115 protein-coding genes, 2 tRNA genes and 4 pseudogenes (2 of these 121 cut by a window edge) are annotated in these 109429 nt (G+C 62.2%); 67 read left to right on the top strand and 54 right to left on the bottom strand.

Annotated elements, in window-relative coordinates; all coding sequences use genetic code 11:
- The 3 genes in view from ACMGG8_RS17905 to ACMGG8_RS17895 are tightly spaced (at most 51 nt apart) and all read left to right on the top strand, a layout consistent with a single transcriptional unit that may run on beyond the window.
- Positions 1-929 carry the 3' portion of a 2,3-butanediol dehydrogenase gene (locus ACMGG8_RS17905; RefSeq protein ID WP_414158050.1) on the top strand. 136 nt of this gene lie to the left of the window's left edge, so only the last 929 of its 1065 coding nucleotides appear in the window; its start codon lies beyond the left edge, outside the window; the stop codon is at positions 927-929.
- Positions 930-980: 51 nt separating this feature from the next.
- Positions 981-2282 carry a carbohydrate porin gene (locus ACMGG8_RS17900; protein WP_414158049.1) on the top strand — a complete coding sequence of 434 codons (1302 nt, stop codon included), beginning with the start codon at positions 981-983 and terminating at the stop codon, positions 2280-2282.
- Between the two features lie 35 nt (positions 2283-2317).
- Complete coding sequence (locus tag ACMGG8_RS17895; protein ID WP_414158048.1) at positions 2318-3979, top strand: GMC family oxidoreductase; 1662 nt, start codon at positions 2318-2320, stop codon at positions 3977-3979.
- A 9-nt stretch (positions 3980-3988) separates the two neighbouring features.
- On the opposite strand, the gene ACMGG8_RS17890 is transcribed toward ACMGG8_RS17895, so the two are convergent.
- Both ACMGG8_RS17890 and hpaA read right to left on the bottom strand, forming a co-directional pair.
- Complete coding sequence (locus ACMGG8_RS17890) at positions 3989-5080, bottom strand: DUF1176 domain-containing protein (protein ID WP_414158047.1); 1092 nt, start codon at positions 5078-5080, stop codon at positions 3989-3991.
- A 122-nt stretch (positions 5081-5202) separates the two neighbouring features.
- Positions 5203-6132 (bottom strand): 4-hydroxyphenylacetate catabolism regulatory protein HpaA, encoded by a 930-nt coding sequence (gene hpaA, locus ACMGG8_RS17885; protein ID WP_108545436.1) that lies wholly within the window; start codon positions 6130-6132, stop codon positions 5203-5205.
- A gap of 206 nt (positions 6133-6338) precedes the next feature.
- On the opposite strand from hpaA, the gene ACMGG8_RS17880 reads away from it, so the two are divergent.
- The 8 genes from ACMGG8_RS17880 to hpaI all read left to right on the top strand — a co-directional run bounded on the left by ACMGG8_RS17880 (position 6339) and on the right by hpaI (position 13787).
- Positions 6339-6998 carry a fumarylacetoacetate hydrolase family protein gene (locus ACMGG8_RS17880; protein WP_414158046.1) on the top strand — a complete coding sequence of 220 codons (660 nt, stop codon included), beginning with the start codon at positions 6339-6341 and terminating at the stop codon, positions 6996-6998.
- A gap of 9 nt (positions 6999-7007) precedes the next feature.
- A complete protein-coding gene (locus tag ACMGG8_RS17875) occupies positions 7008-7808 on the top strand; it encodes a fumarylacetoacetate hydrolase family protein (protein ID WP_414158045.1) in 801 nt (266 codons plus the stop codon).
- Positions 7809-9269, top strand: a complete 1461-nt coding sequence (gene hpaE / locus ACMGG8_RS17870) for a 5-carboxymethyl-2-hydroxymuconate semialdehyde dehydrogenase (protein ID WP_414158044.1) — start codon at positions 7809-7811, stop codon at positions 9267-9269.
- A 54-nt stretch (positions 9270-9323) separates the two neighbouring features.
- The gene (gene hpaD, locus ACMGG8_RS17865) at positions 9324-10175 is read left to right on the top strand and encodes a 3,4-dihydroxyphenylacetate 2,3-dioxygenase (RefSeq protein WP_060843789.1); all 852 of its coding nucleotides are present in this window, start codon (positions 9324-9326) and stop codon (positions 10173-10175) included.
- 135 nt (positions 10176-10310) lie between these two features.
- The gene (locus ACMGG8_RS17860) at positions 10311-10700 is read left to right on the top strand and encodes a 5-carboxymethyl-2-hydroxymuconate Delta-isomerase (RefSeq protein WP_060839584.1); all 390 of its coding nucleotides are present in this window, start codon (positions 10311-10313) and stop codon (positions 10698-10700) included.
- Positions 10701-10862: 162 nt separating this feature from the next.
- Positions 10863-12170, top strand: coding sequence for an MFS transporter (locus ACMGG8_RS17855; protein ID WP_414158043.1), 1308 nt, complete (start codon positions 10863-10865; stop codon positions 12168-12170).
- Between the two features lie 2 nt (positions 12171-12172).
- Positions 12173-12976 carry a 2-oxo-hept-4-ene-1,7-dioate hydratase gene (hpaH, locus tag ACMGG8_RS17850; protein ID WP_060839586.1) on the top strand — a complete coding sequence of 268 codons (804 nt, stop codon included), beginning with the start codon at positions 12173-12175 and terminating at the stop codon, positions 12974-12976.
- A 10-nt stretch (positions 12977-12986) separates the two neighbouring features.
- Positions 12987-13787 (top strand): 4-hydroxy-2-oxoheptanedioate aldolase, encoded by an 801-nt coding sequence (hpaI, locus tag ACMGG8_RS17845; protein ID WP_414158042.1) that lies wholly within the window; start codon positions 12987-12989, stop codon positions 13785-13787.
- Between the two features lie 423 nt (positions 13788-14210).
- Here the strand turns inward: hpaI and ACMGG8_RS17840 are convergent, their stop codons facing one another.
- Together ACMGG8_RS17840 and ACMGG8_RS17835 are read right to left on the bottom strand one after the other, a co-directional pair.
- A complete protein-coding gene (locus tag ACMGG8_RS17840; protein ID WP_414158041.1) occupies positions 14211-15353 on the bottom strand; it encodes a glycerate kinase in 1143 nt (380 codons plus the stop codon).
- A gap of 365 nt (positions 15354-15718) precedes the next feature.
- Positions 15719-16849 (bottom strand): sugar diacid recognition domain-containing protein, encoded by a 1131-nt coding sequence (locus ACMGG8_RS17835; protein WP_414158040.1) that lies wholly within the window; start codon positions 16847-16849, stop codon positions 15719-15721.
- Between the two features lie 155 nt (positions 16850-17004).
- Between ACMGG8_RS17835 and ACMGG8_RS17830 the strand changes: the two genes are divergently transcribed.
- Positions 17005-18315: an MFS transporter gene (locus ACMGG8_RS17830; protein ID WP_060843794.1), complete on the top strand. Its 1311-nt coding sequence runs from the start codon at positions 17005-17007 to the stop codon at positions 18313-18315.
- A gap of 63 nt (positions 18316-18378) precedes the next feature.
- On the opposite strand, the gene ACMGG8_RS17825 is transcribed toward ACMGG8_RS17830, so the two are convergent.
- Positions 18379-18789: a hypothetical protein gene (locus ACMGG8_RS17825; RefSeq protein ID WP_414158039.1), complete on the bottom strand. Its 411-nt coding sequence runs from the start codon at positions 18787-18789 to the stop codon at positions 18379-18381.
- A complete protein-coding gene (locus ACMGG8_RS17820; RefSeq protein WP_060839592.1) occupies positions 18786-19517 on the bottom strand; it encodes an SDR family oxidoreductase in 732 nt (243 codons plus the stop codon). Before ACMGG8_RS17820 ends, ACMGG8_RS17825 begins: the two co-directional genes overlap by 4 nt.
- Positions 19518-19617: 100 nt before the next feature.
- Between ACMGG8_RS17820 and ACMGG8_RS17815 the strand changes: the two genes are divergently transcribed.
- From ACMGG8_RS17815 to rarD, 3 genes are all read left to right on the top strand, one after another.
- On the top strand, positions 19618-20520 hold the full coding sequence (locus ACMGG8_RS17815) for a LysR family transcriptional regulator (RefSeq protein ID WP_414158038.1): 903 nt from the start codon (positions 19618-19620) through the stop codon (positions 20518-20520).
- 219 nt (positions 20521-20739) lie between these two features.
- Positions 20740-21753, top strand: a complete 1014-nt coding sequence (locus ACMGG8_RS17810; RefSeq protein WP_414158037.1) for an aldo/keto reductase — start codon at positions 20740-20742, stop codon at positions 21751-21753.
- A 202-nt stretch (positions 21754-21955) separates the two neighbouring features.
- On the top strand, positions 21956-22837 hold the full coding sequence (gene rarD / locus ACMGG8_RS17805; protein ID WP_108545447.1) for an EamA family transporter RarD: 882 nt from the start codon (positions 21956-21958) through the stop codon (positions 22835-22837).
- Positions 22838-22885: 48 nt separating this feature from the next.
- Here rarD and hpaR read toward each other — a convergent pair whose 3' ends face one another.
- From hpaR to ACMGG8_RS17790, 3 genes are all read right to left on the bottom strand, one after another.
- On the bottom strand, positions 22886-23308 hold the full coding sequence (hpaR, locus tag ACMGG8_RS17800; protein WP_011061668.1) for a homoprotocatechuate degradation operon regulator HpaR: 423 nt from the start codon (positions 23306-23308) through the stop codon (positions 22886-22888).
- A 129-nt stretch (positions 23309-23437) separates the two neighbouring features.
- Positions 23438-24514 (bottom strand): 4-hydroxyphenylpyruvate dioxygenase, encoded by a 1077-nt coding sequence (gene hppD / locus ACMGG8_RS17795; protein ID WP_414158036.1) that lies wholly within the window; start codon positions 24512-24514, stop codon positions 23438-23440.
- 251 nt (positions 24515-24765) lie between these two features.
- Positions 24766-25722 (bottom strand): DMT family transporter, encoded by a 957-nt coding sequence (locus ACMGG8_RS17790; protein ID WP_414158035.1) that lies wholly within the window; start codon positions 25720-25722, stop codon positions 24766-24768.
- Between the two features lie 85 nt (positions 25723-25807).
- Here ACMGG8_RS17790 and ACMGG8_RS17785 point away from each other — a divergent pair, with 85 nt between their 5' ends.
- The 3 genes from ACMGG8_RS17785 (at position 25808) to ACMGG8_RS17775 (ending at position 28931) form a co-directional block, all read left to right on the top strand.
- Complete coding sequence (locus ACMGG8_RS17785; protein WP_414158034.1) at positions 25808-26701, top strand: LysR family transcriptional regulator; 894 nt, start codon at positions 25808-25810, stop codon at positions 26699-26701.
- Between the two features lie 81 nt (positions 26702-26782).
- A complete protein-coding gene (locus tag ACMGG8_RS17780; protein WP_414158033.1) occupies positions 26783-28321 on the top strand; it encodes an EAL domain-containing protein in 1539 nt (512 codons plus the stop codon).
- A gap of 244 nt (positions 28322-28565) precedes the next feature.
- Positions 28566-28931 carry a histone-like nucleoid-structuring protein, MvaT/MvaU family gene (locus tag ACMGG8_RS17775; protein ID WP_060839599.1) on the top strand — a complete coding sequence of 122 codons (366 nt, stop codon included), beginning with the start codon at positions 28566-28568 and terminating at the stop codon, positions 28929-28931.
- A gap of 249 nt (positions 28932-29180) precedes the next feature.
- Here ACMGG8_RS17775 and ACMGG8_RS17770 read toward each other — a convergent pair whose 3' ends face one another.
- On the bottom strand, positions 29181-29708 hold the full coding sequence (locus ACMGG8_RS17770) for a DUF4946 domain-containing protein (RefSeq protein ID WP_414158032.1): 528 nt from the start codon (positions 29706-29708) through the stop codon (positions 29181-29183).
- Between the two features lie 199 nt (positions 29709-29907).
- On the opposite strand from ACMGG8_RS17770, the gene gloA reads away from it, so the two are divergent.
- Entirely contained in the window at positions 29908-30429 is a 522-nt protein-coding gene (gloA, locus tag ACMGG8_RS17765; RefSeq protein ID WP_060839601.1) for a lactoylglutathione lyase, read from the top strand.
- 160 nt (positions 30430-30589) lie between these two features.
- On the opposite strand, the gene ahpF is transcribed toward gloA, so the two are convergent.
- The 3 genes from ahpF to ACMGG8_RS17750 form a co-directional block, all read right to left on the bottom strand.
- Entirely contained in the window at positions 30590-32155 is a 1566-nt protein-coding gene (gene ahpF, locus ACMGG8_RS17760; protein ID WP_129405615.1) for an alkyl hydroperoxide reductase subunit F, read from the bottom strand.
- A gap of 122 nt (positions 32156-32277) precedes the next feature.
- Positions 32278-32841, bottom strand: a complete 564-nt coding sequence (gene ahpC, locus ACMGG8_RS17755; RefSeq protein WP_011061677.1) for an alkyl hydroperoxide reductase subunit C — start codon at positions 32839-32841, stop codon at positions 32278-32280.
- A gap of 151 nt (positions 32842-32992) precedes the next feature.
- Positions 32993-33931: a site-specific integrase gene (locus tag ACMGG8_RS17750; protein WP_414158031.1), complete on the bottom strand. Its 939-nt coding sequence runs from the start codon at positions 33929-33931 to the stop codon at positions 32993-32995.
- A 180-nt stretch (positions 33932-34111) separates the two neighbouring features.
- Here ACMGG8_RS17750 and ACMGG8_RS17745 point away from each other — a divergent pair, with 180 nt between their 5' ends.
- Complete coding sequence (locus ACMGG8_RS17745) at positions 34112-35119, top strand: DNA-binding protein (protein WP_129405617.1); 1008 nt, start codon at positions 34112-34114, stop codon at positions 35117-35119.
- Here ACMGG8_RS17745 and gorA read toward each other — a convergent pair whose 3' ends face one another.
- A complete protein-coding gene (gorA, locus tag ACMGG8_RS17740) occupies positions 35120-36478 on the bottom strand; it encodes a glutathione-disulfide reductase (protein WP_414158030.1) in 1359 nt (452 codons plus the stop codon).
- Between the two features lie 132 nt (positions 36479-36610).
- Positions 36611-37450 carry a UTP--glucose-1-phosphate uridylyltransferase GalU gene (gene galU / locus ACMGG8_RS17735; RefSeq protein ID WP_011061681.1) on the bottom strand — a complete coding sequence of 280 codons (840 nt, stop codon included), beginning with the start codon at positions 37448-37450 and terminating at the stop codon, positions 36611-36613.
- A 462-nt stretch (positions 37451-37912) separates the two neighbouring features.
- Here galU and ACMGG8_RS17730 point away from each other — a divergent pair, with 462 nt between their 5' ends.
- Positions 37913-38194, top strand: a complete 282-nt coding sequence (locus tag ACMGG8_RS17730) for a hypothetical protein (protein ID WP_060841957.1) — start codon at positions 37913-37915, stop codon at positions 38192-38194.
- Between the two features lie 14 nt (positions 38195-38208).
- Here ACMGG8_RS17730 and ACMGG8_RS17725 read toward each other — a convergent pair whose 3' ends face one another.
- From ACMGG8_RS17725 to ACMGG8_RS17710, 4 genes are all read right to left on the bottom strand, one after another.
- Entirely contained in the window at positions 38209-38439 is a 231-nt protein-coding gene (locus tag ACMGG8_RS17725) for a hypothetical protein (protein ID WP_016964159.1), read from the bottom strand.
- Between the two features lie 69 nt (positions 38440-38508).
- A complete protein-coding gene (locus ACMGG8_RS17720) occupies positions 38509-39360 on the bottom strand; it encodes a c-type cytochrome (protein ID WP_414159951.1) in 852 nt (283 codons plus the stop codon).
- Between the two features lie 65 nt (positions 39361-39425).
- The gene (locus tag ACMGG8_RS17715) at positions 39426-40076 is read right to left on the bottom strand and encodes a c-type cytochrome (RefSeq protein ID WP_060843807.1); all 651 of its coding nucleotides are present in this window, start codon (positions 40074-40076) and stop codon (positions 39426-39428) included.
- A 219-nt stretch (positions 40077-40295) separates the two neighbouring features.
- Positions 40296-40646 carry a hypothetical protein gene (locus ACMGG8_RS17710; protein ID WP_060839608.1) on the bottom strand — a complete coding sequence of 117 codons (351 nt, stop codon included), beginning with the start codon at positions 40644-40646 and terminating at the stop codon, positions 40296-40298.
- 211 nt (positions 40647-40857) lie between these two features.
- Between ACMGG8_RS17710 and ACMGG8_RS17705 the strand changes: the two genes are divergently transcribed.
- The 5 genes from ACMGG8_RS17705 (at position 40858) to ada (ending at position 44006) form a co-directional block, all read left to right on the top strand.
- A complete protein-coding gene (locus ACMGG8_RS17705) occupies positions 40858-41160 on the top strand; it encodes a DUF1883 domain-containing protein (RefSeq protein ID WP_016964155.1) in 303 nt (100 codons plus the stop codon).
- A 32-nt stretch (positions 41161-41192) separates the two neighbouring features.
- Positions 41193-41363 (top strand): hypothetical protein, encoded by a 171-nt coding sequence (locus tag ACMGG8_RS17700; RefSeq protein WP_164990718.1) that lies wholly within the window; start codon positions 41193-41195, stop codon positions 41361-41363.
- Positions 41364-41460: 97 nt separating this feature from the next.
- On the top strand, positions 41461-42177 hold the full coding sequence (locus tag ACMGG8_RS17695) for a 2OG-Fe(II) oxygenase (protein ID WP_414158029.1): 717 nt from the start codon (positions 41461-41463) through the stop codon (positions 42175-42177).
- Positions 42167-42847 (top strand): DNA oxidative demethylase AlkB, encoded by a 681-nt coding sequence (gene alkB / locus ACMGG8_RS17690; protein ID WP_060839610.1) that lies wholly within the window; start codon positions 42167-42169, stop codon positions 42845-42847. The genes ACMGG8_RS17695 and alkB overlap by 11 nt, the downstream gene beginning before the upstream one ends.
- An 85-nt stretch (positions 42848-42932) precedes the next feature.
- Positions 42933-44006, top strand: a complete 1074-nt coding sequence (gene ada / locus ACMGG8_RS17685) for a bifunctional DNA-binding transcriptional regulator/O6-methylguanine-DNA methyltransferase Ada (RefSeq protein WP_414158028.1) — start codon at positions 42933-42935, stop codon at positions 44004-44006.
- Here ada and ACMGG8_RS17680 read toward each other — a convergent pair.
- Positions 43970-44458 carry a GyrI-like domain-containing protein gene (locus ACMGG8_RS17680; protein WP_060839612.1) on the bottom strand — a complete coding sequence of 163 codons (489 nt, stop codon included), beginning with the start codon at positions 44456-44458 and terminating at the stop codon, positions 43970-43972. The two genes, ada and ACMGG8_RS17680, sit on opposite strands and share 37 nt — an antisense overlap.
- A 203-nt stretch (positions 44459-44661) precedes the next feature.
- Here ACMGG8_RS17680 and ACMGG8_RS17675 point away from each other — a divergent pair, with 203 nt between their 5' ends.
- From ACMGG8_RS17675 to ACMGG8_RS17650, 6 genes and pseudogenes are all read left to right on the top strand, one after another.
- The gene (locus ACMGG8_RS17675; protein WP_129405623.1) at positions 44662-45726 is read left to right on the top strand and encodes an NAD(P)H-dependent flavin oxidoreductase; all 1065 of its coding nucleotides are present in this window, start codon (positions 44662-44664) and stop codon (positions 45724-45726) included.
- 173 nt (positions 45727-45899) lie between these two features.
- A complete protein-coding gene (modA, locus tag ACMGG8_RS17670; protein ID WP_060839614.1) occupies positions 45900-46667 on the top strand; it encodes a molybdate ABC transporter substrate-binding protein in 768 nt (255 codons plus the stop codon).
- Entirely contained in the window at positions 46668-47348 is a 681-nt protein-coding gene (gene modB, locus ACMGG8_RS17665; RefSeq protein WP_060839615.1) for a molybdate ABC transporter permease subunit, read from the top strand.
- Positions 47349-47351: 3 nt separating this feature from the next.
- Entirely contained in the window at positions 47352-48434 is a 1083-nt protein-coding gene (gene modC, locus ACMGG8_RS17660) for a molybdenum ABC transporter ATP-binding protein (RefSeq protein WP_414158027.1), read from the top strand.
- Positions 48435-48706: 272 nt separating this feature from the next.
- Positions 48707-49117, top strand: a pseudogene (locus ACMGG8_RS17655) (ATP-binding cassette domain-containing protein); the annotation flags it as partial.
- 42 nt (positions 49118-49159) lie between these two features.
- A complete protein-coding gene (locus tag ACMGG8_RS17650) occupies positions 49160-50242 on the top strand; it encodes an ATP-binding cassette domain-containing protein (protein WP_414159950.1) in 1083 nt (360 codons plus the stop codon).
- Between the two features lie 107 nt (positions 50243-50349).
- Here the strand turns inward: ACMGG8_RS17650 and ACMGG8_RS17645 are convergent, their stop codons facing one another.
- The 4 genes from ACMGG8_RS17645 to ACMGG8_RS17630 all read right to left on the bottom strand — a co-directional run bounded on the left by ACMGG8_RS17645 (position 50350) and on the right by ACMGG8_RS17630 (position 52385).
- Positions 50350-50670 carry a YbjQ family protein gene (locus ACMGG8_RS17645; protein ID WP_016967309.1) on the bottom strand — a complete coding sequence of 107 codons (321 nt, stop codon included), beginning with the start codon at positions 50668-50670 and terminating at the stop codon, positions 50350-50352.
- 144 nt (positions 50671-50814) lie between these two features.
- Complete coding sequence (locus tag ACMGG8_RS17640) at positions 50815-50973, bottom strand: hypothetical protein (RefSeq protein ID WP_016967308.1); 159 nt, start codon at positions 50971-50973, stop codon at positions 50815-50817.
- A gap of 224 nt (positions 50974-51197) precedes the next feature.
- Positions 51198-51590, bottom strand: a complete 393-nt coding sequence (locus ACMGG8_RS17635) for an MliC family protein (protein WP_016967307.1) — start codon at positions 51588-51590, stop codon at positions 51198-51200.
- Positions 51591-51785: 195 nt separating this feature from the next.
- Complete coding sequence (locus tag ACMGG8_RS17630; RefSeq protein ID WP_129405626.1) at positions 51786-52385, bottom strand: GNAT family N-acetyltransferase; 600 nt, start codon at positions 52383-52385, stop codon at positions 51786-51788.
- A gap of 197 nt (positions 52386-52582) precedes the next feature.
- On the opposite strand from ACMGG8_RS17630, the gene ACMGG8_RS17625 reads away from it, so the two are divergent.
- Both ACMGG8_RS17625 and ACMGG8_RS17620 read left to right on the top strand, forming a co-directional pair.
- Complete coding sequence (locus ACMGG8_RS17625) at positions 52583-53518, top strand: hypothetical protein (protein ID WP_060843814.1); 936 nt, start codon at positions 52583-52585, stop codon at positions 53516-53518.
- Positions 53519-53716: 198 nt separating this feature from the next.
- Positions 53717-53926, top strand: coding sequence for a hypothetical protein (locus ACMGG8_RS17620; RefSeq protein WP_016967305.1), 210 nt, complete (start codon positions 53717-53719; stop codon positions 53924-53926).
- An 85-nt stretch (positions 53927-54011) separates the two neighbouring features.
- On the opposite strand, the gene ACMGG8_RS17615 is transcribed toward ACMGG8_RS17620, so the two are convergent.
- The 3 genes from ACMGG8_RS17615 to ACMGG8_RS17605 form a co-directional block, all read right to left on the bottom strand.
- The gene (locus ACMGG8_RS17615; RefSeq protein WP_108545763.1) at positions 54012-54395 is read right to left on the bottom strand and encodes a c-type cytochrome; all 384 of its coding nucleotides are present in this window, start codon (positions 54393-54395) and stop codon (positions 54012-54014) included.
- Positions 54396-54671: 276 nt separating this feature from the next.
- Complete coding sequence (locus ACMGG8_RS17610; RefSeq protein WP_414159949.1) at positions 54672-55868, bottom strand: MFS transporter; 1197 nt, start codon at positions 55866-55868, stop codon at positions 54672-54674.
- 118 nt (positions 55869-55986) lie between these two features.
- Positions 55987-57036, bottom strand: coding sequence for an NAD(P)-dependent alcohol dehydrogenase (locus ACMGG8_RS17605; RefSeq protein WP_414158026.1), 1050 nt, complete (start codon positions 57034-57036; stop codon positions 55987-55989).
- Between the two features lie 161 nt (positions 57037-57197).
- On the opposite strand from ACMGG8_RS17605, the gene ACMGG8_RS17600 reads away from it, so the two are divergent.
- The 7 genes from ACMGG8_RS17600 to ACMGG8_RS17570 all read left to right on the top strand — a co-directional run bounded on the left by ACMGG8_RS17600 (position 57198) and on the right by ACMGG8_RS17570 (position 65124).
- Positions 57198-58130 (top strand): AraC family transcriptional regulator N-terminal domain-containing protein, encoded by a 933-nt coding sequence (locus ACMGG8_RS17600; protein ID WP_414159948.1) that lies wholly within the window; start codon positions 57198-57200, stop codon positions 58128-58130.
- An 88-nt stretch (positions 58131-58218) separates the two neighbouring features.
- Complete coding sequence (locus ACMGG8_RS17595) at positions 58219-58677, top strand: (2Fe-2S)-binding protein (RefSeq protein WP_060843818.1); 459 nt, start codon at positions 58219-58221, stop codon at positions 58675-58677.
- Positions 58674-60917: a molybdopterin cofactor-binding domain-containing protein gene (locus ACMGG8_RS17590; RefSeq protein ID WP_414158025.1), complete on the top strand. Its 2244-nt coding sequence runs from the start codon at positions 58674-58676 to the stop codon at positions 60915-60917. Before ACMGG8_RS17595 ends, ACMGG8_RS17590 begins: the two co-directional genes overlap by 4 nt.
- Before the next feature lie 17 nt (positions 60918-60934).
- Positions 60935-62287, top strand: coding sequence for a c-type cytochrome (locus ACMGG8_RS17585; RefSeq protein ID WP_060839624.1), 1353 nt, complete (start codon positions 60935-60937; stop codon positions 62285-62287).
- Between the two features lie 11 nt (positions 62288-62298).
- Entirely contained in the window at positions 62299-63321 is a 1023-nt protein-coding gene (locus ACMGG8_RS17580; RefSeq protein WP_235760088.1) for an XdhC family protein, read from the top strand.
- 194 nt (positions 63322-63515) lie between these two features.
- Positions 63516-64559 (top strand): hypothetical protein, encoded by a 1044-nt coding sequence (locus tag ACMGG8_RS17575; RefSeq protein WP_060843822.1) that lies wholly within the window; start codon positions 63516-63518, stop codon positions 64557-64559.
- Between the two features lie 238 nt (positions 64560-64797).
- Positions 64798-65124 carry a DUF2388 domain-containing protein gene (locus ACMGG8_RS17570; protein ID WP_060843823.1) on the top strand — a complete coding sequence of 109 codons (327 nt, stop codon included), beginning with the start codon at positions 64798-64800 and terminating at the stop codon, positions 65122-65124.
- Positions 65125-65697: 573 nt separating this feature from the next.
- On the opposite strand, the gene ACMGG8_RS17565 is transcribed toward ACMGG8_RS17570, so the two are convergent.
- Complete coding sequence (locus tag ACMGG8_RS17565; protein ID WP_414158024.1) at positions 65698-66015, bottom strand: hypothetical protein; 318 nt, start codon at positions 66013-66015, stop codon at positions 65698-65700.
- A gap of 207 nt (positions 66016-66222) precedes the next feature.
- Here ACMGG8_RS17565 and ACMGG8_RS17560 point away from each other — a divergent pair, with 207 nt between their 5' ends.
- Entirely contained in the window at positions 66223-66558 is a 336-nt protein-coding gene (locus tag ACMGG8_RS17560) for a tyrosine-type recombinase/integrase (protein WP_414158023.1), read from the top strand.
- Positions 66559-66641: 83 nt separating this feature from the next.
- Here ACMGG8_RS17560 and ACMGG8_RS17555 read toward each other — a convergent pair.
- Positions 66642-66728 (bottom strand) — tRNA-Leu (locus ACMGG8_RS17555).
- Between the two features lie 145 nt (positions 66729-66873).
- Here ACMGG8_RS17555 and ACMGG8_RS17550 point away from each other — a divergent pair.
- The gene (locus ACMGG8_RS17550; protein WP_414158022.1) at positions 66874-67062 is read left to right on the top strand and encodes a hypothetical protein; all 189 of its coding nucleotides are present in this window, start codon (positions 66874-66876) and stop codon (positions 67060-67062) included.
- 30 nt (positions 67063-67092) lie between these two features.
- Here ACMGG8_RS17550 and ACMGG8_RS17545 read toward each other — a convergent pair whose 3' ends face one another.
- Both ACMGG8_RS17545 and ACMGG8_RS17540 read right to left on the bottom strand, forming a co-directional pair.
- Positions 67093-67311: a hypothetical protein gene (locus ACMGG8_RS17545; RefSeq protein ID WP_414158021.1), complete on the bottom strand. Its 219-nt coding sequence runs from the start codon at positions 67309-67311 to the stop codon at positions 67093-67095.
- A 277-nt stretch (positions 67312-67588) separates the two neighbouring features.
- Positions 67589-67852: a DUF1652 domain-containing protein gene (locus ACMGG8_RS17540; protein WP_060839702.1), complete on the bottom strand. Its 264-nt coding sequence runs from the start codon at positions 67850-67852 to the stop codon at positions 67589-67591.
- Between the two features lie 358 nt (positions 67853-68210).
- Here ACMGG8_RS17540 and ACMGG8_RS17535 point away from each other — a divergent pair, with 358 nt between their 5' ends.
- Positions 68211-68708, top strand: a complete 498-nt coding sequence (locus ACMGG8_RS17535) for an AAA family ATPase (RefSeq protein WP_414158020.1) — start codon at positions 68211-68213, stop codon at positions 68706-68708.
- Positions 68709-69271: 563 nt separating this feature from the next.
- On the opposite strand, the gene ACMGG8_RS17530 is transcribed toward ACMGG8_RS17535, so the two are convergent.
- On the bottom strand, positions 69272-69880 hold the full coding sequence (locus tag ACMGG8_RS17530; RefSeq protein ID WP_060839704.1) for an NAD(P)H-dependent oxidoreductase: 609 nt from the start codon (positions 69878-69880) through the stop codon (positions 69272-69274).
- A 94-nt stretch (positions 69881-69974) separates the two neighbouring features.
- Here ACMGG8_RS17530 and ACMGG8_RS17525 point away from each other — a divergent pair, with 94 nt between their 5' ends.
- The 4 genes from ACMGG8_RS17525 (at position 69975) to ACMGG8_RS17510 (ending at position 73117) form a co-directional block, all read left to right on the top strand.
- Complete coding sequence (locus ACMGG8_RS17525; protein WP_108545473.1) at positions 69975-70607, top strand: TetR/AcrR family transcriptional regulator; 633 nt, start codon at positions 69975-69977, stop codon at positions 70605-70607.
- 58 nt (positions 70608-70665) lie between these two features.
- Positions 70666-71202: a hypothetical protein gene (locus ACMGG8_RS17520; RefSeq protein WP_108545474.1), complete on the top strand. Its 537-nt coding sequence runs from the start codon at positions 70666-70668 to the stop codon at positions 71200-71202.
- A gap of 104 nt (positions 71203-71306) precedes the next feature.
- Complete coding sequence (locus tag ACMGG8_RS17515; protein WP_414158019.1) at positions 71307-72041, top strand: HAD family hydrolase; 735 nt, start codon at positions 71307-71309, stop codon at positions 72039-72041.
- Positions 72042-72199: 158 nt separating this feature from the next.
- Entirely contained in the window at positions 72200-73117 is a 918-nt protein-coding gene (locus tag ACMGG8_RS17510) for a hypothetical protein (RefSeq protein WP_414158018.1), read from the top strand.
- Here the strand turns inward: ACMGG8_RS17510 and ACMGG8_RS17505 are convergent.
- Entirely contained in the window at positions 73104-73589 is a 486-nt protein-coding gene (locus ACMGG8_RS17505) for a winged helix-turn-helix transcriptional regulator (RefSeq protein WP_414158017.1), read from the bottom strand. The two genes, ACMGG8_RS17510 and ACMGG8_RS17505, sit on opposite strands and share 14 nt — an antisense overlap.
- Positions 73590-73701: 112 nt before the next feature.
- Here ACMGG8_RS17505 and fabF point away from each other — a divergent pair, with 112 nt between their 5' ends.
- A complete protein-coding gene (fabF, locus tag ACMGG8_RS17500; protein WP_414158016.1) occupies positions 73702-74970 on the top strand; it encodes a beta-ketoacyl-ACP synthase II in 1269 nt (422 codons plus the stop codon).
- A 66-nt stretch (positions 74971-75036) separates the two neighbouring features.
- Here the strand turns inward: fabF and ACMGG8_RS17495 are convergent, their stop codons facing one another.
- The 3 genes from ACMGG8_RS17495 to ACMGG8_RS17485 form a co-directional block, all read right to left on the bottom strand.
- Positions 75037-75504, bottom strand: a complete 468-nt coding sequence (locus ACMGG8_RS17495; RefSeq protein ID WP_060843862.1) for an anti-virulence regulator CigR family protein — start codon at positions 75502-75504, stop codon at positions 75037-75039.
- A gap of 141 nt (positions 75505-75645) precedes the next feature.
- The gene (locus ACMGG8_RS17490; RefSeq protein WP_060839712.1) at positions 75646-75879 is read right to left on the bottom strand and encodes a YceK/YidQ family lipoprotein; all 234 of its coding nucleotides are present in this window, start codon (positions 75877-75879) and stop codon (positions 75646-75648) included.
- Between the two features lie 69 nt (positions 75880-75948).
- Positions 75949-76452, bottom strand: a complete 504-nt coding sequence (locus tag ACMGG8_RS17485; protein ID WP_060839713.1) for a hypothetical protein — start codon at positions 76450-76452, stop codon at positions 75949-75951.
- Positions 76453-76635: 183 nt separating this feature from the next.
- On the opposite strand from ACMGG8_RS17485, the gene ACMGG8_RS17480 reads away from it, so the two are divergent.
- A complete protein-coding gene (locus ACMGG8_RS17480; protein ID WP_060839714.1) occupies positions 76636-76881 on the top strand; it encodes a hypothetical protein in 246 nt (81 codons plus the stop codon).
- Between the two features lie 97 nt (positions 76882-76978).
- Here ACMGG8_RS17480 and ACMGG8_RS17475 read toward each other — a convergent pair whose 3' ends face one another.
- Together ACMGG8_RS17475 and ACMGG8_RS17470 are read right to left on the bottom strand one after the other, a co-directional pair.
- A complete protein-coding gene (locus tag ACMGG8_RS17475) occupies positions 76979-77272 on the bottom strand; it encodes a hypothetical protein (protein WP_060843864.1) in 294 nt (97 codons plus the stop codon).
- Positions 77273-77388: 116 nt separating this feature from the next.
- Positions 77389-78357 carry a threonine ammonia-lyase gene (locus ACMGG8_RS17470; RefSeq protein WP_414158015.1) on the bottom strand — a complete coding sequence of 323 codons (969 nt, stop codon included), beginning with the start codon at positions 78355-78357 and terminating at the stop codon, positions 77389-77391.
- Between the two features lie 239 nt (positions 78358-78596).
- Between ACMGG8_RS17470 and ACMGG8_RS17465 the strand changes: the two genes are divergently transcribed.
- Complete coding sequence (locus ACMGG8_RS17465) at positions 78597-79070, top strand: hypothetical protein (protein WP_060839717.1); 474 nt, start codon at positions 78597-78599, stop codon at positions 79068-79070.
- Positions 79071-79158: 88 nt separating this feature from the next.
- Here ACMGG8_RS17465 and ACMGG8_RS17460 read toward each other — a convergent pair whose 3' ends face one another.
- Positions 79159-79296 (bottom strand): PA0050 family protein, encoded by a 138-nt coding sequence (locus tag ACMGG8_RS17460; RefSeq protein WP_016966878.1) that lies wholly within the window; start codon positions 79294-79296, stop codon positions 79159-79161.
- 61 nt (positions 79297-79357) lie between these two features.
- A complete protein-coding gene (locus ACMGG8_RS17455; protein ID WP_003083582.1) occupies positions 79358-79498 on the bottom strand; it encodes a PA0050 family protein in 141 nt (46 codons plus the stop codon).
- Between the two features lie 396 nt (positions 79499-79894).
- On the opposite strand from ACMGG8_RS17455, the gene ACMGG8_RS17450 reads away from it, so the two are divergent.
- Positions 79895-80056, top strand: a complete 162-nt coding sequence (locus tag ACMGG8_RS17450; RefSeq protein WP_108545480.1) for a DUF2986 domain-containing protein — start codon at positions 79895-79897, stop codon at positions 80054-80056.
- Positions 80057-80072: 16 nt separating this feature from the next.
- Here the strand turns inward: ACMGG8_RS17450 and ACMGG8_RS17445 are convergent, their stop codons facing one another.
- A complete protein-coding gene (locus tag ACMGG8_RS17445) occupies positions 80073-81581 on the bottom strand; it encodes a diguanylate cyclase (RefSeq protein WP_060839718.1) in 1509 nt (502 codons plus the stop codon).
- 223 nt (positions 81582-81804) lie between these two features.
- Here ACMGG8_RS17445 and ACMGG8_RS17440 point away from each other — a divergent pair, with 223 nt between their 5' ends.
- The 4 genes from ACMGG8_RS17440 to ACMGG8_RS17425 all read left to right on the top strand — a co-directional run bounded on the left by ACMGG8_RS17440 (position 81805) and on the right by ACMGG8_RS17425 (position 86766).
- Positions 81805-82152, top strand: coding sequence for a hypothetical protein (locus ACMGG8_RS17440; protein WP_414158014.1), 348 nt, complete (start codon positions 81805-81807; stop codon positions 82150-82152).
- Between the two features lie 238 nt (positions 82153-82390).
- Positions 82391-84031: a methyl-accepting chemotaxis protein gene (locus ACMGG8_RS17435; protein WP_060839720.1), complete on the top strand. Its 1641-nt coding sequence runs from the start codon at positions 82391-82393 to the stop codon at positions 84029-84031.
- Between the two features lie 404 nt (positions 84032-84435).
- Positions 84436-85398, top strand: coding sequence for a bifunctional GNAT family N-acetyltransferase/nucleoside diphosphate kinase regulator (locus ACMGG8_RS17430; protein WP_173655905.1), 963 nt, complete (start codon positions 84436-84438; stop codon positions 85396-85398).
- Between the two features lie 984 nt (positions 85399-86382).
- A complete protein-coding gene (locus tag ACMGG8_RS17425) occupies positions 86383-86766 on the top strand; it encodes a TipAS antibiotic-recognition domain-containing protein (RefSeq protein ID WP_414158013.1) in 384 nt (127 codons plus the stop codon).
- Between the two features lie 516 nt (positions 86767-87282).
- Here the strand turns inward: ACMGG8_RS17425 and ACMGG8_RS17420 are convergent.
- From ACMGG8_RS17420 to ACMGG8_RS17410, 3 genes are all read right to left on the bottom strand, one after another.
- Entirely contained in the window at positions 87283-87660 is a 378-nt protein-coding gene (locus tag ACMGG8_RS17420; RefSeq protein ID WP_253165362.1) for a hypothetical protein, read from the bottom strand.
- Positions 87661-87684: 24 nt separating this feature from the next.
- On the bottom strand, positions 87685-88248 hold the full coding sequence (locus ACMGG8_RS17415) for a hypothetical protein (protein ID WP_414158012.1): 564 nt from the start codon (positions 88246-88248) through the stop codon (positions 87685-87687).
- Positions 88249-88762: 514 nt separating this feature from the next.
- Complete coding sequence (locus ACMGG8_RS17410; RefSeq protein ID WP_414158011.1) at positions 88763-89122, bottom strand: hypothetical protein; 360 nt, start codon at positions 89120-89122, stop codon at positions 88763-88765.
- Between the two features lie 179 nt (positions 89123-89301).
- On the opposite strand from ACMGG8_RS17410, the gene ACMGG8_RS17405 reads away from it, so the two are divergent.
- The 3 genes and pseudogenes from ACMGG8_RS17405 to ACMGG8_RS17395 all read left to right on the top strand — a co-directional run bounded on the left by ACMGG8_RS17405 (position 89302) and on the right by ACMGG8_RS17395 (position 91916).
- Positions 89302-89601, top strand: a complete 300-nt coding sequence (locus ACMGG8_RS17405; RefSeq protein ID WP_414159999.1) for a hypothetical protein — start codon at positions 89302-89304, stop codon at positions 89599-89601.
- Between the two features lie 5 nt (positions 89602-89606).
- Positions 89607-90461, top strand: a pseudogene (locus ACMGG8_RS17400) (transposase); the annotation flags it as partial.
- Between the two features lie 292 nt (positions 90462-90753).
- Positions 90754-91916 (top strand): IS3 family transposase gene (locus tag ACMGG8_RS17395; protein WP_414158010.1). Its coding sequence is split into 2 segments (ribosomal slippage): positions 90754-91009 and positions 91009-91916, totalling 1164 coding nucleotides; the frame shifts between segments, so codons are not numbered across the junction.
- 170 nt (positions 91917-92086) lie between these two features.
- Here ACMGG8_RS17395 and ACMGG8_RS17390 read toward each other — a convergent pair.
- The 5 genes and pseudogenes from ACMGG8_RS17390 to ACMGG8_RS17370 form a co-directional block, all read right to left on the bottom strand.
- The gene (locus tag ACMGG8_RS17390; RefSeq protein WP_414158009.1) at positions 92087-93142 is read right to left on the bottom strand and encodes an acyltransferase family protein; all 1056 of its coding nucleotides are present in this window, start codon (positions 93140-93142) and stop codon (positions 92087-92089) included.
- A gap of 208 nt (positions 93143-93350) precedes the next feature.
- Positions 93351-93611, bottom strand: a pseudogene (locus tag ACMGG8_RS17385) (DNA adenine methylase); the annotation flags it as partial.
- 384 nt (positions 93612-93995) lie between these two features.
- Entirely contained in the window at positions 93996-94190 is a 195-nt protein-coding gene (locus tag ACMGG8_RS17380; RefSeq protein ID WP_414159947.1) for a DUF6968 family protein, read from the bottom strand.
- Between the two features lie 927 nt (positions 94191-95117).
- A complete protein-coding gene (locus ACMGG8_RS17375) occupies positions 95118-95477 on the bottom strand; it encodes a hypothetical protein (RefSeq protein ID WP_414158008.1) in 360 nt (119 codons plus the stop codon).
- A gap of 113 nt (positions 95478-95590) precedes the next feature.
- Positions 95591-96235, bottom strand: a complete 645-nt coding sequence (locus ACMGG8_RS17370; protein WP_414158007.1) for a hypothetical protein — start codon at positions 96233-96235, stop codon at positions 95591-95593.
- Positions 96236-96525: 290 nt separating this feature from the next.
- Between ACMGG8_RS17370 and ACMGG8_RS17365 the strand changes: the two genes are divergently transcribed.
- The gene (locus ACMGG8_RS17365; RefSeq protein ID WP_414158006.1) at positions 96526-97014 is read left to right on the top strand and encodes a hypothetical protein; all 489 of its coding nucleotides are present in this window, start codon (positions 96526-96528) and stop codon (positions 97012-97014) included.
- A gap of 45 nt (positions 97015-97059) precedes the next feature.
- On the opposite strand, the gene ACMGG8_RS17360 is transcribed toward ACMGG8_RS17365, so the two are convergent.
- Positions 97060-97374: a hypothetical protein gene (locus ACMGG8_RS17360; protein ID WP_146189206.1), complete on the bottom strand. Its 315-nt coding sequence runs from the start codon at positions 97372-97374 to the stop codon at positions 97060-97062.
- A 208-nt stretch (positions 97375-97582) separates the two neighbouring features.
- Here ACMGG8_RS17360 and ACMGG8_RS17355 point away from each other — a divergent pair.
- Positions 97583-97732: pseudogene (locus ACMGG8_RS17355) on the top strand (integrase); the annotation flags it as partial.
- A 105-nt stretch (positions 97733-97837) separates the two neighbouring features.
- Here ACMGG8_RS17355 and ACMGG8_RS17350 read toward each other — a convergent pair.
- Positions 97838-97911 (bottom strand) — tRNA-Cys (locus tag ACMGG8_RS17350).
- Positions 97912-98307: 396 nt separating this feature from the next.
- Here ACMGG8_RS17350 and ACMGG8_RS17345 point away from each other — a divergent pair.
- The 3 genes from ACMGG8_RS17345 (at position 98308) to ACMGG8_RS17335 (ending at position 101832) form a co-directional block, all read left to right on the top strand.
- Positions 98308-99408 carry an extracellular solute-binding protein gene (locus tag ACMGG8_RS17345; protein ID WP_060843873.1) on the top strand — a complete coding sequence of 367 codons (1101 nt, stop codon included), beginning with the start codon at positions 98308-98310 and terminating at the stop codon, positions 99406-99408.
- Between the two features lie 58 nt (positions 99409-99466).
- The gene (locus ACMGG8_RS17340; protein ID WP_414158005.1) at positions 99467-100882 is read left to right on the top strand and encodes an aminotransferase; all 1416 of its coding nucleotides are present in this window, start codon (positions 99467-99469) and stop codon (positions 100880-100882) included.
- 77 nt (positions 100883-100959) lie between these two features.
- Positions 100960-101832 (top strand): helix-turn-helix transcriptional regulator, encoded by an 873-nt coding sequence (locus tag ACMGG8_RS17335; protein WP_414158004.1) that lies wholly within the window; start codon positions 100960-100962, stop codon positions 101830-101832.
- A 97-nt stretch (positions 101833-101929) separates the two neighbouring features.
- Here the strand turns inward: ACMGG8_RS17335 and ACMGG8_RS17330 are convergent, their stop codons facing one another.
- From ACMGG8_RS17330 to ACMGG8_RS17320, 3 genes are all read right to left on the bottom strand, one after another.
- Complete coding sequence (locus tag ACMGG8_RS17330) at positions 101930-102970, bottom strand: ABC transporter substrate-binding protein (protein ID WP_414158003.1); 1041 nt, start codon at positions 102968-102970, stop codon at positions 101930-101932.
- Positions 102971-103536: 566 nt separating this feature from the next.
- A complete protein-coding gene (locus tag ACMGG8_RS17325; protein ID WP_414158002.1) occupies positions 103537-104484 on the bottom strand; it encodes an AEC family transporter in 948 nt (315 codons plus the stop codon).
- The gene (locus ACMGG8_RS17320; RefSeq protein ID WP_414158001.1) at positions 104477-105724 is read right to left on the bottom strand and encodes a pyruvate carboxyltransferase; all 1248 of its coding nucleotides are present in this window, start codon (positions 105722-105724) and stop codon (positions 104477-104479) included. The genes ACMGG8_RS17325 and ACMGG8_RS17320 overlap by 8 nt, the downstream gene beginning before the upstream one ends.
- Before the next feature lie 361 nt (positions 105725-106085).
- Here ACMGG8_RS17320 and ACMGG8_RS17315 point away from each other — a divergent pair, with 361 nt between their 5' ends.
- From ACMGG8_RS17315 to ACMGG8_RS17305, 3 genes are all read left to right on the top strand, one after another.
- Positions 106086-107234: a MalY/PatB family protein gene (locus ACMGG8_RS17315; protein WP_108545489.1), complete on the top strand. Its 1149-nt coding sequence runs from the start codon at positions 106086-106088 to the stop codon at positions 107232-107234.
- 282 nt (positions 107235-107516) lie between these two features.
- On the top strand, positions 107517-108575 hold the full coding sequence (locus ACMGG8_RS17310) for an aromatic ring-hydroxylating oxygenase subunit alpha (RefSeq protein WP_102863131.1): 1059 nt from the start codon (positions 107517-107519) through the stop codon (positions 108573-108575).
- Between the two features lie 59 nt (positions 108576-108634).
- Positions 108635-109429, top strand: the 5' portion of a protein-coding gene (locus ACMGG8_RS17305) for a PDR/VanB family oxidoreductase (RefSeq protein WP_060843880.1). Its footprint extends 156 nt past the window's final position; only the first 795 of its 951 coding nucleotides appear in the window; its start codon is at positions 108635-108637; its stop codon lies beyond the right edge, outside the window.

Genomic DNA, 109429 nt, shown 5'->3' with positions numbered 1-109429 from the left:
ATGGGCCGCACTCGATTCCCCATCAAGAGGCCCATCCGCTGTCCGGCTGCCGGGCGCCACTGACCCTGGGCCATGAGTTCTGCGGTCAGGTGGTTGCCCTGGGCCCCGGTGTCGATCCGAGCCTGCTGGGGCAGCGGGTGGCGGTGGAGCCGGAGTATCGCTGCGGCGAATGCCAATACTGCCGCATGGGCCAGTACAACCTCTGTGAATCCATGGGCTTTATCGGCCTGATGGGCGACGGCGGTTTTGCCGAGCAGGCCCGGGTGCCCGCCTACATGCTGCACCGGCTGCCAGAGCGCGTCAGCTTCAAACAGGCCGCCGTGCTGGAGCCGGCGGCGGTGGCCTACCACGCCCTGAACCAGAGCAGCCTGCTGGCCGGCGACAGTTGCGTGGTGTTCGGGCTGGGGCCCATCGGCCTGTTGCTGGTCCTGCTCGCACGGCTGCGGGGCGTGGAGCGCATCTACGCCGTGGACCTGGACCCCGAGCGCCGGCGCCTGGCCCTGGAACTGGGCGCCAGCGCCGCCCTGGACGGCGCCGACCTACAGCTGCAGGAGCGCCTGCGGCAACTGAGCGACGGCGGCCTCGACACGGCCTTCGAGGCCGCCGGCAGCCAGCAGACCCTGAGCCATGCCCTGCACTGCCTGCGCAAGGGCGGTGAGGCCGTGCTGGTGGGCCTGATGGGCCAAGTGCAGGTCGACGCCTTCCACCTGGTGAACCACGAACTGCGCCTGCTCAGCAGCGTCGGCTACCGCCATGTGTACCCCGAACTGATCGAGCTGCTGGCCAGCGGACGCCTGGACCTGTCGCGGCTGGTGACCCGCTGCCTGGCCCTGGAGCAGGCGGTGGAACAGGGCTTCGAGGCGCTGTTGCACGACAAGAGTCAGATCAAGGTGCTGGTCAACCCGACGCCGGCCCTGGCCGAGGCCTGACTGGCTGCGTTCAACACTCAAGACAAAAACAACAAGAAACGAGTACCCGACATGAATGCTTCCTATGCGCTGTGCCCGCTGTTGGCAGCCTTGCTGCTGCCCCTTGATGGCTTCGCCGATGCCCCGGCTGCGCCCCGCAGCGGACCGCTGTCCGGGTTGGGCGACTACCTGGCCGACCAGGGCATTACGCCCCATGTGCAGTTTCTCAGCCTGGCGATGAAGAACCTCGACACCGGCCCCCGGCCCCACAGCTTCGGCAACAGCGGCGACCTGTTCGTCGGCGCCGATATCGACCTGGGCACCTTGGCCGGCCTGGACGGCGCGGCGCTGCACGTCGAACAGACCCTGTTCATCCTCGACCAGCAGACCGGCGTGCCCACCTCGCGCAACTGGCAAGGCGCCGCCGGCAGCTACTTTGGCGGCGCGCCGATCCACAACGACCTCACCAGCCACCAGTTGAGCCTGTTGACCTACCAGCAGACCTGGCTCGACGGCCGGGTCGACCTGAGCCTGGGACGGACCAACGCGCGGCGCTATTTCTATATCTACAACTGCGAAAGCACCGTCACCTGCAACGACCCGATCATCGACTCTTCCACCGGCATCCTGCCGCCGCCCTACGGCAGTTGGGGCGGCTACCTGAAGTACCGGCTGACGCCCCAGTGGTACGTGCACGGCGGCGCCTTCGAATCCAACCCGGTGGACTACCTGAAGGAGCGCAAGGGCCTGGATTTCAGCACCGACGACGCCAGCGGCACCAGCCTGCTGCTGGGCATCGGCCGCCAGAACCAAGAGGCCTACAGCGCCCACTACGAGCTCAACGGCTACTACAACACCTCCAAACAGGTGGATCCGCTGACCGGGGCCACCGCATTCGGCAGCGGCGGCGCCTTCTTCAAGTTCCAGCAGGCGCTGTGGCGCGCCGACGCCGGCACCGGCACCGCGCCCCAGGCCCTGCTGTTGTTCGGTTCGCTGTCGGCGGCGGCCGATGATAAACAGCCCTTCAGCCAGTTCGCCGAAGCCGGGCTGACCTATCTGGCGCCCTTCGACCGGCCCCGGGACAAGCTCAACCTCAAGGCCAGCTACCTGCGCCTCAACGATCATCAACTGCGTTTCCAGCAACAGGCACGCAGCGCCAACGGCGGCGATCCGCGCCTGGGCGAGCGCAATGTCTATGCCCTGGAAGCCAACGCCCACATCGCCCTGACTCGGCAACTGGCCCTGGAGCCCAGCGTCCAGTACCTGATCAATCCGGACAATTTCTACAACCCCGAAGCCCGCGAGCTGAGCGGTAACGGCTTTGTCGTCGGCCTGCAAGTGACCCTCGACGTTGGCTCGCTGCTGGGGTTGTGAGCTGGATCTTTGTGACTGCCCAAGGAGGTATCCCCATGACTGAACACACCACGCAAACCTTCGACTACATCGTGGTCGGCGCCGGCTCCGCCGGTTGCGTGCTGGCCAACCGGTTGTCCGCCGATCCCAAGCTTCAGGTGTGCCTGATCGAGGCTGGCCCCAGCGACCGCAGCCTGCTGCCGGCGGCCTATGTGCGCACACCGGCGGGGATCATCCGCCTGATCGCCAACCCGCGCTGGAACTGGATGCATCAATTCAGCCCCCAGGCCGCCAGCGGCGACGTGCCGATCCCCTGCCCCCGCGGCCGGGTCTGGGGCGGCTCCAGCGCCATCAACGGCATGATCTACATCCGTGGTCACCGGCAGGACTTCGACCGCTGGGCCGCCGCCGGCAACCAGGGCTGGAGCCATGACGAACTGCTGCCCTACTTCAAGCGTTCGGAGCATTTCGAACCGGGGGATTCGCCCTGGCACGGCCGGCACGGCGAGCTCAACGTCGCCGAGCAGCGCAGCCCGAGCCCGGTCAACCAGGTGTTCTATGAGGCGGCCACGGAGCTGGGCTGGCGCTACAACCCGGATTTCAACGGCCCGGAACAGGAAGGCTTCGGGCCCTTCCATGTCACCCAGGTCAACGGCGAGCGTTGCAGCGCGGCCCGGGCTTTCCTGCATCCGATCCTGCAGCGGGAAAACCTCACCGTACTCAGTTCCACCCTGACCCACCGGGTGCTGCTGCAAGGCACTCGCGCCAGCGGCGTGGAGATCAGCCAGAACGGCGAGGTCCGGCAATTGCAGGCGCGCCGGGAAGTGATCCTCTGCGCCGGGGCGATCAACTCGCCGCAGTTGCTGCTGCTGTCCGGCATCGGCCCGGCGGAGGAACTCAAATCCCACGGCATCCTGCCGCGCCACCCGTTGCCCGGGGTCGGCCTGAACCTGCAGGACCACCAGGACATCGTGCTGATGTATCGCAGCGACCCGGAGCTGGGCTACGGCCTTTCGCCCAAGGGCCTGTTGCCCCTGGCCCGTTCGCCCTGGCAATACCTGACCCGGCGCCAGGGCCCGCTGACGTCGAACACCGTGGAGTCCGGGGCCTTTCTGCGCCTTACGCCCGAAGACCCGGTGCCGGAGCTGGGGCTGATCGTCGCCCCGGCCCTGAAGAACCAGCCCCGGCGCCTGATTCCCGTGGGCCATGGCATCAGCCTGCATGTGGCGGTGATGCATCCGCAAAGCCGAGGTCGGGTGCGCCTGAACTCCGCCGATCCCCACGACAAACCGCTGATTGAGGCCAACTTTCTCAGCCACCCGGAGGACTTGCGCAAACTGGTGGCCGGCTTGCGCCTGGTGCGCCAGCTGGCCGCGACCCGGGCCTTCTCCCGGCGCCTCAAGGGCGAACTGCTGCCCGGTCCGCAGGTGCAGAGCCAGGAGCAGATCGAGCAATGGATCCGCCAGCACCTGGGCACGGTGTTCCACCCGGTGGGCAGCTGCAAGATGGGCCATGACGAACTGGCGGTGGTGGACGATCAACTGCGGGTCCACGGCCTGCAGGGACTGCGGGTGGCGGACGCCTCGATCATGCCAAGCCTGATCACCGGCAACACCAACGCGGCGGCGATCATGATCGGGGAAAAGGCCGCCGACCTGCTGCTGGGCTCGTCACTGGCACAGCCGAGCGCCGAGCCCCAGGGCCACGCGTGCGCCTGAGGCCAGGGTTCAGGGGCGCTTCGGCGCCTCGGCACTCCAGAGCACGGGCCAGTTGTCATAGCCCAGGCCACTGCAATTGGGCATGCGCCGGTAGTCGGTGAGCTGGAAGGCCTGGCCGTCGAAGTGCCAGCTGGCCATTTCCCCGCAGTCGCCGATCCCGCGGCCCATGAGGAAACTGCTGAGCGTCCCGGTTTCGGGGTCATAGTTGATGCCGCCGGTATGGTCGACGCTGCCGTCCGGCAATGCCTGCATCAGCAGGGGCTGTAGCGCATAGGGCGCGGTGCGCGAGCGGCTGCTGATGTCGAACAGGCAGATATAGGCGCCGCAGTCGGAGAACTCGAACACCAGCGCCTGCTGCGCCGTCAGCGGATAGAGCTCGATGCGCGCAGGCATGACGTAGTCGTCGTCCTCTTCCGACTTGGGCGGAGGCAGTGTTTTCTGCACCGCCGCCCGCAGCCCGCTGCGCTCCCGGGCACTGAGCGGCGTCACCCCGGGATAGGGACGCAGCGCCGGGGCCGCCTGGACCCTGGGCACCGCGCTGGCCGGTTGTTCGCCGGGCGTGGCCAGGGCGCTGAGCGTGCCCTGGCGGTGCTGCACCTGATCGACCTGTTGCAGCAATTCGGCCAGCCCGGTCAGAAGCACCCGGGCCGGTTGCGCCCCCGGCAGTTCCAGCACCTGCCCGCTGCGCAACCGCGCCAGCCATTGCCGGGCCAGGGCCTGATCGTCAACCCGGTAATACTGCTGCTGCCGGGTACTGTCGGGGGCTTCCACTTCCTGCACCAGCGCCGCCAGCAAGGCGGGCTCCAGCGGGCGGCCGTCCAGGCGCAGCGCGTTGGGCTCGATAGGCGCGCCCTGGTGCTCCAGTTGCAGCTGCAGCCGGCCTTCGGGACCAGCCTGGCTGCGGATGATCAGGGTCAGGTGGTTGACCGGCTCGGCAAACCCGATGTTCGGCGTGTAGAGCAGCTGGCAGTCGCGGCGGTTGTCGCAGGCGCTGATCCAGCCCTGCTGCTGCACCCACAGCGGGGTCAGTTCCGGCAGCTCCTGGGCCAGGCAGGGAGCGGCGCCAAGCACCAGCAAAGACAGCACAGCGGGACGCAGCATGACGACGCTCCTGGTCAGACAAAGGCGCGGATTCTGCCACGCTCGCCCAGGTTCGAATACCGCCATCGCCAGCGCCCCGGGGCGAGGCATCGCAGCCGCGCCGAACGGCCCGGCGCCAGCGCTCAAGGGCCTGGCGCGTCGGCCCCTGGCGGGTTCGTCTGGCCCTGGCGCGCGCGGTATTCCCCCGGCGCGGTCTTGGCGTAACGCTGGAAGAAGCGGCTGAAATAGGCCGGGTCCTTGAAGCCCAGCTGGTAGCAGATTTCATTCACCGAACTGGCGGTGAACAGCAGCAGGCGCTTGGACTCCTGCATCAGGCGCTCGTACACCAGGCGCTTGGACGGCAGGTCGGCAATGCGTCGGCAGACGTCGTTGAGCCGCGCCTCGGTCACCCCCAGGGTGCTGGCGTAACGCGCCAGGGGCCAGTGTTCCAGGTAGCGGGCCTCGATCAGCTCGTTGAAGCGATGGAAGATCTGCAGGTCTTCATGGCGCGCCGGACGCGCCGTCAGGGAGTTGGCCGACAGCCTGAGCAGGCTGATCATCAGCAGCCGGGTCAGGGCTTCCAGGGCCGGCTCGCGCCCCGCGTCCTGCCCGGCGATTTCCTGCTGCAACTCATGGAACAGGCACTCCAGGCGCCGCACCTCGCCGGCGAACTGCGGCCCCAGCCGCGCCAGGGCCACGCAGGCCGGTGGCACCAGCGGCGCGGGGGCCAGCGTCGGATCGGCGCCGATCAGCTCCCACACCAACTGCTGGCGCACGGTGAGCACGTGGCCCTCGCTGTCGGCCTCGGTGACAAAGGCATGGGGAATGGTCGGCGGGGTGAGAAAGAACATCGGTCCCGACTCCAGGTACTGCTGGTCGTCCAGATAGACCCGCACCGCGCCGCTTTGCACGTAATGCACCTGGAAGAAGCGGTCATGGCGATGCACCGGCATGTTGCGGCCGAAGAAGCCGGCCAGGTTGCTGAGCTTGTCGTAATGCACCTGGGCATCGGCGTAACGCTGATCGTAGACCTGGCCGATGTTGATGTTGGGAATGGGTTGACGTGGGTTCATGGCACCCTTCTGTTTTTATTTTTCAGCACGCAAAGCGTTGGCATCCTGCGCGATTCGCGGCTTGCCCGCCAGGGCATGAGGCAATAGTTCGGGCCGTCGCTTGACGATTGTTAACATATTAAATATAACGTTAATACATTAACGAATTCACCCCGCCAGCGGCAAGCGCACAGCGGGGTCCGACACCAGGAACCAGGAGACGCTCGATGAGCCGTGCACTGAACGATCACGCCGGCGGCACCCTGTTCGGCGTTGCGCTGAACTACCAGGGCTTGCTGCAGAGCCATCTGCAAAGCTTCACCCAGCCGCCCTACCAGAAGCCTCCGGTGAAGCCGGTGCTGTTCATCAAGACCCCCAACACCCGCAACAGCCATGAAGCACCGGTGGTGTTTCCCAAGGACGTCGAGCGCCTGCAACCGGGCCCGGCCCTGGGGGTGGTGATCGGCAAGCGTGCCAGCCGGGTGCGCCTGGAGGACGCCCTGGAGCATGTGGCCGGCTACACCATCGTCAACGAGTTCAGCCTGCCGGAAGACAGCTACTACCGCCCGGCGGTCAAGGCCAAGTGCCGCGACGGCTTCTGCGCCATCGGTCCGGAGCTGGTGCCGGCCGCCCAGATCAGCGATCCCCACGACCTGAGCCTGGAGCTGTTCGTCAACGGCGAGCGGGTGCAGCACAACAGCACCGCCAACCTGGTGCGCAACATCCCCCAGCTGATTGCCGAGATCAGCGAATTCATGACCCTGCATGCCGGAGACGTGCTGATCACCGGCACCCCCGAGGGCCGGGTCGATGTGCGGCCCGGCGACCGGGTCGAAGTACAGATCAGCGGCCTGGGCCGCCTGGCCAATCGCATCGTTGCCGAATAAGGAACCGACATGAAACACGCGCGCATCCGTTATCAGGGCCAGGTCCACGACGCTCGGGTTACCGGCCCCAACACCCTGCAACTGGAGGACGGCCGGACCCTGGCCGAAGACCAGGTGCAGTGGCTGCCACCGGCCACTGGCACCCTGTTCGCCCTGGGCCTGAACTACGCCGACCACGCCGCCGAACTGGCCTTCAAGCCGCCCACCGAGCCCCTGGTGTTCATCAAGTCGCCGGGCACCTACACCGGCCACAAGCAGGTGACCTGGCGCCCGGACAACGTCGCCTACATGCACTACGAGTGCGAGCTGGTGGCGGTGATCGGCAAGACCGCGCGCAACGTCAAGCGCGAGGACGCCCTGGACTACCTGGCCGGCTACACCCTGTGCAACGACTACGCGATCCGCGATTACCTGGAGAACTACTACCGGCCCAACCTGCGGGTGAAGAACCGCGACGCCACCACCCCGGTGGGTCCGTGGATCATCGACGTGGCCGAGGTGCCCGAGCCCAACAAGCTGATCCTGCGCACCTGGGTCAACGGCGAGCTGCGCCAGCAAGGCAGCACCGCCGACATGATCTTCAACATCCCCTACCTGATCGAATACCTGTCCAGCTTCATGACCCTGCAACCGGGGGACATGATCGCCACCGGCACCCCCGAAGGCCTCAGCGATGTAGTGCCCGGCGATGAAGTGGTGGTGGAGATCGAAGGCGTCGGCCGGCTGGTCAACCGCATCGTCAGCGAAAGCGAATTCTTCACCCATCACGCCCACCCAGAGTCCACCGCCGTGGCCAAGGAGCACGCATAAATGATCAAGCACTGGATCAACGGCCGCGAAGTCAAAAGCCGTGAAGTCTTCACCAACTACAACCCCGCCACCGGCGAAGCCATTGGCGAGGTGGCCAGCGGCGGCGCCGAGGAGATCGCCCAGGCGGTAGCGGCGGCCAAGGATGCCTTTCCGAAGTGGGCCAATACCCCGGCCAAGGAGCGCGCCCGGCTGATGCGCCGCCTGGGCGCCCTGATCGAGGAGAACGTGCCGCACCTGGCAGAGCTGGAAACCCTGGACACCGGCCTGCCGATCCACCAGACCCGCAACGTGCTGATTCCCCGGGCCTCGCACAACTTCGACTTCTTCGCCGAGGTCTGCACCCGCATGGATGGCCACAGCTATCCGGTGGACGACCAGATGCTCAACTACACCCTGTACCAGCCGGTGGGTGTGTGCGCCCTGGTGTCGCCGTGGAACGTGCCGTTCATGACCGCCACCTGGAAGACCGCGCCCTGCCTGGCCCTGGGCAACACCGCGGTGCTGAAGATGAGCGAACTGTCGCCGCTGACCGCCAACGAGCTGGGCCGGCTGGCGGTGGAAGCCGGGATTCCCGCCGGGGTGCTGAACATCGTCCAGGGCTACGGCGCCACCGCCGGCGATGCCCTGGTGCGCCACCCGGACGTGCGGGCAATCTCCTTCACCGGCGGCACCGCCACCGGCAGGAAGATCATGCAGACCGCCGGCCTGAAGAAGTACTCCATGGAACTGGGGGGCAAGTCGCCGGTGCTGATCTTCGAGGACGCCGACCTGGAACGGGCCCTGGACGCCGCGCTGTTCACCATCTTTTCCCTGAACGGCGAGCGCTGCACCGCCGGCAGCCGGATCTTCATCCAGGAAAGCGTCTACCCGCAGTTCGTCAAGGAATTCGCCGCCCGGGCCAAGCGCCTGATCGTCGGTGATCCGCAGGACCCCAAGACCCAGGTCGGCTCGATGATCACCCAGGCCCACTACGACAAGGTCACTGGCTACATCCGCATCGGCCTGGAAGAAGGCGCGACCCTGCTGGCCGGCGGCCTGGAACGCCCGGCCAACCTGCCGGCGCACCTGGCCCGCGGGCAGTTCATCCAGCCCACGGTATTCGCCGACGTCGACAACCGGATGCGCATCGCCCAGGAAGAGATCTTCGGCCCGGTGGTGTGCCTGATCCCGTTCAAGGACGAGGCCCAGGCCCTGCAGCTGGCCAACGACACCGAGTACGGCCTGGCCTCCTACATCTGGACCCAGGACATCGGCAAGGCCCATCGCCTGGCCCGGGGCATCGAGGCCGGCATGGTGTTCATCAACAGCCAGAACGTCCGCGACCTGCGCCAGCCCTTCGGTGGCGTCAAGGGCTCGGGCACCGGCCGCGAAGGCGGCGAATACAGCTTCGAGGTGTTTGCCGAGATCAAGAACGTCTGCCTCTCCATGGGCAGCCATCACATCCCGCGCTGGGGCGTGTAAGGTTTACAACCGTCCCGGATCACGCCAACAAGAAGATGTTTCAGGAGAAGCACCATGGGCGAAGTCGTCATGGCCGCCAAGGTCTGCCACGTTCCATCGATGTACCTGTCCGAACTGCCGGGCAAGCACCACGGCTGCCGTGAGGCGGCCATTGCCGGGCACAAGGAAATCGCCCGCCGCGCCCGGGCGCTGGGGGCCGACACCGCGGTGGTGTTCGATGTGCACTGGCTGGTCAACAGCGGTTACCACATCAACTGTGGTGAAGCCTTCAACGGCACCTACACCAGCAACGAGCTGCCGCACTTCATCAAGAACATGACCTACGACTACCAGGGCTGCCCGGAGCTGGGGGAGCTGATCGCCGCCGAGGCCAACGCCGCCGACGTGCGCACCCTGGCCCACAACATCCCCAGCCTGGAGCTGGAGTACGGCACCCTGGTGCCCATGCGCTACATGCACATGGACGTACCCGCCGCCGAGCACTTCAAGGTGGTGTCGATCGCCGCCTGGTGCGCCTGGCACAAACTCGAAGACAGCTTCACCTTCGGCGCCGCGGTGCGCCGGGCGATCGAAAAGAGCGAGCGCAAGGTCCTGGTGCTGGCGTCCGGTTCGCTGTCCCACCGTTTTTCCAACGACCGCGAAGCCGAGGCCAACATCCACAACTGGACCCGGGAATTCGACAAGCAGGTGGACCAGCGGGTGGTGGAGCTGTGGCAGCAGGGTCGCTTTCGCGAGTTCTGCGCCATGCTCCCGGACTACGCCACCAGTTGCCATGGCGAAGGCGGCATGCACGACACGGCAATGCTCCTGGGGCTGTTGGGCGGGCCTGAACACAACCGCCCGGCGGAGATCATCACGCCGCTGTTCGGCAGCTCCGGCACCGGCCAGATCAACGCCATTTTCTAGAAGCAGCAGCAAGCTTCCAGCCACAAGCTGCAAGACCACATCGACAGCAGCGGCAAGTCGCCAATCTACAGCCGCAAGAGAACCCTCTTGCAGCTTGTAGCTTGCCGCTTGCCGCTGCCTCCGAAGGAGGCCTCCGTGCCGCATTTCATCGCTGAGTACACCGACAACATCGAACAGGCCGCCGACCTGCCGGGGCTGTTCACCAAGGTTCATGACTACCTGGGTGCCACGGGCGTGTTCCCCCTGGGCGGCATTCGCAGCCGCGGGGTGCGCCTGGACACCTGGCGCATGGCCGATGGCAAGCACGACTACGCCTTTGTCCATATGCGCCTGCAGGTGGGTGCCGGTCGTGACCTGGCCACCCGGCGCCAAGTGGCCGAGGGGCTGTTCGAGATCATCAAGGCGCACTTCGCCGAGCTGCAGGCCCAGCGTTTGCTGGCCCTGTCGTTCGAGATGAGCGAGCTGGAGGCCGAGCTGAACTTCAAGCACAACAACGTGCATGAGTTCCTGCGCGGACAGGCCTGAGCATTGTGCCGGCCCTTTCGCCGGCAAGCCGGCTCCTACACAACGCCCATGCCACCCGTAGGAGCTGGCTTGCCAGCGAACAGGCCCGCAAGCCAGGCGCCAGCCCCGAAGCAGACTTCGCTGGCATGCCGACCCACACAAGAACAATAACGAGATCTCCCCATGTCCCATCCCGCAATCGCCGAGGCTCCTGTGGCCGAGGTCAACGACTGCTATCGCAAGATCACCTGGCGGCTGATGCCGCTGTTGTTCGTCTGCTACATCTTCGCCCACCTGGACCGCATCAATATCGGCTTCGCCAAGTTGCAGATGACCCAGGACCTGGGCTTCAGCGACAGCGTCTACGGCCTCGGCGCCGGGCTGTTCTTCGTGGCCTATGCGCTGTTCGGGGTGCCCAGCAACCTGGCCCTGGAGCGGGTCGGACCACGGCGCTGGATCGCCTTGCTGATGCTGGTCTGGGGCCTGCTGTCCAGTGCCCTGATGCTGGTGGACAGCGCCTGGGGCTTCTATGTGCTGCGCTTTCTGCTGGGGGTTGCCGAAGCAGGCTTCTTCCCCGGCATCCTGGTGCTGCTCAACCGCTGGTTCCCGGCCAGCCGCCGGGGTCAGGTCACCGCGCTGTTCGCCATCGCGGTACCCATGGCCGGGGTCATCGGTGGCCCCTTGTCGGGCTGGATCCTGGAAAGCTTCCACGACTTTGGCGGCCTGCGCGGCTGGCAGTGGATGTTCCTGATCGAAGGCCTGCCGGTGGTCCTGTTGGGGCTGGTGGTGCTCAAGGCCCTGCCGGAAAGCATCGAGCAGGTGGACTGGCTGACCCCGGCGCAGAAAACCTGGCTGCGCCAGGCCCTGCAACAGGAAGAACAGCGCAAATCGATCACCCGCTTCAGCGGCATCCTCAAGGATCGCCACGTCTGGCTGCTGGTGTGCATCTACTTCGCGGTGATGCTGGCGGTGAACACCATCGCCTTCTGGATGCCGACCCTGATCCATCACGCCGGTATCGCCCGGGACAGCAATGTCGGCCTGCTCAGTGCCCTGCCCTATCTGGCCGGCTGCCTGTTCATGCTCGGCATCGGCCGCTCTTCGGACCGCCTGCGCGAGCGCCGCTGGCATTTGGCGATACCGCTGCTGATGTCCAGCCTCGGCCTGATCCTCACCGGTCTGGCCCCGGGCAACCCGTGGCTGGTGATGTTCGGCCTGTTGGTGGCCGGCATGGGCGCCAGTGCCGCGTTGCCGATGTTCTGGCAACTGCCGCCGGCCTTTCTGGCCAGCAACACCCAGGCCGCGGGCATCGCCCTGATCAGTTCCTTCGGCAGTGTGGCCGCCTTCCTCGCGCCCTACCTGATCGGCGTGGTGCGCGACGCCACCCAGAGCGCCAGCCTGGCCCTCTACGCCCTGGCCCTGCTGATCGCCCTGGGCGCCTGGCTGGTGCTCCAGGTGCCGGCCCATATCGTCAACCCTCGGGAGAAATAACCATGCTCAGCCCTTCGGATATCCAGGAAGCCGCCGCGCGCCTCAACGCCGCCGAACGCAGCCGCGAACAGATCGGCCAGTTGTCCCTGCAATACCCCGACATCAGCATCGAGGATGCCTACGCCATCCAGCGCAGCTGGGTGCAACAGAAGATCCGCGACGGGCGCAAGCTGGTGGGCCACAAGATCGGCCTGACATCGCGGGCGATGCAGGTGTCGTCGAACATCACCGAGCCGGATTTCGGCGCCCTGCTGGACGACATGCTGTTCGATGAAGGCACGGACATTCCCTTCCAGCGCTTTATCGTGCCGCGGGTCGAGGTGGAGCTGGCGTTCATCCTCGGCAAGCCCTTGAAAGGCCCTCACTGCACCCTGTTCGATGTGCTGGACGCCACCGACTGGGTGATCCCGGCCCTGGAGATCATCGACGCCCGCATCCAGCAGGTGGACCCGCAGACCCAGGCCACGCGCAAGGTGTTCGACACCATCTCCGACAACGCCGCCAACGCCGGGGTGGTGATGGGCGGCCGCGCCGTGCGCCCCGGGGATGTGGACCTGCGCAAGGTGCCGGCGGTGCTCTACCGCAATGGCGTGATCGAGGAGTCCGGGGTGTCCGCGGCGGTGCTCAACCACCCGGCCAAGGGCGTGGCCTGGCTGGCCAACAAGCTGGCGGCCCATGACGTCGGCCTGGAAGCCGGGCAGATCATTCTCGGCGGCTCCTTTACCCGCCCGGTGGCGGCCCGTCCCGGGGATGTCTTCCACGTGGACTACGATCAGTTGGGCAGCATTGCCTGCCGCTTTGTCTGAGGAGACGGCCATGGATATGCCACTGAACCTGTTCAAACAACGCCTGCAACACAGCGAACCGCAGATCGGCCTGTGGCTGGGGCTGGCGGACGGCTACTGCGCCGAACTGGCGGCCAACGCCGGTTTCGACTGGCTGCTGCTGGACGGCGAACACGCCCCCAACGACCTGCGCAGCCTGCTGGCGCAGTTGCAGGCCATCGCCCCCTACCCAGCCCAGGGCATCATCCGCCCACCGATCGGCGACACCGCACTGATCAAGCAATTGCTGGACATCGGCGCCCAGACCCTGCTGATCCCCATGGTCGAAAGCGCCGAGCAGGCGCGCCAGCTGGTGCGCGCCATGCACTATCCGCCGCGGGGGGTGCGTGGCGTGGGCAGCGCCCTGGCCCGGGCATCGCGCTGGAACAGCATCGCCGACTACCTGGACCGGGCCGATGGACAGATGTGCCTGCTGGTGCAGGTGGAGAACCTCGAAGGCCTGCGCAACCTGGATGAAATCCTCGCGGTGGACGGCGTCGATGGCGTGTTCATCGGCCCGGCGGACCTGTCCGCGGCCATGGGCCATCGCGGCAACCCCGGGCACCCGGACGTGGTGGCCGCGATTGAAGACGCCATCGTGCGGATTCGTCGAGCGGGCAAGGCCGCAGGGATTCTCAGTGCCGATCAGCGCCTGGCGCGGCGCAGCATCGAACTGGGGGCGAATTTTGTCGCGGTAGGCGTGGATACCACCGTGCTGATGAAGGGCCTGCGGAGTCTGGCCGGCCAGTACAAGACCCTGGACACCCCCACCCGCGACGGCGGGGTTTACTGACGGGCGATGGCCGTAGGAGCCGGCTTGCTGGCGAAGGCGTTCTCGCGTGTGGTGCAAGGCTTGGCGGACTCTTCGCTGGCAAGCCAGCTCCTACACGGGGGGCAAGGTTCGCGGGGCTTTTCCGTAGGAGCCGGCTTGCCGGCGAAGGCGTTCTCACGGGTAGTGCAAGGCTTGGCGGACTCTTCGCTGGCAAGCCAGCTCCTACACGGGGGGCAAGGTTTGCGGGGCTTTTCCGTAGGAGCCGGCTTGCCGGCGAAGGCGTTCTCGCGGGTGGTGCAAGGCTTGGCAGACTCTTCGCTGGCAAGCCAGCTCCTACACGGGGGGCAAGGTTCGCGGGGCTTTTCCGTAGGAGCCGGCTTGCCGGCGAAGGCGTTCTTGCGGGTGGTGCAAGGCTTGGCGGACTCTTCGCTGGCAAGCCAGCTCCTACAAGGCGTTGCGGGCCAGGCGCCAGACGCGGGCGATGTCGGCAGCGCGTTCGCGCAGCAGCCGCGGGGCTTCGCGGCAGGCCTGTTCCAGGCTCATGGGGCCTGAGGTCAGGGCGAAGGCTGCGTCCACGCCGTGGGCATACATCTGCTGGTAACCCTCGCCCAGGGTGCCGGCAATGACGATCACCGGAACGCCCTGCTCCCGGGCAATGCGCGCTACGCCAAACGGCGTCTTGCCCCGCAGGGTCTGGGCGTCAAAGCGGCCCTCACCGGTAATCACCAGATCGGCACCGCGCACGGCCTGTTCCAGGCCCACCAGTTCCGCCACCACTTCCACCCCCGGGCGAAATTGCGCGCCGAGGAACGCCTTGGCGGCAAACCCCAGGCCGCCAGCCGCGCCGCTGCCGGGTTCGTCACGCACGTCCTTGGGCAACACCTCGGCACACAGGTCCGCGAAGTGCCCCAGGGCCCGGTCCAGCGCTTGCACCTGTTGCGGCGTGGCACCTTTCTGCGGGCCGAAGATCGCCGAGGCACCGTGATCGCCACACAGCGGGTTGTTGACGTCGGCGGCGATTTCAAAGCGCACCCGGGCCAGACGCGGGTCCATGCCGTCCAGCTCGATGGCGGCCAGGTCGGCCAGGGCCAGGCCGCCACCGGGCAGTATCCGCCCCTGCTGGTCCAGCAACTTCACGCCCAAGGCCTGCAGGGCCCCGGCACCGCCGTCGTTGGTGGCACTGCCCCCGATGGCCAGGATGATGCGTTGGGCCCCGGCATCCAGCGCGGCCAGGATCAGCTCCCCGGTGCCGAAGGTGCTGCTGTTGCAGGCATCGCGTTGGTCCAGCGCCAGCAATTGCAGGCCACTGGCTTCAGCCATTTCGATGATCGCCGTGTGACTCTGGGGCAGCCAGCCCCAGCGGGCTTCGACCGGCGCCCCCAGCGGCCCCTGGACCCGATGACGGCGCAGTTGCCCGTCACAGGCGGCAAGAATCGACTCCACCGTGCCCTCGCCGCCGTCGGCCATCGGGCATTGGCACAGCTCGGCATCGGGCCAGACCTCGGCCAGCCCCTGGGCAATGGCCTGGGCCACGCCTGCGGCACTCAGGCTGTCCTTGAACGAGTCGGGGGCGATGATGATCTTCATGGGGCGTTCTCCGGTTCTTGTGCCGCCATGCTGCCACTTGGCGCAGGCGCTGACCCCGGGCCGCTGCACAAGTCCGAGGGCGCTTTATTGTTCATTGCTACAACGGCGCAACCTCGCCTAGCGTTGAAACCGCTGCCGCAGGCTGCGAACGGGCGCGTAGCGCTCGCGAGGGTCTTGAAGGCGATGCAGGTTTGGCTGGAGATTGCCAAGCAAGGCCCTGCGGGCCTTTGCGCAGCCTCGCTGCCGCAGGCTGCGAACGGGCGCGTAGCGCTCGCGAGGGTCTTGAAGGCGATGCAGGTTTGACTGGAGATTGCCAAGCAAGGCCCTGCGGGCCTTTGCGCAGCCTCGCTGAAGCTCGGCAGCGGCTACAGGGGATTGTGTTGAGCCGTGTTGGGGGGCAGCAATTGCACCCCCAGGTACAGGGCCAGCATGCCGTCCAGGCGCAAGGGGTCGACGCCGCTGAGTTCGGCGATGCGCTCCATGCGGTAGCGCAGGCTGTTGCGGTGGATGCCCAGGGCGTCGGCGCAGGCCTGGCTCTGGCCATCGTGGTCGCACCAGCTGCGCAGGGTCGCCAGCAACTGGCCGTTGCTGTCCTTGGCCAGCACCTTGCGCAACGGGGTCAGCAATTCGTCCAGGGCGTCGTCGTTGCGGTGGCGCCAGAGCATCACCGGCAGGCGGTAGCGGTTGAGGGTCAGCAGGCGCGAGTCCGGCAGCAGGTCGCGGCCGTAGGCCAGCAGGTCGCTGACCCGGCGATAGCAACGGCGCAATCCGGCCAGGCCATCGGCCTGCCCGCCCACGGCAACCCGCAGGATGTTCCAGCCCTGACCGTCGAGTTTTTCCAGCAGCCGCGGGTTGTCCAGGCCGAGGTTCGCCGGGCGACACCAGAGCAGGGAGGTCTTCGACGAACTGACGCACCAGCTGTCCGGGTAGCGGCTCATCAGCCAGGCGCTGAGGGTCTCGACGCCCTGCCCCACTGGCTGTTCCGGCGCCAGTTCGAACAGGTAGGGCGTGCGCGCCAGTTGCGGCTTGAGGCCCATCTGCCGGGCTTCGTCCACCAGGCGCGGGGAGTCGCCGCCGTCGCTCAGGAGCAGGGCCAGCAGATCGTCGCAACGCTGGCGCCGCCATTGCTGCTCGGCCTGCTGGTGACGCTGGCCCACCAGCATCTCGGCGGTCATGCGCACCAGTTCGGCGTAGGTACGCAGCAAGGCCGGATCGCCGGTGATGCCCAGCACCCCGATCAGCCGCTGGTCGTGCAGCAGCGGCAGATTGATCCCCGGTTGCACGCCCTTGAGCCGCTGCGCGGTGGGCGCGTCGATCTCCACCACCCGACCGTTGGCCAGCACCAGTTGCGCGCCTTCATGCCGGGTGTTGATCCGCTCCGGCTCGCCGCTGCCGAGGATCAGGCCCTGGCTGTCCATGACATTGACGTTGTAGGGCAGGATGGCAATCGCGCGGTCGACGATGTCCTGCGCCAGGTCATGATCGAGTTCGAACATAGGGAGAGGATCCTTGGACATTGTTCAGTGGCACAGGGGCCGTGGCCAATCGCTGTGCGCCGGCACAAAGACAGCGACCGCGGCGTGACCGAGACTCTCGGGGCGGTCAACGTTACCCTTGCACCGCGAAAAATCATAATAAAGAGAGACACACCATGTCACAGAGCGCCGCTGTCCCACTGGCCCAGGCTGACGACAAGAACGCCGTCTACAAGCGCATCACCCTGCGCCTGATCCCCTTCATTTTCGTCTGCTACCTGTTCAACTACCTCGACCGGGTCAACGTCGGCTTTGCCAAGCTGCAGATGCTCGACGCCCTAAAGTTCAGCGAGACGGTCTACGGCCTGGGGGCCGGGATCTTCTTCATCGGCTACGTGCTGTGCGGCGTGCCGAGCAACCTGGCGCTGAACCGGTTCGGCCCGCGGCGCTGGATCGCGCTGATGATGATCACCTGGGGCACCCTGTCCACCTGCCTGCTGTTCGTCACCACGCCGACCCAGTTCTATACCCTGCGCCTGTTCACCGGGGCCGCCGAAGCCGGGTTCTTCCCCGGGGTGGTGCTGTACCTCTCGCAGTGGTTCCCGACCTTTCGCCGGGGCCGGATCATGGCCCTGTTCATGTCGGCGATCCCGGTGTCCGGCTTGCTCGGCAGCCCGTTCTCCGGCTGGATCCTCAACCATTTCGCCGCCGGGCAAGGCGGCCTCGCCGGCTGGCAGTGGATGTTCCTGCTGCAGGGCATTCCCACGGTGGTACTGGGCGCCCTGGCGTTCTTCCTGCTCAGCGACAGTTTCGCCCACGCCAAGTGGCTGACACCCGCTGAACGCGCAGTGCTGGCCGCCGACCAGGCCAGCGACGCCGCCAACCAGCCGAAAACCGCCAGCGACTCCCTGGCCGCGGTGTTCAAGAACCCGGCGATCTGGGCCTTCGGCCTGATCTACTTCTGCATCCAGAGCGGGGTCTATGCGATCAACTTCTGGCTGCCGTCGATCATCAAGAACCTGGGCTTTGCCGACAACCTGGTGATCGGTTGGCTGAGCGCCATTCCCTACCTGCTGGCGGCGGTGTTCATGCTGCTGGTGGGGCGCTCGGCGGATCTGCGCAAGGAGCGCCGCTGGCACCTTGTCGTACCGATGCTGATGGGCGCAGTGGGCCTGCTGATCGCGGTGAATTTTGCCGCCAACCCGGCCCTGGCCATCCTCGGCCTGACCCTCGCCACCATGGGCGCCCTCACCGGCCTGCCGATGTTCTGGCCGGTGCCCACGGCCCTGCTCAGTGCCGGCGCGGCGGCCGGCGGCCTGGCGCTGATCAACTCCATGGGCCAGATGGCCGGCTTTCTCAGCCCCTACCTGGTCGGTTGGGTCAAGGACAGCACCGGCTCCACCGATGCCGCGTTGTACCTGCTGGCGGCGGTCATTGTCGGCGGCAGCCTGCTGGCGCTGCGCATGACCCGCACCCTGAACCGCTGAGCCGCGGCAACGCCAAAAGCCCGTTCGAGCCCAGGCTGGAACGGGCTTTTTTCAGCGCCGGCGTCAGTCCGGCGCACCGGCGTGCCGGGTGTAATCGTGACTGATGGTCAACGCCCCCGCCGCCGGAGCATCCAGCTCCAGCACCAGCCCCCCGGGCAGACGGACGAAGATCTGCCAGATGCCGTCTTCCGGCACCTGCGCCACTTGATGCTCAAGGCCACTGGCTTGCACCCGCCGCAATACCGCTTCGGCCGCCTCCTGGGTGCTGAAGGCGATATGGCTCAGTTGCGGCTCGGGGCTGTCGGCCTGCTCGATGACGTGAACCAGCGCCTGCCGGTCCTGATACAGCCAGCGCCCGGGAAAGGGAAACGGCGGGCGCCGTCCCCTTTGCAGCCCCAGCAAGTCGGCGAACGCCGCCTGCAACGCCTCGCCCTCGGCGACGTTGAACGCCAGGTGGTCGAAGCGCCAGTTCACAGCAGGCCACCGCCATCGACGTCGATCAGGCTGCCGCTGATAAAACCGTTTTCCATGGCCAGGATAAAGGCCGCGGCGATGTCGTCCGGCTGGCCGACACGGCCCACCGGCAGGCTGGCGGCCGTGCGTGCGAACATCGCCTGACGCGCCTCCTCGGACATCCCGGCATAGGCTTCGGTGGCGGTGACCCCGGGGCTGATGACATTCACCCGACGTGGCGCCAGCTCCTTGGCCAGGTGCTTGCCCAGGGCTTCGAGGGCGGCATTGAGGGTGGTCTTGAGCACCTGCCCGGGGACCATTTTGCGCGACAGCAGGCCCGAGGTCAGGCTGATGCTGCCGTGGGGCGCCAGATGGGGCAGCGCCGCCTGGACCGCGCGCCACACGCCCCAGAACTTCACCTCGAACGCCCGCTGGGCCTCCAGCAGATCGGTGTCGGCCAGGGGCTTGGCGGTGATCGCCGGACCGGCACTGATCACCAGATGGTCAAAGGCCCCCACGCTGCTGAACAGATCGCGGACGCTGGCGGCATCGGTGATATCCACGACGAGGCTGCGGGCCGATGCCGGCAACTGCGCCTGCTGGCGCTGCAGGGCATCGAGGCTGCGCCCGGCCAGCACCACCCGGGCACCCCGCTCAGCGGCCTGACGGGCCACCGCGGCGCCAATGCCGCTGCCGGCGCCGATCACCACCACGGTCTGCCCGGCCACGCTTGAGTTGGAAAGAGTCATTGCGATCACCTGTTGCGATTGAAAGTGATTGCATCTTCCCAGCTTGCCAATCGAGGAAAAATACCGCTAAAACGCAAAGATCTTTAAAGGATTTTTATTAATGAGCTCGATCCTCGACCTGGAAATCTTCGTGCGTACTGCCGATTCCGGCAGCCTTTCCGCCGCCGCCCGCTCCCTGGGCCTGACCGCGGCCGCCGCCAGCATCGCTCTCAAACGCCTGGAAACCCGCCTCGGCAGCCGCTTGCTGGCCCGTTCCACCCGCAGCATGCGCCTGACCGAGGAAGGCCGGCGCTATCTGGACAGCGTGCGCCTGGCCCTGGCCACCCTGGAGGACGGCGAGCAGGCGCTCAAGCAGCAGAGCCAGGGCCTGAGCGGGGTGCTGCAACTGTCGGCGCCCTCGGATTTCGGGCGCAACGCGCTGCTGCCCTGGCTTGACGACTTCAAGGCCGAACACCCGCAACTGCGCCTGCAACTGCGGCTCAACGATCGCCGCGCCGACCTGTTCCGCGATGCCGTGGATGTGGCCCTGCGCTTTGGCGTGCCCGAGGATTCGAGCCTGGTGGCCCTGCCGATCCTTCCCGAGCATCGGCGCGTGGCCTGCGCCAGCCCGGCCTATCTGGCCCGCTGCGGCACCCCGCGGTCGCCCGAGGATCTGTCGCACCACAGCGCCCTGCTCTACCTGCGTAACGATCGGCCCTATGACAGCTGGCGCTTCAGCCGTGGCGCCGACACCCGCGAGGTGCCGGTGCGCGGCGACTACCTGTGCGACGACGGCGAAGTGGCCCGGCTCTGGGCCCTGGCCGGCCACGGCATCGTCTACAAGGCCCGGCTGGATGTGGCCGAGGACATTCGCGCCGGGCGACTGATCGCTCTGCTGACCGACTGGCAGGGCGAACTGACGCCCTTCAACCTGCTGTGCCCCCATCGCTTGCAGGTGTCGGAGCGGGTGCGGCTGCTGCATGGCTTTGTGTTGCAGCGCTGTCGCGCGCTGTGCCCGTGTTGAGCGCCAGTCCGGGGGCGGCTGGCGGCTGCGCGGTTCGCCGGCAAGCCGGCTCCTACCCAATGTCCTCGCAAGTGATCTCACGGGCCTCTTTGCCGAAAAGCCGGCCCCGGCGAGGAGGCGCCATTCAGGCATTGCGCAAGGCCGGTGTTGTGGTATTTGATGGGCGCCCAGCCTGGCCGGAAATGCCCCGGCCACCCCTCTAGCACAAGGATTTCGCCCATGAGCTATCGCATCCTCGGCCATTCCGGTCTCAAGGTTTCCACCCTGACCCTGGGCACCATGATGTTCGGCGAGCAGACCAGCACCGAAGACTCGCTGCGCATCATCGACAAGGCGTGGGACCAGGGGATCAATTTCATCGACACCGCGGACGTCTACACCCAGGGCCGCTCCGAGGAGATCGTCGGTGAAGCCATCGCCCGCCACCGCCATGAGTGGGTGCTGGCGTCCAAGGTGGGGTTCGGCCCGCTGGACGGCCTGCCCAACCGCAGCGGCTTGAGCCGCAAGCACATCTTCAACGGCATCGAGGCCAGCCTGACCCGCCTGGGCACCGACTACCTGGACATCTACTACCTGCACCGCGAGGACCACAACACCCCGCTGGACGTGAGCATCTCGGCCATCGGCGACCTGCTGCGCCAGGGCAAGATCCGCTACTGGGGTCTGTCCAACTACCGGGGCTGGCGGATTGCCGAGGCGATTCGCCTCGCCGACCAGCTGGGGGTGGACCGCCCGGTGATCAGCCAGCCGCTGTACAACATCGTCAACTGTCAGGCCGAGGCCGAGCAGATCACCGCGGCCAAGGCCTATGGCCTGGGCGTGGTGCCTTACAGCCCGCTGGCGCGGGGTGTGCTCAGCGGCAAGTACGCCCCGGATGTGGCCCCGGACAGCGGCAGCCGCGCCGGGCGTCAGGACAAGCGCATCCTGGAAACCGAATGGCGGGTGGAGTCCCTGCGCATCGCCCAGCAGATCCAGGCCCACGCCCGGGGCCGCGGCGTCGATATCGTCGAATTCGCCATCGCCTGGGTCTTGAACAACCAGGCGGTGAGCTCGGCCATCGTCGGTCCGCGCACCGAGGCCCAGTGGGATGCCTACACCCGGGCCCTGGCGGTGCAGATCAGCGCCGAGGACGAAGCCTTCATCGACTCCCTGGTGAGTCCGGGGCATGCCTCGACCCCGGGCTTCAATGACGTCGGCCACTTCGTCTCGGGTCGTTTTCCGCACTTGGGCTGAATGACGCCGGTGGCGACGCAAAGGCGCGCGCCACCGGCCTCGAGCTCGACCGGCCGTGTTGCACCTTGGCCATAAACGAGAAAAATTCCCGCCACGATGGCGCAATCAGAGCAAAAAACTCGCGCCTGACCCTCTATATTGCCCCTCGCTTCTGCGCCCTTATTTCTATGTGTCCCGAGCGTTCGGGTATTACGAGGACAGTGTGTCTAAAGGTATTGCGTTATCGGTCCTGGCGTCGGTGCTGTTTGCCGTCATGTATTTCTACACCTCGCTGCTGGCGCCCCTGACCGGAGTGGAGATCTTCGGCTGGCGCATGCTGCTGACCCTGCCCTGCATGACCCTGTTCATGATCTTCAGTGGCGAGTGGCACCGGGTCGGCCAAGTGCTGCGCCAGGTGGCAGGCAAACCGCTGCTGAGCCTAGTGTTGCTGCTGTCGTCGGCCCTGGTGGGGGTGCAGCTCTGGCTGTTCATGTGGGCGCCGCTCAACGGCTACAGCCTGGATGTGTCCCTGGGCTACTTCCTGCTGCCGCTGACCATGGTCCTGACCGGACGCATCGTGTATGGCGAGCGCCTGTCGCGCTTGCAGAAAGTCGCCACGCTGCTGGCCTGCTTCGGGGTGCTCAACGAGCTGTATCAAGTGGGCAGTTTTTCCTGGGCGACCCTGGTGGTGGCTTTGGGCTACCCGGTGTATTTCGTCCTGCGCCGGCGCCTGGGCACCGATCATCTGGGCGGCCTGTGGCTGGACATGGCGCTGCTGATCCCGGTGGCACTGTGGTTTGTGCAAGGCGGCGAACAGGGATTTGCCGTGGTCGACAGCCACCCCGGCCTGTACCTGCTGATTCCCCTGCTGGGGGTGATCAGCGCTTCGGCGCTGGCGTGTTATGTCATTGCCAGCCGCTTGCTGGCCTTCAGCCTGTTCGGCCTGCTCAGCTACGTGGAACCGGTGTTGCTGCTGTTTGTCGCGCTGCTGCTGGGGGAAAGCATCAAGGCCGGGGAATGGCTGACCTACATACCGGTCTGGCTGGCGGTGCTGGTGCTGGTGCTCGAAGGGGTCAAGCACCTGATGCGCCAACGCCGCATCTGACGGACACGCCCGCGTTGCCCCGAACGGGCCTTCGGGCCTCGTCGGGGTTCAGGGCTTGATCTGCTTGAGCTCATTGAGCAGGGCCAGCAAGGCCTGCATCTTGTCTTCGCCAAATTGCTGCTGGATCTTCTGGTAGTTGATTTCCATGTCGCCGCTCATGGACTCGAAACAGGCCTGGCCCTTGTCGGTCAGGGTGATGAACAGGCGGCGCTGGTCTTCCGGCGACTTGCGGCGGCTGACGTACTGGTCGCGCTCCAGGCGGGTCAGTACCCCGGTCATGCTCGGCGGCAGGATGCAGGCCATCTTCGCCAGCTGGTGGCTCTCCAGCTCGCCGTTCTGGCGCAGGATGCGGATCACCCGCCACTGCTGCTCGGTCAGGTCGTGCTGGTTCAGCGAGGGGCGGAAAAACGCCATGGCGGCCTCACGGGCCTGCAACAGGGTCAGGGTCAGGGAAGGTCTGGGTGTGTTCATCAAGGCGTCGGTCGAGGGCTGGGAAACAGAGGCGCGAACATTAACACATTCACAATCGCCAGCCGACAGGCAAAACAAAGCCCGATCAGGCGGGGCCTGATCGGGCTCTGAGTTCAAGCCGGCCGAGGGTTACTCGGTGGCCAGTACTCCGCGACGCACCTGGTCGCGTTCGATCGATTCGAACAGTGCCTTGAAGTTGCCTTCACCGAAACCGTCGTCACCTTTACGCTGGATGAATTCGAAGAACACCGGCCCCATCAGGGTTTCCGAGAAGATCTGCAGCAGCAGGCGCTTGTCGCCGGCTTCCGAAGAACCGTCCAGCAGGATGCCTCGGGCTTGCAGTTCCTTGACCGGCTCGCCGTGGTTCGGCAGGCGGCCTTCGAGCATCTCGTAGTAGGTGTCCGGCGGCGCGGTCATGAAGCGCATGCCGATCTTCTTCAACGCGTCCCAGGTCTTGACCAGGTCGTCGGTGAGGAAGGCCACGTGCTGGATGCCCTCGCCGTTGAACTGCATCAGGAACTCTTCGATCTGCCCGGCGCCCTTGGACGATTCCTCGTTCAGCGGGATGCGGATCATGCCGTCCGGGGCGGTCATGGCCTTGGAGGTCAGGCCGGTGTATTCGCCCTTGATGTCGAAGTAGCGGATCTCGCGGAAGTTGAACAGCTTCTCGTAGAAACCGGCCCAGTAGGCCATGCGGCCGCGGTACACGTTGTGGGTCAGGTGGTCGATGATCTTCAGGCCGGCACCCGGTGGGTTGCGGTCCACGCCTTCGAGGAACACGAAGTCGATGTCATAGATCGAGCTGCCTTCACCGAAACGGTCGATCAGGTACAGCGGCGCGCCGCCGATGCCCTTGATCGCCGGCAGGTTCAGTTCCATCGGGCCGGTTTCAATGTGAATCGGCTGGGCGCCCAGTTCCAGGGCACGCTTGTAGGCCTTCTGCGAATCCTTGACCCGGAACGCCATGCCGCACACCGACGGGCCGTGTTCGGCGGCGAAGTACGAGGCGACGCTGTGGGGTTCGTTGTTGAGGATCAGATTGATCGCACCCTGGCGATACAGATGCACGTCTTTTGAACGATGGGTCGCGACTTTGGTGAAACCCATGATCTCGAAGATCGGTTCGAGGGTGTTGGGGGTGGGCGATGCGAATTCGATGAATTCAAAGCCCATCAGGCCCATTGGGTTTTCGAAGATATCTGCCATGGTTGGCGCCTCATCATATTTTTAGAATTAACGGATCGTTAGTTGCTATCAATGCTGAGGAAGGCCGGTGGCGCACAGGAGATGCCTCGCACGCTGCGGGCAAGGAAGTCACCGTAGATCAGTTGAAACCCGAGAATCTTCATTTCGACCCTGTCTTACAGGCTGGGGGGCGAGGCTTCTGCTGCCAGAAGACTTTATTATTGTATGCGTAACCGGATTCTACACAGCGTAAAAGCCTTTGTCCGCTTTCTCTATAAAATCGCCTTTTTTGCCCGGCCCGCAAGGGGTTTGTTGCACTGATAGATGCCGCCCAGAATCAGCACCCCGCCCAGCCCCATCATCAGGCTCAACGGCTCGCCCAAGAGCAGCGCACCGAGCATCACCGCGGTCAGCGGGTTGAGGGCGATGAACACCCCGGCACGGGTGGCGCCGATGCGCCGCAACCCGTCGTAGTAGCCGATGTAGGCCAGCGCCGAGCCCAGCACCCCCAGGTACAGCAGGCTCAGGCCCTGGACCGGGTTCAGCCGGGCGATGGCCGGCAGGTCGAACTCGCCACGCAGCCAGGTCGCGCTGCACAGCATCAGGGTGCCCAGCAGGACCGAGTAGGTGACGGTCTGCAAGGGTCCCAGGCGCTGGTTGAGGTCCCGGGACAGCAGCGAGTACAGGCCCCAGCCCAGGACACAGCCGAGGATCAGCAAGTCGCCCTGCCAGCCGCCGGCCGAGGACTCTAGGGCCGCCGGATCCCGGCTGCAGATCACCAGCGCGGCGCCACTCAGGCACAGCAGGATGCCCAGCAATTGGCGCCGGCTCAGGCGCTCCTTGAACAGGGCCCAGGCGCCCAGGGCGATCACCGCCGGATTCAGCGCCACGATCAGCGAAGCGCGGGAGGCACTGACCTGTTGCAGGCCGACGAAGAAGCACAGGTTGTAGAAAAAGATGCCGCAAAACCCCAGCACCGCCAGTTGGCCGAATTGGCGCAGGCTGGGACGCACCAGAGGAATGCCGGCCGCGGCCATGCAGCCGAGCAAGGCCAGGCTGGCGAGCGCGAAACGCAGGCTGGCCAGGAGCAAGGGGGAAAGCGCGCCAGCCAGATAGCGGCCGGCGACAAAGGTGCCGCCCCAGATCATGGTCACCGCCGCCAGTCTGCAATAGACCGCCAGGTCCCCGTGGTTGGCCGCCAAGGGGCCGTTGATACTGCTGTCGCTCATGGTCGTGACGCTCTGTGCCGGTGGGTTTGTGCCGCCGGACAATTCTTTGTCTAATGATCGATCATCGTAAAATGAGCTTTTACTCATGACCCTGACCCAACTGGAAATCTTTTCCCGGGTGGCCGAGCTTGCCGGTTTCACCAGCGCCGCCACGCGCCTGGGTATCAGCCAGTCGGCGGTATCCCACGCCATCAAGTCCCTGGAGCAGGAACTGGGGGTGGAGCTGTTCCGCCGCCATCAAGCCCAGGTCGAACTCACCGACATCGGGCGCCAGCTCCTGCTGCGGGCCCGGGCCATGCTGGGGCTGGCCGCGACCCTGGAACAGGAGGCCGCCGATGCCCGAGGCATGAAGCGCGGCACCCTGCGCATCGGTTCGTTCGGTCCCACCTCCTCCACGCGCCTGTTGCCGCAGATCCTTGGGGAGTACCGCAAGGCGTATCCCGGAATCGAGGTGCATATCGACGAGGGACCGGACCGCCAGGTCCTGCAATGGCTGGAAGAACGGCGGATCGACCTGGGTTTCGTGGTGCTGCCCGAGGAGCGTTTCGACACCTTCCCCCTGCTGGAGGACCAACTGGTGGCGCTGATTCCCGCGGCCCATGCCCTAGCCCGGGAGCGGCAGGTGCGCCTGGATCAGCTGTGTCACGACCCCTTCGTGCTGACCGAGGCCGGTTCGGCGGAACTGGTGTCACGCTTGTTCGTCGGTGCCGGCTTGCGCCCCAACATCCGCTACCGCAGCTCGCAGTTGCTCAGCACCCTGGAAACCGTGGCCCGGGGCGAGGCCGTGAGTATCCTGGCCGAACTGTCCCTGCCTGCGGCCATCGATGCCCGTTATGTCAGCCGGGCCCTGGCGCCAGCGGTGCGGCGCCAGGTGGGGATTGCCGTGCTCGATCAGCGCCAGTCGTCGCCGGCGACCCTGGCCTTCATTGGTCACGCGCAACGCCTGTATGGTCGGACAAAGCCGTCTATCCTGCGGTGATCGAAACACGCCACAAGAGCGTCGCGCCCGCGGCCACGGTCGGATTCTCAAGCCTCCCCTCCTCTGCCACAGGTCCGATCCATGCCCTTGACCGCCAAAGGTCCACTGAAACGCTCGACCCGTACCCTCTGGACCTTGCTGGCCATTGTCCTGCCGATTGCGCTGGGCGCCGTCATCCTCTATGCCCAGGCTGAGCGAACCCTGGAGCGCAGCAGCCTGGAAACCGCCGAAGAAGCCATTCGCCAATTCGACCTGATGCTGGACAACACCGATATCGCCGCCAAGGCGCTGCTGCCCCTGGTGGGCCAGGATTGCGACGCCGCACGGCAACTGGCCCTGCGTGATCAGGTCACGCGCCGGCCCTTCGTGCGCTCGACCAATCTGGTGTGGCGCAACAGCAACTATTGCAGCTCGTTGCTGGGCAGTTACGCGGTGCCCCTCGATCCCCAGGATTATGTGGATGGCCGACTCTGGCTGATGGACGGCAACCCCATCACGCCCAATACGGCGTTGCTGATCTACCGCTGGAGCGAGGGCGAGCGCGAGGTCCTGGCCACCATCGACGGCTACCACCTGGCCAACGCCCTGCGCCTGATCAGCCGCTTTGCCGACCTGCAGTTGCAGGTGGGGGCGCACTGGCTGTCCAGCGACGGCCAGGTCCACGCGGGTGCTGCGCCCCAGGCGGCGGTGGCCAGCCAGCACCTGACCTCGGCGCGCTATCCCTACAGCGTCAGCGCCGGCTTTCCCCCAGGGGATGTCTGGCACTACATGAAAAGCCAGTACCCGGCGCTATTTGGCCTGCTGGTGTTCCTCGGCGCCGCCACCGGCGTCCTCGCCCACTGGCTGCAGAAGCGCTCCGCCTCCCCAAGCCAGGAGCTGCGCCGGGCGCTGGACGCCCAGGAGTTCATTGCCTATTTCCAGCCAGTGGTGCGCGGCGACAGCCTGCAATGGGCCGGGATTGAAGTGCTGATGCGCTGGCAACACCCCAAGGAAGGGCTGGTGCGTCCTGATCTGTTCATTCCCTTCGCCGAGCATTCGGGGCTGATCGTGCCCATGACCCGCTCGCTGATGCAGCAGACCCGGAAAGCCCTGGCTCCCCACGCCAGGCACTTCAGCGACGGCTTTCATATCGGCATCAACATCACGGCCAGTCATTGCAACGATCTGCAGTTGCTGGACGACTGTCGGGATTTCCTCGCGGCCTTTGCGCCGGGCAAGGTGATTCTGGTGCTGGAGCTGACCGAGCGCGAGTTGATCAAACCCACGGCCATCACCCAGCAGCTGTTTGCCGCCCTGCACGAACTGGGCGTGATGATCGCCATCGACGACTTCGGCACCGGGCATTCCAGCCTGGCTTATCTGCGCCAGTTCAATGTCGACTACTTGAAGATTGATCAAAGCTTCGTGGCCATGATCGGTGCCGATGCCCTGTCCCTGCATATACTCGACAGCATTATCCAACTCTCGGCCAAACTCGATCTGGGTATAGTCGCCGAAGGCGTAGAAACCACCGAACAGCGCGACTATCTGGTCGCCCAAGGGGTAGATTTCCTACAGGGTTATTTATTTGGCCGACCGATGCCCAGTAGTGAATTTGTTGCCGTTCTAGCGCGCCATTAAATAGCCATACCAGAACAACAAGTACTCGAATTGACAACTCGCAAGCTGCAGCAATTTGAATCATTCGGCCAATACCGAGGCAAACAAGAACAACCTGATTTACTCCGCCGTCATTAACTACTACAATTTTTCACGCCTGTTCATGATTCACAGGTAGGCCACTTAATCGAACCTTAATCGGGTCATGGCTTATAGCTTTGTTTGTGGTTTGTATCAGCCAAAATAGACTATTGGAGTGAAGATATTGTCCAGACTTGCTGAATTTCGTGCTGCAGAAAAAGCACTTCAAGAACAGCTCGCGCAGCTTGAATCCCTGAAGAATGACGCCGGACTCAAAAAGGAAATCGAGTTCGAAGAGAAGCTCCAGGCCCTGATGAAGTCCTATGACAAGAGTCTGCGTGACATCATCGCAATCCTTGATCCAAACCTGGGCAAAACCGGCCTGCCTCCGGCCAACGCCCCTAAACAGCGGCGCGCACGAGTGGTCAAGGTTTATCAGAACCCGCACACCGGCGAACTGATTGAAACCAAAGGCGGCAACCATCGCGGCCTGAAAGCCTGGAAAGAACAGTATGGCGCCGCCACTGTGGATTCCTGGCTGCGCGCTTGAACAAAGCCGCCACCTGAAAAAGGCCCTGCATATGCAGGGCTTTTTACATTGATAAGAATATTCTTATTACGACTTGCATCTAAGACCGCCTTCAGCACCGATGGCCGGCATTTTCACCGCACGCGACGACTGCAAGCCCGCCGGGGATTGTGCCTTGCAACAACAGCCTCACTGCAACTTCAGACTTAATACCTTTCCGCTAACCCACCCTCGACCTGAGAAAGCAAACCGGCAGCTTCAGAATTTTCCTCAAAGTTTAAGGCTATTTCGTACAGCGAGTATTTCGTCCCGACTATCAGCATAAGCCTGTGCCTGGCCGGCGTATGAAAGTACATAAGCCTTATTCCCATCCACAGCGGCCACCAATGTTTGCGACAACACATGCCGGCCATTCTGGGTAATGGCGCAAGTGGTCTCCAGGGCTTGCAGGCGACTCAACTGTGCCGCATGAATCTTGTTACAGACACTCTGATAACCGCCTCGGGCAAAGTCCTTCTGCACGGATTTGCGCATCTCCAGTAATACCCCCTGAAGATTGACTACATGCCCGCTGTCGACTTGCGTCATGGTCAACTCCATGACCATCTGCGGATTACCGGCGGCATCGTTTTTCACCGCCCGCTGACGGGAAACCTCGGCCGCCGGATCGCCCTCCTGCGCAGGCACCGGCTCCACCGTCCAGCCTTGTGGCCAGGCGACTTGTGGCGCGGCCTGGACAAAGCCGGCAAACGCCAGCACAAACAGGGCCACGACCCGGGGGTTGAACGATTCGATCATGGATTTGCACACCAGGGAAACGGGCCTGGAAGTCTGAGCCCGACGCCAGGAATGGGCAATAGATCAGGAGCTTTGGGTTTGGCGTCATGGCGTCCGGTTGCGTATCATTGCCCGATCCCAACGACGCCTGAACCCTTGCCAGCCAAGGGCCGGTTCGCCTTCGCCCACAACCTTTGCCGCACTTTTTCCTGGAGGGCCCATGAGCCTCGAACAACTCAACACTTTCCCCGGCGTGACCGCCCAACCGGATGCGGCGACCGCACGCTTCGTGTTCAACCACACCATGTTGCGGGTCAAGGACATCACCCGCTCCCTGGATTTCTACACCCGGGTCCTGGGCTTCTCCCTGCTGGAGAAACGCGACTTTCCCGAAGCCGAGTTCAGCCTGTACTTCCTCGCCCTGGTGGACAAGGCGCAGATCCCGGCGGACGCCGCGGCCCGTACCCAGTGGATGAACGCCATCCCCGGCGTCCTCGAACTGACCCATAACCACGGTACCGAAAACGATCCGGACTTCGCCTACCACAACGGCAACAGCGACCCGCGGGGCTTTGGCCACATCTGCATCTCGGTCCCTGACGTCGTTGCAGCCTGCGAACGCTTCGAAGCCCTGGGCTGCGACTTTCAAAAACGCCTGAGCGACGGCCGCATGAAGAGCCTGGCCTTCATCAAGGACCCGGACGGCTACTGGGTCGAGATCATCCAGCCCACCCCGCTGTAACCCGGGTTACACAGGCGCTGGCTCGCTAGCGAAGGCCTGGTAGAGCACGGCGCCAGGCCCAAGGGCCTGCTCCGTGACACGCAAGCGCCCCACCCTGCAAAACGCCAATAAAAAACCCCATGAGCGAAGGCTCATGGGGTTTTGTGTTTCCACTGCGGGCTTATGCCGGGGCTGAAGTGCGGATCAGGTGATCGAAGGCACTCAGAGAGGCCTTGGCGCCCTCGCCCACTGCGATCACGATCTGCTTGTACGGCACCGTGGTCACGTCTCCGGCGGCGAACACCCCCGGCAGCGAAGTCTCGCCACGGGCATCGACAATGATCTCGCCACGGGGCGACAACTCGACGGTGCCCTTGAGCCAGTCGGTGTTGGGCAGCAAGCCGATCTGCACGAAGATGCCTTCCAGGTCCACCGTGTGGAACTCGCCCGAATCGCGATCCTTGTACGCCAGGCCGGTGACCTTCTGCCCGTCGCCCTTGACTTCACTGGTCAGGGCACTGGTGATGACCTTGACGTTGGGCAGGCTGTAGAGCTTGCGCTGCAACACCGCATCGGCCCGCAGTTTGCTGTCGAACTCAAGCAGGGTCACGTGGCTGACGATACCCGCCAGATCGATGGCCGCTTCGACGCCGGAGTTGCCGCCACCAATCACCGCCACGCGCTTACCTTTAAACAGCGGACCGTCGCAGTGCGGGCAGAAGCACACGCCCTTGGCCTTGTATTCCTGCTCGCCGGGCACGCCCATTTCACGCCAGCGGGCACCGGTGGCCAGGATCACCGACTTGGCCTTGAGGCTGGCACCGCTTTCGAACTGGATCTCGTGCAGGCCGCCGACCTCCTTGGCCGGCACCAGGGCGCTGGCACGCTGCAGGTTCATGATGTCGACGTCGTACTGCTTGACGTGCTCCTCCAGCGCCGCTGCCAGTTTCGGCCCTTCGGTCTCTTGCACCGAGACAAAGTTCTCGATGGCCATGGTGTCCAGTACCTGGCCGCCGAAACGCTCGGCGGCAACCCCGGTACGAATGCCTTTGCGAGCGGCGTAAATGGCGGCCGACGCCCCGGCCGGTCCACCGCCGACCACCAGTACATCAAAGGCCTCTTTGGCGCTGAGCTTCTGCGCCTGCTTCTGCACCGCGCCGGTGTCGAGCTTGGCGAGGATTTCCTCCAGGCCCATGCGTCCCTGGCCGAAGTTCACACCGTTGAGGTAGATGCTCGGCACCGCCATCACCTTGCGCTCATCGACTTCGGCCTGGAACAGCGCGCCGTCAATGGCCACGTGGCGGATGTTGGGGTTGAGCACCGCCATCAGGTTCAGCGCCTGGACCACGTCCGGGCAGTTCTGGCAGGACAGCGAGAAATAGGTCTCGAAGTTGAACTCGCCCTTGAGCGAGCGGATCTGCTCGATCACTTCAGCGCTGGCTTTGGAGGGGTGCCCGCCTACTTGCAACAGGGCCAGCACCAGGGAAGTGAATTCGTGCCCCATGGGAATACCGGCGAAACGCAGGCTGATATCACTCCCCGGGCGATTCAACGAGAACGATGGCTTGCGCGTATCGGTGCCGTTGTCGAGCAAGGTAATCTGGTTGGAAAGACTGACAATGTCTTTGAGTAACGCAAGCATTTCCTGGGATTTCGCACCGTCGTCGAGGGAGGCGACGATCTCGATCGGCTGGGTGACCCGTTCCAGGTATGACTTCAACTGAGCTTTAAGATTGGCGTCCAACATACGGGCGATTTCCTATTGATTCGGTATAAAAAACAACGCCCGAGCGAATCTCGCCCGGGCGTTATTTGAGGGCGGTGCGGCTGACTTAAGTGCGGATGACCGCCCTTGAATGAAGCATGGACTTAGATCTTGCCGACCAGGTCCAGGGACGGAGCCAGGGTGGCCTCACCTTCTTTCCACTTGGCTGGGCAGACTTCGCCCGGGTGCGCGGCAACGTACTGAGCGGCCTTGATCTTGCGCAGCAGCTCGGAAGCGTCACGACCTACGCCGCCATCGTTGATTTCAACGATCTTGATCTGGCCTTCAGGGTTGATCACGAAGGTGCCACGATCAGCCAGACCGGCTTCTTCGATCAGCACATCGAAGTTGCGCGAGATGGCCAGGGTCGGGTCGCCGATCATGGTGTACTGGATCTTGCCGATGGCTGGCGAAGTGTTGTGCCAGGCAGCGTGGGCAAAGTGGGTGTCGGTGGAAACGCTGTAGATCTCAACGCCCAGTTTCTGGAATTCGGCGTAGTTGTCGGCCAGGTCTTCCAGCTCGGTCGGGCAGACGAAGGTGAAGTCAGCCGGGTAGAAGAATACGACGGACCATTTGCCTTTCAGATCAGCGTCCGACACTTCGACGAATGCGCCGTTTTTGAATGCGGTGGCTTTGAACGGTTTAACTTGGCTGTTGATGATAGGCATCGTTGACTCTCCATCAGTGGTTGAAAACGTTGGGTGAAAACTTGATGGGGAGAATCCTAGCCAATCAGTCGCCGCTTGGCTCATTGGCAAACCTGATGCCAACGATTGGTTTTGGCTATAAGGCTACCGTATTGATAGAAGAAACCTTTGATCACTGGCGCACAGGTTTCTCGTCGATGCGCGCCATGCCCATGAATGGATTGACCTCCAGGTAACGCATGGCGGACTTCATGTCCTTCCAGCCGACATAGCTCATCAGCGACTTCAGGTCCCAACCGCTGCGATGCGCCCAGGTGGCAAAGCCGCGGCGCAGGGAGTGACTGGTGTAATGCTCGGCGGCGATGCTGGCGCGCTCCAGGGCCTGGCGCAACAGGGGAATCACGCTATTGGCGTGCAACCCCTGCTCACCCAGGTGGCCCCAGCGATCGATCGCGCGAAACACCGGGCCGCGAACCAGGGCCGCGGCATTGATCCATTCGATGTAGGCCTGCACCGGACACAGGCGTTGCAAGGCAGGCGTGTGATAGGTGCGACCAAGGTTGTCGCGGTCGCTCTTGCTGCGCGGCACATAAAGGCTGATGCCGGATCCGGCCCTGGCCTGCACATGCTCGATCTGCAGGCGGCACAGCTCATCACTGCGAAAGCCTCGCCAGAAACCCAGCAGGATCAACGCCCGATCGCGCAGCGCCCGCAACAGGTCGGCCTGACGTCCGTCGCCGCGGGCCGCCGCTGCCTCGCCATCGAGCCAGGCAATCACCCGCTCCAGGTGCTGCAACTGCAACGGCTCGGCCTGTTTTTCGCGAACCGGGTGCACCGCGCGAATCCCCTTGAACACCTGACGCACCACCGGCGCCTTGGTCGGGTCGGCAAAGCCCTGGCTGTTGTGCCATTGGGCCAGGGCCGAGAGGCGCAACTTCAAGGTATTGATCGACAGTTCACCGGCATAGGCCACCAGGTAGCGGGCCACGCTGTCCGCGGTGGCCGGCAGGAATCCGCCCCACTGCACCTCGAAGTGCTCGATGGCCGCCCGATAACTGCGGCGGGTGTTATCGCGGGTGGCGGCTTGCAGGTAACGATCCAGCTCACTCATGGCAGCTCCACTGAGGCAAATGTACGGCGACCAGGGACGAAAACCGACCGCCGCGCCTGTCACACGGGGTAATACTACAATATCCAATGTCAAATTTACGCTATCGGATGCGTCTTTCTACCTGTACAATTATCGATAATTACATACCACGTATCACAGTATTAAATCGTCGGAGGACACATGGCTCGCGGAGGCATCAACAAAGCGGTGGTGAAAAAGGCGCGCCAGGCGATTCTTGCCCGCGGCGAACACCCGAGCATCGACGCAGTACGCATAGAAATGGGCAATACCGGCTCAAAAACCACCATCCACCGCTACCTGAAGGAGCTCGACGATGGCAGCACTCGCCGGGAGGCCGGCCCGGTAGCGCTGGACGAGGAACTCGGCGAACTGGTCGGACGCCTGGCGCAGCGCCTTAAGGAGCAAGCCCGGGAACCCCTGGAGCAGGCCCTCGCCCACTCCGAACAGCAGAAGCAGGCATTCGAACAACAGCTGGAGCAAGCCCGGCGCACAGAGGAGCAGTTGCAACAGCAACTGCAGATCCAGGCCAGCGCCCTGGCCGGTGAAAGTGCCGCACTGCAAGACACGCGTTCGATGCTGCAGAGCGAACAGACCCGCAATGCCGAGCTCAACCAGGCACTGAAGGACTACGACCTGCGCCTGGAAGACAAGGAGCAGCAGATCCGCTCCCTGGAAGACAAGCACCTGCACGCCCGGGACGCCCTGGAACACTATCGCGCCGCCAGCAAGGAACAGCGCGAGCAGGAGCATCGCCGCCACGAGGGCCAGCTACAGCAGCTGCAGGCCGAACTGCGGCAAGCCCAGCAGAGCGCCCTGGTTCGCCAGGACGAAATCACTCAACTGCATCGCGACAACGAACGCTTGCTCGGCGAGCAACGGGCCAGCCACAAGGAGCTTATGCAAGCCCAGGAAGCCGCCAGCAAGGGTGCAGCCCTGCAGGCACAACTGCGCGAGCAACTGACACGCCTGGACAGCGCCAGCACCCTGCTGCAGGAACGCCTGCGAGTGGCTTCGGAGGAGATGCAGGCACTCAGGGAAAGAGCCGATGAGCAGACTCGTCTGAGCAAGGAGATGGAATTGCGCGCCGCCAAGGCCGAGGCCGGCCTCGAGGCGCTGCGCCTGGCCTCCGCCAGCAAGGCGAAGGCAGGCAAGAAAGCCGACTCCTGATCAGTCGGCGACAGGCGTACGCATGGTGACGAACTCTTCGGCGGCGGTCGGGTGCACGCCGATGGTTTCGTCGAAGGCACGCTTGGTCGCCCCGGCCTTCAGAGCAATCGCCAGCCCCTGGACGATTTCACCGGCGTCCGGACCGACCATGTGGCAGCCCAGCACTTTGTCGCTGTCGGCATCCACCACCAGCTTCATCAGGGTGCGTTCCTGGCAGTCGGTCAGGGTCAGCTTCATCGGCCGGAACCGGCTTTCGAAGATCTGCACCTTGTGCCCCGCTTCCCGCGCCTGCTCTTCGGTCAGGCCGACGGTGCCGATATTCGGCAGGCTGAACACCGCCGTAGGGATCATCCGGTAATCCACCGGGCGGTACTGCTCAGGCTTGAACAGGCGCCGAGCCACGGCCATGCCTTCGGCCAGGGCCACCGGGGTCAATTGCACCCGGCCGATCACATCGCCAATCGCCAAGATCGATGGCTCGCTGCTCTGGTACTGCTCATCCACCTCGATAAAGCCACGCTTGTCGAGTTTGACCCCGGTGTTCTCCAGGCCCAGGTTGTCGAGCATCGGCCTACGCCCGGTGGCGTAGAACACGCAGTCGGCGACCAGCTTGCGACCATCCTTGAGCGTGACCTCAAGACTGCCGTCGGCCTGCTTGTCGATACGCTCGATGTCCGCATTGAACTGCAGCCCCAAGCCCCGCTTGGTCAGCTCTTCCTGCAAGTGCTTGCGCACCGCACCGTCAAAGCCGCGCAGGAACAGATCACCGCGGTACAGCAACTGGGTGTCGGCACCCAGACCGTGGAAGATCCCGGCAAATTCCACCGCGATGTAACCACCGCCCACCACCAGCACGCGCTTGGGCAGCGCCTTGAGGAAGAAGGCCTCATTGGAGCTGATGGCATGCTCGCGCCCCGGGATGTCCGGGATCTGCGGCCAGCCGCCAGTGGCAATCAGAATGTGCTTGGCGGTGTAGCGCTGGCCATTGACCTCCACCTGATGCGGATCGATCAGCTTGGCGTGGCCTTCGTGCAGGGTCACGCCGCTGTTGACCAGCAGATTGCGGTAGATGCCGTTGAGACGATTGATTTCGCGGTCCTTGTTGGCAATCAAGGTCGCCCAATCGAAATGAGCCTCGCCAAGGGACCAACCGAAACCCGACGCCTGCTCGAAGTCTTCGGCAAAGTGTGCGCCGTACACCAGCAGCTTTTTCGGCACACACCCGACGTTGACGCAGGTACCACCCAGATAGCGGCTTTCGGCCACCGCAACTTTCGCGCCGAAGCCCGCCGCAAAGCGTGCACAACGCACACCGCCAGAACCGGCGCCAATTACATAAAGATCAAAATCGTAGGCCATTTCACTCTCCCAGGCAGGCTGACAAGCATAACCGCAGATGGCGATCGGGTCAGCGCAGTGGATTGACATAAGGGCGCCCAATGAAAAAGCCACCCGAAGGTGGCTTTTTCCGACAAACCCGTGCAGCGACTATCAGTAAGCCTTGCCGGTCTTGTAGAAGTTCTCGAAGCAGAAGTTGGTCGCGTCGATGTAGCCCTCGGCGCCACCGCAGTCGAAACGCTTGCCCTTGAACTTGTAGGCCATTACACAGCCGTTCTGCGCCTGCTTCATCAGGGCGTCGGTGATCTGGATTTCACCCCCCTTGCCCGGCTCGGTCTGCTCGATCAGGTCGAAGATGTCCGGAGTCAGGATGTAACGACCGATGATCGCCAGGTTCGACGGCGCATCTTCCGGCTTTGGCTTCTCGACCATGCTGTGGACGCGGTAGATGTCGTCGCGGATCATCTCGCCGGCGATCACGCCGTACTTGTTGGTTTCCTGCGGGTCGACTTCCTGAATGGCCACGATCGAGCAGCGGAACTGCTTGTACAGTTTGACCATCTGGGTCAGGACGCCGTCGCCTTCGAGGTTGACGCACAGGTCGTCCGCCAGCACCACGGCGAAGGGCTCGTCACCGATCAGTGGGCGGCCGGTCAGGATCGCGTGGCCCAGGCCTTTCATTTCAGTCTGGCGAGTGTAGGAGAACGAGCACTCGTCCAGCAGTTTGCGGATACCGACCAGGTATTTCTCCTTGTCGGTGCCCTTGATCTGGTTTTCCAACTCGTAACTGATGTCGAAGTGGTCTTCGAGGGCGCGCTTGCCACGGCCGGTCACGATGGAGATTTCATTCAATCCGGCATCCAGCGCTTCTTCAACGCCGTACTGGATCAGTGGCTTGTTCACCACCGGCAGCATTTCTTTAGGCATGGCTTTAGTCGCTGGCAGGAAGCGAGTACCGTAACCGGCTGCTGGGAACAAGCATTTCTTGATCATATGAGTCCTTAAAAAGGCTGTGCGTGCGAGTTTCGGCGCAGTCTAATCAGGCGGCGTGCACCTTACAATGCCCCGCGCTGGCTAACCGCTGCCATCATAGAGAAATAAAGCGCCAGATAGTTCCGTAGCATCCATCAGTTAGCGCTCAAGGTAAACGTCCATCCCCCCGCGGGCCTTGAAATCCGGCGCCTGCACGCCGCACCCAGGCACCGGACGACACACGGCCGCAGCGATCCGGAACACCCTCCTAAAGCCCATGCCAGGCGCGACTGATGGCACCGTCAATCGCCATCAGCCACTCCGTGGGCTGCTTGCGGAATATCCCGCCTATCGAGCAACGGCACTTTTCAGCAGCGGCGGCGGACTAAAGGGATGCGCTGTACCGAAATGGCCATTGGCTATAGCATCGCCACACTGATGCACAGCCCCAAGATCCCCTCCTCTGCAGACGACGAAACCCCCATGAACAAGCTTCTCGCAGTTACCGCGGTACTGGCTCTGAGCGGATGCGCCACCGCCTCCAATACTTACCTGGCCAATGGCGAGCAGGGCCTGAGCATCGATTGCTCCGGAGAGGCCGGCTCCTGGGCCAGCTGCTATGAAAAAGCCGATGCCTCCTGCGCCGGTACCGGCTATCGGATCGTCAGCACCGAAGGCACCCCGGCCCCCAAGGAAAGCGACAAGACCCTGGGCGTCGATGTCGGCAACTACAAGAGCCGCAGCGTGGTGGTGGTCTGCAAGTAGCGCACGGACGCCCGCTACATATGAATTTCGGCGAACTTGATGCCCAGGCCACGAATGGTTTCGATCAAGTCGTCGAGGCGGGCAAAGGACTCCACCTCGTCGCTGTCATCCACCAGAAAATAGCTGCGCCCGGCGCTTTTCTTGAAGAACACGATCCATTCCCCGGAATTGGCCGGGTTCTGGATCACATGGGTGGCAGAGATCGAGCCCTCTGCATGCTTTTCCCTGACGTGTTCCCGCTTCATGCTCTCTCCCAAAAAAACGATGCCGCCAGGGCGTGAGCCCAGGCGGCGTCGGTAACGATAGGCGCTAGTTTATCGGATGCCCTGGCCGATCAGCACGCCTTCTACGGTCTGACCGTACAAATTTACCCCGTCATTGGCGTGAAACTTGACCCGGGTCTTCTCGATCGAGCCCTCCACCAGGCGCGGATCCTGAGGTCGCTCATGACTGTTGACGAAGGCCGCCACGTCCCAAGCCTGCTGATCGCTCAAGCTGCCGCCCTTGCCCAGGGGCATGTTGTGCTTGATGAAGGACGCCGCCGTATTGATCCGGTGCATCCCCGCCCCCCAGTTATAGGAGTCCTTGCCCCACAGCGGCGGCATGACGTAATCGGCCCCGACCTTCTGCCCCTGCCCCTGTTCACCATGGCAGACCGCGCATTGCGCCTGATACACCGCAGCCCCCTGCTTCAGGTCATACCCCTTGGCCGGCTGGGGCACATCGGGATAGCCGCGGCCGGGCAGTTCGACACCCAGCGGGGCCTTGCTCGCCAGCCAGTAGGCATACACCGATAGCGCGGTGATCTCCGGACTGTCGGCCGCCGGCGGCTGACCACCGTTCATGCTGAACTGAAAGCAGCCCTGCAAGCGCTCGGCAAAGGTGTTCACCTTGTCGTTCTTCTTGCGGTAGGCGGGGTACATCGGATACGCGCCCCACAGTGGCGCGGAGTTGGCCAGGCGCCCCTGATCGAGGTGGCAGTTGCTGCAATTGAGTCCATTGCCCACGTATTGCGGCGCGCGGCGCTTGGTGTCGACAAACAGCGCATGGCCCTCGCGCACCAGCTTGCCGTAGGCATTGTCCGGCAACTCGCTTTCGGCGGGCGGCCTGAAGTACTCGGCCTGGGGCGAGGCGCTGGGCGCCGGTATCTGCGACTGATCTTCCATGGCAATGCTCGCGGCGTGTACCTGGGCGGCGAGCAACGCCAGCAACGGCCCGGCAATCAATAGTTTCATGGCCGCGCCTCCTGGGTTTTCAATTGAGCAAAGTAGTCCGCCACCGCCGTGACCTCGTCGCCAGTCAGGGATTTGGCGACATGCCCCATCAGATCATTGGGATCGTTGTGACGAGTGCCGTCGCGCCAGGCGTTCAACTGAGCCACCAGGTAACTGGCGGGCTGTCCGGCCAGCGGCGGAAATGCCACGCCCACACCGACACCACCCGGTCCGTGACAGCTGACGCACTCGGGTACTTGACGCTCCCAGGCACCGCGCAGGGCCAGGCGCTCGCCAACGCCGCTGGCGCTCTGGCTGCGGTGGGTCTGCGGGGTCTGTGGTCCGGGCATGGCCGCCAGGGTCGCGGTGACCGCGGCAATTTCCTCTTCGCTCAGGGCCTTGGCCAGGGGCTGCATCACCGGGTTGCTGCGGGCGCCGCTGCGAAAATCGTGCAACTGCTTGGCCAGGTAGCCCGCCGGCAACCCCGCCAGACGCGGAAAGCCGGCAGGCGCCAGCCCCATTGCATCAGCACCGTGACAAGCCAGACAGGCCGTGGCCCCTGGCTGGGCACCACCCTGGGTGAACACCTTCTGGCCGTCGGCGGCAGAGGCAGATTGTATGAACAGCAGCATCAGGCCACTCAATAGCATCCGATCCAGTGGGATCATATGTACTCCATTATTCTAGTTATATGCTTAGACCCAGCCGGCATAAGCGCACAAATAGTAGGGCAATAGATCCACAGCGACAATGCGCAACAGCTGCCTGTGCCACTGCAGGCAGGCCGCTGTCGCGCCGGACGGACGCGCCCGAGCAAGGAGGTTTGAACCGGCCAGCGCCTGCGGCACTGGCGAAAGGCAAGCCAGGACACGCCTGGGCCTGGACGCTCAACCGGAGATGCAGGCCTCCCCCGCCTTGCGCACGTCCTGAGGACGCAAGGGGTTGTTGGACATCTGTTCGTGCAGCTTGATGCTGCTGCCCCCGGAGCGCTCATCGATGTAGAACACCGCCGCCGGCGCCGACGACAGGCTCTGGGGCACGATCACCCGATACCCGTCCTTGTGCGGCTCGACCTGCAATGCACCGCGGCTGCCGGAGAGCTTGCCGCTCAGGCACTGGACGTACTCCTGGGGCTTCTTGCCGGAGATGACGCTCAGGGTCGGCGGCGTCTGGTTGATGTCCGAAACCGTCGCGCAGCCACTGATGGCCAACAGCACAATCCACACCCAGCGTTTCATATCAAACCTCCAATAAATGCCCCTCCGACAGCAACGGCGCTGTTTTTCTCCGGAGGCACGGCTTTATCGCCGATAAAAATCCAAATAACTGTTTTAAATTGTCAAACCCCGACGCGGGGGCCGAATAATACCCCGTTGGGCCTGATAAACTGCGCCATCGCCCACGCACCTGTTTTGTTTTTTTGTAGCTATAGCCCTTCTGGAGGCGCCCATGAAATTCATCCACCAGCGCGAGCACCTGAACGAAGACGATATCGTCGTCATCGAATGCTCCCAGGTCTGCAACATTCGCCTGATGAGCGACGCCAACTTCCGCAGTTTCAAGAACGGCGGCCGCCACACCTATCACGGCGGCGCTTTCGACAAGTTTCCGGCGAAGATCACCGCCCCCAGCACCGGCTTCTGGAACATCACCATCGACACCGTCAACCGGCGCCCGATCAGCGTGACCCGCAAGCCGAACCTGAGCCACTCGATCCGCATCATTCGCCGTTCCAGCTCGAAACTGCGTTAAGCCACAGCCCTTCTGCGACAACAGGTAATCCCGTGCCCCAGACCACCAAGTACGTCATCAAATACAAGCTCAACGGTGAGCGCCGCTTCGAATTCGCCCAGCTGGAAAACGGCACCCAGGAAGAGGCCCGGGCCACCCTGGAAGCCCTGCATGGTCAGTCCGGCGACGTGATCAGCGACGTCAGCGTCAGCAAGGCCCTGTAATTCCCCCACCACGGATTCGAGCGCAAGCAGCGGAGTGCGCACTGGCCGGCCGAGCCCCAGACTGCCCGGGATATCTCCGTCCCAGGACACTCGCGCCATGCCCGCTTCCTCGCTTCACCAGCGTCTGCAACAACTGGACTGGGCCCGCATCGCGCAGGCCCTGGAGCAGGACGGCTGCGCCCGCCTCGAAGGCCTGTTGACGGCCCAGCAGTGCCAGGCCCTGTGCGACCTGTATCCGCAGCCCGAACTGTTCCGCTCGAAAGTGCTGATGGCCCGCCATGGTTTCGGGCGCGGTCAGTACCAGTACTTTGGCTATCCGCTGCCGGAGCCGGTGACCCAACTGCGCCAGCAGCTCTATCCCCATCTGGTGGAGCAGGCCAACCGCTGGAACCAGGACATGCACATCGACGTCCGCTACCCGGCAGAACATTCGGCGTTCATCCAGCGCTGTCACGCCGCCGGCCAGTGGCGCCCCACGCCGCTGTTGCTGCAATACGGCCCTGGGGACTACAACTGCCTGCATCAGGACCTGTACGGCGAGCAGGTGTTTCCCTTGCAGGCGGTGTTCATGCTGTCCCGGCCGGGAACCGACTTCACCGGCGGCGAACTGGTGCTCACCGAGCAGCGCCCGCGCATGCAGTCCCGGCCACAGGTCATTGGTCTGAAGCAAGGTGATGGGCTGGTTTTCGCCGTGCATCATCGCCCGGTAAAAGGCGCGCGCGGGCATTATCGGGTGACCCTGCGCCACGGGGTCAGCCGCGTGCACAGTGGCCAGCGCCACACCCTAGGAGTGATCTTTCACGATGCCTTGTAACCCTGACGCCCCGGTCAATCTCGGGCTCTTTGCCGAAAGCGACCTGCTGCAGCCGGCACGTACCGAGGTGCTGGGCCCCCAGGCCCGGGTCTTGCGGGGCTTTGCCCTGCCCTGGATCGAACGCCTGCTGCCCAGGCTCCACGAAGTGCTGGCGGCGGCTCCCTTTCGCCAGATGATGACGCCGGGCGGCCATACCATGTCCGTCGGCTTGAGCAGTTGCGGCCAGCTGGGCTGGACCACCGACCGCAGCGGCTACCGTTACAGCGCCATCGACCCGCAAAGCCTGCGGCCCTGGCCGGCAATGCCCGAGGTGTTCCGGCAACTGGCCGAGCACGCGGCACAAGCCGCCGGCTTCAACGACTTCAATCCCGACTCCTGCCTGATCAACTGTTACCGCCCCGGCGCCAAAATGTCCCTGCACCAGGACCGGAACGAACGCGACTTCAACGCGCCCATTGTCTCCCTGTCACTGGGGCTGCCGGCGATCTTCCTGTTTGGCGGCCAGCAGCGCAGCGACAAGAGCCAGCGGGTGCCGCTGCTCCACGCTGACGTGGTGGTCTGGGGCGGCGTGGACCGCCTGCGCTATCACGGGGTGCTGCCGCTCAAGGACGGCACTCACCCGGAGCTTGGCCGACAGCGGATCAACCTGACCTTTCGCCACGCCGGTTGAACGCGAAAATTCAAGCGCAAGCCGCGGAGTGCCGGGCAGGCCCCAAGGGATTAATCTGGCCGCCATTCCCGGCCGAGGACCGATCATGAATGCCCCATCGCGCAAACAGCGCATCGAACAGGACCCACGCTGGCAGGCCGTGCTCAAGCGCGACGCCAGCGCCGATGCGAGCTTCGTCTACGCCGTGCGCACCACCGGCGTGTACTGCCGCCCCAGCAGCCTGTCGCGACTGCCGAAAGCGGAAAACGTCGAGTTCTTCGATAACGCCCAACAGGCCGAAGCCGCAGGCTATCGGCCGAGCAAACGCCAGGCCAGCGACCAGACCCAGGTCGCCGCCCACCACGCGGCGATGGTGGCCGAAGCCTGTCGGCAGATCGAGCGCGCCGAATCGGCCCCCAGCCTGGAGCAACTAGCGCAGCACGCGGGCATGAGCAGCTACCACTTCCACCGGGTGTTCAAGGCCGCCACCGGACTCACGCCCCGGGGCTATGCCAACGCGCAGCGCTCACGCAAAGTCCGCCACCACCTGGAGAACGGCCACTCGGTGACCGACGCCTTGTACGACGCCGGCTTCAACTCCAACAGCCGCTTCTATGCGGCCGCCGACCAGTTGCTGGGCATGAAGCCCAGCGACTACCGCGCCGGCGGCCCCAACACCGATATCCGCTTTGCCGTGGGCCAGTGCTCCCTCGGAGCGATCCTGGTGGCCCGCAGCGAACGCGGGGTCTGCGCGATCCTCCTGGGGGACGATCCCAACCAGTTGGTGGAGCAACTGCAGGACAAGTTTCCTCGGGCCAACCTGTTGGGCGCCGACGCTGATTTCGAGCGTCTGGTGGCCCGGGTGGTAGGCTTTATCGAAGCGCCGGCCATTGGCCTGGATCTGCCCCTGGACCTGCGCGGCACCGCGTTCCAGGAACGGGTGTGGCAGGCCCTGCAGAGCATTCCCGCCGGCAGCACCGCCAGCTACGCCGAGATCGCCCAGCGCATTGGCGCGCCCAAGTCCATGCGTGCGGTGGCCCAGGCCTGTGCCGCCAACTGCCTGGCGGTGGCGATCCCCTGCCACCGGGTGGTGCGCAGCGACGGCAGCCTTTCGGGCTACCGCTGGGGCGTGGAGCGCAAGCGTCAGTTGCTGGAACGCGAGGCGCTGCCCGAATCCTGAATACCGATGTAGATGGCCACCGAGTCGGGGCTGGTATAGACCTCGAAATCCGTGGCGAAGGCGCGACGGACCTGGGGGTTGTCCTGGAAGTAGGCCCAGATCAGGCCCCAGGCCTGGATCACGCAATCGGGCATTGCGCCCTGGGCGCTGAACACCAGGTAGTCACCGCCCTGGATCTGCACACTGGGGTAATCGGCGCCGGCGTCGCTCACTGCCACCCCGGCCATCACGTCGAACGCCCCCAAGGCATCGGACTCGTAGTTGGAATAGACGCCATAGACGAACGAGTCCGGTTGCCGCGAGGCGATCTTGTTGAACAGGTCTTCGACATAAAAACGTTGCCACATCGGCCCGATCCGGGCGCTGTCTGCCTGTTGCTCCGCGGCGTTGCAGGTTCGTACTTGCAGGCCTGCAACACGAAAGGGCAGTACTTCGCGCAGTTTTACATCCATGGTCGGCGTTCCTTTATGGGGCGGCGAGGAAAAATATCCGCCGCAGTCTAGCGTCGGATAGACGCCGCCGACACGGTCGCTGTATCGGTGGTCGACGCGTCTATTTGGGCCCGGGTTGAAAAGTCAGCTGGCCGCACAGCGCCCTGGCCTGATAAAAACCTCGGGGCGCCCCGCCCAATCCTGCCGACGGAGAACCCTTTCACATGAGCCACTGGACCGATCGCCGCCTCCTCGACCTGCTGGGCATCGAACTGCCCATCATCCAAGCCCCCATGGCGGGGGCCACCGACGCCGCCATGGTGATCGGCGCCAGTCGCGCCGGCGCCCTGGGCTCGCTGCCCTGCGCCATGCTCGGGCCGGAACAGATTCGCCTGGAGGTGCAGACCATCCGGGCCGCCTGCCGTCATCCGCTGAACCTGAACTTCTTCTGTCATTCGATGCCCGCCGTCGACCTCGAGCAGGAGGCACGCTGGAAAGACGCCCTGAAACCCTACTATCAGGAGCTGGGGGCGGATTTCGACGCCCCGACGCCGGTCAGCAACCGTGCGCCCTTCGATGAAACCAGTTGCCAACTGGTGGAAGAGCTGCGCCCCGAAGTGGTGAGTTTTCACTTCGGCCTGCCGGCACCGGCGCTCCTGGCGCGGGTCAAGGCCACGGGGGCCAAGGTGCTGTCTTCGGCCAGCACCGTGGACGAGGCGCTGTGGCTGGAAGCCCGCGGCTGCGACGCGATCATCGCCATGGGCTACGAAGCCGGCGGCCATCGGGCGATCTTCCTCAGCGATGACCTCAACACCCAGGTCGGCACCATGGCCCTGGTGCCGCAGATCGTCGATGCGGTGCAGGTGCCGGTGATTGCCGCCGGCGGTATCGGCGACGCTCGCGGTATCGTCGCCGCCCTGGCCCTGGGCGCCTCGGCGGTGCAACTGGGCACCGCCTACCTGTTCACCCCGGAAGCCAGGATCAGCGCCGCCCATCACCGGGCCCTGCGCACCGCCAAGGACAGTCAGACCGCCCTGACCAACCTGTTCACCGGCCGCCCGGCCCGCGGCATCGTCAACCGGGTGATGCGTGAGATCGGCCCCATCAGCCCGCTGGCTCCGGCCTTTCCCCGCGCTGGCGGCGCCTTGATGCCGCTCAAGGCCAAGGACGATGCGGACTTTGCCAATCTGTGGTCCGGCCAGGCCCTGCGCCTGGGCATCGAGCTGCCGGCCTACGAGTTGACCCTGCGCCTGGCCGAACGGACGCTGGCCCAGTTGAACAGACGCTGAGGAACAGGGCCGCGACGGCGATCGCGGCCCTGTGCATTGGGGGCAGGCTCACGGTTCCGCTTGCGAGCGATACGCTATATATTTCGCTATACAGCGCTTGACCTCGCCTGGCTGCACAGGCCCTGCAATCACCGCTTGCGCCCCGACTTCCTTCCCCCCAATGGAGCTGTTTGATGAACTTTCGCGCCTCAGGCTTTGCCCCGACCGGCCTTGCGGCCCTGCTCGCCGTCTTCGCTTTGAATTCGGCCCAGGCCGCTGAAGTCCAGGTGGCGGTGGCCGCCAACTTCACCGCGCCCATCCAGGCGATTGCCGCCGACTTCGAGAAGGACACCGGCCACAAGCTGGTGGCCGCCTACGGGGCCACCGGGCAGTTCTATACCCAGATCAAGAATGGCGCGCCCTTCGAAGTCTTTCTCTCCGCCGACGACAGCACCCCGCAGAAGCTCGAAAGCGAAGGCGATACCGTCAAGGGCTCGCGCTTCACCTATGCCATCGGCACCCTGGCCCTGTGGTCGGCCAAGGAAGGCTATGTCGACGGCAAGGGCCAGGTACTCAAGGACAACCAGTACCAGCACCTGTCCATCGCCAATCCCAAGGCCGCGCCATACGGCCTGGCCGCTACCCAGGTCCTGGCCAAGCTGGGCCTGAGCGACAAGGTCAAGGGCAAGCTCGTCGAAGGCCAGAACATCACCCAGGCCTATCAGTTCGTCTCTACCGGCAACGCCGAATTGGGCTTTGTCGCCTTGTCCCAAATCTACAAGGACGGCAAAGTCAGCAGCGGTTCGGCCTGGATAGTGCCCGCCCAGATGCATGACCCGATCAAGCAGGATGCGGTGATCCTCAACAAGGGCAAGGACAATCCGGCCGCCCGGGCGCTGGTCGACTACCTCAAGGGCCCGAAAGCCGCTGCCATCATCCAGTCCTACGGTTATCAACTGTAAATGAGCCTCTCGAGTGCCGATTTTTCCGCCATCTGGCTGACCCTGAAACTGGCGTCCCTGACCACGCTGATCCTGCTGGTCGTCGGCACTCCGATTGCGCTGTGGCTGTCGCGCACCCGTTCCTGGCTGCGCGGGCCAGTCGGTGCCGTGGTGGCCCTGCCCCTGGTGCTGCCACCCACGGTGATAGGTTTCTACCTGCTGCTGGCCCTGGGGCCCCAGGGTTTCCTGGGCCAGCTCACCCAGTCCCTGGGATTGGGCACCCTGACCTTCAGCTTCAGCGGCCTGGTGCTGGGCTCGGTGATCTATTCCATGCCTTTCGTCGTGCAACCGCTGCAGAACGCCTTTTCCGCCATTGGCAGTCGCCCGCTGGAGGTCGCCGCCACCTTGCGCGCCGGCCCCTGGGACAGTTTTTTCACGGTGATCCTGCCCCTGGCGCGGCCGGGCTTCATCACCGCCTCGATCCTCGGCTTTGCCCACACCGTCGGCGAGTTCGGCGTGGTGCTGATGATCGGCGGCAACATTCCCGACAAGACCCGGGTGGTCTCGGTGCAGATCTACGACCACGTCGAAGCCATGGAGTATGCCCAAGCCCACTGGCTGGCCGGCGCCATGCTGGTGTTCTCGTTTCTGGTGCTGCTGGCGCTGTATTCCAGCCGCAAGACCAAAGCCGGCTGGAGCTGAGCCATGAGCCTCCACATCAAGCTGCACCTGGATTACCAGGCATTCGACCTGGACCTGGATCTGCAACTGCCGGGCCGCGGGGTCACCGCGCTCTATGGCCACTCCGGATCCGGCAAGACCACCTGCCTGCGCTGCATCGCCGGCCTGGAAAAGGCCGGGCGCGGTCGCATCCTGATCAACGACGAGGTCTGGCAGGACAGCCGGCAACGGCTGTTCGTGCCACCGCACAAGCGGTCCCTGGGTTATGTGTTTCAGGAGGCCAGTCTGTTTGCCCACCTGTCGGTCCAGGCCAACCTGGAGTTCGGCCTGCGCCGCATCCCCAAGGCGCAGCGCCGGGTGGACATGGCCCAAGCCACCGAACTGCTGGGCATCGGCCACTTGCTGCAGCGCCATCCGCAGCACCTCTCGGGCGGCGAGCGCCAGCGCATCGGCATCGCCCGGGCCTTGCTCACCAGTCCACGCCTGCTGCTGATGGACGAGCCCCTGGCGGCCCTGGACTCCAGACGCAAGGGCGAAATCCTGCCCTACCTGGAGCGCCTGCACGACGAGCTGGATATCCCGGTGCTCTATGTCAGTCATTCCCAGGACGAAGTGGCACGCCTGGCGGACCACATCGTGCTGCTCAGCGATGGCCGCGCCCTGGCCAGCGGCCCCATCGGCCAGACCCTGGCGCGCCTGGATTTGCCCCTGGCCCTGGGTGACGATGCCGGCGTGGTGGTCGAGGGCCGGGTCAGCCACTACGACCCGAACTATCAATTGCTGACCCTGCAACTGCCCGACAGCCCACTGCAGGTACGCGTGGCCCACGGTGCGCTGGCCCAGGGCAAGGCCCTGCGCTTCAAGGTCCAGGCCCGCGACGTCAGCCTGAGCCTGCAGGCCAGCGAACACAGCAGCATCCTCAACCGCCTGCCGGTGACCGTGTGCGAAGAGATCCCGGCGGACAACGTCGCCCACGTCCTGGTGCGCCTGGACGCGGCGGGCACCCCGCTGCTGGCGCGTATCACTCGTTACTCCCGGGACCAGCTCGAGCTGCATCCCGGCCAGCAGCTCTGGGCCCAGATCAAGGCGGTGGCGGTACTGGCCTGAATCCATCTCCGCCCTTGCCAGGGCCCCGGGTCCGGCGTTAGGCTTCGCGCCTTCCTTGCCGTCCCAGGACGATTGCCGACGTGAACAACTAAGCCTTCCAAAATGTATCCGCGACGAGCCCCTCAACCGCGCTCGTTGGTCTGTTGCCACATTTTCCGGAGGTGCTGATGACTCACGTCAAACGGCTGCCTGCGCTGGTTTCACTGAACCGGCTGTCTTATCAATTCGCCAATGGCGACACCCTGTTCGATGCCCTGAACCTGACGTTCGATGGCCTGCCCACAGCCATAGTCGGGCGCAATGGCGCGGGCAAATCCCTGCTGCTGCGCCTGATCGCCGGGGAACTGCAACCCTCTGCGGGCAGCATCCAGCGCCCTGCCCGCCTGACCTACGTGCCCCAGGATCCGCGACCGGCGCCGCAGCAGACGGTGGCCCAGGTCGCCGGGCTGGCCGAAGCCCTGCACGCCCTGCAACGCCTGGCGGCCGGCACCGCGGCCGCGGAGGATTGGCAGCAGGTCGATGGCCGCTGGGACCTGGCCGAGCGGCTGCGTCAGGCCCTGGATCAGGCCGGCCTGGCGTGGCTGCAGCCCGAGGACCCGGCGGCCACCCTGAGCGGCGGACAGCTGGCCCGGGTGGCGCTGATCGGCGCCCTGCTCGGCGACGCGCCACTGCTCCTGCTTGATGAGCCGAGCAACCATCTGGACCGGGCCGGCCGGCGCTGGCTGATGGAGCAGTTGCGGCACTGGCGCGGCGGGCTGATCCTGGTCAGCCATGACCGCCAGTTGCTGATGCAGGTGCAGCGCATCGTCGAGCTTGGCCCCCTGGGGGCCCGGGTCTATGGCGGCAATTACGCGCTGTTCCAGGCCCAGCGCCAGGCCCTTGAAGGTGCCACCCAGGCGACACTGGAACAGGCCCGCAGCCAACGCAGCCGCGAACTCAAGCGCCTGCAGCGCGAGCACGACACCATCCAGCGCCACGCCGCGGCGTCGCGCATGCACGCCAAGACCGCCAATGTCTCCAGCATGGAACGGGCCAGCATGCTCGGCGGCGCCCGGAACATCATGGGCCAGGTGCGGCACCAGCATCAGCAACACAAAAGCGCCCTCGACCAACAGGTTCGCGATGCCTACGCCCGGGTCACCCCGGAGCAACCGACCCTGCTCACCCTGCCCGAGACCCGCCTGGCGGCCGGCCAGGCGCTGTTCAATCTGCAGCGGGCGCAACTGCCCTGGCTGGACAGCGAGTCGCCGGCGACCTATCTCACCGGCAACCTCAGCGGCCCGGCGCGCATTGCCCTGGTCGGTCCCAACGGGTGTGGCAAATCCACCCTGCTGAAGATGCTGGCCGGGCATCTGCGGCCGCTCAGTGGTCAATGCCGGGTAACGGTGGCCAGTGCCTATCTGGATCAGCACCTGCTGCAATTGGCCGCCGAGCGCTCGCTGCTGGAGCAGTTGCAAAGCGGCGCCACGGTCCTGGAGGAAAGCACCCTGCGCACTCGGCTGGCGCGCCTGCAACTCGATGCCCGTCGGGTCCAGCAACCCTGTGCCTTGCTCAGCGGCGGCGAACGCCTTAAAGCCGCCCTGGCGCTGGCGTTGTGGGCCGGTAATCCGGCGCAGCTGTTACTGCTCGACGAGCCCACCAACCACCTGGACCTGGAGTCGGTACAGGCCTTCGAGCAAGCGCTGCGGGACTTTCCCGGCGCGTTGCTGGTGGCCTCCCACGATGAGGCCTTTCTCCAGGCCCTGGCACCGACCCATGAGTGGCAATGGTCTGCCCGCGGCTGGCAGCTGCGCGAATGCCGGCCATGAAGCAGCACTGCCCGCAAGCGCGGCGCCCTGGCCCGGATGCCGGCCTGCAGACGCTTAGCGCAGCCGCCGGGGGCGGCGCCGAATTGCCCTCGGCACCGTGCGGGGGGTCACTTGAGCTTGACGGCGGTCCCGGTGGCAAACACCACCACCATGCCGCCACGCCCCGAAGGCATGCTGATCTCGAAATCCAGACCGACCACCGCGTCGGCATTGAGCCCGCGGGCGCGCTCCTTGATTTCACTGGTGGCCTGGATCCGCGCCTCTCTCAGGGCCCGTTCCAGAGTCTGGGAACGGCCACCGAAGAAGTCGCGCATCCCGGCGAACAGGTCGCGGACCACGTTGATGCCCTGAACCGATTCGGCGCTGACGATATCCAGATAACCGGCAATTTCCCGGCCTTCGATATGGGCGGTGGTGGTGACAATCATGCACTTCTCCCTTGAGCGAACAGCCCGTCCCGAGATCTTGGAACGGCAAAGCCGGCGATGGTAGCAGAGCCCGGAGACTCGGCGCCGGTCATGTGCGGTTGAGCACCCGGCACAAAAAGCCCCGCTCTTTGGCGGGGCTTGGGCTCAGGGTTTCAAGGGACGCTCTTCATCCAGCTCGGAGAGGCTCTTGCCGTCGTCCGGGTGTTTCCAGGTCTGCGGTGGCGGCTCCCGGTGTTCGACCGGGTGCTGCTCCGCTTCATCGCTGCGTTCATGCTCGTAAGGGCGTTGCTCTGGTGTTGTCATGCCCACCTCTCTTCCTGAAGGGATTTTTGACTCGCCTGTTCAGGTTAGAACAGATCCGGCCACCACCCGGTGTCGTCGACCGGAGCACCGCCGGTCAAGATGAAAATTCCTTCACCCAAGGGCCGACCGCGTCTGTGTATAGTCCCTTCGCTCATTCAAGCAACTACGTTCGCCCGCCCTCTCCCGCGGGCTTTTTTTTGCCCGCAAGCCACGCCGGCCAGGGCTCACTGAGGGTCGATCTCCTGGCAGTCGTTGAGCAGTTGCTGCTCCTTGGCGGTGTGATCTGCCTCCAGGAACGACAACATGGCCATCTTGCCTTTGGTGTGCCAGCGAAAGCTGTTCTGTTCGTCGTCCGCCACATACAGCGCACCGGAAGCCGAACGGGCAATGTGCATGGGAATCAATTGGTCCTTGTAGTAGAGCGTGGCGAACGAGGTGCCATTGTCGATGTTCAGGTAGGCCGCATCGATGCGGACATTGCCCTCGCACCGATAGCGCGCCACCTGGCTCTGATAGGTCGGTTCAGGGGTGGGTGACTGAGCCTGGGCAGCCTCGGTCAGAATCGGCAGGGCCGAAGCCAAAGCCGCGGCGCAGAGCATTGCGAGACGAGTTTTCACGGTATTTCCCCCGGACGGTCAAAGATGCCCCATGGGACTGCCGACCGCGATTTTAGTTCATGCCCGAAAGGCCTCACCCTGGGCTGCCGGGCGTGCCAGCACCGCCCTTGCTCAGGTGCTGGACGGGCGCACACGGCGGTGGATTTGCACGCCCCGCCCCACCCGGCGCACGGCGCTACTGCCAACCGTTTTTTCTCAGACTGCCAGCGGGGACTCGACCCGATCGCGGGGCATCAGGGTCAGGTAGTCTTCGAGAGCATCCGAGGCCAGCGGCTTGATCATGATGCGCACCCGGTGCCGCAGCCGACCTAGCTCGATCCCGTCACGGGTACGAGCCTCAACGTAGCCGCAGGCTCTCCAGAAGCCCTCGGCCCGGACGTTCTCGACCACCACGCTCAGGCGCAGCCAGCGCGCCCCCAGACCCGCGGCCCAGTCTTCCAGCTCGCGATGCAACTGCCGGGCAATGCCCTGGCCCTGCAGCGAGCCGGCCAGCATGAACAGACCAATGTGCCAGACCCCGGGCGCCAGCAGATCGCTGACGATACTGACCATGGCCACCAGGGCACCTGTGCCGTCGAAGTAACCGATCTTCCACTTGCGAGTGAAGGACCAGCCCTCTGGCAAGCGGTCATCGATTTCATCGCGGGCTTCATCCGGCTGCGGCGCACAGCCGTGAACCCTGTGGAAGTAGTCCGGATTCTCAACGAAGAACGCCTGCAACCGCTCGACATCCAACAGGGTGATCTCCCTGGCCCACAGTCCAGTGGATGAATGAGGCAAGGGGCCTTGTTGCATGGGATAACGCTCCGAAAGGGCCACAAGGCCCGTGCATGAAAAGGCGATCCTAGCGCTCCCTGCACAACCGGCGACATGGTCCATTTGTTGAAAAGATGTATAACGCCCGGTGCCTGACCAAGACTCAGGCAGGCCCCAGGACTTATCATGGGCGCCCCGCGCCAGCGGCTCCCCCCACCCAGCAACGGATTGCAAGCATGTCCTCACCTCTGTCTTCGCCCGGCTACCAGCGCCTGCTGGCCCTGCAGCAACGCATCCATGACTTCACCCGGGACCAGGCCAGCGAGCGCGACGACAACCCCGAGGACCTGACGGGGCCGCTGTGGGTCAGCGATTACAACTACCTGGCCCTGGCCCCGATACGTGGTGGCCTGCATCTGGAGTTTCATGGCGACCTGTGGGAGGAGCCCTTTGCCTGGACCCTGGAATGCCTCGCCGACCAGGCAGTGGCCGACACCCTCAGTTCCCTGGCCTTTTCTGGCCCGGACCAAGGGGCAAACGGCACCCGCGAATGGGAGTTCACGCCCTTGTTGGACAGCGACGTGAACTTTCCCATTCTCAGGTCGCTGTCGGTTCGCCCCAGCGAGCCCCAGGACCACAATGCCTCGCTGATCCAGAAAGCCGGCACGCTGATGGAGGAAGCAGGAGAGATCGCCCGCTTTGTCGCCAAGGCGCCGCACCTGAGCGAATTGACCCTGCCCAATGCCCCCGACTCGAGCTTTTTCCAGGTCCAGCTGCCGCACCTTGCCCACCTGCGCATTGGCGGCCATTGGGACACCCAGCACTTCATTGCCAACCTGGCCGGCTCGGACAATCTGCCGCGGCTGAGCAACCTGGACTTCACCGAATCCAGCGCGCTGCAGAACAACTGGGCGGATCAGCGCGAAGAGCAGTCCGTCACCTCCTTCGCCGACTATGAACAACTATTGGCCAGTGCTGCCTGCGACCCTTTGAGGGCGCTGCGCCTGCGCAACACCTGCCTGAGCCTGGAACAGCTCGAGCGCCTGCAACAGCTGCGCCCTGCATTGCAGTTCATGGTGATCCAAGCCACTGGCGGCGGCTACGTAACGCATTTTGCCCGGCACGTATTTCCCTGGCGGCATCTGGTGCAGCCGGATCCGGGACAACGCTGAAACCGCCCTGCAACGGCAACCGACAAAATTGCGAGCCCTGATCCGAGTGAACAGCCGCCCAGGAGCCGGACCCGCACAGCCGATCGACCGGCTCCTGGGCCCTCGGTTGAGCCATCAGCCCGTGGGCTCGTGCTCTTGCGCCACCAAGAGCGTGGTAGCCTTCGCGCTGATTCTCAAGCGCCGTGGAAGACCGATCCAATGACCAAGAAACAGCCGGCAGAGAGCAACACCGTGACTGCTGCCGATATCGAACGCTCCATACAGGCCCTCAACAAGATGGCCGAGCGCCTGTGGGGAGATGGCCGGGAAGCGGAAGCCCAGGCCCTGATCAATGCCCTGGACGGATTGAACCGGGCACTGGATCGGATCCGGATTGGAGAGAGCCGCAGGATTGTCACGCTGCATTGAGGCATAACGCGGGCCACCGTCCCGATCAACCGCCGGCCAGGGGCTGTTCACCTCAAGTGGCTGCGCTGTAGCCGCCCCTGCGACATCATCGACTTTTGGCGATGACCTCACTCATGTACTGATTCAAGTCGCGAAAATCCTTAACGCTCCAAGGGTGCGGCGCGATCTTTACGCCGTTCTCTCGCAAGATTCTTGGGATCAAGTCGCCATTGGGACGAAGAATGACCGAAGAGACGATCACGCCCGGATAGTCCTTGAGGCGTTTCTTGAACGCGGCAGTGGTCAGGTCCGGTGTCGGCGGCTTGCTTTTATGCGCCAAGGGCCCCGTGCCCTTGATGTCCGCTCCGTGACACACGGCGCATCGCTGCAGATAGAGGGTCTTTCCATTGGCGTTCTCCGCCACGGACAGCGGGGTTTGAGCAAGCGACCAGAACCCGAGTGCCGCGATACACAGTATTTTTATGTTCATGTCCATATGGCCTTGTTGAAAACCCTGGGCGGTAGCGAGGGCGAACACGGCGGCGCAGCACACCCATGAAATCAACGCATTGATTTCACCGGGCAACCCCTGCTGCCGCCGATTGAAAGCCGGCCATTCTCTTTCGGCACACCCAAGCTTGCAACGATCTACCAGGGAAATGCGTGAACGCCCCCGGTTCCAGGCTTGCCACGCAAAGCTCGCCCACAGGCCATTGTCAGCCGGCACGGGTTCATGCCCCCACGCCCTGAGCCGCTCCTGCTCTCGTCAGGCCCTGGCGTGCGCCTCCGCCATACCCACTTGCGCAGCGCTGCGACCTGCAAGCCAAGCGAGCACCGCAGCGGCGACCAGCACCACCGCGCTGAGCGCGAACGTGGCTTGATAGCCGCGCAGATCAAAGGCCAGCCCACCGATGATCGCCCCGCCGGCGATCGCCAGTTGTACGATGGCCACCAGCAAGCCGCCTCCGGCTTCGGCATCATCGGGCAGGGTTTGCGCCAGCCAGGTCCACCAGCCAACGGGAGCGGCCGTGGCGACCAGCCCCCATGCCCCGAGCAGCGCTGCGGTCAGCAGCGGCGAGCTGCCGAAGTTCACCAGGGCCAGCGCGATGACCGCCATGCCCAGAGGTATGAGCGTCAGCGTGCGGTAAAGAGCATTGCCCATGAAGCGCTCGATCACGCAGGTGCCGATGAAACCGGCCACTCCCAGCCCCAGCAGCATGAAAGACAGGGTGGCAACGCTGACGCCGGTGACGACCTCGAGAAATGGACGCAGGTAGGTGAACAGCATGAACTGCCCCATGAAGAACACGCTGACGGCGGCCATTCCCAGGGCGACCGGCGTCTGCTTCATCAGTCGCAAGGCATTGCCGCTCGCGGCCCGGCGCTCGACCTTGAAGGACGGAAGGCTGATCAGCAGCCACACAGCGGCAAGCGTCGCGACAGGCACCACACAGAAGAATGCGCCGCGCCAGCCTATCAGCGAGCCCAGGAAGCTGCCCGCCGGAGCGGCGATCACCGTGGCCAGCGCATTGCCCCCATTGACCATGGCCAGCGCCCGGGAAACCTGATTAGGCCGCACCAGGCGCATTGCAGTGGCCGCCGACAGTGACCAGAAACCGCCAATGGCGATACCCAGCAAGGCACGCCCGAACATGAACCAGGAGTAGCCCGGTGCGAGCGCGACCAGGGTGCCCGACACCATCATCAGCAGGGTCAGGCACAGCAGCAGCTTCTTGCGCTCGACCCGGGCGGCAATTGCCGCAATCACCAGGCTGGTGACCAATGCAAAGGCCCCGGACACGGAAATGCCCTGCCCGGCCTGGCCTTCGGTGATGTGCAAGTCTGCCGCGATGGGGGTCAGCAGGCTGACGGGCATGAACTCCGAAGCGACCAGGACGAATGCGGCCAGGGACATGGCCAGCACGGCGCTCCAGCCGGTTTTTTCTGTGCAACCAAAGGTCATTGACTCTACCTGTGCGGATAAAAGCGGGTGGGTGTTGCCTGCGGGAAAACGCTGCATGGGTGCTCGCTGCGGCTGGCGCTCGCAGCCGCGGTCGATTGCGCCCCAACGGCGGGGTCTTTCACTTCGCCAGCGTCGCGTTGTCGATCACGAAACGGTATTTGACGTCGCCCCGGAGCATCCGCTCGTAGGCCTGATTGATGTGCTGCGCGGCGATCAGCTCGATGTCCGAAACGATGCCGTGCTCGGCGCAGAAGTCGAGCATCTCCTGGGTTTGCGCAATGCCGCCGATCATCGATCCGGCCAGGGTGCGGCGCTTCATGATCAGGTTGAACACGTTGGGCGCCGGGTGCGGCGAGGCCGGCGCTCCCACCAGGGTCATCACGCCATCGCGCTTGAGCAGCACCAGCAGGGCATCCAGGTCGTGGGGCGCGGCAACGGTGTTGATGATCAGGTCGAAGCTTTGCAGGTGCGCGGCCATTTGCCCGGCATCGCTTGAGATCACCACTTCATCGGCACCGAGGCGTCTGGTCGCCTCGCGCTTGGACTCCGACGTGGTGAAAGCCACCACCTGCGCGCCCAGCGCGTGGGCCAGCTTGATGCCCATGTGACCCAGGCCGCCGATGCCCACCACGCCGACTTTCTTCCCGGGCCCGGCCTTCCAGTGACGCAGCGGCGACCAGGTGGTGATGCCGGCACACAGCAGCGGCGCGACGGCCGCCAACTGCGCCTCGGGGTGGCGAATGCGGAGCACGTAGCGCTGTTGCACGACGATCGCCTGGGAGTAGCCACCGAGTGTCCAGCCCGGCGCATCGGGCGTGGCAAAGTTGTAGGTGCCAATCATCCCGTCGCAGTAGTTCTCCAGGCCCTCGGCGCACTCCTGGCAATGCTTGCAGCTGTCGACAATGCAGCCCACTCCCACCCGGTCACCCGGGGCGAAGCCGGTGACCTTCTGACCTACCGCGGCGACCCGGCCGACGATCTCGTGGCCGGGCACGCAAGGAAAGCGGGTCCCGGCCCATTCGCCGCGCACCTGGTGCAGGTCGGAGTGGCAGATGCCGCAATAGGCAATCTCGATCAGCACATCGTCCGGGCCGGGATCGCGACGGGTGATGCGCAGCGGTTCAAGCGGTTTGTCGCCCGCATGGGCGCCATAAGCGAAGACTTGCATGGAGGCTCTCCTTTGACAGTTCGGCACATTTTTCCCGGTCGATCCGCCCCTGCCCTAGTGCATTCCGCTTGAATGCTTGCCTAATCCTATGAGGATGCAGGCAGCTGGATAGGAAACCTCTGATGAGCGGATTAGAGTTCGCTCAACAGGAGCCCGCCGACATGATCCACACCGCCCCGCGCCACGAATCGCCTCTGGCGCTGCACATCGACCCGCGCGTGAACGCCCCCGGAGACGTCGCCACCGCCATCCCCAGCCTGTCGCTGTTTCGTCGCGACCAGCCGGCGCCCCCTGCCGTGTGCATGATCGAGCCGAGCCTGGTGCTGGTGGGGCGTGGGGAAAAACGTTTGTGGGTCGGTGGTGCGGGCTACAGCTACGACCCTTCGCGGTTTCTGGTCACCTCACTGGACCTGCCGGCCAACTCCGAAGTACTGCTTGCCAGCCCCCGGCAACCCTGCGTCGGGCTGGTGCTGAAGCTGGATGTCAGCCTGCTTGCCGAGATCATCACCCAGGGCGGTTTGCCGGCAAACCGCCAGCCGGCTGCGGCGGCTGGTGCGGGCATTGGCCAGATGTCGCCGCCCCTGGAGGGTGCCCTCGGTCGCCTGCTGGCCTTGCTCGATGAACCCGAGGCGATCCCGGTGCTGGCGCCGCTGATTCTGCGGGAGATCCACTATCGGCTGCTCAATACCGACCAGGGATCACGGCTGCGGCAGATCACCGCCGTCGATGGCCAGGGCTACCGCATTGCCAAAGCCATCGACTGGCTCAAGGTCAACTACACCGCAGCGCTGCGCATCGATGAACTGGCGGCGCGGGTCCAGATGAGCGCCCCGACCTTTCACCATCATTTCCGTCAGCTCACCGGCATGAGTCCGCTGCGCTACCAGAAGTGGCTGCGGCTGAACGAGGCCCGTCGACTAATGTTGATGGAGCGCCTGGACGTTTCGAGGGCGGCGTTCGCCGTCGGCTATGAAAGTCCCTCGCAGTTCAGCCGCGAATATGGCCGCCTGTTCGGCGCCGCACCCAGTCGTGACATCGGGCTGCTGCGTGGACAGCCCGTTGCCGCACAAGCGCTCGACAACGCGGCACATTGAGCCGAGCGCCGGTTTTACCGCTGATGCGCCTCGCTGCGTGCCAGCCCCTACAACAATGACCTTCAACCGATGATCCAGCGGGTGAGCCATGGAACTGAGAATCAACCAGAAGACCTATCAGGTCGACGCCGACGCCGATACGCCCTTGCTGTGGGTGATCCGCGATGATCTGGGCCTGACCGGCACCAAGTACGGTTGCGGGCTGGCGCAGTGCGGCGCCTGTTCCGTGCTGGTGGACGGCAATGTGGTGCGTTCGTGCGTGACGCCGGTGGCCGGGGTGGTCGGCCGCGAGGTCACCACCATCGAGGCCATCGAAGCCGATGCCGTGGGCAAGCGGGTCGTCGCCACCTGGGTCGACCTGCAGGTCGCCCAGTGCGGCTACTGCCAGTCCGGACAGGTGATGGCGGCCACGGCGCTGCTCAAGCAGAACCCCGAGCCGAGCGACGCGCAGATCCAGGCGGCGATGGTCAATCTGTGCCGCTGCGGAACCTACAACGCCATTCATGCCGCCATGCATGAGCTGGCCGGCAGGAGGACCCCGGCATGAAGCCCGCTATCGATCCTTCCCTCCAGGCAGCGGCGCTGGCCCTGCAGGATCCGGTCAATCTGTCGCGCAGGCGCTTTTTGACCGGCACCGCCGTCGGCGCGCTGGTGCTGGGGTTCGGCCTGCCGCTGGGGTCGCCCCGAGTGCAGGCGGCGGCGACTGCCGCGCGCGGCACCCAGGTTCCGGCATTTCTGGAAATCCGCCCGGACAACCGCGTGCGCCTGCTGTGCCCGTTCATGGAAGGCGGCCAGGGTACGTTCACCGCGATGGCGCAGATCGTCGGTGAAGAACTGGACGCCGATCCGGCGAGCTTCCTGGTGGAGGCGGCGCCACCCGGCGAGGCCTATGTGGTCATGGACAACGGCATGCGCATCACCGGCGGCAGCATGTCGGTGCGCATGAGTTACCCGGTGATGCGCCGCCTCGGTGCCCTGGCCCGTGCCATGCTGCTGCAGGCGGGTGCATTGCAGCTGGGGGTGGCGGTGAGCGAGTTGAGCACCGAGCCTGGCAAGGTGCTGCATGCCGCGTCGGGCCGCTCGCTGACCTACGGTGAACTGGCCGAGCGGGCGATGGACCTGCCGGTTCCCGATCCTGCCTCGGTGCAACTGCGCGACCCGAGCCGGTTCCGCTGGATCGGCAAGCCGGTCAAGCGCGTCGACGCCTATGACAAATCCACGGGCAAGGCGCTCTACAGCATCGATCTGCAGGTCGACGGCATGCTGCATGCCGCCGTTCAGCATGCCCCCCGCCTGGGCATGACCGTGGGCGGCCTGCGCAACGAAGAGCAGGTCAAGGCGATGAAAGGCGTGCACTCCGTGCATCGTCTGCCGGGCGCCGTGGCGGTGGTCGCCGAGCGCTGGTGGCACGCCAGGCGCGCGGTGGAAGCGATTCAGGTCGACTGGCTGGAGCCATCGGCCGACAGCAAGGTGCGGCCGATGCCCAAGGACTTTTCCAGCGACGGCTGGATCCAGCGCCTTGCCAGTGAAAAGGGCCCGGCCCGGGACGACGAAAACCAGGGCGACGTGGCTTCGATTCTGGCCGCCGCCAAGACCCGGATCGACGCCACCTACCACAACCAATACCTGAACCACGGGCAGCTGGAACCGCCTTCTGCCCTGGCCAGATTCAACCCCGACGGTTCGCTGGAGGTCTGGCTGCCGAACCAGGCGCCGGACATGTTCCTGGCGGACATCGCCAAGCGCACCGGGCTGGATCCGTCGCGCATCACCTTGCATTCGCCATTGCTGGGGGGATTCTTCGGGCGGCATTTCCTCTACGACTCAGCCAGCCCCTATCCCCAGGCGATCGAGCTGTCCAAGGCGGTTGGCCGCCCGGTGAAACTGATCTGGAGTCGGGAGGAAGAGTTCCTGCGTGACGTGCTGCGTCCGGTGGCGGCGGTGAATTTCCGCGCCGCGCTGGATAACGACGGCTGGCCCCTGGCAATCGAAGCCATCAGCGCCACCGAGGGGCCGACCGAGGCCCTCGCCGGCCGCCAAGGTGAGAAGCTCGACCCCACGGCGCTGGAAGGCTTGTCGGGCAAGTCCTACGCGATCCCCCACAAGCGGATAGCGCAGATCTACGTCAAGGGCCCGGCCATGTTGGGTTACTGGCGTTCGGTGGGTAACTCCCTCAACGACTTCTTCTACGAAGCCTTTCTTGACGAGCTGGCCGACAAGGGTTGCAAGGACCCCTTCGAACTGCGCCTGCATTTGCTGCGTGACAACCAGCGCCTGACCACCCTGCTGCAGGCGGTGGGTGAACTGTCGGGGGGCTGGAAGCGCGGGCCCTTTACCGCCGAGGACGGCACCCGGCGGGCACGGGGCGTGGCCATGGCGTCGCCGTTCGGCACCCAGACCGCGGTGATCGCCGAAGTCTCCATCGAGAACGGGCAGGTCAAGGTGCACGACATCTGGCAGGCGATCGACCCCGGCAGCATCGTCAACCCGGCAATTGTCGAGGCTCAAGTCAACGGCGCCGTGGCGCTGGGGCTGTCGCAGACCCTGGTGGAGGAATCGGTGTGGGTCGATGGCAAGCCTCGGGCTCGCAACTACGACTTGTATCCGATCCTGCCGCCTGCGCGGATGGCACGGGTGCATGTGCGAGTCGTCGAGAGCGGGGAAAAGATGGGCGGTATCGGCGAACCGCCGTTGCCCGCGGTTGCGCCGGCCGTCGCGAACGCGGTGGCGGCACTGACCGGGCAGCGAGTCCGCAGCCTGCCCATGAGCCGACACACCTTCACCTGATCAACGCCGGAGCGTCCATGAATAACCGCCGATTCGCAAGAACCGCTGGCTGGCTGACGGTGTCATGCCTGGTCGTGGCCGGCCTGCTGGCCTGGTACGTCACTCGCCAGCCCGCCTCGCCTCTTGCCAGCCACCCGATCACTGCGGCCGAGCTCGACCCGGCGCTGGTCGCCCGCGGCGAATACGTCGCCAGGCTCAGCGATTGCGTGGCTTGCCACAGCGTGCCGGGCGGCGCGCCGTTCGCCGGTGGCCTGGAAATGGCCACGCCGCTGGGCGCGATCCATGCGACCAATATCACGCCGGACACCGAAACCGGCATCGGCCACTACAGCCTGGCGGACTTCGACCGGGCGCTGCGCCACGGCGTGGCACCCGGCGCCCGCCGTTTGTACCCGGCGATGCCCTATCCGTCCTACGCCAAGCTCAGCGACGACGACGTGCGGGCGCTGTACGCGTTCTTCATGAAGGGCGTGGCGCCGGTCAGACAGGCGAACATCCCCAGCGCCATTCCCTGGCCGCTGAACCTGCGCTGGCCGATTGCACTGTGGAACGCGGTGTTCGTCGACGCTGAGCCCTACGTGGCCAAAACGAAGCAGGACGATGTGTGGAACCGCGGCGCTTACCTCGTCCAGGGCCCCGGACATTGCGGCAGTTGTCATACGCCTCGGGGCCTGGCGTTCAATGAAAAGGCGCTGGATGAGTCCGCAGCGCCGTTTCTCGCTGGCGCCTTGCTCGATGGCTGGTATGCGCCAAGCCTGCGTGGCGACCACAACACGGGCCTGGGCCGCTGGAGCGAAGCGCAGATCGTGCAGTTCCTCAAGACTGGCCGCAATGAGCACGCAGTGGTCTATGGCTCGATGACCGAAGCGTTCAACAACTCCACGCAGTTCATGACCGATCAGGACCTGATGGCCATTGCCCGTTACCTCAAGTCGCTGCCCGGGGATCGCCAGCGCGACGGTACGCCCTGGCAGTATCAAGAGCTGTCGACCGCGACGGCGCTGGACGCTCCTGGCGCCCACACCTACCTGACGCACTGCGCCTCGTGCCACGGCCCGGACGGCAAGGGGCAAGCCGAATGGATACCGCCGCTGGCGGGGGCGACCTCTGCCCTGGCCGGGGAAAGCGCCTCGGCGATCAACATCACCCTGAACGCTTCGCAGCGTGTCGTGGCCGCGGGAGTGCCGGACGCCTATCGCATGCCGGCCTTGCGTGAACAGTTGTCGGATCAGCAGATCGCCGAGGTCCTGACCTTCGTGCGCAGCGCCTGGGGCAATCACGGCAGCGCCGTCCAGGCCCAGGCAGTGAGCCAGTTGCGTCGGCACACCGATCCGGCCAGCAGCAGCCCGATCATCCTGCACATGCGCTAGAGGAGAGCCGGATGGAAAGCATCGACTTGCAAGTCCTGCGCACCGCACGAGACTGGCGCGCCGCCGCGGAACCGGTGTTGCTGGTCACGGTGGCACGCACCTGGGGCTCCTCACCGCGCCCAGTGGGGTCGATGATGGCCTTGCGTGGGGATGGGCGGGTGGTAGGCAGCGTGTCCGGCGGCTGCATCGAGGACGACTTGATCCATCGCTATTGCACCGTCCATGGCGGCGCCGGGCTCAAGGACGGCGTGCCTGAGGTGGTGCAGTATGGCGTCAGCGCCGACGACGCCCATCGCTTCGGCTTGCCCTGCGGCGGCACCCTGCAACTGGTTCTCGAATTCAACCCGTCGAGGTCATCGCTGGATGAACTGCTCGCTGCGCTCGACAGCGGACGCCTGATACGCCGGGGCCTGACACTGGCCAGCAATGAGGTGACGCTGACCGCCACGGCGACACCCGAGCAGTTCAGTTTCGACGGCCGGCAGATGTTCAATACCCTGGGGCCGGCGTACCGGCTGCTGATGATCGGCGCCGGCGCGCTGGCCGAGTATCTGGCCACCATGGCCTTGTTCAACGGCTTCAGGGTCGCGGTTTGCGACCCTCGTCCGGAATACATCGAAACCTGGGCGGTACAGGGCGTGGAGCGCATCATCGGCATGCCCGACGACGTGGTCCGCGACTTTGCCGTCGACCTGAGAACCTGCATCGTCGCCTTGAGCCATGACCCCAAACTCGACGATCTCGCACTCCTCGAAGCCCTCCACGGCCCGGCGTTCTACATCGGCGCCATCGGCTCGCGGCGCAACAGCCAACTGCGCCGCGAACGCCTGATCGAGCATTTTGGTGAAACCCCGGCCTCACTCGAGCGCCTGCACGGACCGATCGGCATCTACATCGGCAGCAAGACACCTGCGGAAATCGCCGTCAGCGTGATGGCCGAGATCCTTGCCGCCAAGAACGGCGCCAGCTTGCCGGGCGCCTTCAGCATCGCCCAGGCCAAGCACGCCATTGAGTCTGTGGCCTTGTCGTCCTAGTCCCCCGCCTCGCCGATTGCCTGCGCGGCGCGGTGGATATCCGCGCTCGGGGTGCAACGTCTACAGCAGTTGGCGCCGTTTTCCAGCACGTTTGCATGCTGTCCGATAAACGCTGCTGAATATTGTGCTCGTCCCTCAACGCAGTAATATTTCCGCTCCAGCCCCCCATGCCAACGCTTATCAAGGATTGATACATGAGACTGTTCCGGCCGCGTTTTGCCCTCCCCGCCGCGTTGCTGCTTACCCTTTCCCTCTCCGGCTGCATGTCCGATCTCGATTCGGGCGCCTACGGCAGCATGGACGATCCGCGCTACGCGCAGCTGCTGGACCAGGTGGACGCAGCGCTCAAGGCGAACATGGCGGTGGTGCTGGTGGCCGACGTGATGCCACACAAGTCGCTGAGCGATGCACTGACCATGACGCAATGGACGCCGACGGCGATCTGGGAATACGAGAAGGATCCAAAGGTGACCTTCGGCCGCAAGTTCCAGACCAATGCACTGCAGCGAAAACCCGGTGAAACCTATCTGTTCAAGGCCTTCGAAGTGCACATCCTGCCGCCCGGCAAATACCTGCTGACCGGCGGCGATGACTACCAGATCCGCGGCTTGCTCGACCAGGTCGGCGCCCGCAGCGGCCCGCCCGGTTCCGGCCGTGGCGCCAACGGCACGGCGTACCTGTCCCCCGAGCTGTATCGCGAGTACTACCGAGAAGAGGTCTGGAAGGACGCCACCTACGGCAGCGAGACCAAGACCGAGACGGTCTGTACCGCCGTGCTCAGGGCGTCGGGAGCCTGCGTGAGCTGGGGTGAACAGCAATATACCCAGACGACCGCGGGTGCACCGGCCGGCTATTACCAACAAACCGACTCGCGCGACGTTCCCGCGATCAAGGTCCAGGCGCGCTTGCCGGTGGACAAGGCGCTCGCCAGCTTCACCCTGCAAGGCGGGCAATTGCTGCTGGCCCCGCGCATGCACCTGAAGACCCCTGGCTACAAGTACCAACAGTCCAAGTGCCGGGCGGTCGATCCGCGGAAGATCGAGTGTCCGCTCGACAACCTGACCATCTACACCTGGCCGGCGCCGATGAGCTTTGCCCAGAATCTCATTGAGCAACGCAGCCTGAGCGAGAAGCACCGGCAACTTTTGTCCAGGCTCCAGCCCATGCAGATCACACCGCTGGGCAAGCAAGGCATGGAGGATCCCGTCTGGGGCGTACCGCTGTCGTTGTCCAGGTAAAGGCGACCGAAGCCTTCGCGTGGCTCCAGTGGCGCAGCGCCTTCGCCAACGCCAGGAATCATCGAGCGCAACAGATGGAGCCCGTGTTCAAGCCCGCGAGTGGTGAGGCGGTGAACAACGGCGGGGCGCTGGCCGGCCTCCCCTCCGGGTCCGGTCCAGCGCCGGGCTTCTCGTACCCGCCCCCCCTTTTCCCTGTTATGGTTGCGCCCTTCAACCAGATGGCAGGAAGCGGTCGGGAATGGATTCAACGAAAACACTGGCAGTGGTTTTGCTGGCATTGGCCAGCACTTCAGTGGTGGCCCACGAGAATAATGATCCCGTCGAAAAAGCGATGTTCATCACGACGGTCGCCCCCCTCCTGACTGTTAGCGGAACCACTGCGCTAACGGTCTACGGCCCGGGAAGCATGAAATCGGCCAAGGCCGACGCGCTCGCATTCATCGGCTCGGATGGCCAGATTCGCGGCGCCCAACTTGAACAAGCCGTGCGCTACTACCACTCGGCCTACGGCCAGCCGCACATGACCGATCAACAGTTGGCCCTGGCCATCGCAACGTCGCCCTGAAGGCCGCCCCCTTGCCCCAGGGCCGACGCGGACCTGCTCACGCGTCATTGCCCTGCTCCACGCTGATCAATGTTGGTCTTTTGCCAGTGCCGCGCCACTTCAGCCCAGGACAGCGCGCCCTCTACCTATCAAAGCCGATCACTCAGTACCGCACTCAACTGCGGGCCGCCTATTCTCATGTCCCACGGCCTGATGACGGTGGAAGGAACAACCACCGTCCAACCCAAAGGACAAATGATGAAATCGCTACCCGTGCCACGGTCAATTGTGGGTGAGTCGCTAGAACTGCGCCCGCTGCAGGCCACAGACTTCGAGTCGCTGTGCAACGTCGCATCCGATCCCTTGGTTTGGGCCCAGCATCCAAGCCCAATGCGCTATCAGGCACCCGTTTTCCGCGAGTGGTTTGACCAGGCACTTGCTTCACAGTGCGCGCTCGTCGTTCTTGATCGCAGCAACAACCGGGTGGCTGCACCTGTTCAGCGATCAGAAAGCCAGTACGTTGCAAGCGTTCATCCCGGACTGCCAGCGCCGAGCACCACGCTTTGGTCCAGTAACCGTAAATGCACTGTTGGTTCATTGCCCAAGGTTAGGCTGGACGGGAATCAGATCCTGAACTTCTGCGCAAGAGTAGGTGTTGGAATAGTCGTAGAATTTCGGCCTTAATTCGGAGCCGTAGCTCATGCATTGGAACGCAGACGAGCCTTTTTGCAATATTAGAAAGTGAACCGTGCCAACTCTTGCTGGCGACTGGTAGGCGGCTTTGATCTCATAGCCACTGCGTAACAGATCGGTCACCTTTTGAGTTTCCGCCAAGGCCAATGTGCTAGTGACTAGTAGGCCCAGCAGCGAGATGCTCAGGGCATTTTTTGCAACACGATTCGTTCTTGGCATGAATCCGTCATCCGTGAAGGGAAAATGCCAAGTTACCTAAGTTCAACAAAACCGTCACGGCCCAAGCCAGCTGAGTCGTAAAACTCAGCGGACTGGTCACACTCCGACAGGACTGGTCCAGAAGAGTCCAACAAGCGCTAGCTGAAAAACCTACTCGATTTCTTCAATGACCCACCGGCACCGCTCGAGGATATTGAGCCGCAACATGTGCAGCAATATCTATGGGAACGAGGAAAGACCGCGCCGGTTGCGGCCAGGAAAGCGGGCTACAGAGTGAGATCTACTCGGCTTGTAGTGATGGAGGATGGACAGCCTATGACAAAGAGCATGCTGCGAAAGCGGTTTGACGACGCTCGCGAAGCCGCCGGAATTTTGAAGTCAGAGTTCCAAATGCGAGACCTGCGGGCCAAGGCGGCCACGGACAAAGAAGAATCTATAGGGAGCATTCGCGAGACGCGCGACCAACTTGGACACACCACTGTGAGCATGACAGAGCAGTACATTCGCAGGCGTCGCGGAGCCAAAGTTACGCCGACGAAATAAGCGAATTACGGAAAAGTTTTTTGATTGCGGAAAAAATAACTAAGGGCTTGCATAACATACGTTACGCAAGCCCTTGAAATAGATGGTGCCCGAAGCCGGAATCGAACCGGCACGCCCTTACGAGCGGGGGATTTTAAGTCCCATGCGTCTACCAGTTTCGCCATTCGGGCGGTAGCGCGATCACGCGGCACTGGAGCTGTAAATAGGCATCAGCCCGTCCAGTGCTTGAAGCAGGGAGAGGAATATATACATCCAGCCCAGGTGAAGCAAGAACGGAGTCTGCAAAAAAAACGCTTCTGCGCTCACTAAAACCCAGTGAAAAAGCACGCTAAATCAGGGATCTACAGCATCCGTTCATCTACCGACAACAAGACCGCCATGCAGCTCGGCACCCGCGTCGGCGGCGGCAAGACTAACATGGTATCCATAGCTAACCAACTGATTTTTAACGACTTATCATCAAGCGGCAGCGCATTTGAAGCGGGCGTCGGGCAGCGCGGATGAACGCACGGGGCGTGGCTGGGCAATCAAGGGTCAGGCCTCGGCCGAAAAACTCAGCGATAACTTGAGCTTGAGCGCTTCGTCCTTGGTTGCGGCCTGTTCGCGCTCCAGTTGGGTGGAAAATACTTGCTTTACCACTGGCGTATCGCGAACTTCAGCGCCCTTGACTTGCGCAACGCCACGATTGAGCTCCAACACTTTGGACAGCTGGGCGCAGGTGTAATTACCAGGGCGCGTATTGCCGACGTTCATGAAGGCCGTCCTTGATATCGAATCAATCCAGTGGTGCCTGCGATGGCTGGCAAATGGGATATCCCGGGCAATGCGTCCGATGCGAAGAACAAGGCAGGGGGGAGGAAACATGGCCTTGGCGCCGATAAAACTCGCCGATTGACCAATGGAGTTCGCCCAGTACACATGACCTCGCCATCCATGAACCGGTAAAGAGTCATAGATACCGGGCGAACGGCACAACGCTATGCGTTCTCAATAACATGTTCAACTGTCAGCAATCACTGGCTGTGCGGATTCAGCCGGCATGATGGGTGAAACCACCGGCAAAGGCCCTGCGCCCGGCCCGCAGTTCGGTGCGCAACTCGCCGATCAGATTGGAAATGTCTCGCACGCTGGTGAGTCCCGCGGTGGAAACCCCGGGTAGCAACAGGTCCACTCGCCCCGTTTCGGCATCGTAGATCTTGATGGTCAGGGCGCCATTGGCAGCCAGGCTGCAGGCGCAGGAAAGGGGGAGAAAGCCGGACTCCAGTATGTGACAAAGCTCGCTGGTGGAGAGCATGGCTGTCTCGCCTGTGTGAGATGGGGTGAGTTTTTCCCGTTGAGGATAGGTCAGCATCTGAGCGTGTGTGTCGAAAAACACACAAGAAATGATAACTGCCTCACAGTTCCTCGATGCTATTGCCACCTGCCACCGAGCCTGCAGTCATCGATGGATTTGCACGAATATTTTCTAGGTTTTCGGCCCTCCACTGTGTAAGTTCCAGCCCATGAACCGGAATCTTTGGCATCGGCGCACCGCGATTATTACCACCTGCATCAGCCAGGTGGGCTAGCGGCTGTCCAAACCGCAACCAACCCGCCTCGAAGGCGGGTTCATGACCGCTCTTCTGAGGCACGCCCCCCCCAGGAGACACAACATGAACTCATCCTCCCCCGCCACGCTGCACCTGTTATGCGGCAAGATCGCCTCGGGCAAATCCACCTTGGCCAGTCATCTGGCACAGGCTAGCGGCAGTGTATTGATCAGCGAAGACCAGTGGCTGGCACGGCTGTATCCAGGCCAGATTCACTCGCTCGCGGACTATCTGCAGCATGCCCAACGCCTGAAAGACGTGCTGGAGCCGCTGGTGATCGCCATACTCCAGGCTGGAACCGGTGTCGTACTGGATTTTCCGGCCAACACCCTTGCCCAGCGCGCCGGATTGCGGGCCCTGGCGGATCGGGCCGGAGTCGCCCATCGATTGCACTTTCTGGATGTGGACGAAGACACCTGCCGCACCCGGCTGCGTGAGCGCAACGAGCGGGGCGACCACCCCTTCAGCACCAGCGAGGAGCAGTTCGCGTTGATCTGCCGCTACTTCGTGCCTCCGCAGGCGGATGAAGGACTGCATATCGTCCTGCACCCTGCGGCCTGATGTTCGACCAACGGGCCCTGCAAGGGGCCCGACTGTCAGTCCGGCAAAGGAAATGTGCCGTGACAATGGGCGGCGAGGTCAAATTTCAGGCAAAAAAAAGCCCAAGTAGCTGATGGACACTTGGGACTAAAAATGCATAAACCGTGGTAGGTGAACGCAGGGCTATAGTAACGGAACAGTACATTCTGTAACAAGATATTTTGAGAAAAAAAACGCAAATATAATCACCTAAGTCATTCAATATCCACACTTTTTTTGAGTCTTTGGTTTTTTCAGGCCCGCTCTCCAATGCTTTTTCCTGGTGAAAGGCGACTCCGCGCAAGCGTCACCAGGCTTAAACAAAAGTGCGCTGAAAATTCACAGAATCGCAACAGACAGACGTGCCTGCCCATCATAAATTGCCGGCACCGTTCTCAATGGTGTGCGCTGGTATGAATGACTTTCTCGACGCCCTGCCCCTGGTGCTCTGCCTGACCACCTTTGCCTGGTGCTGCTGGGGCTGAAAGACCTCAACCCCATCGACCACGTCCCCCGCATTGCCCCTCCCACGCCGCCTTTCACCTTCACGCCGACTCGCTTGCCTGGCTGACGCTGAACAGTGCCTGTCCGAGCGCGTGCGCCTGTTCCAGAGCCGGGATCACCTCGCCGCCCTCAGAATCAAAGAGCAATTGCGAGCTCAGCACTCGGGCTCCGCAGTAGTCGAAGATGCCGTGATCGATCTGGGTCTGCATCGCCTGCCGATAACCATGCCGCTCATAAGTACCGGCATCGGCCCCAGCCACACCCAGCAGGTGCACCTGTAACTGTCCGAGTTTCTTCACCAGCTTGGCGTCAGCTCGAAAATCGAAGGCCCAGCCATTGGCGAAAACCCGATCGATCCACCCCTTGAGCAACGCCGGCATGGACCACCAGTACACCGGATAGACCAGCACCAGTGCGTCGGCACGGTCGATACGCGCCTGTTCGGCGAGCACATCCGCAGGAGGCGGCAGCTGAGTGCGATGCACCGCGATATCGGCGGCGGTGAAACGCGGGTCAAATCCTTCAGCCCACAGATCGGCAATCTCGCAGGAGTGTTCGCAAGAGCGCCCCAGCCCCTCGGCAATCTGCCGCGCGAGACTGTGGGTCAGGGACTTGGGGTCGTGATGAGCGACCACGATGAGAGCGTGCATGACGAGTACTCCAAAGGACGGATTGCGCAGGATGAACCAGGATCTATATACTTTTAGTAAGTTACGCCCTTTAAGTTACCTTTGGTATATAAGCATGTCAAGCCGCCAGAAATCCGCCCCTGCCTCGGTACCGCGACGCCGCCTGTCCCGGGAACAGCGCCTGCAACAGTTGATGGCCGTGGCCTGGCAGATTGTCCGCGAGCACGGCACCGAAGCCCTGACGTTGGGGCACCTGGCGGAACAGGCCGAGGTCACCAAGCCGGTGGTCTACGACCATTTCGCCACCCGCGCAGTGCTCCTGGCGACGCTCTATGAGGATTTCGACCAGCGCCAGACCGCGCTGATGGATCAGGCCCTGGAAGCCTGCGAACCGACCCTGGCCGCCCGCGCCGCGGTCATTGCCAGCTCTTATGTGGAGTGCGTGCTGCTGCAGGGCCGGGAAATACCGGGGGTCATCGCGGCCCTGGCCAGCTCACCGGAACTGGAGGCCATCAAGCGCGACTACCAGCGGCTATTTTTGGAAAAGTGCCGCGCCAACCTGGAGCCCTTCGCCGCCGGTGCCAGGCTGACCACGGCCGGCTTGCGGGCAATGCTCGGTGCCGCCGAAGCGCTCTCTCACGCGGCGGCGCTGGGAGAAATCAGCCCCGAACACGCCCAGGAAGAACTGCGCGCCACCATCGTGGCCATGGTTGAAAGAGCGCGCAGCCGCGCCGCCACTGCGAACTAACACGGTTATCCGGACATTGACGACCGCGCTCAGGCGACGGTCCTACAAGGAAGAGGCAATGCTTCTGACCCGCCTGCAACCTCTGGATGAACTGCTCCAGCGCCATCGCCCGGCGCTGGGCAAGGACTTCATCGGCTATCGCAACCATGTGTACCGAGTCATCAATTTCTGCAATCTGCTGGTCGACGCCAACGCCCATCAGTTGGAAAAACTGGCCATCGCCGGCGCCTTCCACGACCTGGGGATCTGGACCGCCAGCACCTTTGACTACCTGCCTCCCTCACTACAGCTGGCCGAGGCCCATCTGGATGAAATCGCCAGGCCCGAATGGAAAAGCGAAGTGCTGGCGATGATCGAACTGCACCACAAGATCGGTGCCGCCACGGCGCATCCAGGCAGCCTGGTGGAGAGCTTCCGGCGGGCCGACTGGATCGATGTCTCCCTGGGGCTGATCAGTTTCGGCATCCCGCGGGACGCACGGCGGCAGGTCTTTTCGGCGTTTCCTGACGCGGGCTTTCATCTGCGGCTGGTTCAATTGTCCGCCAAGCAATGCCTGACTCGCCCCTGGAAGCCCCTCCCCATGCTGCGCTGGTGAATCACCGGCGATCCGCACCCGGCCGGCAGCAAGGCGTAAACTGCTGCCAACCCTGGCACCCCCGGCAGCCCCACCAGCAGGCCGCCCCAACCACCGAGATCAGCATGCCGCCCCACTCCCCTGCGCCCACGCCCATGATTCCCTCGACGGCAGACGGTCAAACGCCTGCGCCCACCCTGGACACCCTGGCCGTGGACGCCGATGCCGATGCCGATGCCGCCCAGGTGCTCTCGGTATTCGACTTTGACGGCACCCTCACCCGCCATGACAGCTTCGTGCCCTTCCTGCGGTTTGCCTTCGGCAAGCAGCGCTTCAACCGGCAAATACTCAGGCTGGCCTTGCCCAGTCTGGAGTATCTGGCCCGGCGGATGGACCGCGACCAGCTCAAGGCGCAACTGATCCGCACCTTTCTGACCGGTGTCGAGGCGACATGGGTGCAACAACAGGCCGAAGCGTTCTGCCGGCGATCCTGGAGCCGGCTGATGCGTCCAAACGGTCTGCAGGCAGTGGCCGACGAACTGCGCTCCGGTGCGCGGGTGACCCTGTGCTCGGCCTCGCCGGCCCTGGTCCTGCAACCTTTTGCCACGCGCCTGGGGGTCCAACTGATCGGCACCGAACTGGAGGTGGTCGACGGCGTGCTGACCGGACATATCACAGGTGGCAATTGCCGTTGCCAGAACAAGGTACTGCGCCTGGAAAGCGTCTACGGCCCATTGAGCCAATACCGTGTCCGGGCCTGGGGCGATACCCGGGGTGACCACGAGCTACTGGCAGCGGCCCAGGACCCTCACTGGCGCCACTTCCACCCGAGCTGGCGCCGCGGGCAACCTCCTCGCTGACGCCCCCGGCACCCGACCAACGGCCGGTCGCCCGCACCAGGATTCGCTATACACAAGAGCAGGCGCCGGGACGCTCGCCAAAAGCCCCGCCGCCCGTACAAAAGCGGCTCACGCAGACCAGGACATGAGCCGCCCACACAGGGAGAGGGCCTGCCACCGTGAAAGCTCATGCTTATCTGCTGCGTACCCTGGCCGTGCTGCTGGCGGCCATCGTCCCCGCGGTGATCCTCCTCGGTCATACCCGCCCCACCACCTACCCGCCGTTTGCCCCCCACCTCGACTGGCCTCGACTGGGCGCCTGGGGCTGCTGCCTGCTGGGCCTGGCCGCGCTGTTCGTGCTGGCCGGCCTGCGCATTCGCGGACGCGTCCTCGGGGTACTGATAGACGAGCGCAATCGCTACTCGCTGTCGCGTTTGCAGATGAGCCTGTGGACCCTGCTGGTGCTGGCCACCTTGTACACGGTGTACATCGCGAACATTGTCCGCGGCGATGCCACCACGGCGCTGATGGTGGATCTGGACTACAACCTGATCACGTTGATGGGGTTCAGCCTGGCCAGTTTTGTCAGCGCGCCCATGGCCCTGAGCCGTAAAGCCGAGCAACCTACCGACAGCGGAGCGCTGGCCAGCACCGGCCAGCAGTTGCTCGACAGCCAGAACCTCGCTTCCATGCCATCGGCCAATGGCCAGGTGTTGATGAAGGCTAATCCGCAGGATGCGCGACTGGCCGATCTGATTCGCGGTGAAGACGTGAGCAACGGCACCATCGTCGACCTGCCGCGCCTGCAGATGCTGCTGATCACCCTGGTGGTGATCCTGGTGTATGGGGCAGCCGTCGGTCATAGCCTGGGGTCCGGCTACTGGGTTCTGCAGGATTTGCCGAAACTGCACACCACCCTGCTGTTGCTGGCCCTGATCAGCCACAGCGGCTACGTGGTCGGCAAACTGATCCCCACCAGCCCGAACCCTGCCGCGAGCGGTCCCATGCCGGCCATCGAGTCTCAGCAACCGGCGCCCCAAGCTGAGGCGGGCGTGGCGCAGAATCAGCCCACCCCCGGCGCGCTCAATCCCTCATAGACGCAAAGCGCTGGCGCATGCTGGCACTGGCGGCGGGCCCGGCTTGCACGGTGCAATCCTGCAACGCCACCAGATGCCCGTCGACCCTATCCGCCATGACCGGCTGCACAGGTCGTCCGCTTTCACGCTCGATCAGTTGCACGCTCTCGCCTTCGGGAGCGAAGTGGCGGTTGCCCCATGCCACGAACGCCAGCAACACCACGCGAAAGTCCTCACCCTTGGCGGTCGGCACATATTCATGGCGCAAGGGCCGCTCGCTGTAGGCGCGGCGCTCCAGCAACCCGGCCTCCACCAGGGCGTTCAAGCGCCTGGTCAGCATGTTCGGGGCAATGTCCAGGCTGCGGGAGAACTCGTCGAAACGCCTCAAGCCATGCAGCGCGTCGCGCATGATCAAAATGCTCCACCACTCGCCGACCCGCTCCAGGCTCCTGGCGATCGGACATTCGGCTTCGATCAGACTTTTTCGTTGCATGACGGGCTCCTGCAGTGCACCTCGGTTTTTGTGGATCCGAATGTTACTTTCATGATGATAGTATCGTCCACGTTTCGTTGTTCCCCCAAACAAGCGAAGGAGCAGGACCCGTATGAGTAAACGCATCGTAGTCACCGGCATGGGCGCAATCACTCCCCTGGGCTGTGGCGTCGAGCAAGTCTGGCAACGCCTGCTGGCGGGGCAGTCCGGCATCCGTCAACTGCCGGAGGAGTTCATCCAGGGCCTGTCCACCACCATTGGCGGCCAGGTGCCCGACTCGCAGCAGGATCCGCAGGCCGGCTTCGATCCGGACCGTCTGCTGACGCCCAAGGAACAGCGCAAGATGGACCGCTTCATTCTCTTTGCCCTGGCCGCGGCGGAAGAAGCCCTGGCCCAGGCGCAGTGGAAACCCGATAACGCCGCCGCCCAGGAACGGACCGCCACCATCATTGCCTCGGGAGTCGGAGGCTTCCCGGCCATTGCCGATGCCGTGCGCACCAGCGACAGCAAAGGCCCGCGGCGTCTGTCGCCATTCACCATTCCATCATTCCTGAGCAATATGGCCGCCGGCCACGTTTCGATCCGCCACGGCCTCAAGGGACCGCTGGGTGCGCCTGTCACTGCCTGCGCCGCTGGGGTGCAGGCCATCGGTGACGCGGCACGAATGATCCGCGCCGGAGAAATCGATATCGCCGTCTGTGGCGGAGCGGAAGCGGCGATTCACCAGGTCAGCCTGGCCGGCTTCGCCGCTGCACGTGCCTTGTCCAGCGATTACAACGACACGCCGGAGCGTGCCTCACGCCCCTTCGATCAGGCCCGGGACGGGTTTGTCATGGGCGAAGGCGCCGGTCTGCTGGTCATCGAGGAGCTGGAGCATGCCCTGGCCCGAGGCGCGCAACCCATCGCCGAACTGGTGGGCTATGGCACCAGCGCCGACGCCTACCACATGACTGCCGGTCCGGAAGATGGCGACGGCGCCCGGCGCGCCATGCAGCAGGCACTGAGTCAGGCCGGCGTCCAGCCTGCCCAGGTACAGCACCTGAATGCCCATGCCACTTCCACCCCCGTGGGCGACAAAGGCGAGCTGGCAGCGATCAGGAGCGTATTTGGCAGCGGCCGTGGCCCGGCCATCAGCGCCACCAAATCCGCCACTGGCCATTTGCTGGGCGCGGCCGGCGGGATCGAGGCGATCTTTACCATTCTCGCCTTGCGCGACCAGATCGCCCCGGCCACGCTCAACCTGGAAAACCCCGACCACGACGCTGCGGGAATTGACCTGGTCAGCGGCCAGGCACGTCAGGTGGCCATGCAATACGCCTTGTCCAATGGATTCGGTTTTGGCGGGGTCAATGCCAGCGTGCTGTTCAAGCGCTGGGAATAACCGTCGAACCGGCGGGCCCCATGTCGAGGTTGCAGCCGCGATGGGCTGAAACCTCGGCAGCCTTCCTCAGTTCAAGACGTCATTCAGCACTTCGTAGATGATCCCGCTGGCAATGGCCACCAGGATCAGGTCTGTTCCGGCCTGTCGCCATTCGTAACCGTCATAGCGAGGCAGTTGGCCAAGCAGCCGGCTGTCGAGTTTCTTGGCGATTCCCGGAGGAAGAGGCTTGCCACGGGCCAGGTTCTTCTGGATGCCGGGAGGCAATGCCGGCCCAGGACTCCAATAATCACGATGCCCGCCGAGAATACCCACGACACCGCCACGATCGATGCTGGGGCCGTGCTGCCAATCCTCGGACGCGGACTTTTTACCTTTGCCGTGTCCGTTCTGGTTGCCGTGCCCGTGTTCATCGGCGGAGTCAGACCTGGAATGGCCCTGGCCCTTGCCACCGCCCGGGTCGGCCAAGACCAGAGGAGAAGCCGTGATCAGGAAAAGACAGGCAAGAGTGGTAACCAGCCGATTGGACTTGTGCATATCAATGCTCTTCAGAAGGCTTCTGTCACACTCCAATGTAGACGGCATTGCACCTCGAAGGAGCCCGCAGATCAGTTGGCAAAGCGCTTTCACACAGTAGCGGCTCCCCATTCACAGCGGCACGCTGTCTGCCCTCACGTATCAAAGCGAGCAGCTGTACTGATGCTCAAAAGGAAACATCAGCGTATCCACCACGCCGGAAAACGGTGCATCCAGCGCCAGCAATGGCCAGAGCACCCCGTTGTTTTCCTTCGCCAGGGCCCAGTCCATGCGCACGCCGATATAGGGACAGGTGTAGGGAGTGGTACGGGCAATCAAGGCCGTGCACCCATTGAGCCCCAGGGCCAGGACCAGCAACAACAGACTTCGCAACACGTAACATCCTTATTAATTGCATCGGCAAGCGCCCTCGGCGCTGCATGGCCGAGGCGGCACTGAACACGCTCAAGCCTTGTAGTCGCAATGGATCTGCAGGCTTTCCGTAGGGTTGCGGTGGATCTCGAAGCCACATTGCCTCAGGGTTTCCTTGACTTCATCAACCAGCGCCGCGTAACGCGCCTGGCGCCGGTTCTGGCGCGCCGGCGAAGTGAAGACGCCCAGAGGCAGGAAACGCAAGCGCTTGCCGTCGAGGACGATCGACACATCGACATGAGTGCCATCCACATCGTGGCCGTTGGAGCCGAAGATGTCCTCAAGTTCCTGCTTGCGTTGCGGATAACACCAGCAGAACAGGCGGATGCCCAGCCAGCGTGACAGGCTCCTGAAAGCGCCCAGGTAGCTGCTTTTGTGCTCGTAACCACGGGTCACCAGCAGTTGCACAGAGCACGGCAGCCTGGACTGAACCTCAAGTAGTTGTGCAAAGGCCCGGTGGTCCACCATGACCCTTGAGGACGGCCAGCGCGGCCCTATCCTCAGGCCCTGGTGGTTGCCCTTTGTCAGTATCAGCATGCCGATCGAACCTGATTGTTACGCGGGCCCGAATGGTACACAGAGCGGCCTCCGGGTGCAGGAAATTCACCGCACAAAAAACCGCCGCCACCGCGCTCGCACAGTGACAGCCCGGCGGCGGCTTAGTTAAAATAGTGATGGCTCATAGCCATTATTGTTGATCACAGTGACCGCAGAGGTTGTATGTACGATTTAACGAGTCTGGTCATTGTCGATAGCCCGTTTGGCTTGAATGTCCTGCAAGTCACCGCCGACCTGGTGGCCGGCGCGCTGGAGGAGCTGCTGCAAAATTGCGCAGGCGGCGCCAGCATCACCCAGAAACTCGACTACTCCATCCTGAGCCTCTATCAGGACAAGCTCGAAGCGGCCATTCGCGACACGAGCCTGCCGGCGCTGCCCATGCTCAGTGCCACCGACAGCCTTTGCTGATTCGTCACCCGTGGTGAATGGCCGCTCTGGCCATCCTCTCGGCGCCACAGCGCGACGCGGGGAGAGCCCCGGCACACTGTCGGGACACCCTCGCCCTTCAGCCGAATACCATCATCAGGTACCAGATGACAAAGCCTGCTGACACCACGCTATGGAGAATCAACAGGTCGCGCATTCCAGTTGCCCTGCCGCTGACCATCCAATAGGCGAAGACCAGCGGGTAGCACAGCAGGCAGGTGATCCCCAGCGCCATGATCGCCAGGACTGCACCAAGGCCCGGGAAGAACCCTGCGGGCACAGCCAAACAGCCCACGAAGGCGATGCCGCCTAACGCCACGATGATGAACAAGAAGGCAACGATCACGCGCTGCATGTCGGTTCGGTTGTCCATGCTTCTGTGCTTTCAGTTCTTTGGCCGGGATGAGCTTGACGCCACAGGATCGGCCCGACGGGCCATAAATGGCCCGAAACGCCGCTCCTGATGCACGGAGAAATACTGGGGGAGGCTCAGGATATTCCCGCGTAGGCAGCCCACTTCGTCATGTCTTGCAGGGATATGTTGCCGCCACAGACCACCAGACCGATGACCGCGTCCTCAGGCAGCGTCGGCGCAGTGGCCAGCATGGCCGGAACCAGCGCTCCGCAAGCCAGTTCAACCCATTGCCTGGCGTCCTGGGCGAAGCAAACCATGCCCTTGATCGCGTCATGGTCAGAAACCACGACCACGTCTTCCAGATAGTGACGAGCGTGGGCAAACATCAGCTCATCGATGATGGGAACACCCAGGGTCGAGACGACAGAACTGATGTCCACGTCCACCGGTCTGCCTGCCTGCAACGCCTGATGCATGGAGCTTGCGCCGGCGGTCTCGACACCCCAGACACGGATCTCGGGCTTGATCGCCTTCAACGCCGTGGCCACTCCCGCCAGCATCGCCCCGCCACCCACCGCGACGAATACGTCGGTCAGGGACGGGCAGTCGGCAATGAACTCAAGGGCCAGGGTTCCATGCCCCTCGGCGATCAGGGTGTCGGCGCAATCGTCGATAACCACATAGCCCTCTTCCTCAAGCGCCTTGGCTCGGGCAAATGCGCCATGAACGTCTTTTTCGATCAGCACCGAACTGCCACTGGCGCGAATTCGCTCGACCGATGAGGAAGGCGCGCTCTCGGGCATGATGACCGTGACCTTGGCGCCAAAGCTCCTGGCCGCCTCGCCGATGGCAATCCCGAAATTGCCGCCGCTGACGGCAACGAAGTGGTTGTCACCGAGATTCTCGGCAAACGCCGAAAACTTGTTGAGTACGCCACGGGCCTTGAACGAACCCCCGACCTGCATGTTTTCCAGCTTGAGAAACACCGGCCGCCGCGCCTTGTCGCTGAGCACCAAACTGTTGACCGTCGGCGTGCGAGTTACCGATCCATCAATCCGTTGCGCCGCTGCAACGATGGATTTGAAATCAATGAGCTGAGTCATCTGGGGCCACTTTCCTTGGATTGAGATGCACGGAACTCCCAACGTCCGCGCCTGGCCGGCTGGGTTGCAGACTGTCGCCGACCCCGGTGAAAACTACAGGACAACCGGGGTTGCGCGCCACACCTTGAGCGGCTTCGCTCGATCGATCAGCAACGGGAGGCCGCACGTTCGCGGTGGTTGCATAGGCCGCATGCCCAGGTGGTAGGCTAGCCGCCCTCCACCATCAGGAAGGCTTTCCAGTGACGCCCATCATCTGCGCCAATGAGTTCGATATCTGCGTCTCAATGCCCGACTTCGTCACCTGGGTCGAAGACCGGCACCTGCCCAACGCCGACCTGGCGGCAGCATTGAGTACCCTGGGCATCGCCCTCGACATTGGCCAGCTATACACCCGCTACTTCGATGACACCCCGGTCGGTACGGGTGATGTGCATGTCTATCCGAGTACTGGGAGTCAGAGCCTGTTGGTCATCGATCTGTACCGAGACCCCACCGACCAACTGGATATCGTCAGCGTCTCGTTGAAGATAGAGCCTGCGCTGCTGCCTCTGGCCCTGCCATTGCTGCGAGGCTTTTTCGACGCTGCCGAATGCCAGGTCGCCTTCAGGCAGTCCAGCCACTCACAGCAGTTGCGCTCGCTGATCGATGAAAGCCGCTACCCGGCCCCGAGCGAGGAAAGTGGCTATCACCAGCAATTGATTGCCCACTTGTAAAGCACTTGTCGGAGATGCTTCGGCACCTGCCGGTCTACCAGCTGAGCAGGCAGACCCGATCGGCGCCGGGCCTGCCGTAGCCACTATCTCAAGGGCATTCGCAGGTCGATGGACCGAATACCGGACCGCTGCACGGATCCTTGGATGGGCCGAACACCGGGCACGAGGCCTGGGCAGTCAGGGAGAAACCCCACAGCAGCAATACCGCCAACAACACTTTCTTCATTTGCGACCTCCTGGTCAGTCATCCAATCGTCCATGTGCCCTGGCGAGGGCACGGACAGTCATCAAGGGCACTCGCAGACCGTCGGGCCGAGCACCGGACCGGCACAGGGATCTTCCCCAGGCCCGAGCACCGCGCAGTCCGCCTGCGCTGTCAGCGAGAACATCCACAGCAGCAACGATGCCGCCAGCATTTTTCTTTTCAACCTGACCTCCTTGGTCGAGACAATGATCACGATCCGCGCTTTCCCCTTGTTTCAGGGGGCGGATGCACGCCCTTGGCAAGGCGCGCTGCAACTCTCGCCAGCACTCCCGCCAACGGGCCCGGAACAGCAAAGACCACAGCCTGCGATTGCGCCAGTGCGGCACAGTGTCACGCCACAGGCCATCTGCCCCGACCGGGGCATTGGACTCTCTTTGTCACCTTCAACACCCAAGGTCGCGACATCATCACCTGGGCCTGCGTGATCAACGGCAAGGACCAGGACTGCCGAACAGACCTGGGCCGCCAGCCAACCCGGTGCGCCCCGTACTCGGCACGGGTGAACGGCCCAATCCCCTTAGCTGATATCATCCGGCAACTTATCCGCCGAGTAACAACGATGAATCGCCGCAAGAAAATAAACCAACTGCTGAAGGCCAACGCCAAGAAGGCCAGCGCCAAACTGGCACCGAAAAAGAAGTCGACCTACATCAGCAAGGCCGACCGATTGAAACTGGCGGCTGAAGCCACTCAAGACCCGGTTATCACTTCCGACAGCTGAACCTGCCTGGCAGCGCCTACTCCACCTTCGCCTCGGCAAAGCGGTTACGTCCCGATGCCTTGGCAATGTACAGCGCCTGATCTGCCGCCTCGATCAGTCCTTGCAAGTGATTCAGTTCCGCGCCCGTGGCGGCCGCAATGCCAATGCTGACACTCACACGTCCCAACGGGCTGGAGGTGTGCGCAATGTTCTCCTGCTCCAAGCGACTGAGAATAAGTTGCGCCACTATCCTGGCACCGTCGCTGTCGGTATCCGGCATGATGACGCCCATCTCCTCGCCGCCATAACGGGCCACCAGATCCGACGGCCGTCGCACACACTCCTCCAGGACTCTGCCAACCGCCTGCAGGCAGGCGTCTCCGGCTACATGCCCGAGCGAATCGTTAAACAGTTTGAAATGGTCGATATCAATCATCATCAAAGCCAAGGAGGCATTGGCACGTTGTGCACGTCGCGCTTCGGTGGCAAGGCTCTCGTCGAAGCAGCGCCGATTGGCCAGCCCCGTCAGGGGATCCTTCATGGCCAGCAACTCCAACTGGCGATTGGATGAGAGCAACTGCTGCTGGGCGCCTCGCAACTGGCCTTCAACCTCGGTTCGCCGGCGAATATCCAGAATCAAGAAGCAACCGATCAGCGCGGTAAGCCCCAGCAGCCCCGCCACTACGACCGTCGACAACAGCGCCTCCATACGCCACGCGGCAAGGGCCTCTCGCTTGCCGAGTGCAACGGTCGTGATCAGAGGCAGCCGGTCACTCTTGCGAAAGGCATAAAGGCGCTCGACACCGTCCAGGCTGGAGGTAAACGACGCGGTACCGACGGATCGATCCACAAGGTACTTGGCATAGATCGGCGACTTGGAAAAGTTGCGCCCCATATCCTGCTCACGGAAGGGATAGCGAACCAGCAACGTACCATCGGTATTGGACAAGCCGATGGCCCCCTCCTGCCCGACATCGATTTTGCCGAACAACCGCAGGAAGTTTTCGATCCCCAAGGTCACCGCCACCACTCCGGCAAACTCGCCGCGCGGATCATTGAAACGCCGACTGAGGGTGATCACCCACTCCTGATTGGTACGGCTCTGGATGGGCGGCCCTATAAAGGTCTCACGGGATGGATCGTCGCGATGATGAATGAAATAAGCCCGATCACTGCTGTTCGCCCCGGCAGGAATGGGCCGATTGGAAGACATCAACCAACGGCCCTGATTATCGTAGATGGTGACGCCACTGAGCTGTGGCATCAGCGACTCTTGCCGGCGGATCAACTTACTCAGGCGCTGAATCTGTGTGGGGCCGCTCCCTTCGGTTTCCAGGCGCTCGACGAGCCCGAGCAAAAGCGCCGAGCTTTGGCGGACAATGCCTTCGGAGTAGGTAGCCAGCGCCTGGGTCAGATTCAAGCTATGGACATTCACATCCCTCAATACCTGCTCTCGAGATGCCCACACTTTCCAGACAGTCAATGACGCCAGGGAGCAACCAACGACCAACAGCAAAAGCACAACCAAGCGTGTGTCACGCTTCACGTTCCCACCTTATGGATAGTACGGTTCAAGTTCTAGTGTAGCGATTGTAATAGATAGGTAAAAATTTAAACTGGCCGCCGCGGGCAAAAAGTCCATTTCAGATCAACTAGCGGTAAATAGATGGTCGTTAATAAGCATCTGAAGAAGTCACCGTACCCACCGTGGCATCAAGAATAACGCAACTGCGCAACACACCTCTGTACTGGCAACGCTAGTTCGCCTCTTGCCCCTCGATCTTGTGCTTGAATGCTTCGAGTGCAAAAACAATCAGTGGACGAATCGCTGGATCACTCGTAATGGTCTCGGCACTCAATTGCGTGGAAAACAAGTTTACCGAGATAGAGACTTCCTCCGCGATGCAAGCCGACAGTTTTTCAGCACCAGCCGCAATGCCGCCCGTGCACGCGAAGCCCTGGGTATCGGCGGCCCTCCGATGGCCGAGGTCTTGCGCAGACTCCCCGGGGCCGCCTGCGAACGCACCCTGCCGATACACAGCCCCGATTTTTCGGGCAAGAAGTCTCGCATCGGTGCCACTGGCCGCAGCATCGCAGCCCTGGGCGTCAACCCTTGATTGGCGCTACATCGATATCGTCCATGACGCCAACTAGGAGCCCTGACGGAAACTTACCGTTAATATTGCACGCTAGTTCCAAATTAAACCTATGTCCTCTTGCAGAAAAAACACTTAACCAGTTAACGAATACTCTAAAAAATAATCGGCTCGTCGTTAAAGTTAGTAGAGATCTCGGCGGATACATGTAAACCCAAGTCAGCTTGGGCCAGCCAACTAAGAGTTCGTCGAGGGTCCTATGGACGCATTACGCAACATCAAGCTTTCCACGCGATTAATCTCTGCATTTGTGGTGTGCGCCATCATCACACTGGGAGTGGGGCTCTTGGGACGCTCGGGTATCGCATCGCTAAAAACAACAATAAACGCAATCGTTAGCAATAACCTGGTGTCCGTTAACAATACGGGCAATGCTCGGGCCGGTGTTTTTGCATACTCCAAGGATCTGCATGCGGCGCTGCTTCTTAAGTACACCAAGGCAGATTCAGGGATGTTCGAATCGGCCGTACAGTCCATGTCCGAAAACCAGCGGGAAGTTGAGCGGCTTTTCAAGGAGTACCGTCAGACGCCTCTCGCCGATGACGAGCGCGTGGCGGGCGATCAGTTCGAAAAGGACTGGCCGGCCTATGTCCAGGGGGCGAACAAGGTCATCGCCCTGGCAAGAGCCGGCGACCTTGACAGCGCCACGCAGATTTTCCAGCAGCAGCTTTCTCCGGCATCCAAGAGAATTATCGATCAGCTGCAAGTCATAGTTGCCTCCAACTATCGTCAAAGCGGTGAAGCCGCCGACGCAGCCGAGACCGCCACTACCAGCGCTTACTGGACATTGGGCATCGGGGTGCTGATCGCTTTCCTCGCGGCCGTCTCGCTGGGCATGATCATCACCCGCTCGATCACCCGCCCCCTTTCCATCGCTGTACACAGCGCAGAGGAAGTAGCGGAAGGAAACCTTTCCAAAAGCATTCAGGTCAGCGGTCGTGACGAGGTCAGTGCGCTGCTCAACGCGCTGGATAAAATGCAGCAAAATCTGCGGGCCACGGTCAAGGAGATCGGCAGTGCTGCTGATCAGCTGGCCTCTGCATCCGAAGAGCTGAACGCCGTTACGGAAGAAAGCTCACGGGGTATGACGCGGCAGAATGACGAGATTCAGCAAGCCGCAACCGCAGTCAACGAAATGACCGCGGCAGTGGAAGAAGTTGCCCGCAATGCCACAGGCGCCTCAGAAGCCTCCGAGCAGACCAGTCGCAGTGCCGTGCAAGGCCGCGATCAAGTGCGCAGAGCCGTTGACTCCGTTGGAGCAATGGCGGACGAGATTTCCAACTCGACCGGCAAGGTTGAAGTGCTTGCAACCCGCGTCAACGAGATCACAAAAGTGCTTGAAGTGATCAGGGCTATCGCCGAGCAGACCAATCTCCTGGCCCTCAATGCGGCCATCGAAGCCGCCCGGGCGGGTGAACAGGGTCGTGGCTTCGCCGTGGTGGCCGATGAAGTGCGCGCGCTGGCCCACCGGACCCAGGCCTCGACGGCGGACATCGAATCGATGATGCAACAGGTCCGCTCGGGCGCTGAAGAAGCCGTTCTCGCGATGAACAAAAGCAAGGAACTGGCCGCCGATACACGGGCCCAGTCGATTGAGGCCGGCCAGGCCCTGGACAGCATCACCGAGGGTGTTTCCATCATCAACGAAAAGAACCTGGTCATCGCAAGTGCTGCTGAAGAACAAGCTCAGGTCGCACGTGAGGTTGACCGTAACCTGGTCAACATCCAGGACCTTTCCGCACAAACCGCTACAGGCGCTCATCAAACCAGCGCTTCGAGCGCCGAACTGTCGCGACTCGCGACCTCATTTGGCGTGCTGATCAGCCGATTCACCGTTTGATGGTAAAGCGTTGACCGCCTGGACCGGGTATCCGCCTGATAGATCAACAGGCTCCTCAAGCTGAAGCGCCTCCCCTCTTCGGGGAGGCGCCGACGGCCCACAGAGAACAACACGCAAAACTCTCGAAACCACCCCAAAAGCGGGGTCGGGCAAATCCCCCAAAACACTAAAACTGTTGACCAGGCCCTCCACGTACATTTGCTGGAGCTGCTTGTGACGAACCTCTGGCTCGGATCAAGGACCAGAACGATACAGCGCTGAGCATTCTCAATATCGTCGAGTTCGTCGAGGCATGAGCGCTTGACTGGTTCGGGTTCAGCAAAACGCAGGCTTGCGCAAATTCTCGGGGATCTTCGCCATTACTCGCGATATATCTTAGAATGGCCGGTTGCCGAAGAACCGTCATGTCTATAGCCATGAAGGGCTTCCATCCTTTGCAGAGAAGTGTGGTTAAGATGAACAAGCCTTTCATTACGCTGTGCCCTGAAATAACTCGGGCGCACGCGCTGAAGTTGATGGGTTGGTTGGAAGATGAGCGCGTGACCTGCTATCTGAGCGACTCGCCTCATGTCTCCCGTTCCATTGAGCAAGCCATTGATCGGACTCAGTTGCCGATCCTGACCCATCTATTCAACCAGGGCGGCCGATTCTTCATGGCCTATGACCGGCATGACGTCCCGGTGGGCTTTGTCCGCCTGATCAAGACCGGCTCAAATTGCGAGATCGTCCTGGCCATTGGAGACTGCGAAAAATGGGGCCGAAACCTTGGCACCCGCACGATTCGCGAAGGCATGAAAATGGCCTTCCTCGACATGCTGGCCGAGAAACTCATCGCCAAGATTCACCCAGATAACTCGCGCTCGCTGAAAGCCTTTCTGCGTAGCGGTTTTATGCTTGAGAGCGAAACGCCGACATTGAAGTCATTGTCCATGACGGCGGGACGCTATCTCCAGTTCTTGCGCGAAGGAGCCGGTGACGACTCCACCAGGATCTACATCACTGAAATCGACAAGGCCAGGCTCGAAAGCCTAATCGCGCTCGAGCAAGGCCCGGCGATTGTTGAACTCGAACATGAGCTTGAGCGAGCCATTGTCGTCAAGCCGCAACAGGTGGCGCGCAATGTCATCACAATGAACTCTAGGGCGTTGCTGCAACTGGACGACGAAGAGTTCGAAGCGGCCTTGGTCTACCCAGAAGACGCGGACAGCAGCGCAGGGAAGTATTCCGTGTATTCCGATCTAGGCGCCGCCATCCTTGGTTATCAGGAGGGGGACGCCATCGACTGGCGAATTTCTGATCGGACCCGCCGGATTGAGATCAGGAAAGTGCTTTACCAGCCGGAGGCTGCGGGCGACTTCCACCTTTAATTGCGCCCTTTGCTCGATGTTCGTCCATTGGGCAAGGGGACTTCCCAAAGGACGGCGCTTCGCTTTCCGTGCCTGAGCGACCCATTGCATGGTCAAGGCTAGGAGCGGAGCGAGTTGCGAAAAGCAGGAGGCGACCGAACAGACCTGGCCGGCTCCTGCGACTGTTTTAATTCTCTGCATCTAAACCCCCACCCCAAACCCACCGGCCACGGAAGGCGGCACTTGCCTGAAATCATCGCGATGCGAGCACTTCACCGCATCATCCACAAGATCAACAAGAGGCGGGAGTCAGGCTGTATCTCCATTACTTTGGTCGTACCAGCTGTTTGCCAGATCTCGCGATAGGCTAAAAGGTCTGTTTACATCCGCAGCACTCTTTCCCGAACGAGGTATCACCGAGTGGCTGAGCCAGCGCCGGCCGCTACTCTGGCAATGGCTCGAAGAGCAGCAGCACGTACCGAACGATGAAAATGCAGCTGAAGCGCTTAGCCCTGCTGCATAAGCCTGATGGGCTCCCTCACAAGGCGCGGTATCGCTATCACCAGATCAATCTTCGCCTGCAAGACCACCCACCGTTGATCTGGCCGATGCTGATGCGGACAGAAGACTGGTTGCAAAGCCGACAACACACTCAGGAACGCTGGGGAGGGAGGCGTCCCGGAGCCGGGTGACGCAGGAAAGGTCGCCAAGATAAATCGGTTTTATCTGACAGATAGCACCATGCCAGCCCAATAAAACGAGAAGTAAATTTGCTCGTGCACTTAACCAAGCAGTTTTGTCATCAGCATCGCTTTGCATCCTGAGTCATGTCGCAATCTAGATATTAAGAGCAGGCTAGATAATCGCTTACAGAGCGGCAAGGGTCGTTGTGCGACACAACCAGCGCAAAAAATTACACCACATGTGTCACCTACTTGTAGTTGGGCGTCATAATCAACCTACACCGTTGCACACAACAATTTTTCTATCCAAACGAGCAGCCCCATGACTCTTCAAGATTCAGCCTCTGAATATCTCGAACAATGTCGACAAGCACTGACGGTAGAGCAAACAAAGTCCCTTGCCGAGACGAAAAATTGGTCACACGTTGATAAAACACAAACTCATATTGATTGGGATGTCTTGTACAAGGAATTAACCCCTCTGATAGATAGCTCGTTTCCAGCATCGCCCGAAGTTCAAGCAATCATAGCGCGTCACTATTCGATCGCCTCACGCTTCTATCTTCCTTCTCAAAAGGCATACATTGGGATGGCTTTGTTCTATAGAGACAACCCCGACATGAAGGTATTTCATAACGCCTACCATCCAAAGATGGTCGACTTTCTGGGTGAAGCTATTTTTTTCTATGCAAGTCGCAATCTATAGCAACGGGTAGCAGACTTGCCAACTCAGCCGCCCAACCCGGCAGTTGATGGATCGCACAAAAATAATTCTTATAATTCATAGCTTTATAGGCAAAAATATCATTGCTTTAGCAAAAATTAAGCAGAAGAAGAAAAAGACGGAATCGCAAGGTGGTGGCAGCCATTCCCGACTTGAGTTGTGGTGAGTGTCGCGATTCCGACGAACGAGCTGACTTGAAAATCGAAAACCTTCAAAGGGGCTGCGCATGACAAATTGGCAACGTGGTGACTTAGTCGAGCTAGACGGCCTTCTTGCGGTCGTGGTCGGTATTGAGGGGGATCCAAATGTCCCCGAGGAGCACATCGCAGCTTGGTTTGGTGCCCCAAGTTGCATCCGAAAGTCTAAGGGCGGAGCTGGTGCAGCGAGTCCGGAGGTTTGGACGGTGCCAGCGTACTTATTCGTACGAGCCGCTGAGCCTGATTGGCGTCACTAATAGTTGAAATACTAATCGGAATCCATCCTCGCCAGTGGCCATTCCTACCCTGCCGGCGTCATCTGGACCGCTACACAACGCCCTTTAGTTCGCACCTTCTCCACCAGTCGCGCTCTGTTGACGAACACATTGATTTCGCAACTGCCTGAGTGCTGCACGTCTTCCCAGTATTCTGCGTGCACAAGTTGCCCGTTCTGCGGCCCAGTGTAAGTACCCGCGGCTTCACGTGAAACATAGCTACTGTCACGTACATATCTGAGCACGACCATATCTTCCTCCGGCGCCACCATGATCTGCCTTGGCACGCCGAAGAAGTCGATCAGTTCGCCCACCGGACGATCTTTCCAGGCGCTGCTGGCCGACAATGATGCGCAGCCACTGAGCAAGGTGGCGAGCAGGGCCAACATAAACAATCGGTTCATAAGGTCTTCTCCCTGAAGGTCGCGTTAATTGGCAGACATCTGCGCGAACCCTTCATCTATCTTCTGCATGATGGCCGCCTTGGCCGCCTCGCGGTTCAATATCTCGAAGAACTGCGGCCCTGCCTTGCTCATTTGCGACGCGGGCATCACACCCAAGTGCTCCATCTTCTTGGCCTGGCGTTCAGTCGGCTTACAGACAAAGTCACGGCTTTGTGCCAGCCAGGCGTCAGGTTTGCTCTGCCACTGGCTGGAATACTTCACATTGCGAAAATCATTGAACACGCTGCGAAAATCCGCCGCACCCATGATGCGCACGCGGTTCTTCGCACAATCGATTTCGACATCGTAAGCGGTGAAGTTGGGTTTGCCGGGCTCTTCGTAAAGTTGATAGACACCCAATGATTTCGCGCCACCTGGACGATTGACGATGTGAGTGGGGTCGCCGTCGGCGATGAACACCTGATTCTTGCCCAAGACACCCTGGTAATGAACGACCCAGTAGTCGCCCTTCAGCACTTCACTCGCCTGGGCAGCGAGGGCACTACACAGTAATGCGGCAGGCAAAAGCTGCCTTGCAAAAGCGATCATGGGGGCGGTCCTTTGCCGTTATTTTTGAAAGCAATAGCTTCGCACCCTGAGCATGTTGCAAAGGGCTATCTAGCACATCCGTCCTATGCCTTTGACGAAAACGGCGGTCGCAAGCCCCCCAGAGTTGCGGAAGCGATTCGAAAAACTGCGGAGCCCCCCCCCCAAAATCCCAGGCAATAAAAAACCCGTAGACGTTAATCTACGGGTTTTTTAAGGGGAGGCCGAGGTCGGAATCGAACCAGCGTAGGCGGACTTGCAATCCAGACAACACTTCATAATTTCAACTAGTTAGTTACAAATCCGTTCCGCAAGTGCCATCACCTAGAAAGGCTGCAACCCACGGCCTATGCGGGTCATGAATTTGATTGGGGAACTGATTTCCTAGGGGCGTCGAATGCTCAAAAGAGGTCAGTCATGAGCGGCGCTTTAGGCCAGGAGCAGCCACTGCATAAACTTGACGCTCGCGAACCGGCAAACCGGAACGCCTGCGGCGTCCACTCTTTTGAAAAGAGACTCAGTTGTCCAAGCACTTTAACAACTGGGCCAACACCCTGTCTTCTTGCGAAGCCAATACGGCGCTGATCTCCTCGCATCTCCCATTCAGAAACAACAGGTCGCCAGCCAATACTTCTCCACTGGACATGCACATATCCAAAGCAATACTAAAAACTCCGTCACCTACCTGCTGACTCTCAAAAACAATCTCAACCTCTTTAGGGAAGATCGTCACGTAGACGAAGAGTCTTTCATTCGCATATGTGTAGTGGCCATGATTTCTTTTGAGTAGAACACTCTGGCTTCTAGAAGCCTTCTCATAAATATTATCTAGAAACCTTTGAAGGACGAACAAAAGCTCTGGCTTTTCAGTGCTCATGGGGTTCCCTTGCGAGCAATAGACTTCAACACGCCATTCTAACCAACATCGACGGTGTCCGAGCTGCACACTCTTCGAAGTTGCTTAGAAGATCTCGTCACGTAGCTGGCGTTAAACCCTCGGCCTCTAATGCCGAGACTGAAACTTGGTCACTCAACCTCGCGAATGTGAGCTGACCCGTGCGCAAGAGAACCACAGCCAACCGCGACCTGCCGCCACGCATGGTGCGTTGTATCAAAAAGGGCAAGAAAGGCCAGATCTGGACGGCGTACTACTACGACGGCAGGCACGCCGCCGGCAAACGCAAGGAAATCGCCCAGGGCACCGACCTCGATCAGGCCAAAGTGGAATGGGCCAGGCTGGAACGCAAAGCGCCACCCCAGCCCAACCACCTGATGAGCTACGTCTTCCACCGGTACGAAAAGGAGATCATCTCCGGCAAATCGATCGCACCCAGTCGGACAACTGGAGCAGTCTAGCCCCGAGCACACGCGCCGTGCGCGAGGACCTTGAAGCCCTCGATGAAGAGGCTCTGGCTGAAAGGTTATCGAAGCGCCTATCGCTGACTGATCCTAAAGCCCGCTGGACAGCAGCTACAGGTGACCCAGTGTTCTACGCTTATCCCACGAATTATCTGATCGATACCGTGCATGGCGTGATCATGGATGTGGAACCCACACCGGCTCATCGAACCGCAGAAGTAGAGAGCACCAAGACGATGATCGATCGGGTCGAAGCGCAGTTCGACATTATGCCGGAACACCTGATTGGCGACACCGCTTACGGTACCGCACCGATGCTGGCCTGGATGGTGGAGTAAAAAGACATTGAGCCTGCATGTGCTGGCGTGTGACAAAACCGAGTGCAAGAGCGACAGCTTTTCGAGTAACGATTTCCAGTGGAATGAAGAGGCCGAGGAGTACCGCTGCCCGGCCGGCAACCCATTGCTCAGCGAATGGCGAGCTTTCAAAAATGAGCGTTCGCATGTCACCAAAGCCAGCACCATTATCTTCCGCTCTCGGCAGACCGACTGCGTAGCCTGTCCGATGAAAGCCAAATGCTACCCGAACACTGCGCTTCGCAAGATTGCTCGCAGCGTCCATAAAGACGCGCGCGATCTGGCTCGGCGAATCGCAGCGACACCTGCATACGAGCGCTCTCGCCACGAACGTAAGAGGCTCGAATGTTGTTTGCCCACCTCAAGCGCATCCTGAAATTGGATCGCCTGCGGCCACGTGGCATGAGTAGCGCGACTGATGAGTACAAACCTGCCGCTGCATTACAGAACCTGCGACCGCTGCTCAAATTTACATCTCAAGGGCCACCAGTCACGGGATAGGCGCGTCTACACAAAGCAAAAAACCTCAAACCAACTCAGTAACCGAGCTGCAAAGCTCAACGAAGGGCCGAAAAACCACTCAATGTGCTGGGTAGGTTCTTAGGCGATGGTCGAGCCTGAGTTCAGGTCAGCTGAAAATTCGATTTTTTTCGACAGAATCGGCCAGAAGCGGTCACTGCATAAACTCGGCGCTCGCGAACCGACAAACCGGAACGCCTGCGATGTCCATATAGTGCTCTACTAACTCCGGACACCCATTTAGGCGAGAATGCTCGCCAGATCGAGGTGTCAGATGACCAAACAACGCCGTACCTTTTCCGCTGAATTCAAACGCGAGGCCGCAGGTCTCGTGCTTGATCAAGGCTACAGCCATATTGAAGCCTGTCGCTCGCTCGGGGTGGTCGAGTCCGCATTGCGTCGTTGGGTTAACCAGCTTCAGCAGGAGCGCAATGGTGTGACTCCGCAGAGCAAGGCGCTGACGCCCGAGCAGCAGAAAATCCAGGAGCTGGAAGTTCGGATCGCTCGCCTTGAGCGGGAGAAATCCATTTTAAAAAAGGCTACCGCGCTCTTGATGTCGGAAGAGCACGAGCGCACACACTGATTGATCAACTGAGCTCCCATGAGCCGGTGGATTGGCTTTGCGTGGTCTTTGATGTCACTCGTTCGTGCTACTACGCCCACCGACTCCGACGCCGAACTCCAGACGTTGAACGGCTTCGGTTACGTAGTCGGGTCAACGAGATATTCACGAAAAGTCGAAGCGCTGCCGGTAGCCGAAGCATCGTTTCGATGATGCAGGAAGACGGTGAGCAAGTCGGTCGGTTCAAGGTACGCAGCCTGATGCACGAGCTGGCATTAGTCAGCAAGCAGCCTGGCTCGCATGCGTATAAGCATGCGACGGTCGAGCGGCCCGATATTCCGAATATCTTGAATCGGGAGTTTGATGTGCCTGCGCCCAATCTGGTCTGGTGCGGCGATATAACGTACATCTGGGCGCAAGGAAAATGGCATTACCTGGCGGTCGTCATGGACCTCTTCGCGCGCCGTGTCGTGGGTTGGGCATTGTCAGGGAAACCCGACACGGATCTGGTGATCAAGGCCTTGGATATGGCTGATGAGCAGCGCGGCAAGCCTCAAGGGCTGCTGTTCCATTCGGATCAGGGGGCGCAATATGGCAGCGGCCACTTTCGCCAGCGGCTCTGGCGTTATCGTATACGCCAGAGCATGAGTCGTCGTGGAAACTGCTGGGATAACGCACCGATGGAACGGGTGTTTCGCAGCTTGAAAACGAAATGGATACCGACCGTGGGGCACATGACAGCGCGAGAGGCACACCTAGACATCAGCCATTATCTGATGCATCTGTACAACTGGATTCGGCCGCTTCAATTAAACAACGGGCTAACTCCAGCTCAGGCCGAGGAAAAACTTAACGTCGTGTCCGGGATTAGTTGACCACTACACCATGCTCTTGAAAATAGACAGGTGGTGGAGCCTTGATCGGAACTAACCTTGGAAGTGTAACGAAAAGGTGCTCATCCCGGAAACCGGGATTGAGCGTCGAAACAAACAAAATTTTTTGGGCCGCCAAAAATCTTTCGTAGAAAAATGACATACAGCTAATGTCAAGCTCGCGCCAACTTATTCAAACTCACCAACTTAGATGATGAAACAATCGGCTTCTCGATAAACCGGTAACTCAAATAGCCGTACACAATACAGGCCACCACCATAACCGGCAAAACTACCACGCTACTGAGAGCCACATAATCGTGAAGTTTAAACCACATATACCCCATGGCTGACATAACCAGCACATGAGAAAGGTAGATCGAATACGATGAATCACCGACGACACTTAGGAGCTTAGGTATTTTAAGGCCAGCTAGCTCAGCGCTGCACATAAAAAATACAATGAGCACAGCAGGAACACCAAAAACCAAAACCCTCCACCACCCGCTAGGCGTAGTTCCTGCGACTTCAAGATACCACCCACCAACAAACAGCAAGACACTAAATGAGGCAGCAAGACCTGATGTGGCAATCCACATTGGCATTAAGGGTTTTCTACGCAGAACCAACAGCCCCAACATAGCGCCACCTATAAATTCTATAGTAAGCGGGCTAAATATCACCTTAAGTAACGGAGAGCCCCCCTCATAAAGCCCTCCATTTAAGGAAACTACCCCCCCCCAAACCACAAGAAATAGACTCAGATATCTATCCGACATAAAGAACAGTAAACAGAAGAAAATATAGAAATACATCTCATGAGAAAGTGTCCAGCCGACTGCCACGAGAAATGGATTTTCTGTCGGCCAAAGCGCATAGGACGCCAAAATATCAGCAGACGCACCACTATTAACCATACTTGGCGCAACCATATACAGTACTAAAACCAGTGAAGTATATACCCAATATATTGGGTAAATCCGAACAACTCTACGATACAAAAACTCGATCACCCTCAATAGTCCATCACGTTTTCCGTCTGTGACGTAGACCATGATGAATCCACTAATCACGAAGAAAATATCCACTCCGGACATACCGACAAGGGTAGCGTTCGGCAGAATAACCTCTGAAGAATATTTTCCTTCAATGCTGAAAAGATGTGAAAAAATAACAAACACTACAGCGAGCGCTCGAAGCGCTTGGATTCCATTCAACGTTACGAACATTAGCCCATCCTAAAGTAGCAATTCTCACCCGCAGGAATAATTCCTATAGGCTCGCATAGAAGCGGATTCCGGCCATGGGTTGTGACAGGCGCAATATTAAAGTGAACCAGACTGGAAGACCAGGCTTACTGTTTGAGTTTGCCAAATATCCCACAGATGATCATTCGTACTTGAATGGCTGCCCCATCAGTTCCCAGGGGGAACGAGGCTAAAAAAGCTGACCAAACCCTGAGGGCTCCCAGTTCTTTATGACCAGCTCGCCAGTGACATCGGCCTTGCCATGCCGCAGGTTCGTCGCTCTATAGCGAATGTCCAGAAACTCGAAGTGGAAGCCGTCGAAGACCCAACGGACATCGAGATGGTCGTTGATACTGACCATCACCCGGACCTTGCAGCGCCGCAGGTAGTCGGCCATGCGCTGGTACTCCTCGAATGGAAAGTCGACTCCGTAGCCGGCGGTCTGCCGGTAGAACCTGCTGATGGTTTGCTGGAGCGAGTCACAGGCCCGATAAACCTCTGGCCCATTGTCCAGCTCGCGGTGCTTGAACGCCAATTCAAAGGCTAGACTCTTATATTTGTTTCCTGGATGTCAGCCAATCTAATTGCTACTTGACGCATGTCGAGCACTGCCCCGCCGCCCCCCCAAAAAAACAGAAGGGGTAATGCCTAGCTGTAATGACCTGCAAACGAAACCGCCCCGACCTGCAATCAGCGCGGTTTTCGACCAGGATTAATTGCGACTGATCAGCCCGATCAACCAGCATTAACTGCGACTCACGGAACTCAGATCGGCAGCCCGATCAGCACATACGCAAAGCGGAAAGAGCACCTTATCTCTACGATGGATCACAAATCACGGGCATGCCGGCGCAGTAACAACGGGCAGACCAAAATCACGCTCACCAAGCCATGTCAGTTCACCTGCCGCATTCTCCGGCGAACCAACCAGTTCGTAGCGAGCGCCTTGCATAGCAAGTAGAAGTGCCTGGATGGCGTCAATACCGAATATACGTAGATTCTGCCGACGGTCAGGCCACTCTAATTCAATATCACAATGCTAGTCGTTCTCGAGGTCTGGCTCGGGCCGAAGAAAACGAATAGAAACTTCCCCACCCTTCTTGAGATCCAGTCGTCTTTCGATAAAGACATTCGTCATCGTTTTTCTCTCCTTCGTTATAGGTCTGTCTGCGTCGTCGATCAGTGGCTGCCATGACTTGCAGTCTCACGTGCGAGAACGCTGACTCATAACCACCTATGACCTTGCACACGCCGGTTGTGTAGGGGTATGCGGGGGATTCGGCGGGATGGACCCTTGGTTGCTGGCGCCAATGCCCATCCGCATCAGATTGCATAAACGCATAACTGGCATTAGATGGCATAGATTGGCCTATGGTTTGCCCCATTTTTGCCCCATGTGGCGGCTGAGATCCCGTCGACCCGCCGCCCGATGATGGATCGGACATACTAAATATAAAAATACTTATATTTCATACAGTTATAAGCAAACAATACTTGCTGAAGCAAAAATTAAGCAGAGAAGCAACAAAGACCGCCATTCCGATCAGAGTCTGTCCAATCAAAGAAACTCCAGAGAGGATAGGGATCCCCCCTTTCTACTGTACCTAATGAGCGGTATCAGCCATGAGCGGACCTTCGCCTGGGCGCAGGGCCCAGTAAATATCGGTCATTCGAAGCGTCTACGAAATTTGGGGCGATTCAAACATCGACGGTGTCCGAGCTGCACACTCTTCGAAGTTGCTTAGAAGATCTCTAGCTGGCGTTAAACCCTCGGCCTCTAATGCCGAGACTGAAACTTGGTCACTCAACCTCGCGAATGTGAGCTGACCCGTGCGCAAGAGAACCACAGCCATGGGCATAATCAAAAAGGCTTTTGCCAGTCTGGGCGAAGACCAAGGATAAAAATCACTAGATAGAAGACCCGGCACATGGCCGGGCCAGTGGCTACAGATAGCCCTTATGCAACCAGGTCCCAGGTGATGGCCAGAGATCCAGTAGCGGTAGTACTTGGGAGCCAGGAACCAGCGGTCACCCATAGCCCCATACCAGCAGGTACGAACATCGGAGCAGGAAGAAGAACTTGGGAATGGCTATTCGCGACAGCCGGGCCATTACCATTGAAAATGCAGCGAGTACTGGCGTCGCCGGTAATGGTAGGCGCTGTCTCCGAAGCATACAGATTGACGTACCCGCTGGTTGGATCGATGGAAGCTGTCTGAACGATAAGGCCGTTCACGTTCTCGGCTGGCGAGACGATCTGTACAACACCTTTCGGAAACAGGTTGCCGAAGTGCTTGCCAATTTTTACTGCGTTCATTTTTCACCTATTGAGTCGAATGATTTGTTACGGAGGATTCCGTTTTCATGTCGCTCAAAGGCGATGAGTTGGACGCTCTTGGCGTTGTCGACATACGTGCTGCTACATCACCGTTATTGCTTGGTGATGAGCATGTCGATAGTGCTGGTATCGCAGGTGTAGTTGGCCTTCTTGTCGAGAACCAAGTAAATGGCGGACGATTTAGTGACAAGCACTTTACTGACCGAAAAGACCGCTCCATTGCCTCTGACCAAGCTACCCGACTGAAGAACGGTGTCACCCTGATTCAAAGACCAGGCAACGCCATCACCGCAACTGTTATGAATGCTACTTACTCGCCCAAGAATGTTGATCTCGCCCACCACAGGACTGGCCCAGCGAATGACCGTCTGACTGTTCTGGCCTGGGTGAAATGCCACATCACCAGCGGCAATGGTAAAGCTGCCATTTGCCGTGTAGGTGTAAGGTTTCAGGTGAACCGACACATGTGCTCCAGATGCTTGATCCATCCAACATGTAGCCGGGAGATTGCTGCATGAATCGGCTTTGAAGTACGGCAATGGGACGTAGTTTTCGGCCTTGTTGACACCAGACGAGTTCTGCATAAACGACCAAGGAGAACCTTGTGGAGCACTCTCCTTTGCCAGAATTACATCCCTTGCCAGGTTCCAGGACATTGCTGTGTCAGCAAAGGCACTCATGCTGGCACCAAAAAGCGCCAACAAGCCGAGCAGGGAAACACTGATAGCTTTTTTCATTTGGATTGACCTATTGAGTCGAATGGTTGGTTGCGGAGGATTCCGCTTTCATTTCGCTCATAGGCGATAGCTCGAGGCTCAAGGCCTTCACACGAGGAAGGTCAGCACCAACGACATGCCGGCTTTAGCTTCTTATTCACTCGAGGAGTGGAATAACTATCCCAACAAAAAACTGTACATGCAACCAGTATCTTGAACCCTTTTTGCCCACCTGTAGTAGCAGCTCGGAACAAAGGGTGCGGGAAGCCATAAACGAAAAAGCCCCGGCGGATGCCAGGACCTGAATAGGTGTGAGCTCACCGGTTGAGCGCAACGAGTGGGTGAAGATCGAGGAGGCTTTGCTTTGGCTGGACGATTTCGTGGCTCGACGCAACGGCGATGATCGCGGCTCTTGCTCAGCAATTGAGACTCTGCGCGCCGCCCTGGAGCGCAAGCCAGCCGCCCACAACCAGGGCAAACCAACCCTGATCCAGGCAGCAGCCGTAACTTGCCAGAACGATGACGGGACGTACCTGGAATGGCTGCTTGAAGGAGGAATTTCAGAGAGGGAGTTCTCTGGCCAAGTGCTGTTCGCCAGGCCCGAGGCCACCGATCTGTGCGATGAAGACGGCGGCGCCGAGATCTACACCCGCCCAGTCGAGCAGCCCGCGTCCATCAGCTCCACAAGCGACAAGTACGAGGCTGAGCTGTACGACGAGGGCTGGCAGTTGGCACGGGACATGGGCTTGGGCAACGTCACTGATGCGCTGATGCAGCTCCAGGGCAAAAAATCTCGATAGGAGTACATTTGCACTCCACCCATAAAAACCGAACGCTCATCTAACTCAGCCGCTGAAAAATCGAATGACGGGAGCTAGAAAGCTGATCTTGTCCGCAGATTTTACAAAGCGGTCAAAGGCTTTTTCGCTAAGGATGAACGCGGGTATGAAAAAGATACTCGAGACCACAGCAGTCAATAAAAATCCAATCCAATCGGTACTAACAAGGACGGCGATCGCTACGCCCAGCATCAATAGCCCCCCTGAAAAGAACAGCCGCCGAGCAAATTTTTGATTTGGATATTGATTGAACATGATCAGGCCACCCTTGCCGCTTTCAATCACAGTAGTTCCAGGGTGGATTTTTGTCGAAGCATGCACTCTTCCCCCCCTTAATTCCCCTTAGCAGCGGCCCTCCCCAGCAAGCCGCTATAGAGGCCAAGCACGAAGTCATGCCTGTAGAAAGAACGGTAACCATCCCAGCCCGGGAGCAGCACGCGGGCCAAGCCTCAATCACCGTCACGCTCCCGCGGGTTTGCCGACAGTGCGGCGTTCCACGCGGCGAATCCTACTCAGCTGTCAGCTGGAACGGCAGGACAACAAAGCCGAGTTACGACAACTAAGACCGATTTTTGAAGAAATACCGATTGATGCGATAGCACCATCGATGATTGCGGCCAATCGCGATAAGCAGTCTGCGAAAACAAGAGCCAACAGAGAAATCGTCTTACGTTCGCATCGGAGCCATCGCGAACCCGACGAAATAGAAAAGTTTTGGTTCGCCAGCACTTTCACGCAGGCAATAAAAAACCCCGTAGACGTTAATCTACGGGGTTTTCAAGGGTGGAGGCCGAGGTCGGAATCGAACCGGCGTAGGCGGATTTGCAATCCGCTGCATAACCATTTTGCTACTCGGCCCCAAGTGTCCAGTACCGTAAAACAACACTGAACACGTACAAACTGGAACGGCTTTCGAGATCAACCTCATCTCGCAACTCTTTGATTTTTAAAGAGTTTTTCCGTTTCCTCGCTGAGGAATGGTCGCAATTATGGACATGTTTTCCATTCCTGGCAACTCCTATTCGATATTTTTTCTGCCGGGCTGTTTCTACAGGTTTCCGGGCAACTGCAAATCCGTGTCGGAGTGGGCAACGGCGCTGGATGATTGCACAGATGACGGCGGATTGCTCGCTGCTCTTTCCGCACCTTGCCACCTACCCGATCGGGTTATGGCGTGTGTCCGGCCGCTCGCGGACAGTAGCGCCAACGGCTCGACCCGGGCTCCTTCCATCAGGTTCAAGGCGGAATTCCAGCATGCGCATAGCATTCCCTGCGGTATTTGGCGTGGTTCTGGCGGTGGCGGCAGTCGGGGGGCAGGCCCAGGAGTCCGCGGACAAGACCTTGCGCCTGTACAACTGGTCGGACTACATCGGTGAGCACACCCTCGCCGGCTTCGAGAAGGCCAGCGGGATCAGGGTGATCTACGACACCTTCGACTCCTACGAGACCGTGCAGGGCAAGCTGCTTCCGGGGCGCTCCGGCTATGACCTGGTGGTGCTCAACGCCGCGCTGGTGCCGCCCTTGATCAAGGCGCGGGTGTTCCAGCCGTTGAACAAGCAGTTGCTGCCCAGCTGGCACAATCTCGACCCCCTGGTGCTCAAGAGCCTGGAGAACTACGACGCGGGCGTGCAGTATTCGGCGCCCTACACCTGGGGCAGCAATGGCGTGACCTACAACGTCGACAAGATCCGCGAGCGGATGCCGGATGCGCCCATCGGTTCCCTGGCGATGCTGTTCGACCCCAAGGTGGTGTCGCGCTTCGCCGACTGCGGAGTGACTCTGCAGGACTCGCCCACCGATATCCTGCCGCTGGTCCTGGCCTGGCTGGGGCGCAATCCCAACAGCGCCGAGCCCGCCGATCTCAAGGCCGCGCAGGATGCCTTGATGGCCGTGCGCCCCTACATCCGCAAGTTCGACTCCACCAGCTACCTCAACGGCCTGGCCAATGGCGAGCTGTGCCTGAGTGCCACCTGGTCCGGCGACTACGCCACGGCCCAGGCCCGCGCCAATGAAGCCGGAGCACCGGTCAAGCTCGACTACTTCATTCCTAGGGAAGGTTCGCTGATCTGGTTCGACGACTTCTACATTCCCGCCGACGCCCCGAATGCGGCCAATGCCCACGCCTTTATCGAATACCTGTTGCAGCCCCAGGTCATGGCCGAGGTCAGCGACTACATCCGCTATGCCAATGCCAACCTCAAGGCCACGCCACTGCTCAGCGCCGAAGTGCGCGACAACCCGGCGATCTACCCCGATGCCCAGACCCGCGAGCGCCTGTTTACCCAGACCATCCAGTCACCCGCCAGTACCCGCCTGATCACTCGCACCTGGAACATGGTGAAGATCGGCAAGTGATCCGGCGGTGCGGATCCCACACGCTGTCCACGCAACGCTTTGACCCGAGGTGAAGCCCATGGCTATCCAATCCGCAACCTTCTTCCAGCAGTTCGACGAGCCAAAGCTGGTGGCCGCCGACAAGGCGCATTACATGCACGGTTTCCACATGTTCGACGAACACCGCGAGCAGGGTTCGCTGAACATCGCCGCCGGTGAGGGCGCCTACATCTATGACACCGCCGGCCGGCGCTACCTGGATGCGGTCGGTGGCATGTGGTGCACCAACATCGGCCTGGGACGCGAGGAAATGGCCGAGGCCATCGCCGATCAGGTGCGGCAACTGGCCTACTCCAATCCGTTCTGCGACATGGCCAACGTCAGCGCCATCCAGCTCTGTGAAAAACTCGCCAGCCTGGCGCCGGGCGACCTGAATCACGTGTTCCTCACCACCGGAGGCTCCACCGCGGTGGATACGGCCTACCGCCTGGTGCAGTTCTATCAGAACAGTCGCGGCAAGCATGAGAAAAAGCATGTGATCTCACGGATCAATGCCTACCACGGCTCCACCTTCCTCACCATGTCCATCGGTAACAAGGCCGCCGACCGCGCTCCCGAATTCGACTTCATGAGTGATCTGTTCCACCACATCTCCTGCCCCAACTACTACCGCGCCCCGGCCGGGATGAGCGAGGCGGATTTCCTCGATTTCCTGGTGGCCGAGTTCGAGGACAAGATCCTCACCATCGGTCCGGACAAGGTGGCAGCGTTCTTCGCCGAACCCATCATGGGCTCCGGTGGGGTGATCATTCCGCCCGAGGGTTATCACCGGCGCATGTGGGAAATCTGCCAGCGCTACGACCTGCTGTATGTGGCTGACGAAGTGGTGACCTCATTCGGACGTCTGGGCACCTTCTTCGCCTCGCAGGAGGTGTTCGGCATGCAGCCGGACATCATCACCACCGCCAAGGGCCTGACGTCGGGCTACCTGCCCCTGGGGGCCTGCCTGTTTTCCGAGCGCATCTGGCAGGTGATCGGCGAGCCGGGCAAGGGGCGCTGCTTCACCCACGGCTTCACCTACAGCGGGCACCCGGTGAGCTGCGTCGCAGCGCTGAAGAACATCGAGATCATCGAACGGGAGAACCTGCTGGCCCATGTCGAGGATGTCGGGAGCTATATGGAGCAGCGCCTGCAGACCCTGGCCGAATTGCCCCTGGTAGGCAATGTGCGTTGCATGCGGCTGATGGCCTGTGTCGAATTCGTTGCGGACAAGCAGAGCAAGGCGCTGCTGCCGGAAGCCCTGAACATCGCCGAGCGCATCCACCTGCGGGCCCAGGCCAAGGGCTTGCTGGTGCGCCCGATCGGCCACCTCAACGTCATGTCGCCGCCGCTGATCATCAACCACCAGCAGATCGACCAGATCGTCGACACCCTGCGCGAGTGCATTCTGGAGGCCGCCGCCGAGCTGCGTCGCGACGGTCAGTACCTGGGGTGACGCGCCTGCAACCGATGCCCCCGGCGCCCTGTCGCGGGCTCTTACCCGGCCTGCGCCCGGCGGTTAAACTGCCGGGCATGAGCGCACCTGCCGATACCTCCTCCGCCCTTCCGTCCCTCCAGGCCCTGCAGACCTGGCATGCCGGCCTGGCCGAAGCTTTCCAGGCGGTGGACGACGATGCATTCCTGCCCCGCCTGGCAGCAGCGCTGAACGCCCTGACCCCGATCGAATCCATGATGATCAGCCTGGAGCGCAAAGGCCTGCCGCCGCAGTTGCTGCACGAACAAGGCATAGTCGGCGAATACCGCGACGAGATCATCAACCGCTACTTTTCCCGGGGCTACCTGCTGGACCCCTTTTGCCTGGCCGTGGAAAACGGCCTGGCGGAAGGCTTCTACCACCTCTCGGAAATCGCCCCGGACGACTTCTTCAGCAGCCAGTACTACAAGACCTACTACCTCAAGACCGGGGGTGCCGAGGACAGCTACTACATCGTCGACCTCGACCCCCAGAGCAAGATTTCCCTGTGCATGTTCCAGGGCCTGAGCGGCGCACGATTCGCCAGCGCGCCCCTGGCCCTGCTAAGGGCCGTGGAGCCGCTGGTGCGCGAACTGTTGCGCCGTTTCGGCACTGCCGGCGGCCTGCAGCAACTGCTGCGCCAGGCCCCGGTCGATCGCTTGCCAACCCGGGCACCGGCCAACCTCAACCAGCAGCTCGAAGCTGCCTTCATGAGTTTCGGCCATCCGCTGCTGACGGTCCGCGAGCGGGAGATTGCCCACCTGATCCTGCGCGGCCACTCGGTGAAATCCACCGCCAAGGTGCTGCAGATCTCTCCGGAAACCGTGCGCATGCACCGCAAGAATCTCTACACCAAACTGGCCATCAGCTCCCAGGCCGAGCTGTTTTCGCTGTTTATCGACTGGCTGACCCAGCCCCCCGCCGCCGTCTGAAGCGCCACGGGAGTGAGTGTGCTGCTGATGCCCCACAACAAGAACGCCGTGTCCACGGGGTGAACACGGCGTTTTTCAAGGCGGCGGGGGGATGCCGTCAGCGCGCGGCCCAGGCGTTGAAGCGCTGTTCCAACTCCTCGCCATGGTCGACCCAGAAGGCCGCATCCACCGCTCGCGCGCCTTTCAGGTTGGCTTCATAGGTCGGCAATTGCTGCTGCACCGCTTCAGGCAACAGCGGCAAGGCCTGACGGTGGACCGGGCCGTAGGGAATGTTCTGCGAGAACACCTTCTGCGCCTGGGGCTGACTGGCGAACAGGATGAAATCCTCGGCCAGGGCCTTGTTCGGCGAACCTTTGACCACGGCCCAGTACTCCGGGTCGTACAGGCTCTGAGGCCAGAGAATGCTCAACTGCATGCCCTCCTTCTGAGCCATGGCAATGCGTCCGTTATAGGCCGCGCTCATCACCACATCGCCGGCCACCAGCCATTGGGGCGGCTGGGCCCCGGCTTCCCACCACTGGATAAAGGGCTTGATCTGATCCAGTTTGGCGAAGGCCCGGGTCACCCCTTGCGCAGTACCGAGCACCTGGTACAACTGCTCGGGGGCGACGCCGTCCGCCAGCAGAGCGATCTCCAGGGTGTACTTGGCGCTCTTGCGCAAGCCGCGCTTGCCAGGGAAGTCCTTGAGGTTCCAGAAGTCCGCCCAGGAGCCCGGGGCCTTGGCCAGTTTCTGCGGGGCGAAGGCCATGACCATCGACCAGACATAGGTCGCCACACCGCACTCGCTCAGGGTGCCTGGAACGAACTGCGCCGGATCGCCAAAACGCGACAGGTCCAAAGGCTCGAACAGGCCCTCGTCGCAGCCGCGCAACAGTTCCGGGCTTTCCACTTCGACCACGTCCCAGCTGGTCTTGCCGACATCGACCATGGCCTTGATCTTCGACAGTTCACCGTTGTACTCGCCGGCCACCACTCGGCCCGCCCCGCTCTGGTTGAATGGCTGGAAATAGGCCTTTTCCTGGGCCTGCTTGGTGGCCCCGCCAAAGGAAATGACCGTGAGGTTCTGCGCCTGGGCCGAAGCCCCGGTACATAGCACAAGACACGACAATGCAACGCCGCAACGCAAGGTGTTGGACATGAAACCCTTCCTCAAGAAAGCCGGCTCGCCCGCACGAACCTGCACAGCAGGAGCCTGGAAGCGACCGTATTCACGGGCGGTACAGCACCAGGCACGACGAGTCTTGGTCAGCGGTACACGAACCGGCGCAGCCTTGGTTGCGCAGCCGGATGGTTACCGTTGCGGGCTCTGTGGCCCCGTTCGCTTGATGTATTGGCGACCTGTCCGGGGTCGCCGGACGCGGTCTTGCTTGAATGGCGGTTCATCGCTTGCTCCCTGTTGTTTTTGTAGGAAGAACAAATCGATCGGCAGTGCATCGCAACAACGTCCCGGGCAGTCGGGCAGGCGCATGCAGGGGTTTATTGTTTGCCCAACCCGAGGCATTGCGAAACGAGGTTTTTCTGAGGCACAGGCAAGGGAAAAGCTGCCTAGACGGCAGACTCGGCCCGAGATCGACGAAGGGAATGCGCGCACCGAGCGGCGCGCCTGGACGGACAAGCAAGTCCGCCGGAGCAACAACAGAAACCCCGCCAGGGCATTACCCGGGCGGGGCGTTTTGACAACTCATGGGTCAAGGGCGCCGCAGCTCAATCCAGCACGACCAGCAACCCCGAGATCACCCCGATGCCCATCACCGCCGAGAGCAGCATGCTGCTGGACACCTCGATCTCGTAGGTCTTGTAGCGCGAGGCCAGGATAAAGACGTTCACCGCCACTGGCAGCGCCGCCATGATCACCGCGATCTTGACCAGGAAATCGCCGAGGCCGAACACATAGCGGGCGGACACGAACACCAGCACCGGCAGCACCACCACCTTCAACAGCGCCAGGGCCAGGGAGTCGCCCTTGATCAGGTTCTGCTGGCGGTGCACGGCAAAGGCAGCACCCAGGGCCACCAGCGCCAGGGGGCCGGTGGCGTTGGTCATCTGCGTGGCGAAGATCTGCAGCGGACCGGGCAAGCGCCACTGCAAGGCAATGCACAGCGCCGCCAGGGCCACCGCCAGAATCAGCGGGTTGCTGATGATCGACTTGCCGGTGGTCAGCAGCACACGGCCCAGATCCGGCTTGTCCCGGGCCTCGCGCGGCTCGGTGAGTTCCATGATCAGGGCGCCCCCCGCCAGGATCACCAGGTTGTCGGCCATGGTGATCATCAGCGTGGGCAGCGCCGCTTCATCGCCAAACGCCATGACCATCAAGGGCAACCCCATATACCCCACCACCCCGGAGATGGACGACAGCCCGCGCAGGCCGGCCACCCGCGCGTTGCCGCCCCAGATCAGCCGCCCGCCCACGGCGGCGATCATGAAGGTCACCAGGCAGGCCAGGTAATAGGCGCCGAGCAAGGCCCAATCCAGCTCGCCATGGTCCTGGGTGCCGAGGGTCTTGATAAAGATGAAGCACGGCAGGAACAACCAGAACACCACCCCCACCAGGCCCTTGACCGTTTCCTTGCCGATCACCTCCAGTCGCACTATCCAGTAGCCGGCAAAAATCATCGCAAACAGCGGCACCACCACCGTAAAGACCTTATCCATGGGCCGGTTGCTCCTGAAGAAGCTGGCGCTCGGCATAACGGGCCAGGTGCATCGGGCTGTAGGTGCAGGAGCGATAGAACTCCATCACCCCGGCCATCGCGTGCTGATAACGGACCTCGATGTCCGGCATCGAGGCCCGCATTTCCTCCTTCAGACTCTCGACGATTGGCCACAGCTCCTCATCGGCAATCTCGGCCACCTGGGTGCTCAGCGATGAATAATCGGCCAGGGCCTGACGGATGGTCTGCGGATGCAAGCCCACATAATTGACGAAGTAAGCCTTCTCATCCTGAGTGTCCAGAAAGTCCGGAATATTCAAGACGCCATAATTGGAAAGTGTTTCAAACTTGCCACTGACCGGACGATAGACACCGGGCAACTGCAACAACTTTTCCTCACAGTAACGGGCGGCACCGATCAACTTGTCTAGATCCAGCGGCTGCGCGCCCAACTGTATATTGTTGTCCCGACACAACTTCACAACTTGCTCCAGCGGTGCAATTCCGGAGCGGTTGCCAAATCCGGCCAGGGCCCCTTCAACCATCTGAAAACCGCATTGAATCGCCTGCATGGTATTGGCCAGGGCCAGCCCGTTGTCGTTATGGGCATGCAGGCAGAACACCAGGCGGGGGTAATCCGCCACCAGCTTGGAGCACAGCCAGCGGGTCACATGGGGTTGCAGCGAACCCACGGAGTCGTTGATGCGGATGATGTCCACGCCCAGGTTGACGGCCCAGTCGATCTGCCGGCAGATCTCGGCATAACGCTGCTCGCACACTCCATTGCGGAAGTTGTTGAGCACGCTGGCCTTGAACTTGACGGCGCCGAGGTCGCGAAACGCCCGGATTGCGCGCTCGAACTCCCGGTCGCTCTGCCGGTAGGTGATCATGCCGAAGCTGAAGACGGTGTCGGCAATCCATTCACGTCGATGGGCCCGGGCCTTGAAATAAGCCAAGGCGGTTTCCCAGCAGTTCAACAGGACGATGAACGTGGCCTGGGTATCGGCCGGCAATTCGCCGGCTTGCCGTGCCCGATGCAGACGGTCCCAGACCAGCGGTTCCTCCGGTCCGCAACCCACCACGAAATCCCGCAGTCCGGCCTCGACCATGGACTTGAGGATGGATAACTTGGCGTCCAGCGTGATGGGAAAGGCTGTGCGTTCAATCCCCTCCCGAAGTGTTTCATCCACCAGATAGGGGACGGAAAAATCACGGTAGCGAATTCCATTTTCAAGTTTCATCGCCCTGCTCCTTTTTATTGGTTTTTTCGCAGCCCACACTGTTTTGCTTGGCACACAAGACTTGCAACAACCGCCACACCATATAACAGCGAGTCAAAACCCGACCTAAGAAATACCTTAAAAAACAGCGCAAATACGGCTCAAAAAAAAAGCCCAGAACCGAAACATTCGCACTCCAAATCGCCCTATTTAAATAAACAGGCGTCAGGGCTTGTTGAAGCCGCACCGCGCTCGCCACAAACGCTTGCGACCGCCGTGGGCAACCGGCATGCCGGCCAACGGCCCGCCCCGGTATTCCCTGCCGGATGCCTGCGCAAGCGCTAGAATCTGCGCTACCTTCCCCAGGCGACGAGAGCCGTTCATGAGCTTCGATTTCGATACCCTGCACCCCCGCCATGGCACCGGCAGCACCAAATGGAGCCGTTACCCCGAAGATGTCCTGCCGATGTGGGTGGCCGACATGGACTTCGCCGTGGCCGACGGCATCCTCCAGGCCCTGCGCCAGCGCCTGGAGCACCCGCTGCTGGGCTACAGCGTGGCCCGCGACGAATTGCGCGACGCGGTGGTCGCCGACCTCTGGGACAAGTACGCCTGGCGCGTGCAGCCCGACGAACTGATCTTCCTCCCTGGGGTCGAGCCCGGCTTCAACATGGCCCTGCACGCCTTCGTCAAGCCCGGGCAATCGGTGGTGCTGCAGACTCCCAACTATCGCCCGCTGCGCCTGGCCCCGGGCAACTGGGGCCTGGACAAGGTCGAAGTGCCGTTCCAGCTCACCGAGCAAGGCACCTATGCCACCCCCATGGATGCACTGCGCCAGGCCCTGCAAGGCGCCGGGGCGATGCTCCTGAGCAACCCGCACAACCCTTTGGGCAAGGTTTTCCCCCGGGACGAACTGCAAGCGGTGGCCAACGCCTGCCTGGATCAGGGCGCACTGATCATCTCCGACGAGATCCATGCCGAACTGTGCTTCGACGGCCGCCGGCACATTCCCACCGCGTCCCTGAGCCCGGAGATCGCCCGCCGCACCATCACCCTGATGTCGGCCAGCAAGGCCTACAACATCGCCGGGATGAAGACCTGCTTCGCTATCGTCCAGGACCCGGCCACCCGCCTGGCCTTCAACAACGCCCGCGCCGGCATGGTGGACAGCGTCAGCCCCCTGGGCCTGGAGGCGACCCTGGCCGCCCTGACCCACGGCGGCCCCTGGCTGCAGGCGCTACTCGGCTACCTGCAAGCCAACCGCGACTACCTGCTGCACGCGGTGCAGACCCGCCTGCCGGGCATCCGCATGCACGCGCCCCAGGGCACGTATCTGGCCTGGCTCGATTGCAGCGCCCTGGGCCTTGCCGATCCCTACGCCTTCTTCCTCAAGGAGGCCAAGGTCGGCCTCAGCGCCGGGCTGGAGTTCGGCGACGACTGCGGGCAATTCGTGCGCCTGAACTTCGGCTGCCCGCGGGCCATGCTCGAAGAAGGCATCCAGCGCCTGCAGGACAGCCTGCAACGGCGCTGATCGCCGCACAAACCCACCCCGCAGCGCAGCCGCCAGGTTCCCGCCCCTGGCGCTGCGCCCTCCTGGCCGGCCCCGCAGCCACGCCCCCGCCCTGCCCCGGACGGTGCGCTGACACGCGCCCAATGGATCCATAAAAATCACGCCAATGGATCCACAAAGCTCTAAAACCTCAAAAATAGCCGATTATCGAACAGAAAATCCGCGCATTCATTTGACACCCCCAGAGCACGAACCCTTTAATGGATCCATTAAATAAAAACAACAAACGCCTGGAGAGACGTCATGTACCCCAAGAACGCCTGGTACGTTGCCTGCACCCCCGATGAATTGCAGGGCAAGCCCCTGGGCCGGCAGATCTGCGGCGAACGAATGGTGTTCTACCGCGCCCACGAAGGCCGGGTAGCCGCCGTCGAGGATTTCTGCCCCCATCGCGGCGCCCCGCTGTCGCTGGGCTATGTCGAGAACGGCAACCTGGTGTGTGGCTACCACGGCCTGGTGATGGGCTGCGACGGCAAGACCGTGGACATGCCCGGCCAGCGGGTACGCGGCTTCCCCTGCAACAAGACCTTCGCCGCGGTCGAGCGCTACGGCTTCATCTGGGTCTGGCCCGGCGACCAGAGCCTGGCCGATCCGGCACTGATCCATCACCTGGAATGGGCCGACAACGAACAGTGGGCCTATGGCGGCGGGTTGTTCCACATCCAGTGCGACTACCGGCTGATGATCGACAACCTGATGGACCTGACCCACGAAACCTACGTCCACGCCTCCAGCATCGGCCAGAAGGAGATCGACGAAGCGCCGCCACAGACCACCGTGGACGGCGATCAGGTGGTCACCGCCCGCCATATGCACAACGTCATGCCGCCGCCGTTCTGGCGCATGGCCCTGCGCGGCAACCAGCTGGCCGACGACGTGCCGGTGGACCGCTGGCAGATCTGCCGCTTCAGCCCGCCCAGCCATGTGCTGATCGAAGTCGGCGTGGCCCACGCCGGCCACGGCGGCTACGACGCCCCGGCGGCATTCAAGGCATCGAGCATCGTGGTGGATTTCATCACCCCCGAAAGCGACACCTCGATCTGGTACTTCTGGGGCATGGCGCGCAACTTCAACCCCCAGGACCAGGCCCTCACCGCCAGCATCCGCGAAGGCCAGGGCAAGATCTTCAGCGAAGACCTGGAGATGCTCGAACGCCAGCAGCAGAACCTGCTCGCCCAGCCCCAGCGCAGCCTGCTCAAGCTGAACATCGACGCCGGCGGCGTGCAGTCGCGACGGGTACTGGAACGCCTGATCGCCCAGGAGCGCGAGCCCCGGGAAGCACTGATCGCGGCAAGCCGTTAAGCCCTTCTCCGCCCCCGACAGCCAGCCGGCCCGGATGCGGCCACTGGCGAGGACCGACAATGATCGACGTACTGGTGGTCGCGCGCCACAACGAAGCCCTGGACATCTGCAGCTTCGAACTGGCCGCGGCCGACGCAAGCCCCCTGCCCGCCTTCAGCGCCGGCGCCCATATCGACGTGCATCTGGCCAACGGCCTGGTGCGCCAATATTCACTGTGCAACCACCCCGAAGAACGCCACCGCTACGTGATCGGGGTGCTCAAGGATCCGGCCTCGCGAGGCGGCTCAAGCAGCCTGCACCAAGAGCTGGAAGTGGGCACGCGCCTGCGCATCAGCCAGCCGCGCAACCTGTTTGCCCTGGCCCCCGGCGCGCGGCGCAGCCTGCTGTTCGCCGGCGGCATCGGCATTACCCCGATCCTCAGCATGGCCGAGCACCTGGCCCACGGCGGCGCGGATTTCCAGCTGCACTACTGCGCCCGTTCCGCCGAGCGCGCGGCCTTTGTCCCGCGCCTGCGGCAATCGCCTTTCGCCGAGCGGGTCAGCCTGCATTTCGACGAACAGCCCGAGACGGCCCTGGATATCGCGCACGCCCTGGCCGCGCCGCAGGATGATCTGCACCTGTACGTCTGCGGCCCCGGCGGGTTCATGCAACACGTGCTGGACAGCGCCAGGGCCCTGGGCTGGAAGGAACAATGCCTGCACCGCGAGTACTTCAGCGCCGCGCCCGTGGACCACGGCAGCGACGGCAGCTTCGCGGTCAAGCTGGCCAGCAGCGGCCAGGTGTTCCAGGTGCCGGCCGATCGCAGCGTGGTCCAGGTACTGCAGGACCAGGGCATCGAAGTGGCGATTTCCTGC

The organism is Pseudomonas sp. BNK-45, from assembly GCF_047456255.1.
Taxonomy (GTDB): Bacteria; Pseudomonadota; Gammaproteobacteria; order Pseudomonadales; family Pseudomonadaceae; genus Aquipseudomonas.
This window is presented reverse-complemented; position numbering and strand designations above follow the sequence as displayed.

Bases quoted from the DNA above. Each gene is read 5' to 3' on its own strand.
- ACMGG8_RS17875 (WP_414158045.1), top strand. From the start codon at position 7,008: ATGAAACACGCGCGCATCCGTTATCAGGGCCAGGTCCACGACGCTCGG.
- ACMGG8_RS17570 (WP_060843823.1), top strand. From the start codon at position 64,798: ATGGATTCAACGAAAACACTGGCAGTGGTTTTGCTGGCATTGGCCAGC.
- modA (WP_060839614.1), top strand. From the start codon at position 45,900: ATGAACTTTCGCGCCTCAGGCTTTGCCCCGACCGGCCTTGCGGCCCTG.
- ada (WP_414158028.1), top strand. From the start codon at position 42,933: ATGAATGCCCCATCGCGCAAACAGCGCATCGAACAGGACCCACGCTGG.
- ACMGG8_RS17840 (WP_414158041.1), bottom strand. From the start codon at position 15,353: ATGAAGATCATCATCGCCCCCGACTCGTTCAAGGACAGCCTGAGTGCC.
- ACMGG8_RS17675 (WP_129405623.1), top strand. From the start codon at position 44,662: ATGAGCCACTGGACCGATCGCCGCCTCCTCGACCTGCTGGGCATCGAA.
- ACMGG8_RS17720 (WP_414159951.1), bottom strand. From the start codon at position 39,360: ATGGAAGATCAGTCGCAGATACCGGCGCCCAGCGCCTCGCCCCAGGCC.
- ACMGG8_RS17530 (WP_060839704.1), bottom strand. From the start codon at position 69,880: ATGCACGCTCTCATCGTGGTCGCTCATCACGACCCCAAGTCCCTGACC.
- ACMGG8_RS17375 (WP_414158008.1), bottom strand. From the start codon at position 95,477: ATGAACGCAGTAAAAATTGGCAAGCACTTCGGCAACCTGTTTCCGAAA.
- ACMGG8_RS17535 (WP_414158020.1), top strand. From the start codon at position 68,211: ATGAACTCATCCTCCCCCGCCACGCTGCACCTGTTATGCGGCAAGATC.
- ACMGG8_RS17790 (WP_414158035.1), bottom strand. From the start codon at position 25,722: ATGAGCGACAGCAGTATCAACGGCCCCTTGGCGGCCAACCACGGGGAC.
- ACMGG8_RS17695 (WP_414158029.1), top strand. From the start codon at position 41,461: ATGCCCGCTTCCTCGCTTCACCAGCGTCTGCAACAACTGGACTGGGCC.
- ACMGG8_RS17645 (WP_016967309.1), bottom strand. From the start codon at position 50,670: ATGATTGTCACCACCACCGCCCATATCGAAGGCCGGGAAATTGCCGGT.
- ACMGG8_RS17715 (WP_060843807.1), bottom strand. From the start codon at position 40,076: ATGATCCCACTGGATCGGATGCTATTGAGTGGCCTGATGCTGCTGTTC.
- ACMGG8_RS17335 (WP_414158004.1), top strand. From the start codon at position 100,960: ATGAGCGCACCTGCCGATACCTCCTCCGCCCTTCCGTCCCTCCAGGCC.
- ACMGG8_RS17310 (WP_102863131.1), top strand. From the start codon at position 107,517: ATGTACCCCAAGAACGCCTGGTACGTTGCCTGCACCCCCGATGAATTG.
- ACMGG8_RS17485 (WP_060839713.1), bottom strand. From the start codon at position 76,452: ATGCTGATACTGACAAAGGGCAACCACCAGGGCCTGAGGATAGGGCCG.
- ACMGG8_RS17710 (WP_060839608.1), bottom strand. From the start codon at position 40,646: ATGAAACGCTGGGTGTGGATTGTGCTGTTGGCCATCAGTGGCTGCGCG.
- gloA (WP_060839601.1), top strand. From the start codon at position 29,908: ATGAGCCTCGAACAACTCAACACTTTCCCCGGCGTGACCGCCCAACCG.
- hpaI (WP_414158042.1), top strand. From the start codon at position 12,987: ATGGATATGCCACTGAACCTGTTCAAACAACGCCTGCAACACAGCGAA.
- ACMGG8_RS17835 (WP_414158040.1), bottom strand. From the start codon at position 16,849: ATGTTCGAACTCGATCATGACCTGGCGCAGGACATCGTCGACCGCGCG.
- ACMGG8_RS17780 (WP_414158033.1), top strand. From the start codon at position 26,783: ATGCCCTTGACCGCCAAAGGTCCACTGAAACGCTCGACCCGTACCCTC.
- ACMGG8_RS17425 (WP_414158013.1), top strand. From the start codon at position 86,383: ATGACTCTTCAAGATTCAGCCTCTGAATATCTCGAACAATGTCGACAA.
- modB (WP_060839615.1), top strand. From the start codon at position 46,668: ATGAGCCTCTCGAGTGCCGATTTTTCCGCCATCTGGCTGACCCTGAAA.
- ACMGG8_RS17730 (WP_060841957.1), top strand. From the start codon at position 37,913: ATGAACAAGCTTCTCGCAGTTACCGCGGTACTGGCTCTGAGCGGATGC.
- ACMGG8_RS17330 (WP_414158003.1), bottom strand. From the start codon at position 102,970: ATGTCCAACACCTTGCGTTGCGGCGTTGCATTGTCGTGTCTTGTGCTA.
- ACMGG8_RS17340 (WP_414158005.1), top strand. From the start codon at position 99,467: ATGGCTATCCAATCCGCAACCTTCTTCCAGCAGTTCGACGAGCCAAAG.
- ACMGG8_RS17315 (WP_108545489.1), top strand. From the start codon at position 106,086: ATGAGCTTCGATTTCGATACCCTGCACCCCCGCCATGGCACCGGCAGC.
- ACMGG8_RS17470 (WP_414158015.1), bottom strand. From the start codon at position 78,357: ATGACTCAGCTCATTGATTTCAAATCCATCGTTGCAGCGGCGCAACGG.
- ACMGG8_RS17460 (WP_016966878.1), bottom strand. From the start codon at position 79,296: ATGAAGAAAGTGTTGTTGGCGGTATTGCTGCTGTGGGGTTTCTCCCTG.
- alkB (WP_060839610.1), top strand. From the start codon at position 42,167: ATGCCTTGTAACCCTGACGCCCCGGTCAATCTCGGGCTCTTTGCCGAA.
- ACMGG8_RS17450 (WP_108545480.1), top strand. From the start codon at position 79,895: ATGAATCGCCGCAAGAAAATAAACCAACTGCTGAAGGCCAACGCCAAG.
- ACMGG8_RS17545 (WP_414158021.1), bottom strand. From the start codon at position 67,311: ATGAACGTCGGCAATACGCGCCCTGGTAATTACACCTGCGCCCAGCTG.
- ACMGG8_RS17370 (WP_414158007.1), bottom strand. From the start codon at position 96,235: ATGAAAAAAGCTATCAGTGTTTCCCTGCTCGGCTTGTTGGCGCTTTTT.
- hppD (WP_414158036.1), bottom strand. From the start codon at position 24,514: ATGGCAGATATCTTCGAAAACCCAATGGGCCTGATGGGCTTTGAATTC.
- ACMGG8_RS17630 (WP_129405626.1), bottom strand. From the start codon at position 52,385: ATGCAACAAGGCCCCTTGCCTCATTCATCCACTGGACTGTGGGCCAGG.
- ACMGG8_RS17895 (WP_414158048.1), top strand. From the start codon at position 2,318: ATGACTGAACACACCACGCAAACCTTCGACTACATCGTGGTCGGCGCC.
- ACMGG8_RS17410 (WP_414158011.1), bottom strand. From the start codon at position 89,122: ATGAGCACTGAAAAGCCAGAGCTTTTGTTCGTCCTTCAAAGGTTTCTA.
- ACMGG8_RS17855 (WP_414158043.1), top strand. From the start codon at position 10,863: ATGTCCCATCCCGCAATCGCCGAGGCTCCTGTGGCCGAGGTCAACGAC.
- ACMGG8_RS17590 (WP_414158025.1), top strand. From the start codon at position 58,674: ATGAAGCCCGCTATCGATCCTTCCCTCCAGGCAGCGGCGCTGGCCCTG.
- galU (WP_011061681.1), bottom strand. From the start codon at position 37,450: ATGATCAAGAAATGCTTGTTCCCAGCAGCCGGTTACGGTACTCGCTTC.
- hpaD (WP_060843789.1), top strand. From the start codon at position 9,324: ATGGGCGAAGTCGTCATGGCCGCCAAGGTCTGCCACGTTCCATCGATG.
- ACMGG8_RS17820 (WP_060839592.1), bottom strand. From the start codon at position 19,517: ATGACTCTTTCCAACTCAAGCGTGGCCGGGCAGACCGTGGTGGTGATC.
- ACMGG8_RS17680 (WP_060839612.1), bottom strand. From the start codon at position 44,458: ATGGATGTAAAACTGCGCGAAGTACTGCCCTTTCGTGTTGCAGGCCTG.
- modC (WP_414158027.1), top strand. From the start codon at position 47,352: ATGAGCCTCCACATCAAGCTGCACCTGGATTACCAGGCATTCGACCTG.
- ACMGG8_RS17420 (WP_253165362.1), bottom strand. From the start codon at position 87,660: ATGAACCGATTGTTTATGTTGGCCCTGCTCGCCACCTTGCTCAGTGGC.
- ACMGG8_RS17600 (WP_414159948.1), top strand. From the start codon at position 57,198: ATGATCCACACCGCCCCGCGCCACGAATCGCCTCTGGCGCTGCACATC.
- ACMGG8_RS17540 (WP_060839702.1), bottom strand. From the start codon at position 67,852: ATGCTCTCCACCAGCGAGCTTTGTCACATACTGGAGTCCGGCTTTCTC.
- ACMGG8_RS17595 (WP_060843818.1), top strand. From the start codon at position 58,219: ATGGAACTGAGAATCAACCAGAAGACCTATCAGGTCGACGCCGACGCC.
- ACMGG8_RS17815 (WP_414158038.1), top strand. From the start codon at position 19,618: ATGAGCTCGATCCTCGACCTGGAAATCTTCGTGCGTACTGCCGATTCC.
- ACMGG8_RS17390 (WP_414158009.1), bottom strand. From the start codon at position 93,142: ATGTTCGTAACGTTGAATGGAATCCAAGCGCTTCGAGCGCTCGCTGTA.
- ahpF (WP_129405615.1), bottom strand. From the start codon at position 32,155: ATGTTGGACGCCAATCTTAAAGCTCAGTTGAAGTCATACCTGGAACGG.
- ACMGG8_RS17575 (WP_060843822.1), top strand. From the start codon at position 63,516: ATGAGACTGTTCCGGCCGCGTTTTGCCCTCCCCGCCGCGTTGCTGCTT.
- hpaR (WP_011061668.1), bottom strand. From the start codon at position 23,308: ATGAACACACCCAGACCTTCCCTGACCCTGACCCTGTTGCAGGCCCGT.
- ACMGG8_RS17890 (WP_414158047.1), bottom strand. From the start codon at position 5,080: ATGCTGCGTCCCGCTGTGCTGTCTTTGCTGGTGCTTGGCGCCGCTCCC.
- ACMGG8_RS17615 (WP_108545763.1), bottom strand. From the start codon at position 54,395: ATGAACATAAAAATACTGTGTATCGCGGCACTCGGGTTCTGGTCGCTT.
- ACMGG8_RS17435 (WP_060839720.1), top strand. From the start codon at position 82,391: ATGGACGCATTACGCAACATCAAGCTTTCCACGCGATTAATCTCTGCA.
- ACMGG8_RS17525 (WP_108545473.1), top strand. From the start codon at position 69,975: ATGTCAAGCCGCCAGAAATCCGCCCCTGCCTCGGTACCGCGACGCCGC.
- ACMGG8_RS17430 (WP_173655905.1), top strand. From the start codon at position 84,436: ATGTCTATAGCCATGAAGGGCTTCCATCCTTTGCAGAGAAGTGTGGTT.
- ACMGG8_RS17725 (WP_016964159.1), bottom strand. From the start codon at position 38,439: ATGAAGCGGGAACACGTCAGGGAAAAGCATGCAGAGGGCTCGATCTCT.
- hpaH (WP_060839586.1), top strand. From the start codon at position 12,173: ATGCTCAGCCCTTCGGATATCCAGGAAGCCGCCGCGCGCCTCAACGCC.
- ACMGG8_RS17520 (WP_108545474.1), top strand. From the start codon at position 70,666: ATGCTTCTGACCCGCCTGCAACCTCTGGATGAACTGCTCCAGCGCCAT.
- ACMGG8_RS17830 (WP_060843794.1), top strand. From the start codon at position 17,005: ATGTCACAGAGCGCCGCTGTCCCACTGGCCCAGGCTGACGACAAGAAC.
- ACMGG8_RS17605 (WP_414158026.1), bottom strand. From the start codon at position 57,036: ATGCAAGTCTTCGCTTATGGCGCCCATGCGGGCGACAAACCGCTTGAA.
- ahpC (WP_011061677.1), bottom strand. From the start codon at position 32,841: ATGCCTATCATCAACAGCCAAGTTAAACCGTTCAAAGCCACCGCATTC.
- ACMGG8_RS17505 (WP_414158017.1), bottom strand. From the start codon at position 73,589: ATGCAACGAAAAAGTCTGATCGAAGCCGAATGTCCGATCGCCAGGAGC.
- ACMGG8_RS17475 (WP_060843864.1), bottom strand. From the start codon at position 77,272: ATGGACAACCGAACCGACATGCAGCGCGTGATCGTTGCCTTCTTGTTC.
- ACMGG8_RS17785 (WP_414158034.1), top strand. From the start codon at position 25,808: ATGACCCTGACCCAACTGGAAATCTTTTCCCGGGTGGCCGAGCTTGCC.
- ACMGG8_RS17320 (WP_414158001.1), bottom strand. From the start codon at position 105,724: ATGAAACTTGAAAATGGAATTCGCTACCGTGATTTTTCCGTCCCCTAT.
- ACMGG8_RS17480 (WP_060839714.1), top strand. From the start codon at position 76,636: ATGTACGATTTAACGAGTCTGGTCATTGTCGATAGCCCGTTTGGCTTG.
- hpaA (WP_108545436.1), bottom strand. From the start codon at position 6,132: ATGAACCCACGTCAACCCATTCCCAACATCAACATCGGCCAGGTCTAC.
- ACMGG8_RS17770 (WP_414158032.1), bottom strand. From the start codon at position 29,708: ATGATCGAATCGTTCAACCCCCGGGTCGTGGCCCTGTTTGTGCTGGCG.
- ACMGG8_RS17415 (WP_414158012.1), bottom strand. From the start codon at position 88,248: ATGATCGCTTTTGCAAGGCAGCTTTTGCCTGCCGCATTACTGTGTAGT.
- ACMGG8_RS17880 (WP_414158046.1), top strand. From the start codon at position 6,339: ATGAGCCGTGCACTGAACGATCACGCCGGCGGCACCCTGTTCGGCGTT.
- ACMGG8_RS17565 (WP_414158024.1), bottom strand. From the start codon at position 66,015: ATGCCAAGAACGAATCGTGTTGCAAAAAATGCCCTGAGCATCTCGCTG.
- ACMGG8_RS17750 (WP_414158031.1), bottom strand. From the start codon at position 33,931: ATGAGTGAGCTGGATCGTTACCTGCAAGCCGCCACCCGCGATAACACC.
- ACMGG8_RS17650 (WP_414159950.1), top strand. From the start codon at position 49,160: ATGGAGCAGTTGCGGCACTGGCGCGGCGGGCTGATCCTGGTCAGCCAT.
- ACMGG8_RS17580 (WP_235760088.1), top strand. From the start codon at position 62,299: ATGGAAAGCATCGACTTGCAAGTCCTGCGCACCGCACGAGACTGGCGC.
- ACMGG8_RS17610 (WP_414159949.1), bottom strand. From the start codon at position 55,868: ATGACCTTTGGTTGCACAGAAAAAACCGGCTGGAGCGCCGTGCTGGCC.
- ACMGG8_RS17705 (WP_016964155.1), top strand. From the start codon at position 40,858: ATGAAATTCATCCACCAGCGCGAGCACCTGAACGAAGACGATATCGTC.
- ACMGG8_RS17810 (WP_414158037.1), top strand. From the start codon at position 20,740: ATGAGCTATCGCATCCTCGGCCATTCCGGTCTCAAGGTTTCCACCCTG.
- fabF (WP_414158016.1), top strand. From the start codon at position 73,702: ATGAGTAAACGCATCGTAGTCACCGGCATGGGCGCAATCACTCCCCTG.
- ACMGG8_RS17585 (WP_060839624.1), top strand. From the start codon at position 60,935: ATGAATAACCGCCGATTCGCAAGAACCGCTGGCTGGCTGACGGTGTCA.
- hpaE (WP_414158044.1), top strand. From the start codon at position 7,809: ATGATCAAGCACTGGATCAACGGCCGCGAAGTCAAAAGCCGTGAAGTC.
- ACMGG8_RS17345 (WP_060843873.1), top strand. From the start codon at position 98,308: ATGCGCATAGCATTCCCTGCGGTATTTGGCGTGGTTCTGGCGGTGGCG.
- ACMGG8_RS17640 (WP_016967308.1), bottom strand. From the start codon at position 50,973: ATGACAACACCAGAGCAACGCCCTTACGAGCATGAACGCAGCGATGAA.
- ACMGG8_RS17745 (WP_129405617.1), top strand. From the start codon at position 34,112: ATGGCTCGCGGAGGCATCAACAAAGCGGTGGTGAAAAAGGCGCGCCAG.
- ACMGG8_RS17620 (WP_016967305.1), top strand. From the start codon at position 53,717: ATGACCAAGAAACAGCCGGCAGAGAGCAACACCGTGACTGCTGCCGAT.
- ACMGG8_RS17515 (WP_414158019.1), top strand. From the start codon at position 71,307: ATGCCGCCCCACTCCCCTGCGCCCACGCCCATGATTCCCTCGACGGCA.
- ACMGG8_RS17495 (WP_060843862.1), bottom strand. From the start codon at position 75,504: ATGCACAAGTCCAATCGGCTGGTTACCACTCTTGCCTGTCTTTTCCTG.
- ACMGG8_RS17325 (WP_414158002.1), bottom strand. From the start codon at position 104,484: ATGGATAAGGTCTTTACGGTGGTGGTGCCGCTGTTTGCGATGATTTTT.
- gorA (WP_414158030.1), bottom strand. From the start codon at position 36,478: ATGGCCTACGATTTTGATCTTTATGTAATTGGCGCCGGTTCTGGCGGT.
- ACMGG8_RS17900 (WP_414158049.1), top strand. From the start codon at position 981: ATGAATGCTTCCTATGCGCTGTGCCCGCTGTTGGCAGCCTTGCTGCTG.
- ACMGG8_RS17625 (WP_060843814.1), top strand. From the start codon at position 52,583: ATGTCCTCACCTCTGTCTTCGCCCGGCTACCAGCGCCTGCTGGCCCTG.